Genomic DNA, 115,343 nt, shown 5'->3' on the forward strand with positions numbered 1-115,343 from the left:
ACGACACCGCGCAGAATGCCGCTACCGCCGATCCGCGGCGCACCATCACCGGTGCCGCACAGGAGAAGTGGCTACTCGAGGGGCTCGCCGCGAGCCGGGCACGCTGGAACGTACTCGCACATCAGACCACCATCGCCGATCTGGCACGCCGCAAGGACGGCGCCCGGGCGGTCAGCATGGACGGCTGGAGCGGCTATGAGGCCTCGCGCGCAAGGGTTCTCGACGGCGCCCGCGAGCGCCGCGTCGAGAACCTGGTGTCGATCGTCGGCGACATCCACCGCAACGTGGTGTCCGAACTACGTTCGACGTACTCGCGGCCCTCCCCGACTGTCGGCGTCGAACTCGCCGGGACCTCTATCGCGTCGGGAGCAGACGGTGAAGACAGTGACGCCAGCGATCGACAGCTCAAAGCGGCCTCGCCCCACATACGTTTCGGCAACGCACAACGTGGCTACGTCCTCAACAGGGTGACCGCCGACAGGTGGGACGCCGACTACCGCGTGAGCGATTCGATCGCAGCGCCTGATGTCCCGCTGCACCGCAGGGCGCGGATCTCCATTCCGTCGGGACGCCCGGTGATCGACGTCAGCTGAGCGGCAGATGCTCTGCTGCGGGCCGCGCGATCCTGCCCAGCGCAGATCGGCACCGCCCGCAGCGGAATCGGGGTGCCGTCCACCTCTCCACCCCCGACGATCAAGTCATGACAGAGGAACAACACCACCTACCACTACGTAAGCGCACTGCCGAAACCCTCTTCGGACAACGCATCCTGACACTCGATTCGGCACTCGACGACGAGATCGGCACCCAGCTCTGCTCACAACTCGTCATGCTCTCCGACGACGATCCCGGCGCCGACATCGCGCTCTGGATCAACTCGCCGGGTGGTTCGGTGCCCGCGATGCTCGCGATCACCGACGTCATGGCGCTGATCCCCAACGACGTGATCACTGTGAACCTCGGTATGGCATACAGCGCAGGTCAATTCCTCCTGTGCAACGGGACGAGGGGTAAACGCTTCATCGCACCACACGCGAAGGTACTGCTGCACCAGGGTTCCGCGGGGATCGGCGGGTACGCCCCCGACATCGAACTGCAGGCCGACGACCTCCGGCACGTCCGCGACACCGTCCTGACCATCATCGCCGAGCAGACCGGGCAGACGCGCGAGCAGATCTTCGATGATTCGCTCCGTGACCACGTCTTCACCGCAGCAGAGTCCGTTGACTACGGATTCGTCGACCACATCGTCACCGACATCGCTCAGATCCGTCCGCTGAGTCCCGCTGCAACAGGTTTCGGGGTGAGCCACGCGTGAGCACGTACACCATTCCCAACGTCATCACCCGCACGCCACAGGGTGAGCGCGTGATGGACGTCTACAGCAGATTGCTCGACGACCGCATCCTCTACCTGGGTACCGAACTCGACGACGGGGTCGCGAACGCGCTGATCGCGCAGATCCTGCACCTGGACTCCGACAACCCCGACGCACCCATCGAGATCTACATCAACTCACCCGGAGCGTCGGTGACGGCAACCTTCGCCCTCTACGACACCATGCAGTACTGTCACGCACCGATCGCCACCACCTGTGTGGGACAAGCACTCTCGTCGACGGCGCTGCTGCTCGCCGCCGGGACACCGGGCAGGCGCTCAGTGCTTCCGCACGCGCGCGTTCTGCTCCATCAGCCCTCCGGCCAAGGGCGTGGAACGATTCCCGACCTGATCCTCGCCGCCGAGGAGATCCTGCGCATTCGTGAAGAGATCGAGCAGGCCCTGAGCCGCCACACCGGACGTGACATCGAGACGCTGCGACACGACACTGACCGAGACCGTGTACTGCGTGCAGCAGAGATCGTGGAGTACGGCCTCGCCGATCAGGTCATCGACACGCGCGGACGACCCACGCACTGATCGTCTGACTCGCAGGGCCGCCAGCGCGTCGGTCACGCTGCAAGCGCGACCGGCCCACGAAAGCCCTCGCGAAACGCAGCGCGCGGCCGAATCGGTTGCGCAACACCCGGGATCGAGCGCAACGCAACCGGACCGAACGCGCCGGCTTTGCGAGCGGTGTCGACGCTCTCGAGTCGCGCGAGTTCCGCGGCGGCCTCTCGGGCCAGGTCGAGCAGACTCAGTCCGACAGCACCGGCGACGGCCGCGAGAAATTCCGACGACGCGTCTTTGCGACCGCGTTCGATCTCAGAGAGATACTGGCTCGACACTCCCGCGCGCCGCGCGGTCTCGATGAGTCGCTCACCGCGCTCGTGACGGTGTCGGCGCAGCACGCGGCCGGTGACCTCACGCCACAGCGGCTCGGGTGCGCGATGGGTGTGCGAATCGTTCGTCGGTGCCATGCCGTCGAGCGTAGGTCACCTGCGCAGCCGACCGTCGGCTCTTCTGCTCAGAGCAGAAGAGCCGCGTACCGGGCGCCTCAGCTACGAGCGAGGTCGGCGAGTACTCGGGCGCTGGTCTCCCAGTCCATGCACTTGTCGGTCACCGACTTTCCGTACACGAGGGGCGCGGCGTCGGGTGACCCGGTATCGATCGACTGGGCCCCTGCCTCGAGGAAGCTCTCGAGCATCACACCGCTGATACGCGGTGGATGCCCCGCGGCACGACGTGTGCGGATCGACGCCGCGATCTCGGCGGCGACCTGTGCTTGGCGAACGTGATCCTTGCCGGAGTTGGCGTGACTGCAATCGATCATGACGCGCGCGGGCAGACCCGCCTTGTCGAGTGCGGCAACGGCAGATGCCACGGATTCGTCGTCGAAGTTCGGTCCGTTCGTCCCGCCGCGCAGGATGATGTGGCAGTCGTCGTTGCCCGCCGATTCGACGAGCGCGCCGTGCCCGAAGTCGTCGACCCCGAAGAACACATGTTGTGCGGCTGCAGCATTCACGCCGTCGATCGCGACCTGGACGTTGCCGTCGGTGCCGTTCTTGAAACCTATCGGCATCGACAGACCGGACGCGAGCTGACGATGCACCTGCGACTCGGTGGTTCGTGCACCGATGGCGCCCCACGCGACAGCGTCGGCGATGTACTGCGGGCTCGTCGGTTCGAGGAACTCACATCCGACGGGGAGCCCGAGGTCGATGATGTCGAGCAACAACGACCGCGCGGTGCGCAACCCGCGCTCGACGTCGAACGTTCCGTCCATGCCCGGATCGTTGATCAGCCCCTTCCAGCCCACGGTGGTGCGTGGCTTCTCGAAGTAGACGCGCATGACGATCTTCAGCCGATCGGCGTAGTCGTCGGCCAGCGGCGCCAGCCGTCGTGCGTAGTCGAGTGCGGCGATGGGGTCGTGTACGGAGCAGGGGCCGACGACGACGAGCAGCCGATCGTCACGTCCGTCGAGGATCGCGGCGATCTCGTCGCGGTCGGCCTGGACGCGAAGTGCGCGTCGGGCGGTCAGCGGGAGCTCTGCGCGGATGGTGTCCGGCGAGGGAATGGACCGGAACGACCTGATACGACGATCCGACGTCGACTCCGAGGCGGAATCGGTTCCGTGCAGCGATGCGGCGGTCAGGTCGGGCAGGGTGGTCACTTCGTGTTGCCTTTCGCGGGGTGGTGGCCTGTCCTCTACGTCTGGGACACCCGCTTGATTGTCGTCGGAGGCCCCTGACATGAGAAAAGCAGCGACCATGTGGTCACTGCTCGGGCTCCGGGTTTGTTGACGTGCGACGCAGATTCAGCGCTTCATCGCAGGCTCACCCGGAGCCTCGATAAAGAAACGCCAATAGGCGCGTACGTTGCTGGTCACGCTGACGAGGTTAGCACGGGTCCACCGAATGCGGGAGAACATCGCTGCTCGGCGCTCACGGATGCCCCCGGTCGATCAGCTGACTCAGCACGATGATCGACTCGCTCCGGTCCACCGGTCCCGCCTGTCTGATGCGCTCGAGCGCATGCTCGAGGTGGTGCACATCGCGGGCCATCACACGCAGGATCGCGTCGGCCTGGCCGGTGATGGTCGCAGCACTGACCACCTCGTGGATCGGCTCCCACGCAGCGGCCAGTTCCTCCGGTGAGATGTTGCCGCGGCAAAAGACCTGCACATACGCCTCTGTAGTCCATTGCATCGCCGTCGAATCGATGACGGTCGTGAACCCTTTGATGACGCCTTCATCGACGAGCCGATCGACTCGACGCTTGACCGCCGGCGCCGACAAACCGACCTCGTCCCCGATCTGTGCATACGTCGCCCGCGCGTCACGGGCGAGGCATTCGAGCACCTTCTCGTCGAGCTCGTCTATCTGGCGCAACTTTTCCACCCTCTGCCACCCACCAATAGATATTTCTTAACCATATGTGCAACTCGCGTCGATTGTTTGCGCCACAGGCCGACGATACCGTCGAAATATGACGCTGACGAGTCCTCGGTTCATTGCGCCCACCGAGCGCACACCACGCATCCGTAGCTATGCGATGACCCCTCCTTCCCACTACACGGTCAGCTACTCGATCAACCCCTGGATGGACCCCTCGATCCCCGTTGACACCGCGCGGGCCATGGCCCAGTGGGAGTCGCTGCGGGCGACCTACGAATCCCTCGGCCACTCCGTGACGCTCGTCGACGCTCAGCCGGATCTTCCCGACATGGTGTACGCGGCCAACGGCGGATTCGTCGTCGACGGAAAGGCCGTGGCTGCGCGCTTCCTGCACCCCGAGCGCGCACCGGAAGGCGAGCACTACACGGCATGGTTGCACACCTGCGGCGTCGACGCTGTGCATGAGACCGTCGGTGTGCAGGAGGGCGAGGGAGACTTCCTGCTCGTCGGTCGGCGCATCCTGGCAGGTTTCGGCTTCCGCACCCACCCCGACACCCACGCCGAGGTCGCAGCCATCACCGGCCTGCCGGTCATCGGTCTCGAATTGGTCGATCCGCGCTTCTACCACCTCGACACCGCGCTCGGCGTGCTCGACGACGACACGGTCGCGTACTTCCCGGAAGCCTTCTCGCCCGCTTCGCGCGCCGTCCTCGCCGAGTTGTACCCCGACGCGATCATCGCCACGGAGGCAGACGCCGTCGTTTTGGGCCTCAATCTGGTCTCGGACGGGCGCCACGTGGTGATGACCGATGCCGCACCGGGACTCGAGGCACGACTGCGCGATGCCAACTTCGAGCCCATCACCGTCGACCTGTCCGAACTCCTCAAGGGCGGTGGCGGCGTGAAATGCTGCACGCTCGAATTGCGAATGCCCGCAGACGGCGACGACAAGATGACCGACACTGCCAAGCAGGTCATGCATTCTCTCGCCGAAACCCATGTGGCGCACAACTACTCACCACTCCCGGTCACGGCTGCGACAGCAGAGGGAGCGTGGATCACCGATGTCGAGGGCAGACATTTTCTTGACGCCCTCGGTGCGTACTCCGCGGTCAACTTCGGTCACCGCAATCCCGAGATCGTCGCGGCCGCAATCGCACAACTGGATCGCGTGACTCTCACCAGCCGCGCGTTCGGGTCCGACACCCTCGAACCGTTCTGTGCTGCGCTCGCCCAACTCTGCGGCAAAGACATGGTGCTGCCGATGAACACCGGTGCCGAGGCGGTCGAATCCGCGCTCAAGGTCGCGCGCAAGTGGGGCTACGACGTCAAGGGCGTCGCGCCGGGCGAAGCGAACATCATCGTCGCGGGAGGCAACTTCCACGGGCGCACGATCAGCATCGTGAGCTTCAGCGACGACGAGGACGCCCGGGGCGGCTTCGGCCCGTTCACACCGGGGTTCACCCGCGTCCCCTTCGGAGACGCCGCCGCGCTGGCCGATGCCATCGACGACGACACCGTTGCCGTCTTGATCGAGCCCATCCAGGGCGAGGCCGGGATCATCGTCCCACCCGACAACTATCTGCCCGCGGTTCGGCGCCTCTGCACCGAGAGCAACGTGCTGATGATCGCCGACGAGATCCAGTCCGGGTTGGGCCGCACCGGTAGGACATTCGCGTGCGAGCACTGGAACGTGGTGCCCGACGTGTACGCGCTCGGAAAGGCGCTCGGCGGCGGTGTACTTCCGGTGTCGGCCGTCGTGGCCGACCGCGAGGTGCTCGGCGTCCTGCGTCCCGGACAACACGGTTCGACGTTCGGCGGGAACCCGCTTGCGGCAGCAGTCGGACACACGGTGGTAAAGATGCTCGCCGAGGGCACCTGGCAGGCACGTGCTGCCGAACTCGGCGAGCACCTGCACAGACGTCTTCGCGAGTTCGTCGGACACGGCGTCGTCGCCGTCCGCGGTAAGGGGCTGTGGGCAGGCATCGACATCGACCCCGACCTCGGAACCGGCAAGCAGTTCTGCCTCCGACTCGCAGCATGTGGCGTACTCGCCAAAGACACCCACGATTCGACGATCCGCCTCGCTCCGCCTCTCGTCGTGACACACGACGAGATCGATTGGCTGACGGACAGATTCGCGCTCGCATTGCGGGATTGAGTCCGTCCCGTCGTCCCGCACGCTGCCGCAATGAGGCGTGTCGACAGCAATACAGAGCAACGTTGCTACCTTGACAAGCATGCTCTCCGAAAGGTTGCGAACACTCACCAGGACGACCATCGAGCATGCCGCGCGTTGGAACGATGGAGACGACCACACCGTTGCAGGTGGCGTACTGACCGAATCCGGACAGATCACACTCGGCCTGAATACGTTTCATTTCCTTGGCGGGCCCTGCGGAGAAGTCGCGGCGCTGTCCAACCACGCCTCAGCCCATCCCGCCGACCCCATCGTTGCCGTTGCCGCCGCCTATGGCCCGACTCGCGCAGTGATCGCGCCCTGTGGGAAGTGTCGTCAGGTCTTCTTCGATATCTCACCTCACATCCAGTTCGTGATCCGCGAACCCAACGGGCTGGCGACGCGCACAGCGCGGGAACTCCTCCCCTTTGCCTACGACTGGCGTGACGCCGAACGCCGCCAGCGGCTCTACATGTGGGAGGGCTACGAGCAGATGATCCGGTCGGGCACGAAACGCCAGACGATTCGCGTCGACGATCCTTTCCGACCGGGCCCCGCCGAGATCGTTTTCGAGAAGACAGACGGCAAAACAGTCGTCGTCGACGCCACGATCACTCAGGTGCGTTCCGTCCCGCGAAGTACGCTCACCGAGACCGACGCCCGAAAAGACGGTTTCGACAGCCTCGGTGACCTCCACCGAGCACTCGACCAGCACTACCCCGGTCTGTCCGGATCGGACGTTGTCGATGTGGTGTCTTACGAACTGCTCACAGAACCGGGCGCGTGACCAACTGATTCGGGCGCCTACCAGACTCCGATAGGCGTGCGGTGAATCCGCCTTCGCCATTAGCATCGGAGCGATGAGCGACTCTCCGCACGACGACGCCACCCACCACGTGCTCCTGATCCGCCACGGTCAGACCGAGTGGTCGCTGACCGACCGGCACACCGGTCGCACCGACATCGATCTGACACCCAAGGGCGAGGAGGATGCGCGAGCGTTGAAGGGCATAGAGAACCGTGCGGGCCTGACCAATCCCTGGGTAATGGCGTCTCCCCGCAAACGTGCCCAGCGGACGGCGGAACTGGCCGGGTTGCACGTCGACGAGACGAGCGAACTGTTCGCCGAGTGGGACTACGGCGACTACGAGGGGCTCACCCGAGCTCAGATTCACCAGCAGTACGACCCCGACTGGACAATCTGGACCGGCGGCGGTCGCAACGGCGAATCGGTGTCGCAGATGACCACGCGTGTCGACTCCGCCGTCGACCACGTCGAAGAACGCTTCGCGAAATCCGACGTCATCGTCGTCTCGCATGGTCATTTCTCGCGTTCGTTCATCTGCAGGTTCCTCGGATGGCCCATCAGTCAGGGCGCCAACATCGACCTGCGTCCCGCCGGCAGCGCACTGCTCAGCGACCACGCGGGCGACCGACGTCTCGTCGAACTGCGCGGCCCCGAAGGCGCCCGGCCACGCCGTACGTCGTTGTGACCACCTCGAGCGCGCTGGTGCTCGGGGCCTGCGGATTGCTCGGAATCGGCTGGATGACGGGCGTCCTCGCCGCTCTGGAGGAGTCCGGGAGTGCGGTTGCCGCTCTCGGGTGACACCCCTTTCGACCCCGATATCCGCTGTCTCGCAGCGACTCTCGGCTACGACGACGGAGTTGCGGCCACGTCGGCGTTCGACTGATCCGCTTGTCGAAAAGTTCGCAACACGGCCCAGTGGATAACGGGAATGACCAATTCGACGGGAATCATCAGCTGGTAGAAGACGCTGGGAGCTCCACTCGCCATCCAGGCGAGAAGCCGCGCCACACCGCCGAGAAAGAACAGCAGCCCCAGCATATTGATCAGCGTGGCATACGTTCGAAGGTCCCGTGCCGTCCAGATGAACACGCATCCGTACGCCAAGAACAGGACGTTGTAGAACCGCAGGTCAGAATCCATCGTCGCATTGACTGATCCCCCACCGATGTAGGTCGTCTGCCCGCCGAAGAGGTGGGCTACCGCGATCCCGGCCACAACGAGCCCGAACATGACCAACCAGACCCGGTATACCTTCACCACGGCGACCCCTATTTCACTCATGTGTAATAACGAAAGGTTAGGCCCCGGACGTGATCCGGTCAACCATCTACGATCAATCCATGCCGACGCGACAACGCATGACACCCGAAGCTCGGCGAGCTGATCTACTCGACGTCGGGATGCGCGCGTTCAGCTCCACCTCCGACTTCGAGGCTCTCTCGATGGCCGAGATCGCAGCACAGGCAGGCGTCACTCGTCGGCTGATGTATCACTACTTCCCTACCAAGGCAGAGTTTTTCGGCGCGGTCTGGGAGGCGGCACACTCGGATCTACGCCACAAGGTATCGACGCTCTCAGCGCCGACCGTGCGTGACCGTATCAGTGCGGCGCTGGACGCCTACCTCGACTTCTACGACGAGCATCTGGCGCTCGTCATGATCGCCAATCGCAGTTCGATTTCTGCCGATCCGGCGGTTCGCGGCCCGATCGAGCGCGACATGCACAGCTTGTGCAACGCCTTTCTCGACGCTGCTGGGGCACAGGGACATGCGCGAGAACTGGGGATCGTCGCCTTCTCGGGTTGGATCGCGTTCGTCCGCGCGAGTTCGGTCGGCAGCATCGTCGACGGCCGGATCACGCGCGCCGAGAACCATAAGCTGTGTATGTCCGTGATCGACGCCGCCGTCGGCACCTACGTCGACCTCTCCCGGCCTCCTCGCTGACCGGCAGGACCCCTCACCGCAGCTTCGACGCCAGCTCGACGGCGGAAGTGGTAGGCAGGTCGCACACGGTTCCACGGCAGACATAGGCGGCGTCACGCCCGCCAACCGGTCCCCGACCGTCGAGCAGTGGTTGCCCATCCCGAGCCCCGGCCACGATGATCGCCCCGCCGGGTGCGAGTCGTCGTGCAGCCCTTGCCAACTCACCGTCACTGTGCGAATCCTCGGCAACCGCGATCTGGACCGGGCCGCCCAGCCGGGCTTCCGCGACGGCCAGCCAGTGACCCGCAGACCGCGGAACCTTGGCGAGCAGCACAGAGCTCCGGGCGAGCGTCGCGTCGAGTATCTCCGCGTACCGTGTCGCCGGGCCCATGCGCGCGAGTGTGGATGCGATGAGCAAAGCCTCCGCCACCAGCGATGCACCAGACGGCGTCGCCCCGTCCACCGGATCCCGGGGTCGCGCGATGAGTGTCCCCGGCGCGGCGTCGAACCATGCCCCACGCTCGTCAGGGTCGACGAACGTGGTGATCGTCGAATCCAGAAGGGTCAGACCCTGCTCACACCAGTGCTTGTCACCCGTGACCTGATAGACGGTCAACATCGCCGTGACCAGCGCGGCGTGATCGTCGAGCGCTGCGACCGGAGCACCGACCACACCACCGAGCGACGACCGTCGCAGTTCGCCGTCGACGAGATGATTGTCGTCGAGCTCGGTGAGCACCTCGACGGCGAGGTCGACCCAGTCCTCGCGTCCCGACGCCGCACCCAGCTCGGCGAGTGCGGTCACCGCCATGGCGTTCCAACTCGTCACGACCTTGTCGTCGCGCGCAGGCTGTGGTCGTCCGGCGCGCGCGGCGAGCAGTCGTCGCCGGATGTCGGCGTATCGCTCGGGGTCGTCGGGGTCTGTGCGCAGTTGCAGCGTCGACGTGCCGTGCTCGAAGGTGCCGGCATCTGTTACGCCGAAAAGCGCTGCGGCCCAGCCACCGTCGTCGTCTCCGAGTACGTCCCGCAGTTGGTCTGGGGTCCACACGTAGGTCGACCCTTCGATCCCCGCGGCGTCGGCGTCGAGCGACGAGGCAAAGCCACCGGCGACGCGCAGATCCCGCAGGAGGAACTCGACGATCTCTTCCGCGATCCGAGTGGGCAGCGAGTCGTCGACAATCCGCGACAGATGTCCGTAGACCCGGAGCAGTTGGGCGTTGTCGTAGAGCATCTTCTCGAAATGCGGTACCACCCAGTCGTTGTCGACCGCGTATCGCGCGAACCCACCGCCGAGTTGGTCGTAGATTCCACCCCGAGCCATCGCGTCGGCGGTGCGCATGACCGACTGCAGCGGCGCGGCGTCGCTCGTGCGTTCGTAGTGGCGTAACAGCCCTTCGAGCAGTGCGGACGGTGGGAACTTCGGCGCGCCCCCGAATCCTCCCGCGGTCCCGTCTTCGTCACCGAGCGCGCCGGCAACTGCGTAGTCGAGCAGACGCTCGTCGACGGCGACTCCGCCGCTCGGAAGCGCCGACGCGGCGTCGGACAACGCCTCCCGGACACGCGAGCCCATCGATTCGATCTCGCTGCGGCGCATGGTCCATGCTTCGGTCACGGCCGTCAGAATCTGCCGAAATGAGGGCATACCTCCCCGCGGGGTGTCGGGGAAGTATGTGCCGCAGTAGAAGGGATCGCCCGATGGTGTCAGGAAGCACGTCATCGGCCAGCCACCCTGCCGCGTCATTGCGACCGTTGCGTTCATATAGATCGCGTCGATGTCGGGTCGTTCCTCGCGGTCGACCTTGATGCAGACGAAGTCGCGGTTCATCTGGGCTGCGGTGTCAGTGTCTTCGAAGGATTCGTGGGCCATGACATGACACCAGTGGCACGCCGCATAACCCACCGACAGCAGAATCGGGACGTCGCGGCGGACGGCCTCATCGAGGGCTGCGTCGCTCCACTCGTGCCACTCGACGGGATTGTCGGCGTGCTGCCGCAGGTAGGGACTCGACGATTCGCTCAGATGATTCGGCATATGCGGTTCACTCCGTCGCGCGAGTCGTTGGGTGGTGCAGCCGATCGGGTCAGGGGTGGTCGGATTCCCGTCGACTGTCGTGGTCGGCGTTCGTATCCGCCGTGACCGACACTCCGTCCTCGGGTGACGAACTCTCCGCAACGCCTGCACCTGCGGCGTCGGTGCCCTCGTCGAATGCCTGATCGGCCTCGGGATGGTTGGCGTCGAACGACTTCGGCAGCCTCCGGAGTTGCTTGTTCATCGATCGGATGAGCAGGGCGGTACCGATGAGCAGCACAACGATCACCAGTAGACCGATCGGCGACGCCTTGCCGAACTCGGGTCCCTGTGGTTGTTGCGCGGCGAGCACCGCGATTGTCGAGAACGTCATGATGTCGCCTGCTCCCCAACCCCGACGGTTTCGTCGTCGAGCGATACACCTGTGAACAGGTCTGTTTCCGGAATCGCGGTGGTCACCCGCGTCTGCGCCAACTCGTACTCCTCGGTCGGCCAGAGCCTTTCCTGCCACTCCAGTGGGACCGCGAAGAACATGCCGTTCGGGTCTATCTGAGTCGCATGGGCTCGCAGCGCATCGTCGCGTTGCGGGAAGTACTCCGCGCACTCGACCTGCGTTGTCACACGACCCATCAGATCGCCGCGGCTCGGGTCCCACTTCGACAACCAGTCGGCGAAGGGACTCTCCTGGCCGTTCTTCTCGAACTCTTCGGAGAACAGCACCATACGATCACGGATGAAGCCGTGCGTGTAGTACAGCTTCGAGACCGTCCACGGTTCACCCGCGTCGGGAAATGCCGCAGGATCACCCGCCGCCTCGAACGCCGCAACCGATACCTTGTGGCACATGATGTGGTCGGGGTGCGGGTACCCACCGTGCTCGTCGTAGGTGATCATCACGTGCGGGCGGAACTTCCGGACGAGCGCGACGAGCTTCTCGGTCGGAACTTCGACCGGCAGCGTCGCAAAAGACCCCTCCGGTAGCGGAGGTAGCGGGTCGCCTTCGGGGAGGCCCGAGTCGACGAAGCCAAGCCACGTCTGTTCGACGCCGAGCGCTGCGGCGGCCTTCGCCATCTCTTCTTTGCGGACCTCGCTCATCCGCTCTTTGATCCCCGGTCGATCCATCGCCGGGTTCAGGATGTCGCCGCGCTCACCACCGGTCAGGGTGACGATGAGGACCTCGTTGCCCTCGGCGGCGTACTTGGCCGATGTGGCCGCGCCCTTGCTCGACTCATCGTCGGGGTGGGCGTGCACCGCCATGAGACGGTAGCCGCCCTGCGTGCGCGATTCGGTCACGGTTCCTCGCCTTCGGATACGTACTCCTCTCATGGTAGGTATTGAGCCGTGAACAGTTCAGACGGGGGCACGCCGCAGGAACCCGACCTGCACAAACAGCCACAGAGCGGACCCCGTGCCACCTATCCCGTCGCACAGTCGGCACGCAGTCGCCGCCTGTGGTTCATCGCATCGGCCGTCGCCGTGGTCATCATCGGTGTGATCCTCGCCGCTATCGGGTACAACAAGTTCGCCGATCCCGACGTCAGCGGACAGGCCACCGGCTACGAGATCCTCGACAATTCGTCGGTGGCCGTGCTCTATACCGTCACCCGTAAGGACCCCACGCGGCCCGTGGCCTGCGTGGTCCGGGCCCGTGTCAAGGACGGCTCCGAAGCGGGCCGGCGCGAGGTGCTGGTACCACCCGGCACCCAGCAGGAGGGCCTGCGCACCGTCGTCAAGACATCCGGACCACCCGTGATAGGTGAGGTGTTCGGCTGCAGCACCGACGTGCCCACGTACCTGACGTCGACGGCATCGTGAGCGGGGCACCTCCCCGTGACGATCGGGGCCGCGACAGGCGGACTCAGGACGGCTCGACGTCGGTGACCGCATCCCGCACACCCGACAGAGCAGTCTTCGCCCGGCTGAGCAGCCCCTACTTTCCCGCACTGGTGGCCCTGTTCATCGGCGTCATGCTCATCAGCAACATCACCGGCACCAAGGGAGTGGTGCTGTTCGACAGCTGGCTGCACCTCGACGTCGGCCCCATCCACATGAACGGCCTGGTCACCGACGGCGCGTTCTACCTGTTCCCGCTGGCGTACGTGCTCGGCGACGTGATCAGCGAGGTCTACGGCTTCAAGGCGATGCGTCGCACGATCCTCGCAGGCTTCGCCGTCCTGCTCCTGGCCTCCCTGTGCTTCTGGGCCACCATCCATCTGCCCGCAGCCGATTTCTACGACGGCCAAGAGGCGTTCACCCGCGTCGCGGGTGTGGTCCCGCAGTTCCTGCTCGCAGGCTTGGCCGGCTACCTCGCCGGCGAGTTCCTCAACTCGTTCGTCCTCGTCAAGATGAAGCAGCGCGCAGGTGAGAAGCGCCTGTGGGCACGCCTGCTCGGCTCGACCGTTGTCGGAGAACTCGCAGACACCGTCGTATTCTGTTCGATTGCAGCGTCCGCACTCGGAATTTCGACCTGGGGCGACTTCGTCAATTACACCGCCGTCGGATTCATTTGGAAAACGCTCGTCGAAATCCTCGTCATGCCGATCACTTACGCCGTGGTCGCGTGGCTGAAGCGGGCCGAACCCAGCTACCAGCAGGCACTCGCCGAGGTCAACGCACCCGACGTGTGATGTGCCACATCCGTCCGGATTTGGTATCCTTGCCTGATACACGGCTCCGCGAGGGGTCGTGTTGCTGCATTTAGAGCAGGCCCGCATGTCGACGACAACGCACGTGAGTGCACGACGCATGCGAGCAGACCAAGCATTTGAAGCAGTCCATGTGTCCCGAGTCGGGACTATGCCCCGGTTCAGACATTGCCGGGGAGCGGACAACACAAAGGAGTGACCGATGACCGACACCCAGGTGACCTGGCTGACCCAGGAGTCGCACGACCGCCTCAAGAGCGAGCTCGACTCTCTGATCGCCAACCGTCCGGTCATTGCTGCCGAGATCAACGAGCGTCGCGAAGAGGGCGACCTCAAGGAGAACGGCGGCTACCACGCAGCACGCGAGGAACAGGGTCAGCAGGAAGCGCGTATCCGACAGCTCCAGGAGCTACTCAACAACGCCAAGGTCGGCGAAGCCCCGACGCAGTCGGGCGTCGCACTTCCCGGCTCCGTCGTCACTGTCTACTACGACGGCGACAAGAGCGACGAGGAGACCTTCCTCATCGCCACTCGCGAAGAGGCGCAGGCCGGCAAGCTCGAAACCTACTCGCCGAGTTCACCGCTCGGTTCCGCGTTGATCGACGCCAAGGTCGGCGACACCCGCGAATACACCGTCCCCAACGGCTCGGTGGTCAAGGTGACACTCGTCAAGGCCGAGCCGTACCACGGCTGATCCTCGACGAGACCACAGCACGTCTGGTCCGCGACAACGCAGGGCCACGACATCTCAGGGTCCAGCAATGACAAGGTTGCTGTGGGCTGCGAATTCCGCAGCTCACAGCAACCTTTCGTTTACGCAACCCCGCGGGTTCTGATCAGGTGAGTGAGACCTTCACGCCGCCCGAGAGCATCGAGTCGTGCAGTTCTAGTGTTGCCGGGTTCGCGTCCTTGGGCATGTCGAAGACGATCTTGGCGTTGACCGTGTTCCCCGGATTGATGTTGTCCCACACCGGAATATCGGAACCGCCGAGCGCGATCTGCGCCGAGGTGCTCGGCTCGAAGCTGCGCCGCTGATCGTCGACGAGCTTCTGCTCCGTCGGCGAGAAACTCTTCGGCTCCTTGCTCGTGTTCTGCACCGTCATCGAAACGATCACGAACTGCCCCTGCGCCTGCTCGGTCAGGTAGGGATTGTCACCAACACTCGACAACCCCTTCTCGACCCCCGTCACCACGAACTCGAACTTGCCGTCGCGCACCGGGGTGTTCAGTCCTGCAACATCATTGCCCTTGCCCGAGTCGGAGTTCTGCTCGTCGGCACCCTGCTGCGACGAGCCACCGGACGTCGAACTCGACGACGAATCCGAGTCCGAGCCGCCACCGGACACCGCGACGATGATCACGATGAGCACCACCAGTGCACCGAGGACCCACGGCCACTTGCGGCGCTTCTTCGGCGGCTGGTTGGGCGGCTGCGCACCGGGTGCCGCGGGAGGGAAGCCGTACTGCGGCACCGTATTCGGCGCACCGGCGTACTGCTGTCCGCTACCGGCGTACTGCGACTGATCCACAGGAGGCTGCCACGAGCCGGGGTGGGATGCGCCCGGGTGGGATGCGCCGGGGTGCGGCGCGTTCGGGGGGTTTGTCATTGGTCTTCCTTCGTTCACGACGCCGTACGTTCGGCGACGAAAGGGACTCTAGGGAGCGACTCCGACAAAAACGGCCCCGCGCTGGGTCGTCCGAACGATCGAATCTCCACGCCCGAATCAGTCACCGCGCAGTCGGCACCACACTGAGACGAGTTTTCCGAAAACGTCTCGCAAGAATGGTTCGCGATGCTAAGACGTGAGGTATGAATTCGCGCTTCTCCATGCGCCGGGTGGGGGTCTTCGTCGCTGCTGCGGCAGTGGGACTGCTCGCCTCGGTCTCGACCCCTGCACTCGCCACCGCCGCTCCTGCACCTGCACCTGCACCGCTGCGCTACGTCAACCTCGGAGACAGTTACTCCGCGGGCTCCGGCGTATCCCCCACCGCGCCGGACAAACCCGGCAGCTGTTCACAGTCGAGCAACAACTTCGCCCACGTGGTCGCACGTCGCAACGGCTTCTCGCTCACCGATGTCAGTTGCGGCGGTGCCCAGACGAAAGACTTCTTCGCACGTCAATACCCTGACACCGCACCGCAATTGCACGCCTTACGCCCAGACACACAGCTTGTCACGCTGATGATCGGAGGCAACGACGGCAACGTCTTCGCCGGGACGGTCGCGAAGTGCATCGCCGCCGGTGTCGCTGCGGGATTCCGCGGGACACCATGCAAGGACCAGTACGGTACGTCGATCGACAAGGAGATCCGCACCGCGACCTACCCCAAGATCGTGAAGGCACTCAAGGCTATTCGAGCGAAGTCGCCCAAGGCCAAGGTCGCCATCGTGAGCTACCCGCTGATCATGCCCGCAACCGCGCAGACCTGCACCAATCTGCCCGTCGCCGCGGGGGATCTGCCCTACGCGCACGGTATCCAGACGACACTGAACGACGCTGTCAAACGCGCCGCCGAGGCCACCGGGGTGACCTACGTCGACGCCGCAACACCATCAATCGGTCACGACAGTTGCAAACCGGTCGGCGTCCGCTGGGTGGAGCCGATCTTCGGCACCGTTCAACCTATCCCGGTGCATCCCAACGCACTCGGCGAGCGCGAGATGGCAGGCATCGTCAGCCGGACGCTCGGGTTGGCTCGGTAGAGAACCTCATCCGACGTCGACCTCGGCGCCGAACTCAGCGGGCGCCAAGGTCCATCTCGTCAAGCATGCGCTCTAACTCGGCCTCGACCCGCGACTCCGCCGCACGAGTTTCTTGCTCGGGCGAGCGTCGTCGAACCACGTGGTCGAGGTCGGGAAGCAGGAGTCGCGGCGCGACCTTCAGTGCGTGTGCCAGTCGATATACCGTCGACAACTGCGGATCAGCGATGAAAGGGTCGCGGTTGCTCGCGTTGCGCTCGAGGTTCGAGATCTGGTTGCGGTGCATTCCGGCCAGGTGAGCCAGTTCCTCTTGCGAGAGGCCACGTTTATGACGGACTAACCGTAGCCGGTTGCCGAACGAGTGACCGTAGGTTCCCCATTCCAGGGATCCACGCTCGTTGGTCGGCACAGATCCCAATGTGTCGGACGCACAACGTATTGTCTGCACAACTAGATGTGTGTCAGCGAGGTGCGTTTGTCGTGAGGTTACGAGAACTGGTTGCGGGACTGCGACTACAGGGTCGGTGGCCCGCCCCCGTCGAGGTGCTGTCGGTGAGTTACCTCGGAGACTCCGCCGCGTCGATCGTCGTGCGTAGCCCTGACGGTACGATCGACGCCGAGTTGGTCTACCCGGATGAACTCGGTTCGACGATCACCGTTGTCGACGACGCGGATGCGCCATGGTCGTTCACCGCCGATCCCGCACAGTTCCGGCTCGCGGCAGAGGCACTGCGTATCCGGATGGCGGGCGTTCACGATCCGATGCTCGCGGTGGCCACCAGCGACATCTCGCCGTTGCCACACCAAATCCGCGCGGTCTACGGTGAGCTGCTGCCGCGGACACCGTTGCGATTCCTCCTCGCCGACGACCCGGGCGCAGGCAAGACAGTGATGGCCGGTCTCTACGCCAAGGAATTGATTCTCCGCGGCGACCTCGCACGGATGCTCATCGTCGCCCCCGGCGGACTCGTCGATCAATGGCAGGACGAACTCGACAGCAAGTTCGGCATCGCAACGGCCCTGCTGTCTCGTGAGCTCATTGACGCCAGCGTCGACGGCGATCCGTTTGCCGCACACCCCTTCCTGATCGCACGCATGGATCAACTCGCCCGTGACGACGAACTGCTCGAAAAGCTGACTCTTTCCGAATGGGACCTGGTGGTAGTCGACGAAGCGCACCGGATGTCGGCAAACTGGTGGGGTGGTGAACTCCGAAAGACCAAGCGGTTCAACCTCGGTCAGCTTCTCGGAGGTATAACGCGGCATCTGCTGCTGATGACAGCCACGCCGCACGCCGGCAGCGAAGAGAACTTCCAGGCGTTTCTGTCCCTACTCGATCCCGACCGCTTCGAAGGTCAACCACGCGGATCCGCCATCGCAGACACGACGGGCCTCATGCGTCGCATGGTCAAAGAAGAACTACTCACATTCGAAGGCAGACCACTCTTCCCTGAGCGCGTCGCCGAGACCGTCCCCTACCGACTGTCCGACGAGGAACAACAACTCTACGACGCGGTCACACATTACGTACGCGAGGAGATGAACCGGGCCGAAGCCAACCCCGACTCGCCCCAGCGTCGCACGGTCGGTTTCGCACTCACGGTGCTGCAGCGGCGTCTGGCGTCGAGCACCCACGCAATCCTTCGGAGTCTGGAACGTCGACGTCATCGCTTGGCCACCAAACGCGCCGAGATGGCAGCAGGGCGCCATTCGGCGGTGGAAGAGGGGCTTCGCCTACCGCGCGCCGATCAATTCGACGACCCGGACGAGTGGAGCGCCGAAGAGTTCGAGCACATCGAAGAGGAAGTGGTCGACGCCGCCACCGCAGCACGCACCGTCGCAGAGCTCGACGTCGAGATCGCACTGCTGGACGATCTTATCGCATTGGCCACCCGGGTCCGCAACAGTGGCGTCGACCGGAAGTGGGCGGAGTTGCGCACACTGCTCGCCGATCGTTCACTGCTCCGAGACAGTGACGGCGCACCTCGCAAGCTGATCATCTTCACCGAGCATCGCGACACGCTCGAGTATCTGGCACGGCAGATCCGTAACGTGCTGGGCGACGACGACGCCGTTCTCACCATTCACGGCGGAACCCGTCGGACCGATCGAAAAGCGATACGTGAACTGTTCACCCAGGAGCTCGATCGTCGGGTGCTCGTAGCCACCGACGCTGCAGGCGAAGGTCTGAACCTGCAGGCCGCGCACCTGATGATCAACTACGACCTCCCCTGGAATCCCAACCGGTTGGAACAACGATTCGGCCGCATCCACCGCATCGGGCAAGAGCACGTCTGCCGACTATGGAACATCGTCGCCGACGAAACACGAGAGGGCCAAGTCTTCGTCCGACTCCTCGACAAGATGGAGCAGCAGCGAAAAGCTTACGGCGGCAAACTCTTCGACGTTCTCGGCGATGCCTTTGCGGAGAAACCGCTGCGCGAGTTGCTGATGGATGCGATCCGCTACGGCGACGACCCAGCGCGGATTGCCGAAATCGAGCGCGTCGTCGACGCCCAGGTCGCCGAGGGCTGCGAGGAACTGATCAACGATCGAGCCCTGGCTCGCGAAACACTCGACCCGCTCGAACTCGACCGGCTTCGGCGCGAGATGGACGACGCGATGGCACGCCGTCTGCAGCCGCACTACATCGAAGCCTTCTTCACCGATGCTTTCGGTCAGTTCGGGGGACGCCTGACCCGCAGAGAACGCCAGCGATTCCAGATCAGCAATGTCCCGGCATCGCTTCGCCAACGGCCTGTCCGCCGCGAGCATGCCGGCCGCCCGGTGGTCCGGTCATACGAGCGAGTCACGTTCGATCCCACGGCCGTGGCGATCCGCGAGGGACGTCAGGCAGAACTCCTCGCTCCCGGGCACCCTCTGTTCGACGCAGTGCTCGATACCACGATCGAGCGAGCGCACAGTCTCCTCGAGATCGGCACCACCCTGTTCGACCCGCTCGACACGGCAACCGAACCGTACGTGCTCATGGCTATGACCGGCGAGATCCATGACGGCCACCGGCGGGTGGTCAGCAAGCGATTCAGCTTCGTGGCCCTCCACTCGAACGGGTCTGTCGCCGACGCAGGCCCGGCGCCCCACTTGGATCTGTCACCCCTGCCCGACGCCGCCACTGCCGCAGCGTCGAAGGCCTTGACCGAGAATTGGATTCGCGCCGACCTGGCCGACCGCGCGATGGGGTGGGCTGGCGGAATCGCACAGCCCGCTCACCTCGCAGAGGTCCGTGCACAGCTTATGCCCAGTATCGAGAAGACCTCTGCCGCCGTGCGAGCCCGCCTCATCGGTCAGATCAACTACCTCGATTCCGAGTCGGCGCGCGTCCGCGAATCGCAAGCGACAGGTCGGGGTCGGCGGGCAAGGTACAGCCCAGAGTGGCTGGAGGCACGTGCCCGCGAACTCGAGCAGCGCTTGGCTACTCGGACGGACGAACTCGCACGCGACGCGATACTCACCGCCAAGCCGCCGGTACTCACGGCCGTGATGCTCGTGATTCCAGCGGGCATGGTCGGTGGATCCGTCGCCGATCTCGCCCGCGACACCACCATCACTGAGCGTCGGGGCGTCGACGCTGTGCTGGCCGCCGAGATTGCGCTGGGTCGCGATCCCGAAGAGATGGCGCACAACCACAAGGGGTACGACATTCGCTCGTTGCCTGCGCCCGACGAACAGGGCGTGCGCGGACCAACCGTGTTCATCGAGGTCAAGGGCCGCGTCGAGGGTGCGGATCACTTCTCGATCAGCTACAGCGAGGTGATGCAGGCCCGCAACACCGGCCTCAACCATCGTCTCGCGCTGGTATCCGTCTCCGACCGCGGACCCGAGTTCGACGAGATCCGCTACCTCACCGACTACTTCCGCAACTTCAACATGGGCGACACCGACACGGCGACGATCATGATCGACTGGCCAAAGGCGTGGTCGAAGGGGAAGCCACCGCACTAAGCCGAATGGAGTATCCACCCCAACGCTCGCGCACATCATGTTGTGCGTTATGTTGAGTAGCTTTGCACCGGACGAGAGGCGACCATGTCTGACGACACACAACATGTTGGTAAGCGAAAGTTGATCGAGGTCAGCCTGCCTTTGCAGAAGATCAACGAAGCGTCCGCACGCGAGAAGTCGATCCGCCACGGGCACCCGTCGACGCTGCACCTCTGGTGGTCACGCAAACCGCTTGCAACGTCACGCGCCGTGCTGTTCGCGCAGCTCGTCGATGACCCTTCCGCTCGCCCCGATCTCTACCCGACCGAGGAAGACCAGACCCTCGAACGCAAGAAACTCCACGAGTTGATCGAACGCCTCGTGGTGTGGGAGAACTCCAACGACGAAGAGTTACTCCGCGAGGCGCACGCGAAGATCCTTGGGTCAACCGGCGGTAATCCACCGCCAATCCTCGACCCGTTCGCGGGTGGCGGATCAATCCCGCTGGAAGCCCAACGACTAGGCCTAGAGGCACACGCTTCGGATCTGAATCCCGTTGCAGTGCTCATCAACAAGGCCCTCATCGAAATTCCGCCAAAGTTCGCCGGCAAGCGCCCGGTATTCCCCGGCGCCGCAGACGAGACGATTCAAAGCTGGCCGCGCGCCACCGGCCTCGCCGAGGACGTGCGTCGTTACGGACAGTGGATGCGCGACGAAGCCGAGAAGCGCATCGGGCACCTCTACCCCAAGGCGACGCTTCCCGACGGCTCACAGGCAAACGTAATCGCCTGGATCTGGGCACGCACCGTTACATGCCCCAATCCGGAATGCCGCATTCAGATGCCATTAACCAGTAAGTGGTGGCTCGGCAAGAAGAAGGGCAAGGAGGCATACGTCGTCCCCGTGGTCGAGGGGAAGACCGTCCGGTTCGAGATCGGGCATGATCCGCAGTTCGCACCGACAGCAGAGTCGGACGGAACCGTCGGGCGCACCGGTGCCACCTGCGTGCGGTGTGGGACGTCGGTTGAACTGAAGTACATTCGCGCCGAGGGCAAAGCGGGGCGAATTGGCGCCCAGCTGATGGCCACCGTCGCCGAAGGTAATAGGCGGCGGGTCTACCTTGAGCCCACGGCATCGGACGCGGCGACTGCTGATGTGCCAGTTCCCGTGGGAGCACCTGCCGGTGATCTGCCCACCAATCCGCGCGATTTCAAGACACCAAACTATGGGATGACTACCTTCGCTTCCCTATTCACCCCACGCCAACTCACTGCGCTGACCACGTTCAGCGACCTGGTGAGCGAAGCCCGCGAACTCATCGTCCGTGACGCCCTCGCCGCCGGACTGCCCCACGCACCCAGTCTCGACGACGGCGGCACCGGCGCCGAAGCGTACGCCGATGCAGTGGCTACGTACTTGGGCGAAACGATAAGCCGATTGGCGGACCTAGCCAATTCGCTTGCCTCATGGGAACCGTTTGCCGAATGCCCGAGACACCTCTTCGCACGACAAGCGATCCCGATGATCTGGGATTACGGAGAGGGGAATCCACTTGGCGCATCTTCCGGGTCATGGCTAACGCTCCTCGACGGGACTCGTCGTGCCTTCGAGAGCCGCGCGTTCTCCCGATGCGAACCTCAAGCATATGCACAGCAGTCGGACGCTATCCGCACCCTGGGTGCTCGAGGCGTTTTGTCCACAGATCCTCCCTACTACGACAACATCGGTTACTCCGACCTCTCCGACTTCTTTTACGTATGGCTGCGCCGCTCATTGCGCAAGGTCCACCCGGGCATCCTGTCGACGCTACTGGTCCCGAAAACCGAGGAGCTGGTGGCAAATCCGTATCGTCATGGTGGCAAGGACGGCGCTCAAAAGTTCTTCGAAGAAGGCTTTCTTAGAGTCTTTCGTGAGGCCCGCGAAACCGCACTCCCCGACTTCCCAATCACTGTCTACTACGCCTTCAAACAGCAGGACTCCTCAACGTCCGGTCAGTCGTCGACCGGCTGGGAGACGCTGCTAGAGGGCATGATTCAGTCCGGTTGGCAAATCACTGCCACGTGGCCCGTGCGGAGCGAAGCAAGCAACCGCATGCTCGCACACGGCACTAACGCCCTCGCCTCCTCCATCGTCCTCGCCTGCCGCCCTCGCCCCGAGAACGCTCCCCGCACCGACCGCCGCGGCTTCATCAACGCACTCAAAGCCGAACTGCCGCAGAAGCTTCGAGAACTCCAGCAGGGCGCCATTGCGCCCGTCGACGTCCCGCAGGCCGTGATCGGCCCCGGTATGACGGTCTTCTCCCGCTATAGCGCCGTGCTCGAAGACGACGGCTCGATGATGACCGTTCGTACCGCTCTCCAGCGGATCAATGCCATCCTCGACGAAGTGCTCACCGAGTTGGAGAACGACTACGACAACCAGACTCGTTTCGCGCTCACCTGGTTCCGCCAATCCGGTTTCGACACAGGTAGGTTCGGCGATGCCGAAAGCATTGCCAATGCCCGCGGTGTCAACCTCGAAGCGCTCGACCGCGCAGGAATCCTTACCAAGGGCGGCGGGAAGGTCGCACTGATTGCGCCGTCGGATATGCCTGCCGACTACGACCCGTCAACCGACACCGCGATCAGCCAATGGGAGGTGGTGATGCATCTGACGCGCGTGCTCGCCGAGGACGGCGTACCCGCGGCCGCAGCGCTTCTCGGCAGAGTTCCGCGCACCGTCGATTGGGATCTGTGCAAAGAACTCGCGAGCCTGTTGTTCAAGCTCGCGGAGGACAAGAAGAAATCCAAGCTCGCCGTCGACTTCAACAATCTCGGTGCGGCGTGGAATGACATCGCACGCCAGGCCCCCGAGGCGTCGTACCAACCGACTCTCCTCGACTGACGTCCCGGATCACGACGTGCCGGAAGGCGCCGTTCATCGGATGAAGGTCACGACGACCGGCAGGTCGAGGTCTGCCCACGCACGATCGGCGGTCAGCACAACAGGCGGCTCACTGCGCGCGGCGAGTGCGAGACAGCACCGATCCCCCAGGGACAGCGATTGTCCGCCGTCGACCGACCGCATAGCTGCAACCACCAATGCATCGGCCGCGTCCAGTGATTCGATCAGCACTCCTGCCGCGATCAGCAACGCGTTGACCTCTTCGATGTCTCCGCCGACGTCCACCACCTTGCCGAGCACCTCGGCTAGGTTCGCCGCCGACATCACGCCGCCGCCCTCGGTCAATACCTTCTGTACAAGATCGGCGCCGGCTCGTCGTTGAGCAGCGCAAGCAACGCCGACGCGTCGAGTACGGTCACGTGCCGCTCTCGACCTCTGCGAGTCGTTCTGCGAGCAGTGCTTCGACAAGCGACCTGCCTCGGGACCGCGCCGCCAACGCTCCCCGCAACGACCGCAGTGCGTCCGCTGGACGTTCGATCACCAGACGATCACCGACTCGTTGCACCGACAAGACATCTCCCTCTCGCAAGTCCAGTTCGCTACGCAGGTCAGCGGGCACGACCAGCCTGCCCTGCTTTCCCAGAACCACCGTGGCACTCATCAGTCAATGATGGCACTACTCCTAACGCCCTGCCACAGGGTGCATGTCCGATGTGTCGGTACCTGTGGATAGAGTCGTCAGCAATTCACATCATGTTGTGCATCACGGAGGATTACGACGATGGCGATGAACAACCTCGAAAGGGTCCAGAAGACGCTCGGACTCCTTGGCCCGGCACTCAACACATTCATCGCCGCCACGCTTGCTCCCAACCTCGGGGCAACGCCGTGGGTTGACCTGCTTCGCGCACGCGACGCGAGCAAGGGCGCCCCGGCAGACAAGGTCTACAACGCAGACGACGTACAAAACGGCCTGCGGATGCTCACTGACAACATTCCGAACTCGGTACGCAAGGGCTGGTATCCCTTCGACGGAGCACTGTCGCGGGCGCAGAAGAGCTGGGCCGAAGAACTCAAGGAGGTCCGCAACCGAGCACAGCACTTCGAGCCGTTCAGCAATGACGAGGCGCAACGCGCTCTCGACACCGCAGAACTCTTCCTCAAAGCGATCGGCGCTCCGGCAGAGGCCGAGCAGGTCCGCAGAATGCGCCTCGATCTCCGTCGGGTGGCCACCGACCGCGAGGACAGCCGAGCCGCAAGGGCACTGGGAACAGCCGATGTCGGCGCCGATAACCTCCCACCGTGGCGAGAGATCATGAGCCCGCACCCCGACGTCGCCAGCGACAACTTCAACGCTGCGGAGTTTGCCGCTGATCTGCATACCGTCGCCCAGGGCAACGACGCCGGCGAGTACTCCGACCCGATCCAATTCTTCGCGCGCACCTATCTGACCGAGGGGTTGCGCGACCTGATCACCCGTAACGTCGGACGGTTGTCCGGAGACATGAACGCGTCACCAGTGGTCAATCTGCAGACAAACTTCGGTGGCGGTAAAACACACTCGATGCTTGCGCTCTGGCATCTGGCTTCGGGCCTCAAGAGCGGCAACTACCCCGACGAGGTCGCTGCGCTCGCCGCGCCGTTGGACGGACTACCTGCAGGTGTACGCAGAGTGGCCCTCGTCGGCAATCAGATGGAACCGGCAACCGAGGACACCCGCGACGGGCGTCCGCACATCCGCACCATGTGGGGTGAACTCGCCTGGCAGCTCGGGGGACAAGACGCATACGACATCATCGCCGACGCCGACCGCACGTCGACCAATCCCGGTGCCGCACTGCGCGAACTGTTCGAGGTCTACTCACCGGCCGTCATTCTGATCGACGAATGGGTTGCCTACGCCCGGCAATTGCTGAGCCAAAGCGGGCTTCCCGCAGGAGATTTCGACACACAGTTCACCTTCGCACAAACGCTCACCGAGGCGGCCAAGGCAACCAAGGGAATCCAGGTCGTCATCTCAATTCCTGCGTCGTATGACAGTCACGGAGACGGCGACGGCGTCAGCGATGAAGAGGTCGGCGGCGAGAACGGTCGTGAGGCGCTCGCGCGACTCAAATCGATCGTCGGACGCACCGCCGATCACTGGCTGCCCGCAAACCCGCAGGAGAGCTTTGAAATCGTTCGTCGTCGGATCTTCGTCGATCCTGATGGCGACACACTGGCGAAAGTCAGCTCGATCGCCAAGTCATTGGTCGAGTACTACCGCAAACACCGAACCGAATTCCCCAGTCAGGCAATCGAACCCGGGTATATCGACCGCATCAAGCAGTGTTACCCGATCCATCCGGAACTCTTCGACCGTCTCTACGAGGACTGGTCGACGCTCGACAGGTTTCAGCGCACGCGCGGCGTGCTGCGACTGATGAATCGCATCGTTGGTACCCTCTGGCGCAGTGACGACGCCGCACCACTGATCATGCCGGGCTTGGTTCCCCTGGAGACCGATTCGGTCGTCACCGAGATCACGTCGTACCTCGATGTCGGCACCTGGCGCCCTATCCTGACCACCGATGTCGCCGGGGAGGGGTCGGTACCGCGCAACATCGACAAGGACCACGACCTGTTCGGCAAACGGCGTGTGGCGCGACGACTGGCGAAGACGATCTTCATGGATGCCACACCAACGCTGCACACCGCGCACAAGGGCGTCGATAAACAGCGCATCTTCCTCGGAACGGCGATGCCCGGCGACGTCCCCGGCAACTTTCATTCCGCACTCGACCACCTGGCAAACAACTCCACCTACCTCTACACAGACGCCGGCCGCTACTGGTATGACAGCCAGGCGAACACCACGCGCGCCGCGCGCGACCACGCCGACAATCTGCCGAAGGCCGACGTCTGGGCGGAGGTCGAGCGGCGTCTCAATCACCTCCGCAAGACCTCGCGGGATGACAGTTTCGTTGGCGTCCACGTGTGCCCGACGTCGTCTGCGGAAGTCCCAGATGAACCAGCGACGCGCCTTGTCATTGTGCCGATGGAGTTCACGCACAGCGCCCGCGCATCCGACAGCAGTGCCTTGCGCTGGGCGCACGAGGCCCTCGAGCACCGCGGCGGCGCCAACCGCGGCTACAAGAACGCGCTGATCTTTCTTGCCGCCGACGACAAGCGGGCGCGCGAACTCGACGAGTCCGTCCGGCAATTCCTCGCTTGGCAATACGTGCGGGATAACGCGGACGGCCTCGGACTCGGCGGCTCCCAGACCCGTCAGGCCCAGGCCCGCATGGCCAAGGCAAACGACGTCGTCGACGATCGCCTGCCCGAAACGTTTATTTGGGCGATCGCCCCCGATCAGGAGGCAGGCAAGGCTACCTACGCGCTCGATACATTCAACACCGGCGGAACCACCGACGACCTCATCGCGCGCACCGGTGCTCGGATGAGGGACAAGAGTCAGCTCTCCCTCACCAGATCGTCGAGGCTCATCTCGATGGATCTGACCGGTCCGCTGGCGGCGGCCTGGGAACCGGGGCATATCAGCGTCGGCGAACTCTACGGCTTCTACGCGACGTATCCCTACCTCGCCCGCCTACGAGATCGTGACTCGCTGATCGACGGACTATGCACCGTGTACAGCGAAACTACTTGGCAGATTGATGGATTCGGATTCGCTGCTGGTGTCGACGAGACGACCGGTGAGTACATCGACATCCACCTACCCACGGACGAGGCCACGCCGCAGTTCGTCGACGAGACTCTCGTCGTGGAACCGGATCTCGCCATGCAACAACGAGACGCCGACATCGCCAAGGTAAAGAGGGAGGGCAAAGGCGACGAAGACCCGGACGACGACGGAGACGGAGGTGATGGCGGCAAGGGTGCTGGCGGGACGCGCGAGGGTGGTGGCGGATATCGCCCCGGCGGCAAGGGGGCGGTGCCGCGGCCTCCACAGCCGACGCGCTACTTTGGTTCGATCGAGCTCGACCCCCACTTCCCGGCCCGCGACTTCGCCACAATTCAACAGGAGATCCTGGCCCATTTGTCGGAGGCGTCCGGTACAACTCTCGATGTGAGAATCGAAATCAGCGCGGTGAGGCCGGAGGGCTTCGACGACTCAACCGTGCGAACTGTCCGCGAGAACGCCAACACCCTCGGATTCGATCCATCCGACTTCGAGGTCGAATAGCTATGACAGCGGCTGCCGTCCGCACACGATCGCCGGAGACCACTGAGCTCGGATGCCGCTCACTCATGCGAGTCTTCGACGATCCGCAGTTCGCCACCAAGATCGACCAGCAACTGTATTCGTGGTGCAAGCAGAAGAACTGGGACGCAGATCTGCTGACCGGACCGGGCGTGGTCGACGTAGCTCCGGGTGTCACAGCGTCTCTGGTCCGCGACCAGCGCCAAGACGGAAGCACCATCGAGCGATGCCGATTCCACCAGGATGAGGGCCACGGCATCTGGATCACCGAGGTGACCACCTTGGTCGATCGCGACAACTCCGGATGGGTGTGGACAGACGTCTACCAGCCCGAAGGTCGTGAGGCTCGTATCCCCCGCCTCGTCGGCAATATTCTCGAGGTGATCGACGCGTTCGACGGGCACCATCGGATCACGCCAACACCCATCCGAGCCGACGTCGATGACGTTGACGAGATTTACGCGGCCATTCTCGACGACGATCGCCGCGGATTCCTGTTCCTCGCGGGCTCGGACGACACCATGGCCATCCCCCAGGCCAACTGGGCCGACTATGTCAAACGCTTGACTGGCAGAACCCGCGGACTCGCTAACACCTACGTACTCAGCCCCCGAGCAACGCTCGCCCTCAACACACGTCTACCGGAATCGCATCGAATCCGAGAGTGGTCAATCCGCACGTTCCTACCCAAGCCCGAACTCGACGACCCGCGAGACGGCGTCCGGCACCGAGTTCTGAGTACCGGAAGGATCGTCAACGACACCGAGTACCACCTACGCGATCTCCTTGCCCGAGCTGCGTGCCGGCATTCGGCCACGACTGCCATTCCTCGCGAATTGGTCCGGATCGATCGACGTCTGCGCGAACTCCTCGACGAGGCGATCGTCGACGGCTCCGCTGTCCGCGGACCGTCGACCCCCGTCGAGGCTCCACACCAAACTGAAGAGTCACGAGTCGTAGCGCCAACGACCACTGTGCCCTCGACCGTGACGCACAGGGGTTCCGACACCGAGCCGCCGTCGACGTCACGGCTGCTCGCCGCGCTACGGTCCGTCGTCACCAAGGTCGTCGGTACTGCCGACGTCACCGTCGAGGCAATCGGGCGTCTCGGTGAACTCGCCGCTGATTCGCTGATGCACGAGAAAAATCTTCGAGCAGTTCGCGAGCGCATCCACACGATTCAGTCGGAACGAAATGCTCTGGAAGACCGCAACATCGAGCTTGCTGCCCGGGCCCAGGACGGGCAGGACGAACTCGCCGGGATTCGTATCGAACTATCGGCCACCGAGGCACAGTTGCGCCATCTGCGTTCGGAATTGGCAAAACTCGATCGCGGCGAAGTCTCGTGGGTTCCGACAGCGGTCTCCTCGGACAATCCACCAGACTCATTTCGCGATCTCATCGATCGCATCAGCGAGTTCGAGCGCATCGTGTTCACCGGGGACCCGAAACCTGCGTACGCCCTTGACGACCAGAACCTCGTCGACTGGGCTATCCGTACCTGGGACTACCTTCGGGCCCTCAACGACTACTGCCGCCTGCGTTCTAGTGGTGACTTCTCCGGGAGCGTAGACGATTACGTCAACGACACGCCCGCGGGCTGCGCCACGATCCCACCCGGCAGCCACGCACGCGGTGAGACAAAGGCGACCCAGGACCACTCCGAGTACGGACCGCTTCGGGTGCTCCCGGTACCTGAAGCGGTCGATCCATCCGGAAAGGTGTTCATGGGCGCCCACCTGCGAATAGCCAAGTTCGGCAGCGTCAGTCCTCGCATGCACTACTTCAACGACGCAACCGGAACCGGAAAGATCTACGTCGGCTACATCGGCGCACACCTTCCCAATTTCCGCACCAACTGAACCAGAAAGTCAACCGTGAAAATTGTCTACCTGCACGGCGTCGGTGATGGCGACGGGAACATGTCATGGCTCGAAGGACTCAACGCCGGACTCGTCGGCCTCGGACAACCGGCGATCGCCGAAAACGACGTCATCGCACCCAAATACAGCGGAATGTTGAGGACGCAAGGTATCAAAGCTCCTCATCCGAAACGGACATACACCCCGCGCGATGATCGCGATGCCCGTCGCGCATTCGAACGCCGACAGGCACGCGTCGCTCGACTACTGAACAAGACAGGCATCGTTCGTAAATTCGGCCTCGGCAGAGTGGCCGATGGCCTCGTCGCGCCGATCCAGAAGTTCGGTATCAGCAGTGCACCGGTGCTGGCGCAGGTCAAGAATTACATGGCGGATGAAGGCCTCCGCGGTGCCGTTCTCCAATCGATCCTCGACGCCATCCCGGCAAAGGGTGACATCGTGTTGATCGGGCACAGCTTAGGCAGTGTCATCGCCATCGACCTACTTGACCACCTTCCCGAGACGGTTCACGTTCGCCGTTTCATCACTATAGGTAGCCCAGCCGGGTCTCCCCCGCTCCATGAGGGAAGCGAGCGAATACTCAAACGTTTTCCCTACGCACGCGTCGACGATTGGTCGAACTTCCTCGATTGCCGCGACCCCGTCACAGCCGGACGTGGACTCACCGGAATCTTTGCTGGCGCACAAGATTTCGGTATCAGTGGTGCCGCCGGACATGCCTCAGCGCTCTACCTCCGAAACTCGGCCGTCGCACAACTCGTTTCTGACGTCCTCTACCCCACCAAAGATCTCGTCCGCTCCGACGGTGGTGTCGTGCTTCGCCTCGAGGATGCCGATGCGACCACCCTCCTGGCTCTCGCCTACGCACGACGCGTCGGCGTGCACTTGAAGGGTGACGACAAAGCTCGATTCGAGGACGCACTCGCGCTCCTTCAAGACTCACTGGCGGCGGCGATCGTCGAACACAGCGAGGGCCGACATCTGCCGCCAGAACTAGCGCAACTCACGCAGGGGCAGCTTCCGCCGATTCCTCGCCGATGGACGCTGCCTGAAACCGTCAGCCGAACCGTAGTACTCGCGTTCACCAACGTTCTCGACCCGTACGAAATCGACGCTGGCGACGCGAAATACGATGCGATCGCGGACATTATCGTCGACCTCGGCTGGACCAGCGGCACAGGCATCAAGGTCAAAGATGCGGTGCAAGAGGTCGCCGAGTATGTGCTTGTCGAGCGTCGACGATTCGGAACGAAGTCCAAGATCGCCTTCGCCGCCGCAGGTCTCGCCCTTCTTGCAGCAGGTCCGATCGGGATAGCAATGGGCGGGGTTGCCGGCGTTGCAGGAGCTGCGGCGCTCTCGAGCGGCCTCGCCGCGCTCGGGCCAGGCGGCATGATCGGGGGACTCGTGACGCTCAGTGGCCTGGCCTCGACCGGAGCGATGGTGACCACAATCGCAGCAACCACCGGCAACGGCGTACAGCAATTGCTTGCAGACCCGACCAGCGTCGCGATTCAGGTCGCAATCGCCTACGCTCTCAAAAAGATCGATGAGCCTTTCGATAGCGAACTCTGGTATCGCCTCGCCGAGGCAGAAACCGACCTCAGCGCCGAGCTCAATCGGCTGTCACCATTCAGTGACGGCAAAGCCTTCGGTATTCAACGCAGACAAGAAGCACTGAAGACCATCGGCGACCTGATGACCTTCATGCTCAAAAACGGACTCGGACCTCGCGAACTCGAACAGTAACGACAATCTTCACCTCAGGCGGCGTCGTCGAACCTCATCGTGGGGGTTCCCGACTCCTCGCTGACGCGAATGGCACCGTGCTCCAGCGCGACTCCGAGTTTGCCGAGCATCTCGAAGAGCGGCCTGCCCGATTTCGCGCTCGACATGTCGTCGGTGGGATCGACGCTGTAGTTGGTCACCTCGGTCAACACCGAGAGCCGCCACGCGTCGCCGCGCAGGCCCTGCAGGTCGCGACTACGGGTCAGCGGTTGCACCTCGAAGGATGTGCATCCTGCTGTGTCCTCCTCCGTGCACGCACCACCGACCCCGATGTCGGCGAACTCGGCGTGCGACCACCACAGCACGGCGTCGACATCGACCGTGGGCGTGACGATTCCGTTGGGTAGCGGGCCTTCGGTCATTCTGGTCAGCGGCTTCTCGAAGACGAGGAGCCCAGCGCTGCCCAACTCTCCGAGGACGCCGATGTTCGCCACGTCGTCGGTCGACGCCGATTCAGTGATGGCTTCGGGCACCCAGATCGGCGACACCCGCGTGAGGACCTCTGCAGACGTGTCGGCGCGGCCGAGCAGTCCGCGTAACAGCGTGTAGAGGTCGACGGCGTCACAGTACTCCTCGGCGAGGTCGACGTACTCCTCATCGGTGAGCTCGAGCAGCCCGTTCCGGTGGCGGTCGGCCCGGTCCATGGCGTCCAACATCCGAGCGCCCGTGGGCAGAATGTGACCCGCCCACTCCTCCGCGATCCCGCGGAAGGCGTCGACGAGAGCGACCCGGAGGTCGGGGACGCCCGCCGCCGCCCACGGAATCCGGTTGAGTCGACGTCGTGTGGCGGCGTGATATTGCCGCCCACTCCCCGTTGTGCTGTTGCGCGTGTGCCCGCCCACAGTTGGCTTCGGCGACTTGTGATTTCGTCTGCCCATGCGCTGCACGCTAAGCGTGATCGCTTGTCGAGTCACCGTGGCCGTCCACAGGAGCGCGGCGGACCACAGGTTATCCACAGCCTGGCCCCAGACCCTCGCTAACCTGCGCGTTCATCGTGTAGTCAGAGCTTCACGCATCCAAAGGAGGACAGACCATGAAACTACACAAGCAGCCCAGCCCCGACGTTCCGCTCGTCGTCCTCGACGACGACGTCCTCGTTGCGCGCTACGCCACCACCCTGTTCGATGAGGGAACGCCGGTGGCAGTGGTGAGCAGCAACTACTACGACGTCGTACCGTTCATGCTGCGCAACAACGGCCACACCGTCGCACTTGTGGCCGACGTCGACGACACAGCCCAACTGGCAGAAGCGATCACGATCGTCGAGCAGCGTCTGGGCCACGTCGCCACAGTCATCCGCTACGAGGCCGATCTGGCGACCGCACCTCACCGAGACTCGCAGCACCCCGCAACGGCGGCCTGAGCAAGAACGCCTGCTCGGCCACTGCCGGGGTTCTGCGAACCGCGTGCTGCCACAGGCGCTTCCAGGGAGCGTGAACCACCATCATCGCGACAGCAATGACCGCGATGATCGCGACGACGTCGAGCACGTAGTGGTTTGCGGTGCCGATCACCACGAACGCGATCATCGGCGGGTAGATCGCACCCAGCACGCGCACCCAGGTGCGGCGGGCGTAGAGCACGATCATCAGCCCGCACCAGATCGCCCAGCCACAGTGCAGCGACGGCATCGCAGCGAACTCATTCGTCACCGACTGCGGGCCCGGCGAGCCTGATGCTTCCCACCAACCCCACGAGGCGGTCTGGGCCATGATGTCGACGTAGCCGGGGAACATGCGCGGAGGCGCCGTCGGCATGAGATAGAAGCCCGCCAACGCCAAGAGCGTTGTCAACGCAAGGACAAGCGATGCCTTGCGATACTGGTCGCGGCGTCGCCAGAACAGCCAAACGACGACGCCGATCGTCACCCACCAGTGCAGCGTGTGGTACTCCAGTGCCGAAATATCAGCGACAGGCTCGGTGCGGTGGACCCACCCGTTGAGCCGGCGTTCGATGTCGATGTGGAGCCACTCCTCGACGCCGGCAATGGACCGTCCGTCGGCAAATGCTTTGCCGACGTCGTGCCCGCCCGCATTACGCACCCGCGAATACGCCTGGTAGACCCCCAGCACCAGAAGAATCTCCAGCCACCATCGGGGCCGAGCGAGATAACGCCCCACCGCCGACGCCGCATCACCGAGCCTCACTACGGCCGTTGCCGACCACGAGCACACGTCGAGCAGGACCCCGCGCGTCCGGTTCTCTACCGAGCGACCTCTCCAGACATAGGTCATGAGTACCCTCTGTTCACCAGCCGTCCATCCAGAGTTCTAGAATAGTTGAGTCGCTCAACTAATAGAGTTCGGGGAGTCGGGCAGGATGCACATGTCACTCGCGTCAGATCTCCTACGCGTTCACCGTCACACCGGCGAAGCCATCACCTATGTCGGGTTCGGGGTCGGCTCGTACCTACTCTTCCGCTACTCCGGACTCGACTCGCACATCACCTGGGCCCACTGCGCTGTCGTCGGCTATCTCGTAGCTGCCGTTCTGTCGATCGGACCCCACCGGCATACGCGACTCGCGCGGATCGCCGCGATCACCGGCGCCGTCGTCGTGCCGTTCGTCATGCTTCTCGACGGGCATCACCAGATGCAGGATGAGGTCGGTGTTATTTCACGGTCGGGCGAGTTGCTGCTGTCGTCGGGCATTCCTTATGTGCACGGAGCCTCGACCCTCGGAGACATCAACCCCTACCTGCCATTCATGGCCGTGTTCGGCATCCCGGCGGCCCTCGTCGCGAGAACTCACGGAACCGGCAACGCGCTCTGGTCAGCAGTCGGCGATCCGCGAATCTGGTGTGCTCTCATCGCGCTCGTCGGCATTCTCGGGTCGGTGCGCGTGCTTCGCGCACACTCGCAGACCTCACGCACCGTTGTCGTCCTGTTGATCGCCTCCCCTACCATCGCACTCGAAATGTGCGCGAGCGGAGTCGATCTGCCGCTCGCCGGGCTTCTGCTACTCGGCCTTGCACTGTCAGCCACACGACGGCCGACCTTCGGCGCCCTCTGCATCGCCGCCGCATTCGCGATCAAATGGGTCGCGATCATCTGCGTTCCGGTGATCCTGGCGATGCTCGTCGTGAGATTCGGCCGTCGCGCGGCACTTCGCTTCGCGGGTGTGTTCACGGCGACGGCCGTCGTGCTGATCATTCCGGCTCTGTTCTCGGTCTCCGACGTCGTCGATCAGGTGCTCGAGTTTCCCACCGGCAGCGGACAGGTCTCGACGCCTGCGCATAGCGAACTTCCCGGAGTCCTCCTCGCCTCCACCGTACCCGCGGGTCGCATCATCGACATCGCACTGCTCGGCGTCTGCGCCGCGGCCATCATGGTCTGGCTCGTTCGTCGCCCGCCGGCGACGTTCGCCGCTGCCGCGACGGTTGCCGGGTGCGGTTTCACATGTTTCTTCCTGCTCGCACCGGTCGGCCGATTCGGCTACATGTTGTTGCCGATCCTGCTGTTCGGGTTGGCCTACGTTGGGCGACTCAACGACAAGCGCAGCGCCGCACCCCCTCAGCTCGCGGCCACCAGCTGAGCTGCTACCGACGTCGCCGAGAGTCGACGTCATCGCACGACAGCGGATGTAAGGCCGACGACAGTCCCGGCGTGCACGCTGAGCACCATGACTACGACAACCACGACCACATCGACGCCGAGCGCCTCGGCGCTTCCGCGGTCCGACCTCGCCATCAATGCACGCGGACTGGTCAAGCAGTTCGGCTCGAATCGCGCTGTCGACGGCGTCGATCTGGCGGTACCGACCGGATCGGTGTACGGCGTCCTCGGGCCCAACGGGGCGGGCAAGACCACCACCGTGAGCATGTTGGCCACGCTGCTGACGCCAGACGCCGGATCGGCGACGGTTTTCGGCTACGACGTCGTGCACGATTCGACAGCAGTTCGCTCTCTGGTCGGCGTCACCGGCCAATACGCCTCGGTCGACGAAGACCTCACGGCCAGGCAGAATCTCGTCGTCTTCGCACTTCTCCTCGGGTTCTCGCGGAAGGCGGCGAAGTCCAGGGCGGACGAGTTGCTCGATGAGTTCTCGCTCACCGAGGCCGCGGACCGTCCGCTCAAGGACTTCTCCGGCGGCATGCGTCGACGCCTCGACCTCGCCGCGAGCCTCATCGACACCCCACCGCTACTCTTTCTCGACGAACCGACGACCGGCCTCGACCCGCGCACCCGCGCCCAGATGTGGGAGACCATTCGTCGACTCGTCGCCGAGGGCGCCACAGTCCTGTTGACGACCCAGTACCTTGATGAGGCAGACCAACTCGCCGATCGGATCGCGGTCATCGACCATGGCCGCGTCATCGCCGACGACACCGCGGACGCGTTGAAGAGTTCGGTGGGCGCGGCGACGCTCCAACTCGCACCACTCGATCGCGCCGACGCGCCGCAGGTCGCCGAGATCGTCGAACGAGTGTTGGGCGAACCGGCCTCCCTCTCGGCCGAAGCCGGTAGGATCTCCGCTCCGCTGCACCGACCAGACCTCGTGCCGGACGTCTTGATCGCCATGCGCTCGCACGGCATCGCGGTCGATGAGATCAACGTCCAGAAACCCAGCCTCGACGAGGTGTTCCTCACCCTCACCGGCAAGCCTGCCGACACCCAGAGCCCCACCGATGTCGATGCCGAACAGCAGGAGAACCTCGCATGACCGCAGCACTGCACCACAACTCAACCGCCACAGCGATCACCACCGGTACCGTCCGTGCACGGGCGAAACAGTCGGTATCGCTGACAGAGACAGCTCGACAATCACTGACCATGGCCTACCGCGGCGTGCTCAAACTCCGGCACAATCCCGAGCAGTTGTTCGACGTGACGATCATGCCGATCATCTTCACGGTGATGTTCACCTACATCTTCGGGGGCGCCATCAGTGGCAACGTGTCGTCGTATCTTCCCGTCATCGTCCCCGGCATCCTCGTGCAGACCGTGGTGATGAGCTCCATCGTAACCGGAACTCAATTACGCGAGGACATGGACAAGGGCGTCTTCGACAGATTCCGTTCCCTCCCGATCGCGCGAATCAGTCCGCTGGCAGGTGCCCTGCTCGCCGACGTGATCCGTTACCTCGTCGCGAGCGTCATCACCGTCGTCATGGGCCTCATCATGGGGTGGCGCCCCAACGCACTTGGCATCATCGCATCCGTGGTTCTGGTCATGGTGTGCAGTTTCGCGGTCTCGTGGGTTTTCGCGCTCATGGGCTGCCTGATGAGTAAAGCCTCTGCAGTGCAGGGAATCTCGATGCTCGTGGTGTTCCCGCTGACCTTCATGTCGAATGCATTCGTTCCGGTTGACACGATGCCGGGTTGGTTGCAGGCATTCGTGAACGTCAACCCGGTGAGTCATCTCGTGACCGCGGTCCGTGAACTCACGTCGACCGGCCACGCGGGCATTCACGTCGTGTGGGCGCTCGTGGGAGCCGTCGTGATCACCGCGGTCTTCGCCCCGCTCGCCGTGCGCGCGTACATGCGCAATGCCTGACGATCACCCCACTACGACGACGCCCCTCCCCGTCCGGGAGGGGCGCCGTGGTGTCGTGAGCCGATGGCGACCGGACTGGTCACAGGTTCGCCGAGCCGAGAACCCGCACGAGTTCCTCGGTGGCACGCCGTCGGGACATGGCCGCAATGTCGGCAGTCGCGTCCTCCCATTCCGCGCGGGTCAGCTTCGACGCACCGGGAAGATCGCTCAGGACAGCGTAGTAGCCCGGATAGTCGACACGAGCCTTCAGCCGCTTGCCGAGCATCATCAGTCGGGCACCGTCGTGGCGCGTATCGATGTTGTCGCACAGAACATATCCGGTTGCCACCGCCATATTCGCGGTCTGGGGGATGTCGCTCCAGCCGCCAGGCGAGAGGGTCTCTGCGATACTGCTCTCGAGTACCGGCAGTAGCCCGCGGGCACGGTCGGCTTGCCCCGTGCGCACCAGCCCTATGGCGGCCACGCCGATCAGCATCGACGCACCCGGGTCCCGTGCGGCCATCGGGTGTTCCCGCAACAACAGGTCCGATGCCCTGGCGAACATCGCCGCCGCATCGGCGTGATCTGCACGCGCGAAATGTAATTCACCGAGCGCCAGCATCATTCCGGCGAACACCTCGGGAAAGCCGCGCGGGTCGGGGTCGTCGGCAGTCCAGCCGTCGGCGACGCGTGCCAACTCTTCTTCCGCAACGTCCAACTGTCCCAGATTGATCAGCGTCACGGCGAGGTAACCGCGCGCCTGCATTTCGTCCTCGAACGAGCCCAGCCGAACGAGATCGGCGATCCCACCCCGATAGAATTCGACGGCTGCCGCCCAGTCCGCCTGCTGGCTGTGGATGCCGCCCAGACTGACCAGCGCCATTGCCGACAGCCAGCGATCGCGCCCGAGCCGGGATCGCTTCAGCAACGTCTCACCGTCGCGTTCGGCCTTGTCGAGGCGTCCGAGATTCTCGGCGAGATTCATGCGTCCGCTGAGCGCGGTGGTCGCCACACGTTCATCGGGACTCGAGGTGCCGCGCACCACGTATCGGATCGCCTCCATCGTGGTTCTGCTGAGCACACACGCGGTCATCAGTTCCGTCGGCTCGACGTAGATGCGGTCAGGATTGTGCAGGCGGCGCAGATAGTATCGTGCACGAGCGAGCGCTCGCAGATCCCGGCGCAGCATCTGGTGCGTCATCGACGCGAGAATTGTTGCCTCCCAATCCCGTCGACGTTCATCAGACAGTCGTGGGGGCGGCAACGGTAACACCCAGAGCAGCCGGGACCCCCAGTTCATGACCTCCGCGTGCAGCCCCCTCGCCATCCAGAATCCGGCGAGAAGCGGGAAGATTCGCACCGCGCAGTCGACTGCTTCTGCCGTCACGGACGCATCGGCCTCGTCGTGCGCGATCTCCTCCGTGCAATGACGGAGAACCCAGACAAGATTGTCGACGTCGGCTGCCACACTGGCCATCAACGCCGCGTCGACACCGATGTCGTACCTCGTAACCAACTCCGCCGCAACGGACCTACCCCATTCACGCATCGTCGAATCGACCGCAGCCGACAACCCCGGCTCGGTGGTGAGCTTCTCTTCGCCAAACTCACGCACCATCTCCAGCATCCGGTAGCGCACCCGGCCGTCGGCCTCGACGACGGTCAACAACGACTGATTGACCAGCGAGGCAAGAGTGTCATCGAGCCGAAATCCTCGATAGTTCAGAATGATCCCCGCCGCGTCTGCGGTGAATCCTGCGGGAAATCTACACAGCCGTCGTAGTGCATCACGCGCGTCGTCGTCGAGAAGCTCCCAGCTCCAGTCGATCACCGCTCTCAAGGTTCGATGCCGGTCGGGCGCGCTGCGATCCGATCCGCGGAGCAGCGCGAAACGTTCGGCCAACCGATCGGTGACCTCTTCGACCGTCATGGTCCGAATTCGAGCCGCCGCCAACTCGATTGCCAGCGGCAGTCCGTCGAGGTGTCTGCACAGTCGCGCGACGGACTCGCGTTCAAGGTCAGCGTTCGGCCGTACTGCGCGGGCGCGCGTGAGAAAGAGTTCCACAGCGGGTCCGTCGTCTGTGACGTCGAGCGTCGGTAGCCCGAAGATCTGCTCGGACGGCAGCATCAGTGGAGCGCGGCTCGTGACAAGGACCTTCAACGACGAGTCCGTGGCCAGGAGGTCGGCGACGAGGCGCGCGGACCGCTCGATGACCTGCTCGCAGTTGTCGAGGATCAGCAACGCGTCACGTCCGCGCAGCGCGTCGACCAGCCTGTCCTGAAGATCACCCGTCGCCGCGAGCCGGGGTCGTCCGCTGGTACCGAGGTCTGACTCTCCGACGCCAAGTGCTGCGGCGATGGCCGGCACGACATCATCGTCGTTGCGGATCGGTGCCAGCGGAACGTAGTAGACAGCGGAACCCGCGTCGACGAGGCGATGCCCGACGCGATTGGCCACCCGTGTCTTGCCGACGCCCCCCGGCCCTTGGATCGTGACGAGCCGATGCGTCCGCAGCCGATCGATGATCGACGCGACGTCGCCGTCACGACCGATGAGATCGCTCGTCTCCACCGACAAACCTGCCTGCATGGTCGAGCGCCGCGCACTCGGGGCGGGTCGTCGGGCGTCACGGTCGTCCTCCGCGAGCAGGGCTTCGTGCAACCCCGTGATCGCCGCCCCGGGATCGACACCGAGTTCCGCCGACAATCGCCGCCGCAGCGAAGCGAACACCGCGAGCGCATCGGCAACCCGGCCCTCGCCGGCAAGCGCGCGCATCAGATCGGATGCAGCCGTCTCATCCAGAGGGTCTCGTGCACATCGTTTTTCGGCGATCGACCGGGCCGTCACGTAGTCTCCGGAGTTCATGGCGACGACGCTGCGCGCGCGATCAAGGGCGTCCTCGGCATGCGCTGCCCGCGCACGGACCTCGCCGACCAACGGCTCCGCGTCGTCGCCGAGGTCGTCGCCGGGCTCGCCACGCCACCACGAGAGAGCGGCGTCGAGTGCGGCGGCATCACCCTGCGCGATCAGCTCTTCAACGAGCTCGACATCGGTGCGGATACCCACCAGTCGATACCCGTTTCCCGACGCCTCGATGTGTCCGGCACCGAGGATGGTGCGGAGCCGTGAGATCTGGGTGTGCAGCGCCGCGCCGGGAGAGCGTGGCGGTGCGTCGGCCCACACGTCGTCGATGAGGCGCTCGGAAGACCGTGTGCGCCCGCCACCAAGCGCCAACGACGCCAGCAGTCTCTTGGCGCGGATACCCGGGACCGTCACCAGATCATCCGGCGTCGCCAGTGAGTCGTCGGCTGCCCACACTCCGGTGGCGACTGGACCGAGGAGGCCGATCACGGTGGTTGCGGGGACGGGCACCGTGCCAGATTAGCGCCCGCGCTGCGACACCCTGAGCGCTCGCGCAGCGACGCCTGTCGAGTACCGGTGAAAGACCATGCGGCTCCGTGCTTGAATGGCACGATGGCGCGCAGCTACACACTCGACTCCTTCGACCTCGACTTCTTCGACTCCGCACCGGTGAGTTACCGCATCGACGTCCACCTGCCCGTCACGCCGGAACGTGCGTGGGCCGAACTGACCCGTCAACACACCCTCGACTGGTGCAGGGCAATTCGCAGCATCGAGTTCACCTCCCCTCCGCCCTACGGCACGGGCACGACCCGCCAGGCGAAGCTCGGACCCGGTGTCACGCTCTCCGAGTATTTCTTCGACTGGATCGAGGAGCCCGAAGAACACCACTACCGCAACGCATTTCGCGGCACGTCGGTGACTGTTCCGGGGCTCTCGCGGTTCGGCGAACTGACCGAGGTGAGTGCGGCCGACGTCGGATGTCGCCTCGTCTGGAAGTTCGCTCTGGAACTCAACACAAATGCCAAACCCGTCCGGTTGTTCAGCGGGCCGACGGCCGCGTCGGTGTTCAAGACCGTCGAAACCGACACGGTTCGTCATTTCTCGACGCTTCGTCCGCAGGTCTAGGGTCGTCGCCCCGCGGCGTCGCCACGCATGTCACGACTCGCCCCTGTCATCAACGCCGCTCACGTCAGCGGAGGAAACCCGCATCAGCAAGAGCGGCACGGACGACTTCGCGGTGCTCAGCTCCCCTGGTCTCCGCGCTGACCGTCACCTGCACCTCGCCGAGCTGCAGATTGTCGGCGACACGAGAATGGACGACGTCGACGACGCTCGCACCCCGGTCACGCAGTAGTTCGAGCAGCGAGATCAGTCCACCCGGCCGATCCGGGATGGTCGCGGTGACCGTGAGAAATCGACCGGACGCCGTCAACCCGGTGGTGGTCACGTGACTGAGCACCAGCGGATCGATGTTGCCGCCGGAGGCCACGACACAGATCCGGCCGGGTAGCTCGAGATCGAGGCTCATCAGCGCGGCGACACCGGCGGCCCCGGCGGGCTCGACGAGCAACTTGGCGCGTTCGAGCATCAGCAGCAGCGCGGTGGCGAGCTGTCCTTCATCGACGGTGACCACCTCGTCGACCAACTCGCGGACGTGAGCAAACGGCACATCGCCGGGCAGTGCGACGGCGATGCCGTCGGCCATCGTCGACATGTGCGCTGCGGCGACCGGCATGTCCTCCTGCAGCGAGGTCGGCCACGCTGCCGCCTGAGCCGCCTGGACTCCGATGATCCGCACGTTCGGGCGTCTGGCCTTGACCGCGGCGGCGATCCCTGCAAGGAGCCCACCGCCACCCAGCGGAACGACAATCGACCCGACGTCCGGCATCTGCTCGCAGATCTCGACGCCCACACTCGCCTGGCCTGCGACGATATCGCGGTGATCGAACGGGTGTATCAGCGTGGCACCGGTCTCTGCCGCGAATGCACGTGCGGCGACCAGTGATTCGTCGATCGTCTCGCCGGTGAGCACAACCTCGGCCCCATACGCCTTGGTGGCGGCCAACTTCGGCAACGCCGCGCCCACCGGCATGTACACCCGCGAACTGATGCCGAGGTGCGCGGCCGACCATGCGACCCCCTGGGCGTGATTGCCCGCGCTGGCGGCAACGACGCCCGCCGAGCGCTCGTCGGGGGTCAGCCGCGAGATCCGGTAGAAGGCACCACGCGGCTTGAACGATCCTGTGCGCTGCAGATTCTCGCACTTGAGCCACACGTCGGAGCCGCTGCGTTCGGACAGCACCCGCGACGCCACCATCGGGGTCCGACGCATCACCGGCGCCAACACCGACACGGCGTCGTCGATCTCGGTCTGTGTGATCAGCATGATGAGCGTCAACCTACGCGGTCATGGCGCCGGACGCAGCGCACCGGAAGCCCGCGGTTGACGAACTACTGCAGCGCTTGCTCCAGGTCGGCGAGGATGTCGTCGATGTCCTCGATGCCGACCGAGAGGCGCACGAGATTCTCGGGAACCTCCAGCAGCGACCCGGCGGTCGACGCGTGGGTCATCGCGCCTGGGTGCTCGATCAGCGATTCGATGCCGCCCAGCGACTCGGCGAGCGTGAACACCTCGGTGCGGGCACAGAACTTCTTGGCGTCCTCGATGCCGCCGGAGACCAGCACCGAGACCATCCCGCCGAATCGCTTCATCTGCTTGGCTGCCACCTCGTAACCGGGATGCGACGGATCGCCGGGGTAGAGGACGCGCTCGATCTTGTCGTGGCGGTTGAGGTAGTCGGCGACCTTCTCCGCGTTGTCGCAATGGCGCTCCATCCGCACCGCGAGCGTCTTGATGCCGCGCATCGTCAGGTAGGCGTCGAACGGTCCGGGCACCGCACCCGCGCCGTTCTGCAGGAACGCGATGTCGGCGTCGAGTTGCTCGTCATCGGTGACGAGCGCACCACCGACAACGTCGGAGTGGCCACCGAGATACTTCGTCGTCGAATGCAGCGCGACGTCGGCACCCAGCGCGAGCGGGCGCTGCAGGTAGGGAGTGGCAAAGGTGTTGTCCACGACCAGCTTTGCCTTGGCCTCGTGCGCGACCTCTGCCAGCCGCTCGATATCACCGACGTTGAGCAGCGGATTGGTGGGCGTCTCGACCCACACGAGCTTGGTCTTCGGCGTGATGGCCGCACGTACGGCGTCGATGTCGCTGACCGGTGCCACCGAGTAATCGATGCCCCACTGGGTGAAGACCTTGTCGATCAGCCGGAAGGTGCCGCCGTAGGCGTCGTTCGGGATGACGAGATGGTCGCCGGGGCGCAGCGATGCTCGCAGCATCGCGTCGGTGGCCGCCATACCGGAGGAGAAACCGCGCCCGTACGTACCGCCTTCGATGGCTGCGATGTTCGCCTCAAGCGCGCGTCGCGTCGGATTTCCGGTACGTGCGTACTCGAACCCGTCGCGCAGTCCCCCGACACCGTCCTGTGCGAACGTCGAACTCGCGTAGACCGGCACGTTGACGGCTCCGGTCCGCGGGTCGGGCTCGTAGCCCGCATGAATGGCATCGGTCGAAAACCCGCGCGGGCGCTGGTACTTCTTCACGTGAGAACTCCTCGCTGAGTGGGAATCTGGATGCGTGCTGTCGCTAGCCCGCGGTGATCGTGGGATGTGTGCTGACGAAGGCCAGCAGATCGTGCCGGGTGATGACCCCGATCGGCTTGCCGTCCTCGACGACCATGAGGGCATCGGACTCACCGAGTGCCTTGGTCGCAGCAGATACGGGCTCGCCAGACCCGATCAGCGGGAACGGGTCGCCCATGTGCGCCGACACCGGGTCGGCCAGGTTCGCGCGCCCCTCGAAGACGGCCGACAGCAGATCGCGCTCGGTGACCGCGCCCGCGACCTCGCCGGCCATCACGGGCGGTTCAGCTCCGACGACCGGCATCTGGGAGACACCGTACTCACGGAGCATCTCGATGGCGTCGCGCAACGTCTCCTGCGGGTGGGTGTGGACGAGGTCGGGCAATGTGCCTGTCTTGCCGCGCAACACATCCCCGACGAGCGGCTCCGGTTTGCCGCCGTCGAGCGGCGTGCGCAGGAATCCGTAACTGCTCATCCACTCGTCGTTGAAGATCTTGGCCATGTATCCGCGCCCGCCGTCGGGTAGCAGGACCACCACGACGGAATCGGGTCCCTCGCGTTCGGCCACCTGCAGCGCCGCGACGACGGCCATGCCGCAGGAACCACCGACGAGCAACCCCTCTTCGCGGGCGAGGCGTCGGGTCATGTCGAATGAGTCGGCGTCGGAGACGGCGATGATCTCGTCGGGGATGCTCGGGTCGTAGGCCTGCGGCCAGAAATCCTCGCCGACGCCCTCGACGAGATAGGGACGCCCGGTTCCGCCGGAGTACACCGAGCCCTCGGGATCGACACCGACGACCTTGACCTTCCCGTCCGACACCTCCTTGAGGTAGCGGCCGGTGCCGGTGATGGTGCCGCCGGTACCGACTCCTGCGACGAAGTGGGTGATCTTTCCGTCGGTGTCGCGCCAGATCTCGGGACCGGTGGTCTCATAGTGGCTCTGCGGGCCTGCCGGGTTCGCGTACTGGTTGGGCTTCCAGGCACCCTCGACCTCGCGGACCAGCCGGTCGGAGACGCTGTAGTAGCTGTCGGGATGCTCCGGCGCGACGGCGGTCGGACACACGACGACCTCGGCGCCGTAGGCACGCAGTACGTTGCGCTTGTCCTCGCCCACCTTGTCGGGGCACACGAAGATGCATTTGTATCCGCGCTGCTGCGCGACAAGCGCCAGCCCCACCCCGGTGTTGCCCGACGTCGGCTCGACGATTGTGCCGCCCGGGCGCAGCTCCCCCGACTTCTCAGCGGCGTCGACCATCCGCACGGCGATACGGTCCTTGCTGCTGCCGCCGGGATTGAGGTACTCGACCTTGGCGGCGACCAGCCCGGATCCGGGCGAGGTCACGGAGTTGAGCTTGACCAGTGGTGTGTTGCCCACCAGGTCGACGACGTGATTGGCGATGCGCATGCCTCCATGGTCCCAGAGCGTCGCGAGACGTCCACATTCGACTTACCGCTAAGCTTGCTTCCGTGTCCGATTCGCGTCACGTCCTCCGCGATGTCGGTGCCGCCGCGACCGCAACGGCCGCAGGAGCCGGTGCCACGTGGGCGGCCTACAACGTACTGGTGTGGCAGGCGCAGCAGGCCAGAACCACCATCCCGCATCGCACCGACAACGCTCCCAACGGCGACGGCATCTACCTACCCGACGGCAGCGGCCCTCTGCGCGTCACGCGTGAGACCTCGGCCGATCTACACCTGACGGTCTTCGGCGACTCCACGGCCGCGGGTCTCGGCGTCGACTCCGCGGACGACACCCCCGGCGTCCGCGTCGCCCGGCGCGTGGCCGCCGACACCGGACGCACCATCCGCTACAGCAACAAGGCCATCGTCGGCGCGACGTCGAAGGGCCTCGCCGCGCAGATCGACGCCATGCTCATCGCGGGACACCGGCCCGACGTGGCACTGATTCTCGTCGGCGCCAACGACGTGACCGCGACCAACGGCATCAGGGCGTCAGCGAACCGTCTCGGCGCTGCAGTCCGTCGACTACGCGAGACCGGCGCTGTGGTGGTCGTCGGCACCTGCCCCGATTTCGGGGTCATCACCGCGATCCCCCAACCGCTGCGGTCGGTGCTGCGGATCTGGGGCTTGCGGCTCGCGGCCCGTCAGGCGTCGGCGGTACGCGGTGCAGGAGGGGTCGCCGTCCCGCTCGCCGATCTGCTCGCCGAGGAATTCAAAGCCGAGCCCGACCACATGTTCTCGCCCGACCACTACCACCCGTCTGCAGCGGGATATGAGCTCGCCGCTGCGATACTCACACCACCGGTACTCGAGGAGATCGGCGAGTGGGGCCCCGCACCATTGCCCGAGCCGCCGGAGATGTCGGAGACCGTACCGACGAGCAAGTTCATGACCCGACTACTCCGTCGTGCACGGACCGTCGCATGAGCGCTCGTGTCGATCTCAACAGCGATGTCGGGGAGTCGTTCGGCCGGTGGCAACTCGGTGACGACGACGCGGTGCTCGAGGTGGTCAGCAGCGCCAACGTCGCGTGCGGATTCCACGCAGGCGATCCGAGCACGCTGGCGCGCACCTGCCGCAGCGCACGCGAGAACGGCGTCCGCATCGGCGCACAGGTGAGTTATCGCGATCTCGCAGGCTTCGGGCGACGCTTCGTCGACGCCACGCAGACCGAACTGACCGACGACGTCGTCTACCAGATCGGCGGACTCCAAGCCATCGCCCACGCTGCCGGAAGCGTCGTCAGCTACGTCAAACCCCATGGGGCGCTGTATAACACGGCCGTGCATCACGAACAGCACGCGCGTGCAGTCGTCGACGCGGTCGCCGCGGTCGACCCTGCCCTCCCAATACTCGGACTCCCCGGCTCGCTGCTGCTCGAGATCGCTGCTCAACGCGGAGTCCGCACGGTACGGGAGGCTTTCGCCGATCGGGCCTATCAGTCCGACGGCACGCTGGTCTCCCGACGCGAGCCCGGCGCCGTCCTCGACGATCCGGAGCTCGTCGCCGAGCGCGTGGTTCGGATGATCACCGACGGCGTCGTCGAATCCATCGACGGTCGAGACGTGCGCCTCGACGTCGACTCGGTGTGTCTGCACGGTGACAGCCCTGGGGCGGTGGCGATGTCGATCGCGACCCGTGCATCCCTGGTCGCTGCGGGCGTCGAGATAGTTCCGTTCACCTGAATTCCGGCCGGGACGGCAACGCGAGTGCGACGACCGCGCCGAGCACGGCGAGGACCACCGACCACCAGAAAGCGGCGGCGAACCCCGCACCCACCGAGGCCGCCGACACGACCACCACGGCGAGAATCGCCGTGCCGAACGATCCACCGAGTTGCTGCGTGATCCGGGTGAGCATGCTCGTGTCCTGACGGGCGGAATCGGGTACACCGATGAATCCGGCAGCCATGATCGGCGACAGTAACAACCCGAGACCGAAACCTCGGAAGAGCAAGGCCACCATCAACCAGAACGGCGATGTACCAGCATCTGCGACTGCGAATGGCACGGTCGCAGCGGCGACGATCAGGAATCCGGAGAGCGCCACCCAGCGTCCGCCGAACCGATCGGTGAGCCGACCTGCGAGCCCACGGGTCACGAAGGCGCCGACACCCTGCGGGATCAGATAGAGCGCGGCGCGCAGCACCGAGTCGCCATATACCTGTTGAAAGAACAAGGGCAGCAGAAACATTGCGCCGAACGAGGCGATGCCGAACGCGAACAGTCCAGCAGCCGACGCAGCGACCGCGCGGTGGACAAGAACTCGGATATCGACGATTCCGGCTCGCTGCGACACAACGCCACGTGCCACGAACGCGCCCAGCGCACTCGCGCCAAGGAGTACCGGGACCAGCACGCTCACCCGCAACAGGCCCGTATGCGCGTTCGAGAGCCCGAGAAGGACGAGCGCAAGCCCCGGTGCGAGCAGCAGGAGCCCCACGATATCGAGTCGTGCGTGATGGTCGTCGGCGTCGGCCGTCGAGCGGTCGTCTGGGATGCGGCGTGCGAGATACAACGCGACGGCGACGATCGGAACGTTGATCAGGAAAAGCCACCGCCAGTTGAGCCAGTTCAGTATTACGCCGCCGAGCACAGGCCCGAGGATCGGTCCCAACGCCGTCGGCATCGACACCAGGGCGATCACCTGCCCGAGTGCGACACCTCGACTCGCCGATACCAGGATCGACGTCATCAGCGGCATGATCAGCCCGGCACCTAGACCCTGCACGATACGAAATGCTATGAGCGACGGTGCATTCCACGCCACGGCGCACAGCACGGACCCCAGCAGGAAGATCACCAGCCCCGCGATCCAGGCCGCCCGCGAACCGAATCGGGTCGCCGCCCAGCCCGCGAGCGGGACCGCGACGGCGAGTGCGAGCAGGTACCCCGTGCTCACCCACTGGATCGTCGACACCGGGACATCGAGATCCCGGCCGAGGGCCTCGAGCGCGATGGTGACGATCGTCGTGTCGAGGATCGGTGCGATCAGGCCGACGATCACCGCCCACGCAACGCGACGCGTCGCCGGGTCGATGGTCTGCGCCGGAGACGCTGACACAGGCATGACGACCTCCTTAAGAAACAGTTATGTATCTTATTGCAACGCTAGCCCGTCGCGATAAGATACGCAAGTGGACCTTGAGGACAATGCGTCGACGACGACCCGACGCCGGGGCGCCGAACTCGAAACAGCAATCCTCGACGCAACGTGGGACCAATTGCTCGAGCGCGGCTACGCCGGTCTCACGTTCGAGGCGGTCGCCGACCGCGCGGGAACCAGTAGGCCCGTGCTCTATCGCCGGTGGGCGACGCGCGGGGAGTTGCTACGCGCAGCGGTAGCGCACCGCGGGCGCCAGATCACGGTCGACGTGCCGGATACCGGAAACCTGCGCGATGACGTCCTCGCCGCGCTGCGCGACATGAACGCCACCCGCGCAGACTTCGTGGTGATGATGGCGTCGAGCCTCGGTGAGTACTTCGCCGAGGGTGACACCAGTCCACGGGAGGTCCGCGCATTGTTCGTCGGCGACCGCGTCTCGATCATGCCCACCCTCATCGACCGCGCCATAGCACGTGGCGAGGTCGACCCGGCGCTGGTCACCGAGCGTGCCATCGCGCTCCCGACCGACCTCTATCGCTACGAGGTACTCATGTCGCTGGCGCCCGTCCCAGACGATGTGCTGCGCAGCATCGTCGACGATGTCTTCCTTCCTCTCATACAACCCGACGGCTGCCGGTCTTCCCCGACAAGCAGGGACCCGTCGAGTGACAAATCCGGCTCATCTGGCGTCGACGACGTGCAGTAACGTGTTTCACATGACTGAAGCCGTCATCGTTGCCCATGCCCGCTCCCCGATCGGCCGCGCCGGTAAGGGATCCCTCAAAGACGTCCGGCCGGACGAACTCTCGCGCCAGATGGTTACCGCGCTCCTCGCGAAAGTCCCTGAACTCGATCCCAAAGACATCGAGGACATCCACTGGGGCATCGGTCAGCCCGGTGGTCAGGGTGGCTACAACATCGGCCGTGTCCTCGCCGTCGAGCTCGGATTCGACCACATCCCCGGCGTCAGCGTGAACCGCTACTGCTCGTCGTCGTTGCAGACCACTCGTATGGCACTGCACGCCATCAAGGCCGGCGAGGGCGACGTCTTCATCTCCGGCGGCGTCGAGAGCGTGTCGAGCTTCGCTGTCTCCGGAGGAGCCGACGGCGCACCGGACTCCAAGAACCCGATCTTCGACGAGGCCCTGGCCCGCACCGAGCGCACCGCCGAGGGCGGCGCACCGGCGTGGCACGATCCGCGCGAGGACGGTCTATTGCCCGACGTCTACATCGCGATGGGTCAGACCGCCGAGAACGTCGCCAGCTTCACCGGCATCTCGCGTGAAGATCAGGACCACTGGGGTGTTCGTAGCCAGAACCGCGCAGAGGAAGCCATCAAGGCGGGCTTCTTCGAGCGCGAGATCGACCCGGTCACCCTTCCCGACGGCACCGTCGTCAGCACCGACGACGGCCCGCGACCCGGCACGACCTACGAGAAGATCTCGCAGCTCAAGCCGGTCTTCCGTCCCGACGGAACCGTCACAGCCGGAAACGCCTGCCCGCTGAACGACGGCGCTGCTGCGCTGGTCGTGATGAGCGACACCAAGGCCAAGGAACTCGGCCTGACCCCGCTCGCACGCGTCGTGGCGACTGCTGCCACCGGGTTGTCGCCGGAGATCATGGGCCTCGGGCCCATCGAGGCCGTGCGCAAGGTCTTGCGGGTGTCGGGCATGTCGATCTCCGACATCGACCTCTTCGAGATCAACGAGGCGTTCGCCGTGCAGGTCCTCGGTTCGGCCAACGAGCTGGGCATCGACCACGACAAGCTGAACGTCTCCGGTGGCGCCATCGCGCTGGGCCATCCGTTCGGCATGACCGGTGCACGCATCACCACCACGCTGCTCAACAACCTGCAGACCCACGACAAGACCTTCGGCATCGAGACGATGTGCGTCGGCGGTGGGCAGGGTATGGCGATGGTGCTCGAGCGCCTGAGCTGACCCCACTTCTGGTTCGACGACCGAGGCCCTGCACTCCAGCGGAGTGCAGGGCCTCGGTGTATGTCGTGCTGGAACTACTAGTTGTTGGAATTGAAGTAGCTCAGCAGGCGCAGGATCTCGACGTACAGCCACACCAGGGTGACGGTGAGTCCGAGCGCCACTCCCCAGCCCGCGCGTGACGGAGCGCCCGCACGGATGAGCCGATCAGCGGCGTCGAAATCGACGAGGAAGCTGAATGCAGCGAGCGCGATGCAGACCAGCGAGAAGATGATCGCGATCGGACCGCCGTCGCGCAGCACACCCGCTCCGCCGGTGAACAGCCCGATGATCAGGTTGCCGATCATCAGAACCATCACACCGATGAGTCCGGCGAACAGCATGCGCGTGAAGCGCGGTGTCACCCGGATGGCGCCGATCTTGTAGACCAACAGCATGCCGAAGAAAACGCCGAACGTACCGAGGACCGCCTGACCGATCAGCGCGCCCGCGCTGGTGTCGCCGCTGACCATCCAGTTGGCGAACACGAACGAGATCGAACCGACGAAGAGGCCCTCGAACGCCGCGTACGCGAGCACGATGGCGGGATTGTCCTGCTTACGACCGAACGACGCGACCAACACGAGCACGAGGCCCGCGATCGCGCCGATACCCATGAGCGGGCCGGCCAACGCATTGTTGTAGCTGCTGATGACATAACTGACGATGGCTGTCACCGTCAGTACGCCGAGCGTGATCGCCGTCTTGGTGACGACGTCGTCGATGGTCAATTGCCGTCCGGCAGCCTGCGGCGGTGCATACTGCGGCGGGACCTGCTGACCGTACTGGTTGTACATGGCGGCTTGCCCGGCCCCGGCCATGTTGGAACCGAAGCCGGCGTATCCACCGGGATTCTGGTTATCGCGGACGACGCCGCGCATCACCGGGTTACTGCTGTCTCGCACAGGTGCTCCTTTTATGGACGTGTACGTCTCATCAACGGGGATCGACCCGTTCGAGTTCCGACTTTACCTTCTCTTGACCAACCGGGGGATCCGACGGCGCGCTCAGTGCGTCGAGGAATCCACGAACCTCGTCGGGTTGGCGGTAGTCGCGAATCGACAACACAGCACGCCCCAGGCAGACCGAACGGAGGGTCTGTTCGGCGATCGCGAGGTCATCACCCCAGCCCATACCCGGTTTAGCGATCATCAGTGACGCCAGCCCGTGCGCCGTGGTCCACAGTTCCAGTACGACGTCGCGCACTTCGTCGTCCCGGAACATGCCCGCGTCTGCGAGTTCGCTGACGGTTCCGGTGAGTCGGACGAACGCCGACGCCGCGAGCACCTCGTCGACCTTGGTCCGCTGGTCTGCGGGCGAGACGTGGTGGAACGCCTCGCGGTAGAGCACCGGGGTGTCGACCGCGAATCGCACGTACGCCATCCCCATTTGCAGAGTCCGCTCCAGCAGGTCATCGATCCCTGCCGACGCCTCGACCAGCTTTTCGTCGAGTTGCTCGAAGTAGCGTGCGCACACAGCCTCGAGAAGCGCGTCCTTGTCGGCGAAGTGCAGGTAGATCGACGGCGGCGTGACGCCCACACGGTCGGCCACCGCACGAATCGAGACTGCTGAAGCCGCTTCGGAGTCGAGCAGGAGCGACGTCGCGGCGTCGATGATCTCCTCTGCCAGCAACTCACCCGATCCGCGGGGCGATCGGGTTCTGCGACTGGTCGGCGTCACTGTTCTCCTGTGTCTCGATCTCGGGTGTGCGGTGTGCGTCGGCGTGGTCCTCATCGACCTCCTCGGTGAGTCCGAAGCGGTCGTGCAGCCGACGCAGCGGAGCCGGTGCCCACCAGTTCGCGCGCCCGGCCAGTCGCATGAACGACGGGACGAGCAGCATCCGGATGAGCGTCGCATCCATCAACACGGCGAGGGTGAGCCCGACACCGAACATACGCATGAACGACACCTCCGACGCCGCGATTCCCGCGAACACGATGCTCATCAGCAGCGCTGCCGCCGTGATGACGCGCCCGGTTCTCGCCAGCCCGAGTGCGACGGCGCGGTCGTTGGCCGCGCGTGACCTGTCGGACGCCAGCCACGATTCCCGGATACGGCCGAGTAGGAACACCTCGTAATCCATCGACAGCCCGAACGCGATGCAGAACATGAGCACCGGCATCGTGGCTGCGAGGTAGCCGGTTGCCGTGGTGCCCAGGCCACCGAGATGCCCTTCCTGGAAGAACCACACCATGGCACCGAAGGTCGCCGACAGCGACAACACGTTGAGCACCAACGCCTTCAGCGGCAGCACAACGCTTCCGCTGAACAGGAACAGCAGGATGAAGGTGGCGATCGCGATCACCCCGAGCACCCACGGGAGGTGCGCGTAGATGGAGTCAACCGTGTCGACGTTGGTCGCGGCCGCTCCGGTGAACTTCACTGTGAGACCGTCCGGCACCGGCACGTCCCGCAGCTGGGCGAGCTGGTGCTCGCCGGCCTCCTGCATCGGTTCGAGGCTCGTGGCGATGGTGATCACTCCGACGTCGCCGCGCAGGTCCGCGGGGTTGACCGGTCCCACTGCCCGACCGTCGACGAAGGTGCCGCCCGCCCCCGGCACCGAGTTGACGTCGGCCACGCGCGAGAGTTCCTGCGCGTACTGCTCCCTCGTCTGTTGCGAGACATCACCGGTCGTGACGACGGTGATTGTCGAGGAGAGGTTCTGGGCGAAGTCGTCGCGGATCTCCTGCTGGATCTGATGCGCACTGGCGCTCGTCGGCAGCACACGGTCGTCGGGAAAGCCGAAGTTGATCGACAGGAACGGTGCACCGAGCACCAACAGAATCGCGACGACCGTAGCCCCGACGGGCGCGGCACGTTTCAGCACCCACGACGCCGCGCGGTACCACCAGCCCTCTTCGACCGGCCGCGGTGCTGGCTCGGGTCGGCCCAGGAGCTTACGAAGTCCGCGACGCGCGTCGAGCGAGTCGATCCGGTCGCCGAGGAGCATGAGTACAGCCGGTGTGAGCACCAGCGAGGTCACCGCGGCGATCGCGACCACCCCGAGTCCGGCGTAGGCGAACGAGCGCAGGAAGTACATCGGGAAGATGGCGAGGGCGGCAAGCGCGAGGCCGACCGTCACAGCCGAGAACGCGACGGTGCGACCAGCCGTCGACATGGTGCGCAGGATCGCGGACCGCCGGTCCCGACCATCGGCGACCTCTTCTCGATAGCGAGTGACGAGCAGAAGCGTGTAGTCGATCGCGAGCGCCAAACCCATTGCGGTGGTGAGGTTCAGCGCGAAGATCGATACGTCGGTGACCGTGCCGATCAGACGCAGCAACGCGAAGGTCAGCACGATGGCAATGATGCCGACACCGATCGGCAGCATCGCAGCGATCACGCCGCCGAAGACGACGATGAGCACGAGGAAGCTGATCGGGATCGCGATTCCCTCGGCGAGTGCAAGGTCGCGTGTGGTCTGTTCGTTGACCTGTTGGAAAACCAGGCCCTCACCACCGACACGGACCGAGATGCCATCACGAGTCCCCTCGAACCGCGAGGCAACTTCCTTCGCGTGCGCGGGCGCGTCGGCCTCGCCGCCATCGAGCGTGGCGATGATCAGGGCAGAGCTACGGTCCTTGCTGACCAATCCTGGGGCGAGCGTAGGGTCCTGCCACACCGACAGAATCGGTTGCTGCACATACGGAATGGCATCGAGCTCGGAGACGAGCGACGTGCCGACCGCGGCCGCCCGCGGGTCCTTTTCCATGTCGGTACCTGCGGGAGCGTCGAGTTTCAGAACGACTTGTAATCCCCCGCGCTGGAACGCGTCGTTGATCTGTTGCGCCGCTTGCGCCGATTCGCTGTTGGGGTCGGAGTAACCGCCGGCGAGGAGGTGTTGCGAGGCAGACGCTCCGTAGATCCCGCACAACACCAGCAGCAGAAACGCCACCGCCAGAACACGTTTAGGTGCCGAAACCGCGAGTCGAGTGAGTCTTGCCAGCATGCGGTTCCCCTTGCGCGTGATGGTCACTTACCCGCGTTAAGTTATCGCCATTAAGTCAGGGCGTCAAGGGTGTATCGCTCGATGAAGCTGCGCATTCGCCGGTCGCCGTCGCACTCGGCGACATCCGTCCGACGGGCTACGATGGGGTGTGGTCTACCTCTCACTTGCTCTCGCCGCCGTCGCGGTTGGAGCCTGGGTGCTGTCCTACCACCGATCCTCACAGCCTCGCCGTAGTGCCGATCTGTTCGTCGCCCTCTCCGAGCTCAACGACTCGCGGGCCGACCATCAGCGGCACGCTGCCGAGGTGATCGAAGAAAAGCACCACCTCGAGGCGCACGCCGGCTGGCCGTCAGCCGTGATCGGCTTGTTGTCGGTGATGGCTGTGGTCTTCATGGTCCAGGACCCGTCAAACACCGTCAGCGGCGACGGCCTGGTGTGGATGACCAGCGAGCTCCTTGTGATCGCGTTGATATCAGCGGTCTGGACCGTCTGGTGCGTCCAACGCGCCGCCCGCCTGGCGGTGCGCCAGGCGGGCCTGCATCGGTGAGTTCACAACCGGTCCTCGTGTCAACGGGACGGTTCACTCGATCGGGCCAGAACGCGCATGGCATGCTTGTCGACGCGCCCCTATAGCCCAATTGGCAGAGGCAGCGGACTTAAAATCCGCACAGTGTCGGTTCGAGTCCGACTGGGGGCACCCGCCGAACGTTGCGTGGGATCCTGGGGGGCATTTCTGCACCCCTGGATCCCACGCAACTTGGAGTCGAAGGTCCCGCGGAGCGCAGGCACGTCCTTGAGTCTGCCGCGCTCGTCGACCAACTCACGGAATCGGGCGTTACGCGGCGATACCGATCCCACGAGTCTCTACCCGCGCAGGTTCTCCAGCAGCCGCAGCCACACCTCGCTGACCGTCGGGTACGACGGGACGGCGTGCCAGAGCCGGTCGATCGACACCCCTCCGACAACAGCAATCGTCGCCGAGTGGACCAGCTCGGCGATGTCGGGGCCGACGAACGTGGCTCCCACCAACACATTTCGTTCACGATCGATGACCAGCTTCGCGCGGCCGCTGTAGTTCTCCCGCGCGAGCGCCGACCCCGCGACCTCGATGTCGAGCTCCGATGTGACCACGTCGAGCCCGGCGTCGCGGGCGGCGTGTTCGGTCAGCCCCACTGACCCGACCTGCGGCTCGGTGAACACGGCCTGCGGCACGGCGGCATGATCGGCGGTGGCCGCGTACCGCTCGCCGGCGAGCGAACGTCCCTCCGCGCGTGCGGCGATCACATCACCGGCAACCCGTGCCTGGTACTTGCCCATGTGCGTCAGCGGCGCACGGCCGTTGACGTCACCGACGGCATAGAGCCAGTCATGTCCGGCGACGTTCAAGTGATCGTCGACGTCGAGTTTCGCCTTCGGATCGATTCCGAGAGAATCTAATCCGACGTCGACGGTGCGGGGCCGTCGACCAGCGGCAACCAGGATCTCGTCGACCTCGAGGCGGTCGGTCACGTCGCCGTCACCGTTGGCGAGGTCGACAACGGCCGGCCCCCCGTGAATCCGTCCGTAGCCGGTGTCGTCTACGCCGGGACGTGTCACGGACGCGAACGTGGTGCCGAATCGAATGTCGACGCCGCGGCCGCGGAGGCCTGTGGCGACACGCTCTCCCGCAAAGGGTTCCATGGACGGCAACAGCGCTTTTCCGCGAACCACCATCGTCACCTCGCTACCGAGCTCGGCCAGCCAGGTCGCGGCCTCGCAGGCCACCACGCCACCGCCGAGCACAGCGATACGTGGCGGGACCTCGACGAGGTTGGTCGCATCACGCGACGTCCAGGGCGCAGCGTCGGCAAGCCCCGGAATCGGCGGGATCGACGCCTCGCTGCCCGTCGCCAACACCACGGCCGCGGTCGCGCGCAGCCGTCGGCCGTCCACCTCCACCTCACGCTCACCGACGAGACGTCCCGCACCGCGCACGACGTCGATTCCAGCTCCGCGCGCCCACTCAACCTGGGACGAATCGTCGCGGTTCTCGGTGAAGGAGTCCCGCCACGCGAACAGTCGAGCGGAGTCGGGCTGACCGTCGACGACACGCGGCCGCGAACCGGGCAGGCCCGTCGCCGCGTCGAGCGCGGCTCCTGCGCCGAGCAGCGCCTTGCTCGGCATACAGGCCCAGTACGAGCACTCTCCGCCGACGAGCTCACTTTCCACGAGGACCGCGCGGCGAGAGCTTCCGCGGATCGCATAGTCGGCGGCGTTCTCGCCCGCGGGGCCACCGCCGACCACGATGACGTCGTAACTGTCCGAATCTGCCATGAAATCCACGGTAGACGCCGATCACATGTAACGGAGCGGGCGCGCATACCGACCTCTTACACATCGGGGACCACAGACGGCAGGAGTCACATGCCCATCCCACCCCATTCACCGAGTAGCGATCCGCGCGATCAGTGGACCGTCTACGACGACGCTCCGACGGCCGCCGAGCCGACGCCGACCGCCGACGCCCAGGCTCGTCAGCCTCGACGTATCCGACGCCGCCTGGTCGGCGTCGGGACCGTGCTGACACTGACCGCGGCGCTCCTGGGCCTCGGCGCCCTGGTCGGCAAGGACGACCGCGCGTCGGCCATGGTCGGTCATCCCGAGGTCCTGCGGCCCGGATGCAGCTGGGATCCGTCGGGCAATTACGTGCAGAACTGCAAGGTCTGGTCGGAGTCCCAGCACAAGTCCGTCATCGTCCAGATACGCGCATCCAACGGCAGCGCGAAGGGCGTGTACCTGCTCGACGGCATGCGTGCGCGTGACGACCGCTCGGCGTGGACCACCGACGTCCAGGCTGCGAAGGTTTACGACGGCAAGAGCGACACCACACTCGTCATGCCCGCGGGCGGGGCGTCGTCGTTCTACACCGACTGGGACGGCGGAGCGGGCGACAAGAACGTCACGATCAAGCAGGAGACGTTTTTGACCCAGGAACTGCCCGACTACCTCGCCACCAACTTCGGTGTGAGCAAATCGGACAATGCGATCGTCGGCCTCTCGATGTCGGCGGGGCCGGCGGTGACGCTCGCCGAGCGGCACCCGGAACAGTTCAAGGTCGTGCAGGCGATGTCGGGTTACTACCAGACCGACAATCCGATCGGTGCGCTCGGCGTGCTCGCCACACAAACGCTCGTCTCGAACTACACCAACGGCATCGTCAACATGTGGGGTGCGCCGGGTAGCGCCCGGTGGACGGCGAACGACCCGTCGAAGAACATCGATAAGCTCAAGCAGAACGGCCAGACGTTGATCATCTCGTCGGGCAACGGGTTCCCGAGTCCTACCGACATGGCGAAGCTCTCGCAGTCGGATTTGATCAACGCTGTGGCGTTGGAGATCCTCTCAGCCGTCTCGACGGTGCTGCTGCAGCTGCAACTGGCACAGAGCGGGGTGTCGGTGATCTCGCTGCCCAACTACGGGGTGCACAACTGGGCCAATTGGAATCGAGGACTCGGCGCAGGCAAGGACGACGTACTTGCCGCACTCAACAAGACTCCCGCAGTGACCGCGAAGACCCAACTGGTCAGCGCCGCGGGATCGCCCGAACCCGACGGCGTCGCGAAGGCAACCGCGGCCGCGCGTGTCGCCGCGGCTGCACCGGTGCAGACACCTGCGGTACTCGCCGCGCTCTCCGGCAGCACCCAGGAGTCGACGACACCATCGGCATCAGAGTCCGCGGAATCGGCAACGTCTGCAACCGAATCGACAACGCCGGGCACCTCCTCCGAGGCGACCACCACGGAGCCTTCCCCGTCGCGTGCATCGTCCACACCGGGAAGCGCTACCACCCCGATGCCGACTGGAGCGGATACGCCGACCACCACCACGACGACCACACCCGTGCCGACGCCATGACGGACACGGTCGACGTCGGTACGCCGAAACACACGAACCACACGCTCGACGTCGACTCAGACCGCAGCGGTGACGCGACGCTCAGGGACACCAGAGTGCTGCCGATCGATTGAATGATCTACTCGAGATATGACGCCGTCCTCGACACCGCTGGTCCTCGCCGCAGATCAGGGTGCGGTTGCCCTGCTGACGTTGGCCATCGCGGTTTACTCCGCAGCGATCCTGATCTGTATCGGCGTCGGCATCAACGCGGTCTCCCGGGGGCGTCGACGCCTTGCCGTCGCGATGGCGGTATGCGTCGGCGTCCTGGTCATCGCAGGCGTCGTGGTCGCGGTGATGAGCAGCATCCACTGATCTCGGGCAACCCGACACGCCAGCCGCCGGACGCCTGCCGTACGCACAAATGCTCGGCGGTATTCACAGAGCGGGTTTAGACTTCGGCGGTTACGCTCTGCCGCCGGGGGACGCAGCCCGTTGCCCCGACAGCGCAATCGATCTCCTCAGGGGTGTGTATGTCAGAGATGCCGTTCGGCGGGTTGAGTCGTCGGGAGTTCTTGTCGAGGGTCGCCGCGGTCGGCGGTGGCGCGCTGCTCACGTCGTGGGCCGCGCCGATCATCGACAAGGCGTACGCCCAAGCCGACCCGGCGGGCACGGGGTCACTGGACGACATCGAGCACATCGTCCTGTTCATGCAGGAGAATCGCAGCTTCGACCACTATTTCGGCACCTACTCTGGTGTCCGCGGATTCGGCGAGTCGACGCCGCTGTGGCGCCAGCACGGATGGGCACCCGGCGTAGGACCGACGAAGTCGGGTTACACGATGCCCTTCCGCCTCGACACCGAGAACGACGCCAACCTTGACGGCGAATGCATCAACGACCCCGACCACTCGTGGGCGGGACTGCACAAGGCGTGGAACGGCGGGCGCAACGACGGCTGGCTCCCGATGTCGGTCGAGTCGGTCGGCCCCGCCAACGCACCGGCACTCATGGGCTACTACGAGCGCGACGACATCCCGGTCCACCGCACCCTCGCCGAGGCATTCACGATCTGCGACGCCTACCACTGCTCCGTTCTCGGCCCCACCGACCCCAACCGGCTCTACTGGATGAGTGCAACCCTCGACCCGGAGGGCACCCATGGCGGCCCACTTCTCGAAACACCCACGCTCATACCGAAGTTCGCCTACAGCTGGCGCACGATGCCGGAGAACCTCAGTGAGGCAGGTGTGAGCTGGAAGATCTACAACAACAAAGACCTCGGACCGATCTCCTCGGTCGTCCTCGACGGCATGATGGGGTGCTTCAAGCAGGCACAGAATCCTGACTCGGAACTGGCCCGACGCGGCATCGCACCCACCTACCCCAACGACTTTCGCGCCGACGTCGCCGCCAATCGGCTCTCCCAGGTGTCGTGGGTCGTCCCGCCCGCCATGGAGTGCGAGCACCCCGCTCTCCCCGCTGCTCTCGGCGCGGTGGGCATCGTGCAACTCCTCGACATCCTCACATCAAACCCTGCCGTATGGGAGAAAACCGCTCTCATCATCAGCTACGACGAGAACGGCGGCTTCTTCGACCACATCGTTCCGCCCACTGCCCCGCCCGGGACCAAGGGCGAGTACGTCAGCGTGCCGAACATCAACAAAGTCTCGTCGTCGAAGGGCATCCGCGGTCCTATCGGACTCGGCTATCGCGTGCCCTGCTTCGTGATCTCGCCCTACAGCCGTGGCGGTCTGGTCGCGCGCGAGACCTTCGACCACACGTCACAACTGAAGCTCATCGAGAAGCGTTTTGGAGTCGACGTCCCGAACCTGACAGCGTGGCGCAGACAGACCGTCGGCGACATGACGACAGCATTCGACTTCGCGCATCGACCGAACGCGGCCCGGCCTCGACTCGGCGATCCGAATCCCAAGGCGCAGAATGCTCTCGTCAAGTGTGGACCCAACGTCGCTGCGGGCACGGCAGGTTATGGCAAGCCGTATCCGGTGCCGCCCAACCGAATGCCGCGCCAACAACCGGGAACGCGCAGATCGCCGAGCGGCATCGTCTGATCCTGCTCACGCCGCAGCGGGCAGTCGTCCACCGATCACCGCGGCGACGGTACGCGCGAAGACCACTGTCCAGGCGGCGAGGAGAACACCGAACAAAATCGCGGCGCCGACGCGGAACATGGTGGCGTCCAACGCTGTTCCCAGTGCGGCGAGGCCTGTCACGCAGGTACCGATCGGGAAGGTGAAGCTCCACCACGTCAGCGCGAACGGCAGTGAACGCCGTACGTTGTGCACCGTGACAGCGGTCGCGAGCGCGAACATCCCTGCACCCAGCCCGGTGGCGGCCAGACCGTAACAGATCCCGAAGTCGACGAGGCCGGCAACTATCATGTGCTGGTCGGTGCGCCCGACGAATGCGCTGTCGGCATGAGCAGCAAGGGAATTGGCCGCCGTGACGGACTGGCCGATCACGCCGAGCGTGATCCAGATCGTCGGTGCCGCGCGCCCGGTCGGGACACCTCCGCGCATCAACCGGCCGTAGATCAGCGTGAGCGTGACCATCCCGAGGAACACGCTGAGCCCGAACAGCAGGTAACAGAGCGCGAGGAAACCCAGCCGCCACTGCCCGGACGGCACGTGCTCGACGAGGAGCGCCCCCGTCGTCGCCGACACCATCGGCGGAACGACGGGCATCAGCCAGGCCGGTAGTGCGACGAGCTCACCGCGTCGATGATGGTGCGTCATCATGAGATACGGCACCCCGATCGCCGTGCCGAGTCCCGCCAGGGTTCCAGCCGACCACAACACTGCGTCCACGACGACCGCACCAAGCGCACCGAGGATCGACGATCCGACGGTGATGGTTCCCGCGCCGACGGTCAACAGCGCCATCGGGATCGCGCCGTAGAACTGCACCATGACCGGGTCCGCCACGTAGCGACGCGCGAGGACCGGATGGCGCACCCAATGAGCACAGAAGGCGACAGTGATGAGCACGAGCAGCACTACCGCCAGTACCCAGATCGCACTCGCAAAGGACCGGATCGCCGGCAGTTCCCCGCCGACACTGATCGCCGACGTCGCAACGATCCCCGTACCCATCACCGCCGCGAACCAATTGGGGGTGATGTGCGCGAACGCGACTCCCCCTCGACGCAGGGTCGACCTTTCACCCGCTGCGACGTCGTCACCACACGATCGGTCAAGGATCTCGGTCATGCTCCGAGCTTCGTCGCCCGGACGACCTACCGGAAGACGGCTCGGTCTTGTGAGCTCACAAGTTGGACTTGTGGCACCGCATGGCGTGGCGGGAGCAATCCGTCACTCGACGGACATCTCCCCCAGCTCCGACCAACCGTCGGCATCGACGGTGGTGTTGATGATCTCCGGAGTCGAGACGAGGAAGTTCGGCAGGTCGGCCGTCGCCTTCTTGAAGTGGTCACTCGAGACGTGCGCCACCGCTGCGTCGTCGTCGAAAGCTTCGATGAGGACGTACTCGTTAGGGTCGTCGAGGCTTCGCGACCATGAGAACCACTTGTTTCCGGGTTCTGACCGCGTGGCCTCTGTGAACTCGGCGACCAGCTCTGGCCACTGATCTGCATACTCGGGCTTGATCTGCCATTTGGCGACGATGTGGATCATGTAGCCAGCCTAGGTCGGCTCTGCGACCCCGGGGAACAGTCACCGTGTCTCATTGTGAGAACCCTCGACGAGCGAACCTCACACACAGGCTCGTTGCATCACTCCACACACGCGCGCGTAACTTAGGTCACACAGCATGACCGGAGGAGAAGCGATGCGCGAGATCACCAGGTTCTATGTCGACGGTCAGTGGGTGGAACCCACTGAACTCAACCTCGTCGACGTGATCAACCCGGCCACGGAGAAGGCCGCCGGCCACGTGGCACTCGGCACGGCAGCCGACGTCGACGCCGCGGTGAGCGCGGCGCGTCGCGCCTTCGCGACGTGGGGCCGCAGCTCCGTCGACGACAGGGTTGCGGTACTCAACGCCATCATCGCCGAGTACCAGAAGCGCACCGACGACCTCGCCGAAGCCGTCACCGAGGAGATGGGCGCACCGGCAGGACTCGCGCGTGCCGCGCAGGTTCCGATCGGACTCGGTCACCTGATGACCGCGGCGGCGGCACTGCCCGAGTACAGCTTCGTCGAGGACCGTCGCGCCTCGCGGATCGTCAAGGAGCCCATCGGTGTCTGCGGTTTCATCACGCCCTGGAACTGGCCGCTCAATCAGGTGATGTGCAAGGTTGCACCGGCGCTGGCGACCGGCTGCACGATGGTGCTCAAGCCGTCCGAGGTCGCACCGTTCTCGGCAGCGATCGTCGCCGAGATCTTCGATGCCGCAGGCGTTCCCGCGGGAGTGTTCAATCTCGTCAACGGCGACGGCCCCGGCGTCGGGTCGGCGCTGGCCGCCCACCCCGACATCGACATGATCTCGTTCACCGGCAGCACCCGCGCGGGCATCGAGGTTGCGCGCACCGCAGCACCCACGGTCAAGCGAGTGGCACAGGAACTCGGCGGCAAGAGTCCCAACATCATCCTCGACGACGACGACCTCGCGAAAAATGTCGCCGGAGGGGTCGCGACGATGATGACCAACTCGGGGCAGTCGTGCAACGCACCCACGCGCATGCTCGTGCCCAACTCGCGTCTCGACGATGCGATCGAAGCCGTCAAGTCGGTCGAACCCTCACTCACGGTGGGCGATCCGACGGGCAAAGTACGCCTTGGCCCCGTCGTCTCCGAGCCGCAGTTCGAAAAGATCCAGGGACTCATCGAACGAGCCATCGGCGACGGCGCCACCCCGGTCATCGGAGGTCCGGGCAGGCCCGACGGCCTGCCGACCGGCTATTACGTGCGCCCGACCGTGTTCTCCGGCGTCACCAACGACATGGAGATCGCGCGTACCGAGGTGTTCGGGCCTGTACTGGTCATCATCGGCTACGACGACATCGACGAGGCGCTCGCGATCGCCAACGACACCGAGTACGGGCTCGCGGGCTATGTGTCGGGCAAGGATCTCGACGAGGTGCGTCGAATCGGCGAACGCATCCGGGCGGGCTCGATCTCGCTCAACGGTGCGCAACTCGACCCCTCCGCCCCGTTCGGCGGCTACAAGCACAGCGGCAACGGCCGTGAGTGGAGCGACTACGCCTTCGACGAGTTCCTCGAGGTGAAATCGCTGCTCGGCTACGACGCCTGAACCGACACCGCGTTCGGGTGGGCAACCGGCCCATCCGAATACGGTGTGCCCACCGAAGACTCGGTGACAGACGCACAAGGTCGACCGGCAAGGAGCCCCGATGACCATTGCTCGTGACATCGCCGACGTGATCGAACACCACATCGGCGGTGAGATCCCCGTCCATGTGACAGCGTGGGACGGCAGCGTCGCCGGCCCCGACGCCGCGCCGCACGTCGCCGTTTACAGCGCAGACGCACTACGCCGGATGGTGTGGCACCCGGGCGAACTCGGAGCAGCTCAGGCGTATGTCACGGGCGAGCTCGACGTGCTCGACGACCTCGACGAGGCGCTCAGCCACGTATGGAGCGTCGCCCGCGAGCGTGGGCTGTCGGGGATCCGGCCCTCGCCGCGTGTGCTTCTCGACGCCGCGCGCCTCGCATTGCGGTATCGACTCCTGGGCATGCCGAAGGCGCCCCCCGCGACACAGGCACGGGTGCGCGGACGCCTGCACTCCCGCGCCCGCGACCGTGCCGCGATCAGTCATCACTATGATCTGTCGAACGAGTTCTACGAGCTCATCCTCGACGACCACATGGCATATTCGAGCGCCTACTGGACCTCCGACGCCCCCGATTACACGCTCGCCGATGCCCAGGCCGACAAGCTCGACCGCGTCTGCCGAAAGGTCGGCCTCGACTCCCGACCGGGACAACGATTCCTGGACGTCGGCTGTGGCTGGGGATCGCTATCGTTGTATGCGGCAGAGCATTTCGACGCCAACGTGGTCGGGGTGACCATCTCGCGCGAACAGAAGGCGTTCATCGACGAGCGGATCGCGCAGCAGGGCTTGGCCGATCGCGTGGAGATCCGGGTGCAGGACTACCGCGAGATCCCCGATCGCCCGTTCGACGCGGTCGCCTCCCTGGAGATGGGTGAGCACGTCGGCGAGCAAAACTACGCGACCTATGCACAGGTGTTGCACGACAAGGTGATTCCCGGCGGCCGGGTATGCATCCAGCAGATGTCACGGCCCGAGGGCAATCATCCCGGTGGTGGTCCGTTCATCGAGTCGTTCATCGCGCCCGACATGTACATGCGCCCGGTGGAACGCACTGTGCAGTACCTGACCGATGCAGGACTGCGTGTCGACGACGTCGAGGAGATGGCCGAGCACTATGTGCGCACCGTCGACGTCTGGTACGACACGTTCGAGAAGAACTGGGCGCGCGCTGTCGAGTTGGTCGGCGACGAGATGGCTCGGGTGTGGCGGCTCTACCTCGTCGGAGGACGAATGGCGTTCCGCGAGGGACGCATGGGCGTCGAGCAGATCACCGCGACGCGGCCGGTCAGTTCCGGGCCTGCGTGACGTGTGCGTCGAGCCAACGAGCCGTCGTGTCGAGCACCTTCTCCTGTTCCGGCTCGTTGAAGATCTCGTGATAGAGGTCGTCGAAGATGACGAGGGTCTTGTCCTCGGAACCCGCGAGCCGTTCGACCATCTCGCTGCCTGCGGGATTGGTCAGTCGATCGGCTGAGCCGTGCATCACCAGCAGGGGGATGTGCAGCGAGCCGACCCGGCCGGGGAAACTCTGCATGGTCGAGAGCATCTCCGCGCCGAGCCGTGCGGGAATCCGCGCACGCGTGACCATCGGATCGGTCTGATACGCCTCCACGACAGCGGGATCACGCGACACCGCGGTCGAATCCAACGCGATGGTCGGCAGCCACGGGGCGATCTTGCCGAGGACCTGCGAGACCGCGATGACCGGCCCGGGCATGTCATCACCGGGCATCACTGCGGCGCCCGAGAGGATGAGTCCGTCGAGCATGTCCTGATGGTCGAGCGCGTAGTCGAGCGCGATGCACCCGCCCATGCTGTGCCCGAGCAGATAGGTGGGCAATCCGTCGATTGCGGTCTGCGTGATGACGGTGTGGAGATCGTCGCTGAACTGCTTGAACGACTTGATACGCAGGCGTTTTCCGCCGGACTTACCGTGTCCGAGATGATCAGGGATCGCGACGGCGAACCCCGCGTCGGTGAACGTTGCAGCAACGTGTGCGTAGCGCCCGCCGTGCTCGCCGAGTCCGTGAGCGATCACGACGAGTGCCCGCGGATCTGAGGGAGTGAGCGTCGTATAGAAGATCTGCTCACCGTGCTTGCCCGAGAAGGTACGTTCCTCGGTTGTGACGTCGGGTGTGCCGTCCGCGCTGTCAGCCATGGGGGCCATTATTGCCTACTCGGTCCGTCACAGGTTGCTTTCAGCGGGCTCCGGCCTCCCCGACGAGCTTCTCCGACGCTGCCCACAGGCCGTCGACGAGGTCGCGGCGTCGAGCCTGTTTGTTCTGTAGCCCGTTGGGCTTGAGCCGGTTGAAGTAGACGCCGTTGATCGCCGGGTCGGCGCCGCGCCGGGCCAGCGCGACGAGAGGTTGCGCACCCTGCTCCGGGGTGATCGTGCCGACACGCTTCAGCGGCGTGCGATAGAACAGCCCGATGAAAGCCGAGTCTCTGCCGAAACTGGAGGCGACAACTCCGGGATGTACTGCGGCGGAGACAATCCCGTCATCGCTCCACCGCTCGGCAATCCCGCGGGTGAACATGATGTTCTCCAGTTTGCTGGTTCCGTAGCAGCGCAGTTCGAAAGGTCGTCTGCGGTTGTAGTCGAGGTCGGTGAGATCGACACTGCCTGCGAGGTTCCCGAAGCTCGACGTGTTGACCACCAACGCGCCGCCGTCAGCGGACAGCCGATCCTTCAACAACGTGGTGAGCAGAAAACCGGAGAGGTGGTTGATTTGAAAGTTCGGTTCGTGGCCGTCGGCGGTGCGCTGCGATGGCGAGAAGGTCCCGCCCGCGTTGTTCAGGAGAACGTCTACCGATCCCGTGTGGCGCGCGATCTCGTCTGCCAGCTTCCGGACGTCGTCGAACCGCGCGTAGTCAGCGGCGAACCACGTCGCACCCGTCTGTGCGGCCACGGCCTCTGTCTTCTCGCGCGACCTACCGACCACGATCAGGTCGACGTCGTCGCCCGCGAGTTCTCGCGCCGCGACCGCACCGATCCCGTCACTCGCGCCCGTGATCACGATCGTTCGCTTGTCTGCCACAGAACACCCCTCGTCGGTCGCCGCCCCTGCGGCGTGAACACCTGCACTCAGGTCTACACGTTGCTGCCGATTATGCGGAGTGGACGACGTCGTCGGTCCGGGGTTCATACACTCCGATCATGAGCACACCACAGCTGCGCACGGTCGTCTCCGACATGTCGTTCACAGAATGCCCGCGATGGCACGACGGCCGACTGTGGTTCGTCGACTTCTACACACACGCCGTCTACTCGGTGGCAGAAGACGGCTCCGACCTCCGCGCAGAACTCGAGGTTCCCGCGCAACCGTCCGGATTGGGATGGCTCCCCGACGGCAGGCTGCTCGTCGTGTCGATGAAGGACCGCGCAATACTTCGGGTCGAAGACGACGGATCGGTCGTCGTGCACGCCGACGTCAGCGAGCACGTCACCGGCCATCCGAACGACATGGTCGTCGACGATAAGGGTCGCGCCTGGCTGGGCAACTTCGGTTTCGACCTCATGGCAGGCGCCGACCTCGACACCGCGTCACTGCTCCGCATCGACGCCGACGGCACCGTAACGTCCGTCGCGTCGGGCCTGCACTTTCCGAACGGCAGCGTGGTGACGCCGGATGGAACGACGCTGATCGTCGACGAGACTTTCGGAAATCGCATCAGCGCGTTCACGATTGGTGCTGACGGTTCACTCGGAGAGCGTCGGGACTGGGCACGTTTCGGTGACCAGCCGTCGTCTCCCTCACTTGCCGACGCTCTGGGCATGTCCGTCGTCGCCCCAGACGGCTGCGGGCTCGACGCACAGGGGTGCCTCTGGGTTGCCGACGCTGTTGGCAATCGTGTCATCCGAGTACGGGAGGGCGGAGAGATCGTCGACGAGATCGCGGTCGGCACAGGGGCATACGCCTGCATGCTCGGAGGAACTGCCGGTAACACCTTGTTCATCAGTTGCGCGCCCGACTTCGATGAGCACGCCCGTTCAGCAGCACGCGAAGCGACGATCCGCGCAATTCCGGTCGCGGTGGGTCACGCCGGACGCCCCTGAGCCACAGTCACTCCCGCCAGAAACCCGCTTCTTCGAGAAGCTCGACGGCGCGGTGTCCGCCACGGAGGAAGTGTCCTTCTATGAGTGTGCGGACCATGCCCGGCGAGCGATCTCGTAGCGCGTCGAGGATCTCGCGGTGGTCACGCAGCGATGACGCGACCGCGTCGGGGTGGGAGTCGAAGAAGTTGGGCGGAATCGCGCGGCTGAGCAGTCGCAACTCCGCGATGAGACGACGCGACCTCGACGCCTTGTTGATCATGCGGTGAAAAGCAGCGTTCAAGCGCTCCATCTCCACTAGGTCGTCGGTACCCTCCATCTGCTCAGCCAGATCGTCGAGCGCCGCGAAGTCGGCGTCGGACAGATTGGCTGCTGCGCGCTCTGCGGCGAGGCCGGAGATCACACCGAGCATCCAGTAGTGGTCGCGAATGTCCTCGCGAGCCAGGTCCGCAACAAATGCCCCGCGCCGCGGAATGGTCTCGATGATGCCCTCCCCCGCGAGCGCGATGAGTGCCTCGCGGACGGGCAGTTTGCTCATTCCCAGCTTCTCGGCCAACGCATCCTGGTCGACCTTAGAACCCGGCCGAAGTTCGCCTGCGAACACGAGACTGCGAATCTCACGTGCTGCTGATTCCTTGCGTACCGACGACACGGCATCCGACCCCGTCTCGACCTTCTCCTGCGGATTGACAGTCACGCGTCGATCTTAGCGCGCAGATATAAAACATGCGGTCGCCTTAATATCATCCGATACCACCGAGTGAGCTGAACGCACCCGATTTCCTGCATGAATGCCGCACCCTCTGGCGAGATCGCCTCTTTTTTGATATTTTTCGATCATGACTGCTGCATCAGCACAACAGCACAGACCGGCCGTCGACGCCGACGATTTCTCCCAGATCCGCGCACTGGTGCACGAGTTCATCCGAACCAAGGTGGTTCCTCGCGAGGCCGAGATCATGCAGGCCAACGGGATCCCCTCCGACCTACGCGCGCAAGCAGCCGAGATGGGTCTCTTCGGATACGCCATCCCTCAGGAGTGGGGCGGACTCGGACTCGACCTGGCCCAGGACGTCGAACTCGCGATGGAATTCGGATACACGAGCCTCGCTCTCCGGTCGATGTTCGGCACCAACAACGGGATCGCCGGTCAGGTTCTCGTCAACTTCGGCACCGACGATCAGAAGAAGCAGTGGCTTGCAGGCATAGCGTCGGGCGACGTCGTCGCGTCCTTTGCGCTCACCGAGCCCGGCGCGGGATCCAACCCGGCGGGACTGCGCACGAAGGCGGTCCTCGACGGTGACGAGTGGGTCATCGACGGACAGAAGCGCTTCATCACCAACGCTCCGATCGCCGACCTCTTCGTCGTCTTCGCGCGCACCCGTCCTGCAGACGAATCGGGCACGGGCATCGCAGTATTCCTCGTTCCCGCCGACACTCCAGGTGTCGAGGTCGGCGCGAAGGATTCCAAAATGGGCCAAGAGGGTGCCTGGACCGCAGACGTCACGTTCGACTGCGTGCGCATCCCGGTGTCCGCACTCGTCGGGGGCGACGAGGAGAAGGGCTACAAGGCTGCCATGACCTCGTTGGCGCGCGGCCGCGTCCACATCGCTGCCCTGTCGGTCGGACAGGCACAGCGCGCGCTCGACGAATCGGTGGCCTACGCAGCCAATGCCACCCAGGGCGGAAAGGCCATCGGCTCTTTCCAATTGGTGCAGGCTATGCTCGCCGACCAGCAAACGGGAGTGATGGCCGGACGAGCGTTGGTGCGCGATGCTGCGGCCAAATACGTCTCTGGCGAAGACCGTCGCATTGCACCCTCCGCGGCGAAACTCTTCTGCACAGAGATGGTCGGTAAGGTCGCCGATCTCGCCGTACAGATCCACGGCGGCACAGGTTATATGCGCGAGGTGCCCGTCGAGCGCATCTACCGTGATGTGCGGTTGCTGCGTCTCTACGAGGGCACCAGCGAGATCCAACGACTCATCATCGGCGGCAACCTCATCCGCTCCGCATCGACACACAGCTGATACTCAACTTCCCCGATCGAGAGAGAATTCCACGCCCATGCCAGGACCACTCCTGCACAACCAGACCGCCGTGATCACCGGCGCCGCCCAGGGAATCGGCTTCGCCATTGCCCAACTCTTCATCGATGAGGGTGCTCGCGTCGTCATCGGCGATGTCAACGCGGATGCCGCACAGAAGGCTGCCGTCGAACTCGGCGGCGCCGATCGCGCCATCGGGGTGCGGTGCGACGTCACCGTCAGCGATGACGTCGACGCGTTACTCGCCGCTGCCGCAGACGCATTCGGTCCCGTGGATGTGATGGTGAACAACGCGGGTATCACCAGGGATGCGACGATGCGGAACATGACCGAGGAGCAGTTCGACCAGGTCATCAGTGTGCACCTGAAGGGAACCTGGAACGGTACGCGCAAGGCAGCGGCCATCATGCGTGAACGCAAGTCCGGCGCGATCGTAAATCTGTCGTCGCTGTCGGGCAAGGTGGGCATGGTCGGACAGACCAACTACTCGGCAGCCAAGGCAGGCATCGTCGGCATGACGAAAGCAGCTGCGAAAGAGATGGCGCACCACGGTGTTCGGGTGAACGCCATCCAACCCGGCCTGATCCGCTCGGCTATGACCGAGGCCATGCCACAGAAGGCCTGGGATCAGAAGATGGCCGAGATTCCCATGGGCCGTGCGGGCGAGGTCAGCGAAGTCGCCACCGTCGCACTGTTTCTCGCCAGCAATCTGTCGTCGTACATGACAGGGACGGTCATGGAGGTCACCGGCGGGCGATTCATGTGACAACCGCGGATATGCCTACCGGGTCTGACGCCCCTCGACCACTCGACGGTGTACGCGTGGTCGAGATCTCGAGTTTTGTCGCCTCGCCGTTGTGCGGGCTCACTCTCGCTCAGCTGGGCGCCGAGGTGATCCGTGTCGATCCGGTCGGCGGTGCGGCGGACGTCAACCGCTGGCCGCTGACCGATGACGGCAGCACCTCGATCTATTGGACGGGACTCAACAAGGGCAAGAGGTCGGTCACCGCTGATCTCCGATCCGACGAGGGTCAGTCACTGGTCACCCGACTCATCACCGAATCCGGCCCAGGCGGCGGCATTCTCGTCACCAACTCGGGCGGGCGGAAGTGGATGAGTCACGAAGTGCTGCAACAGAGTCGTTCCGACGTGATCACGTTGGAACTCCTCGGCGGTTCGGACGGCTCCCCTGCCGTCGACTACACAGTGAATGCCGAGCTCGGCTTCCCTCGGCTCACCGGACCCATCAACCACGACGGACCCGTCAATCACGTTCTGCCGGCGTGGGATGTGATCTGCGGGCTGTACGCGGCAGTGGCGATCACCGCGGCCGTGCGACGTCGCGAATGCACAGGAGCGGGCAGCCGCATCCGATTGCCTCTCGAAGACACTGCGCTGTCGATCGCCAGTACCCTCGGCTATCTCACCGAACCACAGGTGAATTCACGGTCGCGCGAAGCAACCGGCAACGACGTCTACGGAACCTATGGCACCGACGTCGCGACCGCCGACGGCGATCAATTCATGATCGTTGCACTGACGCCTCGACACTTCCGCGATCTCGTACAGCTCACCGACACAGGCGACGTGATCGGCTCTCTCGAGCGAGCGCTCGACGTCGATTTCTCCCTCGAAGCCGACCGCTTCGCTCATCGCAGCGTGCTGAATGCGTTGTTCAGAAAGTGGTTCTCCGAACACTCGACCAGTGACGTGTCTGCCGCCCTCGCCGCGTCGTCGGTGCTCGCCGGGAGATACCGCACTTTCGACGAGGTGGTGGCTTCCGGTTCACTCAAGACCAATCCGCTCTTCGCCGAGGTAGACCAACCGGGCATCGGGCGCTACCTCGCCGCTGCGCTGCCCGCGACATTCGACGGCCAACAGTACTTCGTCGGCCCTGCGCCACAACTGGGCGCGCACACGCCGGTCACTGATACATCGGGCATCGAAGCGGACTGAACCCCGTTCAGGCGCCACACCACCATCCGTCACCGATCGGCCCCACTGCACGCTCCCCCTGGACCCGCATCGTCATCTACGTGAATCGAGATCACAGTATTGCTCGACAGAAGGGTGAACGGTACTGTGTTGCAAATGGTCAGTCCATAAACCCGGCTGACGTGCACGGCACTACTTGACGAGAGGACACAGACGTCTCATGACCGAATTCGGCGACATCACCTACGAGGTCGACAACGGGCTGGCATGGATCACCATCAATCGTCCGGAACGTTACAACGCGTTCCGCGCACAGACGGTCGACGAACTCATCCTCGCCTTCAAGATGGCGTGGGCCAGCTCCGAGGTGGGTGTCGTCTGCCTGACCGGCGCCGGCGACAAGGCCTTCTGCGCCGGCGGAGATCAGAAGCAGCGCATGGAGACCGGCGACTACGGCCCCTCGCAGAGCGGACTCTTCGAAGTCGAATCCCTGCACCGAGTCATCCGCGACAACCCCAAGCCGGTGATCGCTGCGGTCAACGGATTGGCGATCGGCGGAGGACACGTCCTGCACGTACTGTGCGATCTCACCATTGCTGCCGACACTGCGCAGTTCGGCCAGAACGGCCCCCGCGTCGGCTCGTTCGACGCGGGCCTCGGGTCGGGCTACTTGGCGCGTGTCGTCGGCGAGAAGCGAGCACGCGAGATCTGGTTTATGCTGCGTCGCCTCTCGGCCGAGGAAGCCCTGGACTGGGGTCTTGTCAACAAGGTGGTGCCAGCCGCCGAGCTGCGCAACGAGGTGCGGGCATGGGCGGATCAGATGCTCGACTTCTCCCCCACCGCGCTCAAGGTACTCAAGCAGTCACTCAACACCGACACCGAACATTTCGTCAGCGTCGGCCAGATGGCGTACTCGACACTCGAGATCTTCGGCGAAACCCCAGAGGCCCGTGAGGGCATTACCGCGTTCAACGAGAAGCGGAAGCCTGACTTCACTCCCTATCGAGGCAAGTGAGTTGCAGTTCTCCCCAGAGCAACGTGAGTTCGCGACGGCAGTGTCCGACTACTGCCGTCGCGAGCGCGCGACGCTGGCGCAACGTGACGCACTCACCGAGGGCGGCACGCTGGCCAACAGTCCGACGGTGTTGTCCGACATGGCGTCCCATGGGTGGCTGGGCGTATCACTGCCGGAACAGTTCGGTGGCGGTGGCGCGGGATTCGTCGACGAGTGCATCTTCTTGGAAGAGTCGGCCCGTGGACTGGCGCCGATCACCGCGTACTCGACGGGTCTGACTGCGGCGCAGACGTATCTACGTTGGGGCACAGACGAGCAGAAGAAGACCGTCGTCACCAACCTCACCGCCGGCCGTTTGGAGGCCATCGCCCTGAGTGAACCAGGGGCAGGCTCGGATCTGGCCGGACTGCGGGTGACCGCCCGCCGCGAGGGCGACCGATACCTCATCAACGGCCAGAAGACCTGGATCTCCGCTGCACATGTGGCCGAACACATCCTGGTGCTGGCCCGCGAGGAGTCCGGCGGCACCAAGCATCAGGGTATGACCCTACTGATGGTTCCCACCTCGGCACCCGGACTGACCATCCGCGGCATCGAGACGATGGAACCCCGCACCTGCAATGATGTGTTCTTCACCGACGTCGAGGTGCCCACGTCAGCGGTCGTCGGAACACCGTGCAACGCGTGGAAGCAGCTCATGCGCGGCCTGGCCATCGAACGAATGATCATCGCCGCCATGAGTATCGGTGCGGCGCGCCGTGCACTCGACGACGTCGTGGCGTACGCCAAGGATCGCGAACAGTTCGGGCAACCGATCTCGTCGTTCCAGGCATTGCGTCATCGGATGGCCGACCTCGCCACCGACATCGAGATGGCTCGCCTCTTCGTCTACGACGTCGCCGCCAAGATCGACGCCGGTCTCGAAGAGGCGCTCTCCATGGAGAGTTCGATGGCAAAGATGCGGTGCACCGAGATCGCCAAGAACACAGCGCTGGAGGCAATGCAGATGATGGGCGGTTACGGCTATGCCCGTGAATACGGCATGGAAGGCCAGGTACGCCGGGCCCTCGCACCGCCGATCTACGGCGGCACCAACGAGATCCAACGCGAAATCATCGCGAAGAACATGGGCCTGTGAATACAGAAACCACGGTAGACCCGAGAACGAGGTAACTCAATGAACGAGATCTTCTCGCCAAAGCTGTTGGCGGGCAAACGCATTCTTATCACAGGTGGCGGTACCGGTCTGGGCCGTGGAGTTGCACGGCAACTCGTCGAGCACGGGGCCGAGGTCCACTTGTGGGGCCGTCGAGAAGCCGTGCTCGCCGAGGCCGCAGCCGAGGCTTCCGAACCACATCCGGGTTCGGTGCATTATCACACCGTCGATGTACGTGACTACGAGAACGTCGACGCCACCATGGGCGCGATCTGGTCCGAGCACGGACCGCTGACCGGTGTGCTCAACAATGCTGCAGCCAACTTCATCGCGCAGACCAAGGACCTGAGCCCCCGGGCGTTCTCTGCGATCACCAGCACTGTGATGAACGGTTCATTCCACACAACCCACGCCGCAGGCAAGCGGTGGATCGCCGACGAGCTACCGGGGAGCGTACTGTCCACTCTGACCACATGGGTGTGGACGGGGTCGGCTTTCGTCGTGCCTTCGGCGATGGCGAAAGCAGCTGTTCATTCGATGACAATGTCTCTCGCCGTCGAATGGGCCAAGCACAACATCCGCGTCAATGCGGTTGCTCCAGGTCCTATTCCCACCGATTACGCCTGGGAGATGCTCAATCCCACCGACAAGAGTTCGGTCGGAGCCACTCAAACCGACTCGATCCCCGCAGGCAGAGCCGGAACAATCGAAGAATTGGCCAACCTCACGATGTTCCTCCTCTCGGACGCATGCGATTACCTGACCGGACAGTGCATCGCGATGGATGGTGGCCAAATGCTGGCGGGCCCAGGCACTTTCGCTGGCCTGACAAGTCTGTCGGACGCCGACTGGCAGCAGATCAAGGAGACCAGCAAGGCTGCGTCCGAATCGAGTAAGGCGCAGCGGAGCGTCTGAACTCACCTACCGACGCACGCGAAGATGGGGCCGCATCCTGCTCGAGGATCCGGCTCCATCTTCGCGGGGGTCACCTACACGGGCATGGCCACGATCGCCGAGGACAGGCCGCTATCAGTGAACTGCGGCCTTCGTCGGCATGCCCATCACATCGACGCCGTGTATTCGTACGACCTGCTGCGGGTCTGCGCGAGCTCGAAAATACCGACGCCTTGTTCGCCATTGCACGTGTACGAACACAGACGATCGGTGAGCGCCGAATCGAGCGTGCTCGGATTGACCGACCCGTCGAGTGGAAAACGGTCCACTTCGATGTGATCAACGCTCTTCTGGGCTCCGTGATGCCCGCCGTACCCGGCGCCTGCCATGTAGCCGCCACGGGCGCTGGCATCAGCGAATATCGGATACGTCCGGCCGGAGTCGGTATCGACCTCGACAACGCCCTCGACCAGATCGCGATGTGCATCGAACGTGAGGTTGTGCCGCACATCGGTGACGTCGTCGACGAGTCCGTTTGCGTGCATCACGGCGCCCTTGAGAAGCATGCGCCGGTGATCACGTGTTTCGACCAGCAGGAACCCTACCGAATAGTCCGAGAACTGCGCTTGGAACCAGATGTGCAATCCCTGACCACCGGACATCGTGCGGACCCCTCGCGATCGGTCCCGTTGCCCGCACCACCCGTCGACGGATCGGTCGACGCCGTCAATGGACAGCGTGCCGTCGTAGTATCCGGACTGGAACAGATGATCGAACGAGGTGGGCGTCGACGTGTCGTTGGTGACGCTTACGGTACCGAACCACGGTGGCGTCTGGGCCCGCCAGGTCACATCGAATTCAACGCCGATGTCGTTGGGCCCGAGCACGAGCCGCCATGCCGCGTTCGGCTCGAGGAGCTCGAATCGAAAAGGTCCTGCCCCGTCGCGCTCGGTGGCGCTCAGTACGCTCGCGTAGCGTAGATTGCGTTGCTCGTGCTTGTCACTGAGCAGGACATAGCCGTCAACGGCGTCGTTGGGCGGATAGAACCCGAAGCCCATGATGATCGACGGTTCGGTCGCCTGCTGCGGGTGCAGATTGAACATGCAGCGATCGAAGAACCCGGCAGGCAGGTCGGATACGTCGGGACCCACGAGTCGATCGTGGAATGTGGTGGTACCGGCTGTCATCGGATCTCCTTGTGTCTGTGCGGGTTCGGGTTCAGACGCCGGCGTCGACAAGGCCCGCACTGCGACGTGCATCGGCCAAGAAGCTCGTCACCAACCCGGGGTCGGCGTAGTACGGGTCACCGATTCCGTCGACGAGTCGTCTCCGGCTGTACTCGTAGAGCACCGCGAGCTTCCACAGCGCGAGGGTGGTATACCAGGACAGATTGCCGAGGTCTCGGCCGCTGCGCCGGGCGTACCGGTCCATCAACTCGTCGCGACTCGGATATCCCTCTTCGAGCATCGCCGTACCCAGCGCCGCCGTCGGGTTGGGGTCGTGGCCGGACTCGGGCACCGTGGCGAGAAAGTACCCTATGTCGAGCAGCGGGTCGCCCAATGTCGCGAGCTCCCAATCCAGTACCGCGGCAACACGCCCTGGATGATCGGGTTCGAGTACGACGTTTCCGATCCGGTAATCGCAATGCACCAGTGTTGCGTCGGATTCTGCCGGCGTATTGCTGAGCAGCCATTCATCGACGTCTGCGAATTCTTCTGGCGCAGAGCCATTCTCGTCGGCAATGAGACGCCTCATGCGCGCAACGTGTCGGGCGTTGAACCCCTCGGGGCGCCCGAGATCTGCGAGGCCTGCCGCCCGCCAATCGACAGCATGTAGCGCCGCAAGGGTGTCTATCAGGCTGTCGCCCACCGCCCTGCGTTGCGTCGGGGTGTTCAGCGGCGATGGGGTTCTCGTCGTCACCACCGGTCCGGACGCAAACGACATCACGTACATCGGCACGTCCAGCACATCACGATTATCGGCGACGGCCAGTACCTTCGGTACGGGTACTGCGGTGTCGGACAACGCTGACATGATGCGCGCCTCCCGCAGCATGTCGTTGGCGCCCGGCGGAATCGGGGGCGGCGGTGGCCGCCGGACAACGACGGACTCGGTCCCGTTTGTGACGAGGTATGTGAGGTTGGAATGCCCGTCGCCGATCCGCCGCGTGGTGATGTCACCGCTCATGATGCGGTGCTCGGTGAGAAACCCACGCAGCCGGTGGAGGTCGGAATCGCTCCAGTCCCAGCCCGTCGTGTCGTCGGTCATCGCGGTCACCGACCTGTGAACTGCGGCGCGCGCTTCTCTTTGAATGCAGCAAGTGCCTCGGGCATGTCAGCTGTGCGAGTGAGCAGTGCTTGACCGCGGTTCTCGAGTTCGAGTGCCGCTTCGTAAGAACCTATTTCGGCGTTCCGCTGGATCGCCCGCTTGGACATGCGGACGCCGCCGGGGGAATTCTGCGCGATGAGCCGGGCCATGGCCATCGCCTCGTCGAGTAGTTGCTCCGAGGGGACCACATGATTGACCAGGCCGATACGCAACGCCTCGTCAGCCTTCACTATTCGCGCGGTGAAAGCGATCTCGGCAGCACGGGCGGGACCGACGAGTCGTGCCAGATTGAAGGACGTGCCCAGTTCGCCGATCGATAGGCCGACCTTCACGAAGGCGGCGCTGAGTTTGGCAGTGGGGGCCGCCAGCCGGATGTCGGCGGCGAGCGCGAGGGCGAACCCGCCTCCGGTTGCCGGCCCGTGGATGGCGGCGATCACCGGGAACGGAAGGTGGCGGATCGATTGGATACCGCCCGTCGCGGTTTCCTGGAACTTGAGGAACTCCCGCACACCCATCTCGGTGATGACCGAGATCTCGTCCAGGTCGAAGCCCGCACAGAAAGAACGCTCACCACTCCCGGTGACGATGAGCGCGCGTAAGCCGCTGTCACGCAGAGCGCGACCCGCGACGAGATACTCATGGAACATCTCGACCGTCTGCGAATTCATACGGTCGGGACGATTCATCTGAAGCACGCCGATGCCGGATTCGGGCTCGGTGAAGGTAAGGGTGTTCAGGGAAGGAAAGTCAATGGTCACGTGCGCCTACCTGGCTCGATGAATGGACGTCGGTCAGTTGCCCTGGAAGACCGGCGGGCGCTTTTCCTTGAACGCGGCCAGAGCTTCGGGCATATCCGTGCTGCGGGTTAGCAACGCCTGACCGCGATTCTCGAGTTCGAGAGCCGCGGCGTACGAACCGACTTCGAGATTCGCCTGCAGAGCCCGCTTTGAAAGTTGAACCCCACCAGGTGAGTTCGCGACGATCTGCTCGGCGAGTGCCAGTGCGTCAGCGACAGGATCGTCGTCGGCCACCCAGTTGACGAGCCCGAGCTCCTCTGCTTCTGAAGCTTCGACGATCCGACCGGTGAAACAGATCTCGCTCGTCTTGGCGGGTCCGATCAAACGAGTCAGCAGCCACGACGTTCCGAGGTCTCCCGCGGACAGCCCGATGCGCACGAAGGCTGCGTTGAATTTGGCTGCAGGGCCGCCGATCCGGATGTCTGCTGCCAACGAGAGAGAGAATCCCCCGCCTGCAGCGGCACCGTTGACGGCCGCGATGACAGGCACTCGCACCGATCTGATCGCCGCAAGCGCACGAGCCGCGCGTTCCTGCTGATCGAGCATGCCCAACGCGCCGAGATTGGGCAGTTCGTCAGCATCGGCGAGGTCGTACCCCGAACAGAACGCCTTGCCTGCGCCGGTCAGAATGACGACTCGTAGGTCGTCCTCGGCGCCGAGGTCCCAGGCGAGCTGCTCGAGCTCGACAAACATGGCATTGGTCATCGCGTTGTATCGGTCTGGACGGTTCAGGGTGACCACAACGATCCCCGGCTTGACCTCTTCGGCAAGCAGGGTCTCCATCTGTCGGTCTAGTGCCTTCATTCACGAACTCCTCAGTAGAGCGGCAGGGGTGACCTCGAGCATCAGCGGAACTCGGGCTTACGCTTGTCGACGAAGGCTCGGATGCCTTCGGCCGCCTCTCCGTCCTCGAAAAGTTGCTGGATCTGCTCAACCTCGACCCGCGATCCCTCGGCGAGAGGAGAGTCGAACGCAGCATCGACGGTCCGCACCACCGCCAACTGCGCAGGTAGCGAGGGCCCGATGAGCTGATCCGCGAGTTCACGCGCCGCCACTGTCACGTCACCGTCGGTGAGCCGATCAACGAGGCCGATGCGATAGGCCTCGTCCGCGGATACCTGCCGCGCGGTCAGCATGATGTCGAGCGCACGCCCACGGCCAACGAGACGCGGAAGACGTTGCGTTCCGCCCGCACCCGGAATCAAACCGAGTTTCACCTCTGGTAGACCGAAACGGCCATTGGGCCCCGCCACACGCAGTGTGCAGGCCATGGCCAGTTCGAGCCCGCCACCGAGCGCCACACCATCGACGGCCGCAACCGAGATCCAGGGGGAAGCAGCAAGCCTGTCGTTCACCTCACGCATCTTGTCGCCGTAGGCAGTGAAGCTTGCCGCATCGATGGATGAGAGGTGCTTGATGTCGGCACCAGCGGCAAAAAACCCTGGGATCGCCGACCTGATCACCATGACCTTCACATCGCCCGCTTTCTCAGCGGCATCCATCGCCGAGTGCAGTCCATCCAGGAGCGGAATACCGAGTGCGTTGGCAGGAGACCGCTCCAGGGTGACCTCACTGATCCCTGGCGACACCGTCGTCGAGGTCACCACATCTTGCGCCTGATCTGCCATACCGTCCTCACGTCCGCTCATCCTGCCGCGCCTGACACGCCCACTGTTCCCTCGAACGTAACGACACCCCCTATTTCAAGTCAACCATTATTTTGGTACGACCAAATGTCCGCACCGACGCGCCACAGCACAGGTCGCATGCAACGTCGAACTGCTGGTAAATTCGGTACGACCATAAATACGGAAAGCAGGTTGTTCATGTCCGAGTCGAGCGCGGTCGCACGACACCCGGTTCAATTGCAGCCGATGCAGGTACCGAAAGCGTCGGATGTGCTCGCCAATGATCTGCGTGAGCGCATTCTTCGTGGTGAATTCCCCGCGGGCACCGCACTCCCACCCGAACGCGAATTGGTCACGCAGACCCGTATGAGCCGAACCACCGTACGCGAGGCGTTGCGAATCCTCGAAGTACAGGGGCTTGTGGTGATCAAGACAGGTCGGTCCGGCGGCGCCTTCGTCCAGCAACCGGGTGGCGACTCCGTCGCGACCTCTGTCAACCTGCTGATCCGCGGACAGCAGCTACGCCTGACTGACCTCCTGGAGACCCGCGAGGCGATCGAGCCTGCCTGCGCCGGGCTCGCGGCAAAGTATCGCAACGACGACGATATCGCGGCGCTCGAAGCGGCGAACAGCACCATCGGAGATCTTCAGGCACCGCTCGAGGGATTCCTGAGGGCCAACGTGGAGTGGCACATCGGAGTTGCAGTTGCCAGCCACAACGAACTGCTGACCGGCTTCATGACCGCCCTGTCGAACGCCATTTACAGCTCGACAGAGAACAAGGCCTTCGTCGACGACGACGTGCGCAAGACGACATTCAAGGCACACAAAACCATCACCGACGCGATCCGCTCAGGTGACAGTGCAGCGGCCACAAGGCGTATGACAAAGCATGTGCACGGCTACGCCGAAGCCGTCGTGCAGGTCGAACAGCGTACCGAGATCGAGTTACGCGACGCGTAAGGCCCCTGCAGCGCTGGGCCCGGGTGCGACCTCAATCAACCAACGACGGCGCGCCGAGGTACTGCCGGAGGCCTGCGAGGATATGGCGGTTGGTGGCGCGGGTCTCTGTATCCGTCAAACCCCAGGGTGGGGCGATCAGATCGAGATGGTCGAATCCCTCAGGAATGGCAGCCAGTGCATCCGGAAAGTCCGCAGGCGTACACGCGATTCCGATCGTGTCGATCATGTCATCGGTGACGGCGGCGATGACACCAGCGGTGTCGCGCTCACGCGCCGCCGCCCGAATACGCTGCTGGTCAGCACTCCATCCGTGCAGTTCGAATAGTCTGTCGTAGACCCGCGATGCGGCGTATTGCCCTATGGCGAACGCCACCTGGCGGCGAGCCTTGTCGATGTCGTCGTCGATACCGCACATACGGATCCCCATGATCGTGATGTCGGATGGGTGACGTCCAGCGAGCCCGGCGCCTTTCGACAATTCCTCGGCGACCGGGCCGCGGACATAGTCGGCCGTGTACATGGGGTGGCCGACGAGCCCATCGGCATGCTGCCCTGCAGTGCGCAACATCAGCTTGTTGACGCCCGCAACCCAGATCGGGATCTCTGGCCGCACCGGCTCGGGAACATCGGAGGTCGGCCGGATATGGATCTGATAGAACCGTCCGTCGTGGTCGACCGGCCCCTCGTGCAGACGCCAAAGCTGCTTGAGCACGGTCACGAGTTCCGCCATACGGGCAGCCGGCGCCTCCCCGCTGACCCCGTGCCAGGCCTCCATCATCTTCGGCGTGCCGTTCCCGAGTCCGAGAATAATTCGGCCGCCGGATAATTCGTCGAGATCGCGGGCTTCTGCTGCCCACATCAGAGGGCTGCGGCCCACACCGTACGCGATGTTGGTTCCGATCGATATCGCGTCGGTTCCAGCAGCAAGCATCGCCATGGGAACCGTCGCCGAGCGACTGTACAGCTCACTCGTCCATACGGCTGTGCATCCGATCTCCTCGGCCTCGCGCGCCAGGTCGACCATGGTGGTGAACCGCTCCCGGCCGGTTCCGACGCCGAATGCATTGACCCCGAATGTCGTCATCTCTCTGGTCCTTTCACTCATACGTCACGACCGGCGCGGGAACTTGCCGAAGTCCGGCTGCCGCTTGGCCTTGAATGCCTCGCGTCCCTCCTTGGCCTCGTCAGTGGAGTAGAAGAGCAGGTTCGTATCGTGCGCGAGTTGCTGAATGCCGGCCAAACCGTCTTCTGCGGCATGGAAACTCGCCTTCATCAGACGAAGGGCCATCGGTGACAGGGCAAGCATCTCTCGGCACCAACCGACCGTTTCGGACTCCAGCTGCGCCAGCGGCACCACTGTGTTGACCAAGCCCATCTCCAACGCTTGTTCAGCGGTGTACTGACGACACAGAAACCAGATCTCCTTGGCTTTACGCTGGCCGACGATATCTGCCAGCAGCCCGGCACCGAAGCCTCCGTCGAACGAGCCGACACGCGGCCCGACCTGACCGAGGCGCGCATTGTCGGCCGCGATCGTCAGGTCGCACACTATCTGCAGCACGTGTCCGCCACCGATGGCGTATCCGGCCACCATGGCGACAACAGGTTTCGGCAGGCGACGGATCTGCACCTGCAGATCCGTGACATGGAATCGTCCCACTGCGCGGGGATCGTCCGGCTCGGTGAGATAGCCGGTATCGCCTCGCACACGTTGATCACCACCGGAACAGAAGGCTTTCTCTCCCTCACCGGTCAAGATGATCACACCGATAGAGGGATCCTCACGGGCAGCCGTCAATGCGTCAGAGATCTCCATGAGGGTCTGTGGCCGAAAGGCATTGTGCACCTCGGGCCGGCAGATGGTGATCTTCGCGATACCGTCGTCGGTGCGGGAGTAGTCGACGTCGTCGTAACGACGGACCGTCGACCACTCCACCACTCCGGACCCGCTCGAGTGGCCGGAACTCATGCCATGGTCAGTCCACCGCTGACCGAGAGCGTCTGTCCGGTGATATAGCCCGTCTCGTCGGAGGCGAAGAATGCCACTGCAGCAGCGATGTCAGATGGCGCTGCGAGTCGCTTCATCGGCACAGCGCGGGTCATGCCGCCGAGTACCTTGTCGGCGTCCTGCCCGGAGTTGTTCGCGAACTTGCGCAGCGCTGGAGTATCGGTGGGACCGGGGCACACGGTGTTGACCGTGACACCCTTGGTTGCCACCTCACGGGCGAGGGTCTTCGTGAACGCGATGATGCCGCCCTTGGCGCCCGAATACACGGCCTCGAGCGACGAACCGACGCGCCCCGCATCCGATCCGATGTTGACGACACGGCCGAAACCCCGCTCGATCATCCCGGGGACGACGGTGTGATTGACGCGTAGCGCACCCTTGAAGTTGATGTCGAGGATCTTGTTCCAGAAGTCCTCGGTGGTGTCGAGAAACTTCATGAAGTCATCCCAGCCGGCATTGTTCACGGCGACCTCGACCGGACCGAGATCGGACTCGATCTTGGCCACTGCGGCTTTCACTGATTCGGTGTCGGTGACATCGATCGGCACGGCGATCGCTTCTCCGCCTGCGGCCACGATCTCCTTCGCGGTCTGCTGCGCCACTTCCAGATTCAGGTCGGCGACCGCTACGCGGAAGCCGGCATCGCCGAGTTTTCGCGAGATGCCCTCACCGATCCCCTGTGCTCCACCGGTGACCAGCGCGACTCGATTACTCATGTGTCTCAATCCTTTCGATGATGTTTGCGATGTCAGGATGCGGAGCGAACCGCACCCGCGAGTTCGTCGCGGAATTCGGGAGCCGCGATGTTGATCAGCCGCCGACGCCGTTCGGCGAGCGGCTGTCCACGAAGATGGGCGATTCCGTGTTCGGTGACCACACAGTCGACGTCGGCGCGCGCAGTGGTGACCACTCCCTCATCGAGGCCGAACTTGATGGACGACCTCCCGCGCATCGTGGATCGCAACGCGATGATCGACCGTTTTCCGGTCAGCGCTGCCGATCTCGCGAAATCAACCTGGCCACCAACAGCACCTAGGTAAGCGCCGCGGCTGACCTCGGCTCCGACCTGGCCGGTGAGATCGACCTCGATCGCGAAGTTCACCGCGACCAAAGAACTCAGCTGTGAGAGTACCTGCGGGGCATGGGTGTAACTGGTGGGCCGGAACAGGAAGGGAAGATCACAGACGCGGTTGTAGAGATCCGCAGAGCCGAGTGCGGTGCCGGCGACCGCGAGCCCGACGTCGACCTGCTTGCGACTACCGGTGACGACTCCCTTGTCGATCAGTCGCAGAACACCGTCGGTAACCATGCCGGAATGCACACCGAGGTCCCGGTGCCCCGACAGTGCGTCGAGGACCGCGGCCCCCATCGAGCCGATACCAACCTGGATGGTGTCGCCATCGTCGATCAACTCGGCGATATGGCCGGCAATCATCCGATCCAGGTCGCCGGGAGCTCGTGTCGCCTCTTCTTGTAAGGGACGGTCGGTCTCGACGGTCGCGGTGAACCGACTCACCGGGATTCGAGGCGATCCCGGTACCGCTGGCATCTGCCTGTTGATCTCGGCGAACAGCATCGACGTGTGCTCGAGCGCGTCAGCCATATAGTCGACGCCGATACCCAATGAGCACATTCCATCGCGGTCCGGCGGCGACACCTGCAACAGGCCGGCGTCACACGGAAGACGATGCTCGGCGAACATGCGCGGCAGTGCAGAGTAATGACAGGGAACGACTTCGAGTTGGTCTGTGTCACCTAGCGCCCGAAGCGCCCCCAATCCGCCATAGGACACCATGACATCCCCGGGCGAGATCGCCTGGGCCAGCTGATCGTTCCAGCTGAGTCCGGTGAACAGCCGCAGCGGCCCCGATGATGAGGCCTGAGCCATCAACTGGTCGACCAGCGGCCGTGGTTCGGCTGCGGCCTGGCTCCACCAGACACCCATGCCGGGTGTGAGCAACCGATCGAAGTCGATCATCTAGTCGACCCGTTCGATGAGGGTGCCGGTGCCCAAACCACCACCGCAACACATCGTGACCAGTCCGAGATTGCTGTCACGACGCTCCATCTCAGCGAGGATGGTCGCAACCAACCGGGCGCCGGTGGCACCTACCGCGTGGCCCAGCGCAATGGCACCGCCGTTGACGTTGACCCGATCCTCGTCCGGTTTGAGCTCCTGCTGCCAGGCGAGAACCACGGAACTGAAGGCCTCGTTGACCTCGAAGAGATCAATATCATTGACTGTCAGCCGATTCCGCTCCAGCAACCTGTGGGTGGCCGGAATCGGACCGGTGAGCATGATGATGGGGTCAACGCCGACAGTCGTCTGGTCGACAATCCTGGCCCGAATACGGAGCCCCTGCCGCTCGGCCACCTCTCGGGTGCACAACAAGACTGCTGCGGCACTGTCGCAGATCGGACTCGAACTACCAGCCGTGATGCGACCGTCCTCGGGCCGGAACACGGTCTTCAGCGCGCTGAGGGTCTCCAACGACGTTCCCGGACGCACCGCCTGGTCCCCGGTCCGCACCTCACCGTCGAGTTCCATGCGAACCATCTCGTCGACGAAGCGCCCGTTCTCGATCGCCGCCGTCGCCAATGCATGCGACCGAACAGCGAACTCGTCCATTTGCGTGCGAGATATGTTCCAGCGGTCGGCGATCAGTTCCGCGCTCTCGCCCTGGGTGACGAAATCGTAGCGAGCACGCAGCTCCGGCGGCCAGGGTTCACCGTAGAGTTCACTGATCTTGGCGGGCGAGTTCATGGGAACGTGGCCCATGTGCTCGACGCCCCCGGCGATCACGATGTCGTGCACGCCGGACGAGACCAGTGCCGCAGCGAAATTGACTGCGGTTTGCGCCGATCCGCACCGACGGTCGAGCGTGGTGGCTGGGACCTCAGGAGGATATCCCGCCTGCAACCACGCATTTCGGCCGATGTTGCGAGACTGCTCGCCGAACGGCGCCGTACACCCGATGATGAGGTCTTCGACGACAGCGGGGTCGAGTCCGCTGCGAGCGATCAAGTCCTCGTAACACGCGGCGAGCATGGCGTTGGGATGGATGTCCCTGAACCACCCCTTCTCGGGATGCGATCGGCCGATCGGTGTGCGTACCGCCTCGGCGATCACGACCTCTCGTCCCGCCTGGGTGAAGGGCCCGGACACTCGTTGTTCTGTCATCAGATCACCGTCCCACCGTCGACAGGGAGTACCTGCCCGGTAATGTAGGCTGCCGCATCAGAGGCGAGGAACACAAAGGTCGGTGCGATCTCGGCAGGATACGCCCAGCGCCCCAATGGAATTCGTGCCAACGTCTTGGCAGCCAGCTTTTCATTGCTACGAATGTTCTCCGTCATCGCGGTCGCCGCCAGCGGAGCTACGGCGTTCGCTGTCACGGACTGGCGTGCGAGTTCCCGCGCCAGCGACTTGGTGAACCCCACGATGGCCGCCTTCGCTGCACCGTAGTTCGCCTGACCGATGGTTCCGGTGAGACCCGCTGCGGAGGTGACGTTGATGATCCGCCCCGTACCGTCGTCGGGGAGATGGTCCAGTGCAGCATGACTGCAGTGATAGGTACCCATCAGGTGGGTGTCGATGACGGTCCGGAACTTCGTCTCGTCCATCTTGGGGAACATCGCAGGCTTGATGACGCCCGCATTGTTGACGAGGATATTCAGGGTGCCGCCGCCGAGGCGCGCAGCTGCGGCAACGGCGTCACGTGCGTTCTCTGCGTCGCACACATCGAGGGCGTAAGGCTCCGCCGCTCCCCCGCGTGCGGTGATCCGGTCGGCCACCTGGGACGCCGCGTCCTTGTTGATGTCGGTGACGAGCACCGTGGCGCCCGCGGCGGCGAATGCCTCGGCCACGGCAGCGCCAACACCGCCACCGCCACCGGTCACCAGAGCCGTGCGGCCGTCGAGACCGAATACCTCGATCCCGACGGGACCGGCGGATTCGCTGAGCTGTGTGTCTGTCATCAGTAACTCCTTGGAAGGCCGAGGACGTGGGAGCCGAGGTAGTTGAGAATCATCTCCTGGCTGATCGGAGCGATTCTGGTCAGTCGAGCCTCGCGGAAGTAGCGGGCGACGTTGTACTCCTCGGAGTACCCCATACCGCCGTGGGTCTGCAGTGCGCGGTCGGCGGCATCGAATCCTGCGTCTGCGCACAGATACTTGGCCGTGTTCGCTTCGCGTCCACATGGCTTTCCGTTGTCATAGAGCCACGTCGCCTTGCGGAGCATGAGCTCTGCTGCGTCGAGACGTGCCAGTGAATCGGCGAGGGGGAACTGGATTCCCTGGTTCTTGCCGATCTGGCGTCCGAAGACCTCACGATCGTTTCCGTAACGCACGGCAGCACGCATCGCGGCGCGTCCGATACCCAATGCCTCTGCTGCGACCAGGCACCGTTCCGGATTGAGGCCGTCGAGGATGTAGGTGAAACCCTTCCCCTCCTCGCCCACGCGGTCCTCGACAGGAATTTCGAGCCCATCGATGAACAACTCGTTGGAGGTGACCGCGTTGCGACCCATCTTCTTGATCGGGCGGATGTCGACCTTGCTGCGATCGAGATCGGTGAGAAACAGCGTCATGCCGTCGGTCTTGCGCGGCGATTCGTCGAACTTCTGCGTACGCGTGAGGAGGAGAACCTTCTCTGACTCGACCGCCTTGGAGATCCAGACCTTACGTCCGTTGACGACGTACTTGTCGCCGTCACGCTTGGCAAAGGTCGTGATCTTCGTCGTGTCGAGCCCAGCACCCGGTTCGGTAACCCCGAAACAGACGTGCAGATCTCCACTGACGATGCGCGGGAGCGTGCGCTTCTTGAGTTCCTCGCTACCGTGAACGATCACCGGGTGCATGCCGAAAATCGACAGGTGCATCGAACTCGCGCCGTTCATGCCTGCTCCGGACGCCGCGACTTCCTCGAGAATGATCGACGCCTCGGTGATGCCGTAACCGTGACCGCCGTACTCCTCGGGTGTCGTGATGCCCAACCACCCACCCTCGGCGAAGGCGTCGTAGAACTCCCGAGGGAACTCGTGCTTCTCGTCCTTCTCCTGCCAGTACTGATCGTCGAACTTCGCCGCCAACTCGGCGACGGCGTCACGAATCGTGACCTGATCCTCTGTCAGTTCGAAATCCACGTCGCTGCTCCCATGTCCGTGACCTTACCTCTCCTGTCGAAAGATATAATGGTCTGACCCTTTAAGGCAACCGCTCGACGCCGCCCATCCCTCCTTCACCCCGCTCAGGGGTGCGAAATCTCCCCAGAAGGGGTGTTTCCGCACGCACTGCCCGTCGATAGCGTGTTGGATCGTTGCGCTTATGTGAAGCAACACACATATTCCCTCGGTAGAGCGCTGACTCACTGTCCACGTCAGTCGCTGCAGTAGTCCGTGAACTGTTCACGACCACCGAGTGGCGAGAGGTGAATGGGGTGAGTGTGACCGTTGTACATGCGGAGGCGTCCAAGCGTCTCAGCTCATTGAAATCGGGAACAGCGGTCCTTCCGCGTGCCGTCGGCGGGTTCTACGCGACCTCGCTGGAGAGTTTCCGTTATCTCCTGACGTCGAGGTTTCAGACCCGCGAGTTCTTCGCGCAGGCATGGTTCATAGCCTCGATCTCCATTTTTCCGGCGTTGGCGATGTCCATCCCCTTCTGCATGATGTTCGTCTACGAGATCAACATCCTGCTCGCCGAGGTCGGAGCCGTCGACCTCAGCGGCGCGGGCGCGGGTGTGGCCATCATCAGGGAAATAGGCCCGGTGATCACCGTGCTCGTCGTCGCAGGCGCGGGATCCACAGCCATCTGCGCAGATCTGGGGTCACGGACGATTCGCGAAGAGATCGATGCGATGCGAGTGCTCGGTATCGATCCGATCCAACGCCTGTGTGTACCGAGGGTGGCGGCCTCGACGTGTGTCGCGATCCTTCTCAATGGGTTGGTGTCCGCCGTCGGAATCGTCGGCGGTTACATCTCCACCGTGTGGCTCCAGGGGGCCTCACCGGGCCAGTACATCACCAGTATCTCGGTCATCACCGGTCTCCCCGACTTCATCGTGAGTGAGGTCAAGGCCGGCGTGTTCGGCCTGCTCGCAGGACTGGTCGCGTGTCACCTCGGACTCAACGTGAAAGGCGGCCCGAAGGGAGTCGGCGACGCCGTCAATCAAACGGTCGTCTTCTCCTTTCTTCTCCTCTTCCTCGCGAACTCGGTCATCACGACCATCGCCCTGCACTGATCACCGGTGATCAGGAAGGAATCCACAGTGACTTCAACACAATCACGCCCTTCCCGGCCTCGAGCCGCGGATGCGGCGCAGCGGGCCGCCGACGTTCCCGTGGGCGTCCTCGACAACATGGGCAAACAGGTGTCGTTCTACGCACAGACCGTAGCCGCGGCACCCCGCACACTGCACCGCTACCGCGTCGAAGTACTCAGGCTGCTGGCTGAGGTCAGCATGGGCAGCGGAGCACTTGCGGTGATCGGCGGCACAGTGGTGATTGTCGCGATGCTCTCTACCGCTGTCGGGTACGAGGTCGGCCAGCAGGGCGCCTCCTCACTCGGGCGCATCGGTCTCGGAGCGTTCGCGGGGTTCATCTCAGCGTTCTTCAACACGCGCGAGGCAATCCCCGCAATCGCGGGCATTGCACTGACCGCTACGGTGGGTGCAGGTTTCACAGCACAGCTCGGCGCCATGCGTGTCAGCGAAGAGATCGACGCGCTGGAAACCATGTCGATCCCGTCGATGCCTTTTCTCGTATCCACGCGCTTGATCGCGGGCACGATTGCCGTGATACCGCTCTACGCCGTCTCACTCATAGTCGGCTACTCCGCAACACAATTTGTCACCATTGTCTTGTATGGCCAGGCGTCGGGAACCTATTCGCACTACTTCAGTGTCTTCCTGATACCCAAGGACGTTCTCTGGTCCGCAGTCAAAGTGCTCTGCATGGCAGTCGTGGTGATGTGTGTGCACTGCTACCACGGATACAACGCGAACGGTGGGCCCGCAGGTGTAGGCGTCGCCGTTGGACGAGCGGTTCGGACTTCGCTCATCGCAGTCATGCTCATTGATCTGCTCGTCGGCCTTGCTGTCTACGGTGGTCCGTCCGGCGCGGTGAAGGTTGCCGGCTGATGGGACACTTTCATGAGCTCAGCCGAAGAACAAACGTTCTCCTCGGTGTGCTGCTGGTGGTTGCACTCGTCGCATCTGTTGCACTATCGATCGCGCTCTACCGCGGGGCACTGAAGAGCACCACCGAAATCACTCTGGTGTCCGACCGCTCGGGACTTCTCCTTGAAAAGGGAAGCGATGTCAAACTCAACGGCGTGGTGGTCGGGCGGGTCACCGATCTGAACCTGACCGGGAATCGTTCACATATAACGCTGGCCATGGACGATGACCAGGTGCCGAACATCCCCGATAACGTCACCGCCACAATTGATCCCACCACTCTCCTCGGCCGGAAGTTCGTGACACTGGTTACGCCTACCGATCCGTCACCGAGGTCGCTGCACGACGGCGAGGTTCTGATCGCCAACGAAGTGACCACAGAGGTCGACGATCTGTTGGCGTCGCTCGTCCGCGTGCTCAAACAGGTCGACCCTCAGAAGGTGACCACGACGACCAACAACTTGTCGACAGCACTCGCCGGCACCGGTGACCGCGTTGGCACGCTGGTCGACCAACTCGACGACTACCTGGCCGAGTTCAATCCCCTGATCGGGCAGCTCCGTTCCGATCTCGTCTCTGTGTCACATGTCAGTGAGCGTCTCGCGGATGCGGCTCCAGACCTGCTCTCGACGGTGAACAACCTGACGACGACCTCGCAGACGTTGACCCGCAACGAGAAACAGTTCACCGCATTCGTGTTGAGCTTCACCGACTTCGGCCAGGCAGGACACGACTTCTTCGCCAAAGGCGGGTTGCCGCTCGAGCGCGCGGCGAAGAGTCTGAGGAACCCACTCGGCCTCCTCGGGGAGTTCTCCCCCATCCTCCCCTGCTTCCTGGCCAACCTCGCGCAGTCGAACCGCTACCTCGAACGTACCGTCGGCGGAAGCGACAGACCGGGTCTGAACATCACCGGCACGTTGCTCATGGGAAATCCCCCCTACACCTATCCCGACAATCTTCCGAAGGTAGGAACACCGAACACTGGTGCCAGCTGTCGGGAACAATCCGGCCCGGTGCACTCGCACTTCGCATTCGACGACGGGAGCGATGCATACCACGCGACCAAGGGGATCGACGATCTGATCGGGAATCCACTGGCAACCATGCTGTTCGGAGGTGAGTCATGAGAATGGGTGCAACCCTGGCGAAGCTGGGCGTCTTCGTCGTCATAACCCTGCTGTCCGGCGCCTTCGTTGCTGTGCTCGCGGGCAATCTGAGGTTCGGTCCGAGCCAGGATTACAAGGCGGTATTCAGCTCTGCTTCCGGCATCCGGGAGGGTTCTGAAGTACGAATAGCAGGCGTTCCCGTCGGCTCGGTGTCGAAAGTTTCACTCGACGGACGAGATGGCGCAATCGTCGAATTCAGTGTCGACAAGTCACATCGGCTCTATCACGGAACCGAAGTAGCAATTCGATACAAGAATCTGATCGGCGACCGTTTCGTCGAATTGCGGCAAGGCACGGGAGACATGAGCACTTTGCAGCCCGGCGAGACAATTCCTGCCTCGCAAACCACTCCCGCGCTCGACATCGATCAGGTGGTCAACGGCTTTCGCCCACTCCTCACGGGACTCGACCCGGATCAGACCAACAGGTTGGCAACCTCACTGATCGCAGTCCTCAACGGACAGGAGACAGCCATTTCCTCATTGATCAGCGAGCTGACACCGATGACCACCGCCATCGCGGATCGGGATGAAGCCATCGGCCAGATCATCTCGAACTTCAACGATGTCCTGCGCACCATCAACGATCGCCACGATCGTTTCGACAGCCTCATCGACGGACTGGCCGATCTCGTCCGAGGGCTATCTGCCGACCGGGATTCGATCAGCAGGTCCTTGGTGAAGGTCGACGGCCTCACCGCGGCGTTGGGCGATGTGGTGACCTCGGTACGCCCCGATCTCGCCGCGAGCATCGCCAACCTGGGCACGCTCTCACAGAACCTCAATTCCCAGGCTGACACCCTCCAACTGGTGCTGAACAAGCTACCCGAGACGTACCGCCTGACGACTCGCGCGTCGAGCTACGGCAGTTTCGTCAACTTCTTTGTCTGTGGAATGGCGATCAAATACGGCGCCGGCCGCGCAGACCAGACCCCGATGTTCACATCACCGGCCGCGAGGTGCCAACCGTGATCGACCTGAAAAAATCTATGACAGAACGAAACCCGGTAACGCTGGGCGTCGTGGGGACCGCAGGGATCATCGTGCTCTTGTTGATCGCCTTCAATCTCCGCTCGGTTCCTGTGATCAACAGTTCCGACGATCTCAGTGCGCAGTTCGGCGACGCAAGCGGTCTCATGACATCTGATCCCGTGATGATCGCGGGAGTCGAGGTCGGTACCGTCGAGAAGATATCCCTGGAAGGCGACCGGGTTCGGGTCGATATGTCGGTCGACTCCAAGAACCAACGGCTCGGAACCGATACCAGAGCTGCGATCAAAGTCAAGACCGCACTTGGACAACGCTACGTCGATCTCGAACCCGAGGGTCCGGGTTCACTCGACGACGGCGCGACCATTCCCCTCGCGCGCACGACTTCTGGCTACGACGTGACCAAGAGTCTGCAAGAGGTAACCAAAAAGGTGTCACGCACCGACAAGCCCAACCTGTCCGCGGCGCTCGATCAGCTCAGCGATGTCCAGGCGGCGTTACCCGACGATCTCAGGTCGTCACTCGACGGCGTAGCCCGGCTGTCCGCAACCATCGGATCTCGCGATACCGAGTTGCAATCGCTACTGACCAATTCTGCCGAAAGCACTGACATCCTCGCCAAACGCAACACCCAGGTTGCTGCGCTCATGGGGCAGGGGACGCAACTGTTCTCGGCGCTCAATTCACGCGCAGACACAATCCATGCCGTCATCGTGCAGGCCTCTCAGGTGGCCGATGCACTGACCGGCCTCTCCGCCGACGTCCGCAGCACCATGAAACCGACACTCGATCAACTCAACTCCGTGCTTGACCTGCTCAACCGCAACTACCAGAACATCGACAAGTCGCTGACCGGAATGAGGTCGTTCACCTACCAACTCGGAGAAGTCGCTGGTAGTGGACCGTTCTTCAACGTTCTGTTGCAGAACATCTTGCCTGCAAATCTCAACGGCCAGCAGCCTTCGAGCCCGGGAGCGCCGAGATGACAAAGCACGCACGCACAAAGGTATTCAGCCTCCCTGCCACCACGCGCGCCACCACGACACCGGGAAAGGTTCTGACCTGCCTACTCGCACTCATCGTAGTCGCCGCCGGTACGGCCATGTACCTTGGCGGGCCGGATAAGACCCACCTCAAGGTGCACTTCCGAAACTCTGCGGGCCTCTACAGCGGAGACCGTGTCATGGTGCTCGGGGTTCCGGTGGGAACCGTCAACTCCATCACACCCGAGAGCGGATCGGTTCGCGTCGACATCACCGTTGATGACGGGTACGCGATTCCCGCTGATGCCCAAGCTGCGATCATCGCTCCGACGCTGGTGTCGGGTCGCTACGTACAGCTGGCGCCCGCTTATACGAAAGGCCCGGTGCTCGAGAACAATTCGACGATTCCTGTGCAACGCACCGCAACGCCCGTCGAGTTCGATGAGATCAAGAAGCAGCTCGTCCAACTCGCCGACGATGTGGGTCCGACGACCCACGATGAGAAGGGGTCCCTCAACCGATTCATCGATACGACTGCTGGGGTAGTCGAGGGTAATGGACAAGCGCTGCGTAATGCGCTCACGCAACTCTCTCGCGCCACGACCTCGTTGGACAAGGGCGGCGACAACCTGTTCGCAACCGTTCGCAACCTGTCGTCATTCACCTCGGCCATGGCGGAATCGGATAGGCAGATCGGCACCTTCACGACTCAGCTCGCACAGTTCTCGAATGTGCTCGCCAACAACCGAACCGAGGTTGCGACGCTCCTCAAGAGTCTCGACGCGGCCTTCGACCAGGTGCGCACCTTCCTCGAAACGAACAGAGATGCGCTGACAAGGGACGTAGAAAAGGCGAACACCATCACGAAGCTGCTCGTCAACCGAATGGACACCTTGGGCAGCATCCTGCACGGTCTGCCGACCGCAGTCTCGGACTTCTACAACATCTATGACCCCAAGGCGAATTCGCTCACGGGCGCGCTCGGCATGCCTGATGTTCCTGATCCGAAGTCGTTGATATGCGCACTGTTGACAACTGCGAATGCACCGCAGAGCGAATGTAGTTCCGCGGTATCCCGCCTGAGCCAGAACGCAGCCCAGGCGGTCAAGACAACGGCCACGGGTACAGGCCGGACCCAGAAGGATTCAGGCCCGAAATCAACCACCGAGCAGGGGGGACGATGAAGATCGATGTACGCCGGCTGGCGCCGGTCGTAGCTGCCTGCGCGGCACTGTGGATGTGCGCAGCCTGCTCTTTCAGTGGGGTCAACTCGGTGCCTCTGCCCGGAAACACCTCAGACGGCGACACCTATCGGGTCGAGGTTGAGCTCGCGAACGCCCAGAACATGGTAGGCAACTCGCCGGTCAAGGTCGACAACGTGACAGTCGGGAACATCCGATCCATCACAGTGGACGGCTGGCACGCCAAACTGGTACTCGAACTCGACAAGGACAAGAACATTCCGGCGAACGTCAACGCCGCGCTGGCGCAGACAAGTCTGTTCGGGTCGCAGTACATCGAGTTGTCGGTTCCCAAGGGACAGGAACCGAAAGGTCAGTTGCACGACGGGATGAGGATCGCCCTCAAGGACACGAGCCAGTACCCTGCGGTTGAAGAGGTTCTCTCGTCGCTCTCTCTTGTCCTCAACGGCTCGGGACTGCAGCAGCTACGTACGATCACCTCGGAACTCGACCGCGTCATGACGGGGCACGAAGACTCGTCGCGTAGCCTTATTCGTCGCCTGAACACCCTGGTATCTGGGCTGTCCGATCAGCGCCGCGACATTCAGAACGCGGTGGACGGTCTGGCCAAGCTCAGCGGTGAACTGAAGAAGCAGCAATCGACGATCGCGAAGGGCATCGACTCGATCTCGCCCGCACTCGCGATCCTCGACACCCAGCAGGATGAACTGGTCCGGATGTTGGACTCCGTCGGTAGATTCGGCGATGCGGCGACCGGCGTCCTGAACCGAAGCCGTGATGATCTGACATCTGACGTGTCATCGCTGAAACCCACCCTCGACCAGCTGTCGAAATCCGGTACGAACCTGACCGAGGCTCTCAAGATCGCGCTGACGGTCCCCTTCCCCATCAACACGACGTCTCGAGCCATCCGCGGTGACTACATGAACCTGTTCCTCACGCTTGACATCAGCGCAGACAAGATCGCCAAAGTGGTCATTCCCAGCGTTGGCCGCCTGCCCAATGCGCGGCCTCAGACCGCCCGGTCCGACGCAGATCCGCTGCGTGCACCGCTCGACCACAAGCAGGAGGCCCACCGATGAGATCCCGCCTTGTGCGCGCGCAACTGATCGTCTTCGGGGTGATCGCATTACTCGCGGTGGGTTACGCAGGGTACGCCTACGGCGGGTTCCAGCGGTACACCGGAATCGGAACCTACACCGTCACCGCTGAACTGCGCGACGGCGGCGGGCTCTACCCGAATGCACTGGTCACCTATCGTGGGGTAGATGTCGGAATAGTGACAGCCCTCAATGTGTCGGGAAACGGCGCGAGCGCCCAGCTTCAGATTGAATCCGACAACAAGATTCCTGCCGATACCACTGCGTATGTTCGCAGCGTGTCGGTAGCGGGAGAACAGTTCATCGACCTCGTTCCGACGTCCTCCACGGGGGCACTACTCCACGACGGATCACGAATCACGCAGAGCCGCACCAATATCCCGATCCCAGCCACAGAGGTCATACGAAAGGTCTACGGACTGCTCGAGACAGTGCCCAAGGATTCGCTGCACACCGTCGTGGACGAGGCGTCGACTGCGGTGGACAATGTCGGACCAGAACTGAATCGGGCACTCATCGCCTCTTCCGACCTCGTGCGAAGGGCCAAGGCCGACATCACGCCGACCACGGACCTGATCAAGGACATGGGCCCGGTTCTCGGGCAACTCGACGCCTCGGGCGCTCAGATTTCGTCGCTGGCCACGGACCTCAATGCCTTCACCCACACTTTGGCTATGAGCGACAGCGACCTCCAGACCGCCCTGCGCACAGGTACACCATTCTTCGAGACCGCCAGCGAAACGTTGAATGACCTGAACCCGTCGCTGCCCATCCTGCTGGCCAATCTTCAATCGGTGGGTGAAGTGCTTCGCGTGAATACCCCTGCACTGCGGCACGTGTTGGTTGTCTACCCTGCCGCCACCGCCGCGATCAACGCGATGCACGAAGGAGTGCAGATCCCGTCGGATCTTTCGTCAGGACAAGGCCATCTCGACATCAAGCTCGGCAACACCGGGAATCCGCCGCCCTGTACCGAGGGATATCAGAAGACGCAACGTCGTGACCCGTCGGATGTAAGTCCGGTCGCATCACCGGACAACACATACTGCAAGCTACCGAAGTCCGACCCGAGAGTCGTTCGCGGAGCCCGAAACCTTCCGTGTGCCACCGACCCGTCGGTACGCACAGCCGACATCGCCAACTGCCCTGGGGGTCTTCCATCCACATGGCCACAGATGTTGGCCCGGCCGACAACACCTGACACCGCGGCGGCGGCTCCGCCCAAGAACAGGAAGCCTGAAGGGCCGAAAACACGCACCGAGGTGGCTGTTCCGTACGACCCTGAAACCGGAAAGTTCACGACCCCGGAAGGAGTGACTCTACAACTCGGCAATCTGATCATGGGACCGAACGACAAGGGAGTGAAAACCCAATGGCAACAGCTATTCCCGAAGTGACTACACCTGACTCCGAAGCGCCAGAAACGACCACGTCGGGCGGACTCGAACTCACCGACCCGACTGAGGAGACCAACTCAGGGACCGACGCCGGCGAGGAGCCAGACGAGGAGGGCACCACAGGAGCTGCCGCAGGGCCATCGTCGGACGCCCAGGACGAGCAAGAATCCGAGGACGGGGACGGCATCGACTCCGAACGAGCGCAGCAGGTCGTCGGTCCCGGCGGTACTCGGCGAGCCGCACTCTTCGCCGGCGGCTTTTTGGTGGCCGCGGGATTGGCAGCGGGAGCCGTTGTCACCGGTGTACAGCATCACGACCGCACAGTTGCGGCCAACCGTCATGCGGAGGTGATCGCAGCCACCAAACAGGCAGCGAAGAACCTGGTGACCTTGCGGTACGGGAGCGCGGACGAAGACGTCAAACGTATTCGTGAAAATGCAACCGGGGAGTTCCTCAACCAGATGGGCGACACCACCGGTAGCTTCTCGACCGTCTTGCAACAGGGGAAAGTGGAATCAACAGGCGAGGCGCGCGAGGTCGCTGTCTTGAACGCCGACAAGACCAGTGCCACAACTATCGCGGCGGTCACGTCAACCGTGAAGAACGCACAGGCACCAGAGGGCCAACCCCGCGTCTATCGCATGAAAGTCAGTCTGACCAACAAGGACAACCGATGGTTGGTCTCGAATGTGGAGTTCGTCTCATGAAGAACGTCGTCGCACGCTCGTTTGCTGCCGCCACCCGCGTCTGGTCGCGTCTGATAGCAAAAATCGGTTCGTTATCACGCACTCGTGTGCGCGCGATCGCTGGTGCACTGGCTGTCGCTGTGCTGGTCGCCGCAGGATTGTTCGGCTACTTCTTCGCGCAGTTGCACTCAGACAATGCACGCATCGAAGACGAGAACACAGCACTCGCCGTGATGAGAAAGACTGTGCCAACACTGCTCTCTTATCGGGCAAAGGAGATAGACAAGGATTTTGATTCAAAGTACGATCTCCTGACCGGAAAGTTTCACGATGACTTCAAGAAACTCAGCACCGAGTCGATCATCCCGGAGGCAAAGAAGCGGGATCTGGTGACCAATGCGAAAGTCGCCGAATCAGGGGTCATCGGAACGACAGGTGACTCGGTCACGATCCTGATGTTCATCAACCAGACAACGTCCAGCTCTGACGAACCCACTCCTAAGATCGACGGCAGCCGTGTCAAAGTGACCACGACGCGTGCCGACAACACCTGGAAGATCTCAGCACTCCAACCGGTTTGATCACAACAATGCTGTGGCCCAGGCCGTGATCGGCCTGGGCCACAGCATTGTCTGGACTACCTACTCAGCTCACGATCGTGTCTCGCAACAAGAACTTCTGGATCTTGCCCGTTGCGGTCATCGGAAGCGATTCGACAATCTCCAGCCGCTCCGGCAGTTTTTGAATCGCGATCTTGCGCTCATCGCGCAAGAATCTCACGACTTCCGCGAGATCGATCGATTGGTCGTCAACCGTCACCACAAACGCGCAGGCTCGTTCACCGAGTCTTTCGTCGGGGAATCCCACGATGGCCGCCGCGCCAACCGCGGGGTGCGTCATGAGATGCTCCTCGATCTCGCGCGCAGAGATGTTCGTACCTCCTCTGATGATGAGATCTTTGATGCGTCCGGTAACTCTCAGATAGCCGTCACCGTCCAGACGGCCCAGATCCCCGGAACGCTTCATATTCCTCGCATCGATATCGTGGCTCGTCTGGCTCGGATTGTTCCAATACGACAACATCAGGCCCGGGCCGCCGTGCCAGATCTCTCCCTCCTCGCCCGGACCTACAGCCTCACCGTCGGCGTTCCGTACTTCCAGCGTTACGCCGGGAGAGGGCTTTCCGTCCGAACTCACGATCTTTTCCGGTAGGTCGCCCGGCACACACGCCGTCACGATGAAACCTTCACTACACCCGTAGAGGGGCAGTAGCGCTGTCGTAGGCATGTTGTCACGCCACTCCTCCAGCAACGCCTGAGGGATGGGCGCTCCGGCGCAGATCCACGTTCGGAGAGAGCTGAGATCGAAATCCGCCGTTTCGGAGTTCATGACGTCAAGCGCCATACGCACGAACGGTGTCGCGGTCGTACTCATGGTGCAGCCATACTGCTGGATTCGGCGCATACCATCGTGAGGTTCCCACACCGGCATCAGATGCGCCGCTGCCCCGAGAACTATCGGTCCGGCCACACCCGTCATCAGGCCCGTTGCGTGCGTGATCGGCGAGGGTTGGAACATCACCTCACCTGGCCGCATGCCCATGATGTCGCGACACAGGTTGTAGAGGCTGAAAGTGATCGTGTTGAAGGTGTGTTGGCAGCCCTTGGGACGCGACTCGGTCCCCGAGGTGTAGATGATTGCATGATCCTCGTCAGCGTGTGGCACCGGACCGAGTTCGTCGTCAGTAGGTGTGGGCCCGCTGCCGATCAGGTCCTCTAGTCGAGTGCCTTTGAAGTCCTCCTCAGGGCGCACCACGACCACCTCGGCGAGATCGGGACAGTTGTCCGCGATGTCGGCGTGCATGGCGACGTAGTCGAATGACCGAAAGGAACTGGGAACAAATGCCATTCGCGCGCTGGAATGATTGATGACGTACTCGACCTCGTCATGGCGATAGATCGGCATTGTAGGTACCAAGACGGCGCCGATGCGCGCGAGGGCAACATAGATGACGGCGAACTCGCTCCAGTTCGGAAGTTGAACCTGCACTCTGTCTCCCAGACCGATGCCGCGATCCTTCAGAGCAAGCGCGAGTCGGAATCCTCTGTTCTCCAGCTCCCCCCACGTGATCGAGACATCTCCATCAGAGAACGCCGTCTGGTCCGGTTGAACCTCCGCCCAGTGCGAAACCCATTCGGCCAAGCTCTCGTCTCTCCAGCATCCCGACGCACGAAACTGCGCGAGTTGTTCCTCCGAGTAACGTTCCCGGGGCTTCACGCCAGGGTATGTCTGTGTGGTCACGTCCATGTCCTTCATTCGGTGGTGTTCGGTGAATTAACTTGGCAATGGTTGCCGTAGCTACGCGCTCGCAGCACGAGTTCGCATGCGCTGGTATAGATCTGAGTTGTCAAGCCAGTACCGCCGGAAACGCACATCGTCGAGAGCCGCCAGCACGCGGCGTTCGAACTCGGTTCGCGACATCCCGAAATTGACGAGGATGTCACCGGCGCGCGCCCCCGAAAGGTTCCCACCGCGCGTAGAACTCGACGATTTCGACGAGGAACGGGTCCGGGGCCGGATCAGGTGAGCGTCCACCGCCCGGCAGCAATGTGGTCATATTCCTGAACCTGACATGACCCGAATACGGTGTGGCGGGAACATCATCGACAACTCCTTGATAGATCAGGATGGATAGATGGTTCTGCTTCCTCGGGAACGGCAACGGCCGACGTACGTCATCGTCTGTCGCACGCCGGCCGTTAGACGCCCGGCCTGAATCCGCGGCGTCACCCCTCGGTCACAGGTAGATCGACTTCTTTTCGAGGTAGGCCGACAGGCCCTCAGGCCCGAGTTCACGCCCGAGTCCTGATGCCTTCACCCCTCCGAAAGGAGCGGAGGGTCAGGGAGATACGCGTTGATGCCCAGGCTGCCCGTCACGACGCGACGCGCAACCGCGACACCGTGATCGTGGTCGGAGGTCCATACTGAGCCCCCGAGTCCGTAGTCACTGGCGTTGGCAATGGCGACCGCATCATCGTCACCGTCGTACGCGATGACCGAGAGGACTGGCCCGAAGATCTCCTCCTGTGCAATCGCATAGTTGTTGTCTACATCGGCGAAGATCGTCGGCTCGACGAACCATCCCTGATCCAGCGCTTGTGGGCGACCACCTCCAGCAGCGATCTTGGCGCCGTCGCCCTTGCCCTTGGCGATGTATGACTCGACCCGGTCCCGCTGGCGTGAAGTCGCCATGGGGCCGATCTGAGTGGTCGGCTCCAATGCACTACCGACCTGCAGAGAGCCTGCGAGTCCCGCGAAGGTTTCGACGACTTCGTCGTAGCGACTACGGGGAGCGAGGATTCGAGTACCCAGGAAGCACGTCTGCCCGTTGTTGAGCAGCGTGGCGCCGAAGATCTGCTCGCCGACCTTTGCCAGATCGAGATCGGCGTCATCGAGGATGATGGCAGCCGACTTGCCACCCAGTTCCAGAGTGACCGGCCGAAGCAGGCGCCCACATACTTCGGCGATACTCCGTCCTGCCGACGAGGACCCGGTGAATGCGACCTTGTCGATATCCGGGTGCGAGACGAGGTAGGCACCGAGTTCACGTCCGCCGGGCACGATGTTGATGACGCCTTCCGGAATCCCCGCTGCCGCAACAGCATCGGCGAAAATGTATGCGTCGAACACCGTTTCAGGAGACGGCTTGAGCACGAAGGTACAGCCCGCGGCCAGCCCGGGGGCGTACTTGAATGCCGCGAGGGCCTGGGGGAAGTTCCACGGAACGATGGCTCCCACAACCCCCACAGGACTGCTCGTCACCAGGGTGGACCCGCCGAGCACTCCCGGTCGGGTCTCCTCGAACGCGTGCTCCCGGGCAAGTCCGGCGTAATAACGCAGCAGGAGTTGAGGAAAAACGGCTTCGAGTTGTTGAGCGACCGCGATGGGCATGCCGTTCTGTGCGCTGACTGCCTGCGCAAGATCGCCAGCTCGCTTGTCGAGCTCGTCGGCCAGCCGCTCCATCGCGCTCGCGCGCTGGTCCGCCGTCCACCCGCCCCAGCCGTCGGCGTCGGTGAATGCCCGACGCGCTGCGGCGACCGCGGCGTCGATGTCGGCGTCGGTTCCGTCAGGAACCGAGCCCAGCGCCTGTTCGGTGTTCGGCGAGATAACGGTAATACGGCCAGATCCTTCAGGCTTCCTGTACTCGCCTCCGATGAAGAAAGTGTTCTGATCCGTTGCAGATGTCATGGTGAGTTCTCTTCTTTCTGGTCCGTCAGTACTCTTGACTGTCACTCGGCAAGCAGAACGACTTTGACTGCGTCGCCCGTCAGCTGTGCTTTGAGCGCCTCGTTCGCCTGGGACAACGGCATTGTCGTGATGAGCTTGTCGAAGGGGAACTTGCCCTGCATGTAGAAGTCGATGAGCTCGGGAATGAAGGTCTGCGGGTCCGCATCGCCCTCGATGATTCCGCGGACGGTGATCCCGAGAACCGACGCCGGCACGAGTGGTAGGGGCAGGGCCGCATCCGGGTCTGATGGAACACCGATGAGACCTACGACTCCGCGGACCGCCATCGCGCCGATCAGGTCTCCGAGAACGGAGACTATCGCCGTGGTGTCTGCTGCATAGTCGAAGCCCTCGGGGACGATCCCTCGCAATTGCTCGGTGACCGGACCTTCTGAGGGGTCGACCGCTGCTGTGGCGCCCAGTTCAAGCGCGAGCGCACGACGTCCCGCGTTTGGCTCGACGACGACGATGTGCTTGGCCCCCCTGAGTGCGGCCGCCATGACCGCTGACAGGCCAACCGGTCCCGCACCGGTCACCACGACGCTGGAACCGGCTTCCACATTGAGCGAGTTGAGTACGGCGCCTGCGCCGGTTTGGATACCGCATCCCAACGGTCCAACCAGTTCCAGGGGAACGCTGTCAGGAACTTTGACCACGTTGCGCGTGTTGGCAATGGCATGCGTTGCCATGGAGGATTGTCCGAAGAAGTTGCCTCCGACCGACGATCCGTTGAGCTCGATGGGTGAACTCCCGTCACCCCGCACGCCCCCGAAATTGAACGGCATGAAGTTGACGCAGCTCGCGGGCTCGTCGCGCAGGCACCACTTGCAGTCTCCGCAGCTGTTGAAGCTGAGGGCAACCTTGTCGCCGATCGCGAGGTCCGCGACACCCTCGCCCACTGCCTCGATGATCCCGCTACCTTCATGGCCCAGGACACCCGGCAACGGGAACGGCAGGTGTCCCTCCTTCACCGCCGCATCTGTATGGCACAGACCAACTCCGACGATTCTCACCAGAACCTCGCCAGGTCCGGGGTCCGACAGTTCGACGGTCGAGAGTTCGAACTCCGCGCCGACTGACGGAACGATGACTGCTGTTGCTTCCATGGTGGTATGCCTCCTTGGCCCTCAGCGTGAACACAGATGGTGTCCACGACGGTGCTCCGCGCCATACGCGGTCAACGTGGCCTGATGTTATGGAGGTCACAGAGACGAAACGAGAGTTCACGGGCACAATCACTCGAACTTCCCCCCGGGGTCACCCCCACGGGGGAGACTTGCAGCAAACAGCCAAAACGTTGGTCTGACCATTTGCTAACGAAGTGACCGGCAGTGCAGTATGGTCCGGATAGTGATCTAGATCGCACCGCGAAAGGGTCTTCCGTGAACGTCCACCACAGTCACGATGCCGTTTACCAGTTTTCATGTCGTACGAATGCAGAGGTCTGCGACCACCACGATGAGCACACCGCCGAGCACCTCACCGCGTGCGCCGAATTCTTCGGGGATCCGCCTCCGGAAGACTCCGTCGACCTCGCGATCGCGCTACGGCGGATGCGGTCGCGGCTCGAGCGCTTCCTCCTCGAATCCGACGCTTCGCCCGACCGAAGCCTTCAGGCATGCAGTCTGCTGCTGGACATCCACCGCGACCAGAGCGAGCTCTTGCACCGCGCATCTCGATCGAATGCCCAGTCTGTCGGCGAGGTCAGACGAGTCGTCGCCGATCTGATCGACGCACAGACCACTCAGCTGATCGATTTGGTCCCTCAGCGCATCTGCCAGAGTCTCTCGTTCGGCCGAGCGATGATCTCGTCGGTTCGATCGGCGGTATGGCTCCCCCGGCATCTTCACATCGAGTGCGATGACAGCCCGGAGAACTCCGCATTCATGTCCTATGTCGACGGCGCTCGCATTCCCTTGTCGTACGCGCCACTCGAGACCGAGATCGTACGCAACCGCTCGGCATCCATCTGCGCCCGACCCGATGACGACAAGCGCACTTTCAAGGAGATCGTCGAGGTTTCGCATTCCGTTGGATACGTTGCTGCGCCGATTGTCTCGAACGGCCGCGTGATCGGCATCCTCCATGCAGATCGCCCGAACGGTAACGGCCGTGTGGACGAAGCCGACCTGGCTGTGCTCAGCGCACTGAGCGAATGCTTGTCGACAGTGTTCGAGAGGGCGATACTCGAGGATCGATTGAGGATGAGCTCGGCCCGGGTCGACGACATCTTCGGCGATATCACTGCACAATAGTCGAATATCTCAACGAGCGACTTGCTCACTCCACAGCTTTTTCCAGACGATGGAGCTGATCGTCGAACGAGCCACCGAGGGGCTCCTCCAGCATTTCTCACACCGAGAGAGCGAGAAGTGTTGGCCCAGATGACCACTGGAGCAACCAATGCACAGATTGCGCGCGCTCTCGTGATTTCGGAGGAGACAGTCAAGTCTCATCTGAAGCAGATCTCGAAGAAGCTCGGCACCTCGACACGCTCCGCGGCCGTTGCTCGCTTTGCACAATTGAGCAGTCTGCGGGCAACTCAAACGATATGAACTCGACGGGCGCCGCGAAGCTCGCTGATCAACTGAGCGCGGTCGACGAGCGCCTGCGCGAATTCTTGTCGGCAACAACGCTTCAGCGCAGCACGCCGTCGGAGCGAACCTGCACGCTCACCGAGAATCTCGACCGTGCAGAGCGCACCACGGATCTCGCCCTGACATCCGTTGCCGATATGCACGATCCTGCTGCAGCAGCTGAAGTCAGCGAGCTCGCCGCGGAGTCCTTGCGCCTGCAATTCGCATTGCGCGAGTTCTTGGCGGGCAGACGCGCGCGGACCACAGAATCCCTGTCGTCTTCACTACGTCGACTCGGGGCGCCGACCACTCGCCAGAGCTTCCCCCAACAGGTCTGCGACGAGCTGGCGGGGACAGCGGGGTTCGGGTCGGCGATGTTCTCAGGTGTCGACTACGGGAGACTCCGGGTTCTCGGGTACACGTCGAGCACTCCACAGGTGGAGGAACAGGGGCCGCGCGAGTTCATTCCACCCTCCGACTCCGTGGAGTTCTCGGCCATCAAGGGACCTCACACCCACCCGCGATCATCAACGCATGAGTGCACCACTCCGGGCATTGCCGCGATGCTCGGCAGCAACGACTATCTTGTCTGTCCGATCCGGGTCGGCGCAACGGTTCCCGCCATCATGCACGTCGCACACATCGCGCCATTGGTCGTCGATACCGAGGATGCAGAGTTCTTTGCCATTTACCAGAGTGCGGTGGTGGCGACATTCGCACGCGAGATGTGGACGCGCAAAGCGACGCACCACTACGCGACACTTCAACGCGCCGTCGACCAGATCGTCGAAGACACCGTGCGGGTCACTCATTTGGACTTTGACATCGACGATGGTGCGGAACAGGCACTCAGCTCATCAGACACCCACCCGATGCCCGTCAATCATGAACTCGAGGAGCTACTCACCAAACGCGAATCCGAGGTCATGCGGCTGATCGCCTCCGGCGCCTCGAACGCCGAGATCGCCGAGAAGCTTTTCATCGGAGTCGAGACCGTCAAGTCACATGTCAAGAAGATCCTACGAAAGATAGGCGCGGTCAATCGTTCTGAGGCGATCTCGCTCTACCTCGACCGCGGGTGAGTACGTGCCCACAGGGCGAATCGTCAGTCAGTTCTCGGAGTCGGGAATCCGGACGCGCATTCCGTCACACGCATCGGATACCACGAGCTGACATGACAACCTCGAGTCATCGCAGTAGTCGTCGGCGAACTCGAGGAGTTCGGTCTCTTCGTCTGTCGGTTCTGCGAAGTGCTCACGCCACTGCCTGTCGATGTGCACGTGGCAAGTGGCGCACGAACAACCGCCACCGCACTCGGCGACAATCCCAGGCACATTGTTGCGTACCGAGCCGTCCATGATGGTCAACCCGACGGCTACATCTACCGTGGTCTCCGCCCCATCAGCAGCGACGTACGTGATCTTTGGCATCGAACTTCCTCTCACTCATCCTGCAAGGCAGGAACGCAGATCGGTATCCGGGTCGGCGATCCGCTGAGGATCGAGCACAGCCGACGACGCAATGAACTTCTTCCCCGCCATGAAAAAGGAAGGCGCATTGGCGGTCTCGACCGCAACAAGCCTGTTGTGGTCATCGAGGTGAAAGATTCCGAACTTCGCGGCGCCTGCGTCACCTCGGCGGCAGACTGACACACCGTGATGTACTAGCCCCGCTATCTTCAACTTCAAGTCGAACTGATCAGACCAGAACCACGGCACCTCAGCACCCGGGAGCGGGGTCCCCGCGATACACGCAGCCACTCGCTTCGCCTGCTCCATCGCGCTGGGGATACTCTCGAAGCGCATCGTATCCCCGCCCACCGGACGGCGGGTAGCGTCTCCGACAGCGAAGACATGTGGCACACTCGTGCGTCCATTCTCGTCGACGACGATCCCGTCCGCACAGTTGATTCCGCAGTCTGCAGCCAACTCGTCGTTCGGGATGGCCCCGACGCCCACGAGGACCGCATCGCAGGGAATGCTCGTACCGTCGGCAAGTTCGACCCCGATGACTGCACCCCCATCCGTTGCCAGACCGACCACATCGACGCCGGTCAGAATGTCGGTTCCCCGGACTCGGTGATGGTCGGTGAGAAGGGTGGAGAACTCGTGGCTCGCGACTCGTGCCAGTACCCGTTCTTCTCGCTCCAAGACCGATACAGCAAGGTCGTGCACCCGTGCCTCGGCCGCAACTTCAAGTCCGATGTATCCGCCACCGATGATCACCAGGCGACCGCCGCGTTGGACCGCCGAACGCAAGGTCCTGGCGTCATCGAGCGTTCTCAGCGTCATCACGCCCTCGGCGTCGGCGCCCGGGAGGTTGAGTCGTCGTGGGCGTGATCCCGTGGCAATCACGAGGGTCCCGTATTCAATCCGGCTTCCGTCGGCCGTTTCCACGGCGCGTTCACTCGGCAGTATGCGGGCGGCTCTACTCCCGAACCGGGTGTCGATCTTCATCTCGTCGTAGAAGCCCTGGCCGCGGAGGGGTTGTTCAAGCGAATCACCCATGAACTTCTTGGACAACGGAGGCCGATGGTACGGATCGTGTACTTCGTCTCCCAGGAGAATCACATCGCCGGTGAAACCTTCCTGTCGCACCAGCGCGGCGAGATTTGCACCAGCATGTCCGGCACCGATGATGACGACCGGCGAATCCGTATCGGTGCTGAAGTCGCTGACAGCACTCCCAGTGATGGTCATATGTGAAGTGTCATCGATCGTCCCTGCTCGCGCGTCACCACACCGGGTGATTATCACCCCCACGCCAGAGGCAATCGCGCTCGCAGTCGCGCAACCAGTCGGCCCCATGTACTAGAGCTGAGTATGGAGAACTATTGCCACGAGGTCTATCAAGACGACGAAGCGGAGGAACTGTGGGTGTCGAGGTGAGTGTTGCTGATCTGACGAAGTCGTTTGGATCGCAGAATATTTGGCGTGATGTGACGTTGACGTTGCCGTCGGGTGAGGTGTCGGCGTTGCTGGGCCCGTCGGGTACGGGTAAGTCGGTGTTTTTGAAGACGTTGATCGGGTTGCTGCATCCTGAGCAGGGGTCGGTGATCATCGATGGCACCGATATCACGCAGTGTTCGGCCAAAGAGCTGTACGAGATCCGCAAACTGTTCGGTGTGTTGTTCCAGGACGGCGCGCTGTTCGGGTCGATGAGTTTGTATGACAACATCGCGTTCCCGCTTCGTGAGCACACGAAGAAGAAGGAAGACGAAGTCCGGCGGATCGTGATGGAGAAGATCGATCTGGTCGGTTTGGCCGGCGCGGAGGACAAGCTGCCCGGTGAGATCTCCGGTGGTATGCGCAAACGTGCCGGGTTGGCGCGGGCGTTGGTGCTCGATCCGCAGATCATTTTGTGTGATGAGCCGGACTCGGGTCTGGATCCGGTGCGTACCGCCTATATCTCGCAGTTGTTGATCGATATCAATGCGCAGATCGATGCGACGATTCTGATCGTGACGCACAACATCAACATTGCTCGCACGATTCCGGACAACATCGGCATGTTGTTCCGGAAGGAGTTGGTGATGTTCGGTCCGCGTGAGCAGTTGCTGACCTCGGAGCAGCCGGTGGTCAAGCAGTTCCTCTCCGGTGATCGGTTCGGTCCGATCGGTATGTCGGAGGAGAAGGACGAGGCTGTTGCCGCGCAAGAGGCTGCGATGCAGGCCGCGGGTATTTCCGGTGGCGGTACCAAGGATGATTTCACCGAGATCATTCCGCAGGTGCAGCCCAATCCGGGGATGCCCGAGCGTAAAGCGGTCGCCCGGCATCGTGAGCGGGTGCTGGAGATGTTGCCGTCGTTGCCGGCCAACGCCCAACGCGCGATCCGGGAGTCGATGGATCAGGAAGACCAGATCCGTGCCGAGTCCCGCGCCCACGCCGCCCGACAAACAGCGACCACGGACGCTGAATGGACGGAGTCGCCAACGATGGAACTCGACCGTATCTGACCACGATCGCGGACTGGACTCAGCGACCACGGACCAAAGAGAAAGGCGGGCCGGTTTGCCTCAGCAAACCGGCCCGCCTTTCCGCAACTAATCCTCAATTGTCAGCGACTGTCGAAAACGCGTACCTCAATTCTCTGATCAGTATCCGGAGCGATCAACTGGCACGATAGACGTGAAGTCGCACACGCGTCATCGGAAAACTCGATCAGTTCGCGTTCTTCGTCCGAGGGCTCACTGAACAGTGCAGCGTACTCGGGATCGACGCTCACGTGGCAGGTGGCACACGAACAATTGCCACCGCACTCAGCCACAATTCCGGGAAGATTGTGTTGCGTGGACACAGCCATCAAACTCTGGCCAGGCGGCACCTCAATCTCGCGAACTGTTCCATCCGGAAGATGATAGGCCACGAGCGGCATGGGACGCCTCCTTCAGCACAGATGATGGTTGATTTCGACAGATCATTCGAGCGTGAGGTGAACCGGGAGATGCCGCAGACCACCAACGAAGTTGGTCTGAATCATCTTGGGAGTACCGGTGATCTCTACTTTCTCAAGATGCGGGAGCAGCTCTTCGAGAAACACCTTCATCTCCAGCTTGGCGAGATGCTGCCCGATACACATGTGCGGTCCGTAGCCGAACGCAATCTGCTTGTTCGGTCGACGATCAAGCCGGAAAGTATCGGGGTCCTCGAACACCTCGGCGTCACGGTTCCCGGATTGGAACAACAGCATGAGACGGTCGCCCGCCTTGATCTGCTGACCGCGTACTTCCGCATCGGACAGAGCAACCCGAGAGAACTGCTTGACCGGGGAAACCATTCGCAATGCCTCGTTGACGACATTCGGGATGAGCGAAAGGTCGCTGCGGACCTGGGCCAGCAGTTCCGGGTTGTGCGCGAACTCCTCGAGTAGTCCTGCGATCGTGCTCGCCGTCGTGTCATGGCCCGCGGTAGAGATTGCGATGAACCACCCGTATGCGAACGTCTTCGGGAAGTACTCGCCGTCCTCCTGACGCGCCACGGCGATAAGAGTCGCCAGATCGTCACGAGGATTCGCACGACGGCTCTCGACCAGCTTGTCGAAGTATCCGTAGAAGTCGGCGATGGCAGCGGCCCACTGCTGCGCTGCGGCGTCGGGTGACTGATGTTCGACGTCCTCTCGTGCCGCATCGGGGTCGGCCGTCCCGAACAGGTCCTGGGTCAATGCCATCATGCGAGGTTCGTCTTCTTCGGGCACGCCGAAGAGAGTCATGATCACGTGCAACGGGAAATAGACGGCAAAGTCATTCACCGCGTCCAGGTCGGGATCGCGAGCGAGGAGCCGCGCCACCTGCTCCTTTGCGATTTCCCGGATTCGGTCTTCCCATTTCTTGAGGTTTGCGGGTCGGAACCAGTCGAACGCGACGTCCTTGATCGTCGAGTGCTCCGGAGGATCAAGGTAGGGCAGTGCGTCGAGGATTCGCAGTGAGCCGCCGGTCAGTTGCTTCGTGAACGCATCGCCGGCCTGATTGGCGCACATGGGGTTGTGTGCACCCTTCTCTTCACCGCCACCGGCGCTGAAAACCTGGGGTTGGCGCTCGATCTCCATCAGATCTGCATGCTTGGTGACCAGCCACAGATCGTCGTAACCTTCTACGCTGACCTTGGCCAGTGGAGCGTTCTCGCGCAACCACCGATATGCCTCATACAGCTTGGCGTTGTCGCTGTGACCCTCTGGTAAAACGATCTGCCTGGCGATCTCGTCGGGCACCTGGGTACTGGATGCCGTTGCGAAAGTAGTCATCGTCCCTTCCTTCTCGTTCACGTCGGTATGTTGATCCGACAGGCTGTCCCGCGATGGGAGTGATGATCTTGGCCAACGGCTTACGCCCGGGCGCGAAATCATCAGCCGGAATCCCCCTTATGTGAGGGAGCAGTACCAACGTTAAGAAGGTCTCAGCGCACCTACGATGGCTGTGGAGGAAGTTCACCCCTTTTCCCCCTCCAGAATCCCCCACTTGGGGTGTGCCAGGGAGAGATGGCCACAGCGCGTCACACACTCATCGGGACAGTTCGACAGCCTCGTCGAGCAGCGCGGCCGCGACGCACTCGTTCCAGTCGGCAGGCGTCCCGTACAGCGTGCGGTCAAGCTTGGCCCGCTTGTAGTACAGGTGCAAATCGTGCTCCCAGGTGTAGCCGATCGCCCCGTGCACCGTCAGGGCCGAATCTGCAAGGTCTGCAACCGGACCGGTGACCTGTGCCTTGGCCACTGCGGCAGTTGTCGCCGCATCGGGAAGTGCGGCATCGAGCGCAGCAGCCGCATAGAGAGCAGTCGAGAACGACGCTTCGACGGTGACGAGCATCTGTGCACATGCGTGTTTGACGGCCTGGAATCCGCCGATCAGTTGTCCGAACTGCTTGCGCTGCTTGCTGTATTCGACAGCGAGCTCGAGCATGCGCTCTGCAGCCCCGAGCGCGTCTGCGGCAACGAGTACCGCCGACAAGGGCGCAATGTGCTCGAAGGCCGAGGCGTCGGACATCGACGAGATAGAGGCGTCAGTGAACGTGACAGTGGCCGCCGACCGTGACCTGTCAAGGACGTTTTCAGCGGCGACATTCGCTTCGGACGCCGACAAGCGAGCGATCGCAGGGCCATCAGGCCCCACGACGGGCAGCAGGAACGTGCTGGCGTCGAGCGCTCCAATGACGTTCCGCACGGTTGTACTCACGCGGGCACCATCGGTGTCGGTTCTCGACCAGCTGGGGATACGGTCGGCGCGCATTGCCACTGCGAAGCGGCTCGTACCGCCGAGTTGAGCGGCGAGTTCATCAGCGGTGAGCAAGCGAGCGGCCAGGGCCGCCGCCATCCACCCCGAGTCGGGACTTGCAGCGCGCCCGAATTCCCTGGCCGCCAGCGCGAGTTCGAGAACTCCGCCACCTTGTCCACCCGAGGATTCGTCGTACCCAACGCCCCACCATCCCTCGCCGATCAACGCATCGTCGAAGGTTCGCCGTGTACCCGAGGACTGGATTTCACGCACGGCGTCGATCGGGAATTTGGCGGCGATCCATTCCCTCAGGGAGGAAGCGAACAGTTCTTGCTCTTCGGACAGTTCCCAGTGCATCGTTCCTCCTCTACCTCACGCCCGCGCCGTGGACGACGGCTCGAATCGCGTCAACTGCTTCGGGGTTTTCGGCACTCGACAGGTCTCCCGGGTCGGTTCCGATGGCGGCGGCGCGTACGGCACGGCGCAGGATCTTGGCCGAACGGGTTTTCGGCAGTGCCTCAACCTGCCACACTTTCGCGGGCGCAAACGGCTTGCCCACTCCTGCTGCGACACGTTGACGTAGTTCCTCGGACACGCCTTCGGTACCGACCCCTGCCCGCGGAACCCAAAAGGCCCACACGGTTTCGCCCTTCTTGGGATCTGGTATACCTACGGCAGCGGCCTCGGCGACCGCCGAATGAGTGGTGAGCACGGATTCGACCTCTGCCGGAGCGAGACGCTTTCCTGCGACATTCATGACGTCATCGGAACGGCCGAGGATGTACCACTGGTCATCGTCGTCGATCAGCGCGTAGTCGCCGTGACACCACATACCGGGAAAAGTCGACCAGTAGGACTCGAGATAGCGATCGCGGTCCCGCCACACACCACGGGTCATCGCGGGCCACGGCTGGCGACAAACGAGTTCGCCGATGCTGCCCCGCAACGGTTTTCCATCATCATCGACGACGTCGACATCCATCCCGAGCGACGGACCACCCAGCGAGCAACTGGGTATCGGCTCGACCGGATAGGGCGCGAGGAAGGAACCTCCGACCTCGGTGCCGCCGGAGAAGTTGATGACCGGAACCCGACCACCGAAGACGGAGTCGGCCAGCCAGTCGTAGGTGTCCGGGTCCCACGGTTCGCCTGTGGAACCGAGCACGTGGATCGATGTCAGGTCACGACCGGCGATCTGCTCCAGGGGTGTCGATTTCAATGCTCTGATGAGCGTAGGTGACACACCCAGCATGGTGATCTCGTGCCGCTGCACCAGATCCCACAGACGACAGGTATCCGGGACGTCAGGTGATCCCTCGTACAACAGCAGTGTCGCGCCGTTGGCGTGCGTCCCGAACGCCGCCAACGGACCCATGACCCATCCCATGTCTGTGATCCAGCAGAACGTGTCACCGGCGTTGATGTCGAACGAGTAGGCAACCTCCGTGGCTACCTTGACGGTGAATCCCGCATGCGTATGCACCGCGCCCTTGGGCTTGCCCGTCGTACCCGATGTGTAGCCCAGCATGAGTGTCTGCATCGCAGGAAACGCACTGAACTCGAACTCGGGACGGGCGGGGTCCACCAACGTAGACCACGAGGCGACAACGACGTTGGCATCGGACAGATCACTCGGACTTCCGACGTTGTCGATGGTGACCACGGTCTGCACCGAGGGCGTCTGCGGTAGAGCTTTGGCGAGTTCACCGATCATGTCGACGGTGCGGCCACGACGAATGGTGCCGTCAGCCACGACAACGGCCTTCACCTCAGCGTCGTTGAGACGCGCCGCAATCGCAGGGGCAGCGAACCCGGAGAACAGCGGGACGACGATCGCACCGATGCCTGCGGCGGCATAGCAAGCGACGACGGCCTCGGGGACCATCGGCAGGTAGAGGCCCACCGCGTCGCCCTCTCCCACACCGAGTTCGACCAGGCCGGAGGCTACCCGGCCGACCTGTTCGGCGAGATCCCGATAGGTGAGAGTTCTCACTGAACCGTCTTCTGCCTCATGCACGATGGCACGACGTTCGGCGGCGTCGGCGAGCCAACGGGTGACGCACGCGTCGACCGCGTTGAAGGTCCCCCCGACAAACCAATCTGGAAACTCCGCTCCGTTCGAGATATCGAGAACTCTGCCGTAATCCGTCGCGAAAGGGATTCCGAGGTCGTCGATTGCGGCATCCCAGTACCACTCGACATCGTCCGTTGAGCGCCGACGCAGTTCGTCGATCGAGTCGATGCCGACGGAGCGTGCCAGACGCAAGACGTTGGCGTTGTCGAGGTAGTGGGCGCTCGGATTCCAAACATAAGAACTCATCGTGTGGTCTTCCTCAGACTCGTGGCATGCCGAGGACACGTTCGGCAGCGATATTGCGTTGGATGAAGGTCGAACCGCCGGCGATCGCTGTTCCCCGCGCCTGATATGCCAGGCGCAGCCAGCGTTGCTGATCGGGATCTGCGTCGGGATCGTCCTCGGCAAGCCCCAATTGCCCTCCGAAATCACTCAGTTCGAGCCCGAAGTCGGCGATGTCCTCCACGAGAGGACAGAAGTAGAGCTTGCCGATCGAGGTCACCGGTCCGGGTGGCTGGCCAGACGCCGCTCCGGTGATCACGCGCTGACCGATGAGGTAGTGCGTGAGCGCACGCCCATAGAGGTCCGCGATTCGCTGACGAATCTCGGGTTTCGTGGCAAGCGCGGTGTCGTTGTCGTCGCTACTCCTCGTGATCTGCTCGACCAGGTCCGCGACGGCGCGCGTGGTGTTGACACGACCGGTGGCTATGCCGACGCGCTCGAAAGCCAACGTGCCCATGGCTACCTTCCAGCCGCCGTCGACCTCACCGACCACCGAGGAGTCGGGAACGAAGACGTCGTCGAGAAAGACCTCGTTGAACTCTGCCTCGCCGAGCATGTGCGCGAGGGGGCGCACGCTGACTCCCTCGGAATTCATCGGCAGCAGGAAGTAGGTGATTCCCTTGTGCCGCTCGCCGCCGCCCGTGCGAGCGAGAAGAATCGCATTGTCGGCGATCTGGGCTCGAGACGTCCAGATCTTCTGGCCCTGTATCGACCATCCCCCATCGACCTTGGTGGCCTTCGTGCGTAATGAGGCGAGATCTGACCCGGATTCGGGCTCGGAGAAGAGCTGGCACCAGATCTCCTCACCGGTCAGAATCGGCTCCAGGTACCGCTGCTTCTGCTCATCGTTGCCGAAAGCCACGATCGTGGGTCCCGCGAAGTCCTCACCGATGATGTTCAAACGATCGGGCGCTCCCGCTCGATCGGTCTCCTCGTTGAAGATCGCCTTCGTCTTCGCATCAGCACCTGCCCCGCCGTACTGCGTCGGCCACGACAGTCCGGCGAATCCCGCGTCGTATAGCTTGCGCTGCCATGTTGCCCAGAACTCACGCTTGTCCTCCAACCGGGCGGGTTCTGGCCACGGCAGCGCCGGTACGGTCTCGGTCAGCCAATTCCGGACGCGGGAACGAAACTTCGCTTCGTCCGGTGAATCGCTCAGATCCATACAAACCTCCACATCGTTACGGACCAACGGTACAATAGGTCAGACCAAAACTCTAGGAGCGTGCAGTGGCTGGTGGATCGACAGAGACGTTGCAGATCGGGGACATTCTCGACGTCACATCGTTTGAGGTAGAGGCGGGAAAGATCCGCGAGTTCGCATTGGCAACGCGCGCGGAAGACAAGGTGTATCGCGACCCCGACACAGCGAGCGAGATCGGTTTCTCCGCTGTCCCGGCAACACCGACCCACGTGGTCGTGGCCGGCCACTATCGCGATCAACAGGGGTTCGTGTCTGCACTCGGACTCGCAATCGAGCGAGTGGTCGTCGGCTCGGTGGAGTGGGAGTACGCCCGTCCACTTCTGGCGGGTGACCGGCTGACCGGGACAAGACGCGTCATCGATGACACCACTCGTGAGGGCAAGCGTGGGGGCGTCATGCGCATGGTGACGCTGGAGACGACCTGGGTCGATGACACCGGCGCGGTCGCTGTGACTCAACGCGAAGTACTGATCGAGAGGGGAGCATGATGGCACGGGCGTCAACGATGATGAGCGAGGGTGAAGAACTGCCATCTCGGCAGATCGGCCCCATCAGTCAAACCGACATCGTTCGATTCGCCGGCGCTGGTGGCGATTTCAATCCGTTGCACCATGATGCCGAGTACGCACGTCGCGCCGGTCTTCCTGGCGTCATCGCCATGGGCCAGATGCAGGCCGGAATGCTGGCTTCGTGGGTGGCCGATGTCGTCGGAGTCGAGAACGTGGCTTGCTTCTCGGTCCGTTTCGCCTCCCCCCTGGCGATAGGAGAGACACTCACTCTCAACGGACGAGTGGATCAGCTCAATGATGGTGTGGCGGAATTGGCTCTCGTTGCCGCGGTCGGCGAGCGCGTGGTGGTGTCGGCAAAGGCACACGTTCGCGTCGCATCCTGAACCTGCCGGGCGAGCACACCTACGGCACCAGCACGATCTTCCCGATGTCGTTGCCTGCCTCGAGTCGCCGGTGGGCTTCGGCCGCATCGGCCAGCGGCAAGGTGGCCGCGACAGGAGGTGCCGTCACCGCGTGCGTCGCCACCAGGTCCAGCAGCCCTCGAAAGTCTTGTGGCCCACCCATCGTCGTGCCCAAGAGGTCGAACTGGCCGAAGTAGAACTTGCGGACATCCAGATTGACCTGCTCGGCAACATTGGCCCCGAGAACCACCAGGCGACCTCCGGGGCGCAGAGCGGTCAACGACCTGTCCCAGAGTCCGACGGGGTCGAGGATCACATCGAACCCGCAGCCGTTCGGCGACACTCTCTTCACCCTCTCCGGCCAGTCGTCTCGAGTATGCAGGACACCTCCCTCGGCGCCCGACGCGCGCGCCCGCTCAAGCTTCTCTTCCGACGAAGCTGTGACCCAGATCGACGCGCCCACCGCTCGCGCCAGCGACAACGCCATCGTCGAGACACCACCCCCGGCGCCGATGATCAGTAGCGACTCCCCCGCGGACAGGCCAGCACGAGTGACCAGCGCACGATAGGACGTGACACCCACCAGCGGTAACGCCGCGGCCTGTTCCCAACTGAAGCCTGTCGGTTTAGGTGCAACGCACTCGTCGGGGACAGAGACGAACTCGGCGTACGTCCCCGGTCGGTGGTCGCCGAGTATCTCGAACCCGGCGGCAGGAGCGCTGCTGCGCCCACCCCAGAACAGTGACGGTAGAACCACTACTTCGTCGCCGGTGTCGACGCGCGTTCCTGCACCATCGGCGCCCGGAGTGTGGGGCAACTCTGACGTGTATTGCCCGCGCCTCACCAGCACGTCATGCCAATTGAGCGCGGCCGCACGCAGTTTCACGGTCACCCAACCTTCACGC

General features: G+C 63.5%; 104 protein-coding genes, 1 tRNA gene and 1 pseudogene (2 of these 106 cut by a window edge). 56 read left to right on the plus strand and 50 right to left on the minus strand.

Going from position 1 to position 115,343, the window contains the following annotated elements; genetic code table 11:
- The 3 genes from GOACH_RS12010 to GOACH_RS12020 form a co-directional block, all read left to right on the plus strand.
- A protein-coding gene (locus GOACH_RS12010; protein ID WP_005174919.1) for an alkaline phosphatase D family protein crosses the window boundary here: on the plus strand, nt 1-593 show its end. It extends 1,048 nt beyond the left edge of the window; 593 of the gene's 1,641 nt are visible here — the last part of the coding sequence; its start codon lies off the left edge, out of view; the stop codon is at nt 591-593.
- A 107-nt stretch (nt 594-700) separates the two neighbouring features.
- Nucleotides 701-1,318: a ClpP family protease gene (locus GOACH_RS12015; RefSeq protein WP_005174920.1), complete on the plus strand. Its 618-nt coding sequence runs from the start codon at nt 701-703 to the stop codon at nt 1,316-1,318.
- On the plus strand, nt 1,315-1,917 hold the full coding sequence (locus tag GOACH_RS12020; RefSeq protein ID WP_005174921.1) for a ClpP family protease: 603 nt from the start codon (nt 1,315-1,317) through the stop codon (nt 1,915-1,917). The genes GOACH_RS12015 and GOACH_RS12020 overlap by 4 nt, the downstream gene beginning before the upstream one ends.
- 32 nt (nt 1,918-1,949) lie before the next feature.
- Here GOACH_RS12020 and GOACH_RS12025 read toward each other — a convergent pair whose 3' ends face one another.
- The 3 genes from GOACH_RS12025 to GOACH_RS12035 all read right to left on the minus strand — a co-directional run bounded on the left by GOACH_RS12025 (nt 1,950) and on the right by GOACH_RS12035 (nt 4,268).
- Nucleotides 1,950-2,357, minus strand: a complete 408-nt coding sequence (locus GOACH_RS12025) for a helix-turn-helix domain-containing protein (protein ID WP_005174922.1) — start codon at nt 2,355-2,357, stop codon at nt 1,950-1,952.
- 77 nt (nt 2,358-2,434) lie between these two features.
- Nucleotides 2,435-3,550 carry a 3-deoxy-7-phosphoheptulonate synthase gene (locus GOACH_RS12030; protein WP_005174923.1) on the minus strand — a complete coding sequence of 372 codons (1,116 nt, stop codon included), beginning with the start codon at nt 3,548-3,550 and terminating at the stop codon, nt 2,435-2,437.
- 271 nt (nt 3,551-3,821) lie between these two features.
- Nucleotides 3,822-4,268 carry an Lrp/AsnC family transcriptional regulator gene (locus GOACH_RS12035; protein WP_039993353.1) on the minus strand — a complete coding sequence of 149 codons (447 nt, stop codon included), beginning with the start codon at nt 4,266-4,268 and terminating at the stop codon, nt 3,822-3,824.
- A 97-nt stretch (nt 4,269-4,365) separates the two neighbouring features.
- On the opposite strand from GOACH_RS12035, the gene rocD reads away from it, so the two are divergent.
- From rocD to GOACH_RS12050, 3 genes are all read left to right on the plus strand, one after another.
- On the plus strand, nt 4,366-6,435 hold the full coding sequence (rocD, locus tag GOACH_RS24505) for an ornithine--oxo-acid transaminase (protein WP_005174931.1): 2,070 nt from the start codon (nt 4,366-4,368) through the stop codon (nt 6,433-6,435).
- A gap of 79 nt (nt 6,436-6,514) precedes the next feature.
- Nucleotides 6,515-7,240, plus strand: coding sequence for an ASCH domain-containing protein (locus GOACH_RS12045; protein WP_005174934.1), 726 nt, complete (start codon nt 6,515-6,517; stop codon nt 7,238-7,240).
- A 73-nt stretch (nt 7,241-7,313) separates the two neighbouring features.
- Complete coding sequence (locus GOACH_RS12050; RefSeq protein WP_005174936.1) at nt 7,314-7,946, plus strand: histidine phosphatase family protein; 633 nt, start codon at nt 7,314-7,316, stop codon at nt 7,944-7,946.
- A 158-nt stretch (nt 7,947-8,104) separates the two neighbouring features.
- Here GOACH_RS12050 and GOACH_RS12055 read toward each other — a convergent pair whose 3' ends face one another.
- Entirely contained in the window at nt 8,105-8,542 is a 438-nt protein-coding gene (locus tag GOACH_RS12055) for a DUF4345 domain-containing protein (RefSeq protein WP_005174937.1), read from the minus strand.
- Nucleotides 8,543-8,601: 59 nt separating this feature from the next.
- Here GOACH_RS12055 and GOACH_RS12060 point away from each other — a divergent pair, with 59 nt between their 5' ends.
- Complete coding sequence (locus tag GOACH_RS12060; protein ID WP_040518556.1) at nt 8,602-9,204, plus strand: TetR/AcrR family transcriptional regulator; 603 nt, start codon at nt 8,602-8,604, stop codon at nt 9,202-9,204.
- A 13-nt stretch (nt 9,205-9,217) separates the two neighbouring features.
- Here GOACH_RS12060 and GOACH_RS12065 read toward each other — a convergent pair whose 3' ends face one another.
- Genes GOACH_RS12065 through mca form a run of 3 tightly spaced genes read right to left on the minus strand, consistent with a single transcriptional unit; the run spans nt 9,218 to nt 12,469 of the window.
- On the minus strand, nt 9,218-11,215 hold the full coding sequence (locus GOACH_RS12065; RefSeq protein WP_005174942.1) for a thioredoxin domain-containing protein: 1,998 nt from the start codon (nt 11,213-11,215) through the stop codon (nt 9,218-9,220).
- A 49-nt stretch (nt 11,216-11,264) separates the two neighbouring features.
- Nucleotides 11,265-11,585, minus strand: coding sequence for a hypothetical protein (locus tag GOACH_RS12070; protein ID WP_005174943.1), 321 nt, complete (start codon nt 11,583-11,585; stop codon nt 11,265-11,267).
- Nucleotides 11,582-12,469 (minus strand): mycothiol conjugate amidase Mca, encoded by an 888-nt coding sequence (gene mca / locus GOACH_RS12075; protein WP_245551889.1) that lies wholly within the window; start codon nt 12,467-12,469, stop codon nt 11,582-11,584. Before mca ends, GOACH_RS12070 begins: the two co-directional genes overlap by 4 nt.
- A gap of 84 nt (nt 12,470-12,553) precedes the next feature.
- On the opposite strand from mca, the gene GOACH_RS12080 reads away from it, so the two are divergent.
- From GOACH_RS12080 to greA, 3 genes are all read left to right on the plus strand, one after another.
- On the plus strand, nt 12,554-13,027 hold the full coding sequence (locus tag GOACH_RS12080; protein ID WP_005174946.1) for a DUF4307 domain-containing protein: 474 nt from the start codon (nt 12,554-12,556) through the stop codon (nt 13,025-13,027).
- 62 nt (nt 13,028-13,089) lie between these two features.
- On the plus strand, nt 13,090-13,839 hold the full coding sequence (locus tag GOACH_RS12085) for a queuosine precursor transporter (protein WP_005174948.1): 750 nt from the start codon (nt 13,090-13,092) through the stop codon (nt 13,837-13,839).
- Between the two features lie 220 nt (nt 13,840-14,059).
- Nucleotides 14,060-14,551 carry a transcription elongation factor GreA gene (gene greA, locus GOACH_RS12090; protein ID WP_005174949.1) on the plus strand — a complete coding sequence of 164 codons (492 nt, stop codon included), beginning with the start codon at nt 14,060-14,062 and terminating at the stop codon, nt 14,549-14,551.
- Between the two features lie 142 nt (nt 14,552-14,693).
- Here the strand turns inward: greA and GOACH_RS12095 are convergent, their stop codons facing one another.
- Nucleotides 14,694-15,464: a DUF4352 domain-containing protein gene (locus GOACH_RS12095; protein WP_005174951.1), complete on the minus strand. Its 771-nt coding sequence runs from the start codon at nt 15,462-15,464 to the stop codon at nt 14,694-14,696.
- 203 nt (nt 15,465-15,667) lie between these two features.
- On the opposite strand from GOACH_RS12095, the gene GOACH_RS12100 reads away from it, so the two are divergent.
- Complete coding sequence (locus tag GOACH_RS12100) at nt 15,668-16,561, plus strand: SGNH/GDSL hydrolase family protein (protein ID WP_005174952.1); 894 nt, start codon at nt 15,668-15,670, stop codon at nt 16,559-16,561.
- Between the two features lie 34 nt (nt 16,562-16,595).
- On the opposite strand, the gene GOACH_RS12105 is transcribed toward GOACH_RS12100, so the two are convergent.
- On the minus strand, nt 16,596-16,967 hold the full coding sequence (locus tag GOACH_RS12105) for a helix-turn-helix domain-containing protein (protein WP_005174954.1): 372 nt from the start codon (nt 16,965-16,967) through the stop codon (nt 16,596-16,598).
- 71 nt (nt 16,968-17,038) lie between these two features.
- Here GOACH_RS12105 and GOACH_RS12110 point away from each other — a divergent pair, with 71 nt between their 5' ends.
- Entirely contained in the window at nt 17,039-20,521 is a 3,483-nt protein-coding gene (locus tag GOACH_RS12110) for a helicase-related protein (RefSeq protein WP_005174955.1), read from the plus strand.
- An 84-nt stretch (nt 20,522-20,605) separates the two neighbouring features.
- Entirely contained in the window at nt 20,606-23,383 is a 2,778-nt protein-coding gene (locus GOACH_RS12115; RefSeq protein ID WP_005174957.1) for a DUF1156 domain-containing protein, read from the plus strand.
- Between the two features lie 33 nt (nt 23,384-23,416).
- On the opposite strand, the gene GOACH_RS12120 is transcribed toward GOACH_RS12115, so the two are convergent.
- Both GOACH_RS12120 and GOACH_RS12125 read right to left on the minus strand, forming a co-directional pair.
- Nucleotides 23,417-23,851 (minus strand): PIN domain-containing protein, encoded by a 435-nt coding sequence (locus GOACH_RS12120; protein WP_373279087.1) that lies wholly within the window; start codon nt 23,849-23,851, stop codon nt 23,417-23,419.
- Nucleotides 23,799-24,044 (minus strand): AbrB/MazE/SpoVT family DNA-binding domain-containing protein, encoded by a 246-nt coding sequence (locus GOACH_RS12125; protein ID WP_040518503.1) that lies wholly within the window; start codon nt 24,042-24,044, stop codon nt 23,799-23,801. Before GOACH_RS12125 ends, GOACH_RS12120 begins: the two co-directional genes overlap by 53 nt.
- 120 nt (nt 24,045-24,164) lie before the next feature.
- On the opposite strand from GOACH_RS12125, the gene GOACH_RS12130 reads away from it, so the two are divergent.
- Genes GOACH_RS12130 through GOACH_RS12140 form a run of 3 tightly spaced genes read left to right on the plus strand, consistent with a single transcriptional unit; the run spans nt 24,165 to nt 31,216 of the window.
- Nucleotides 24,165-27,569 carry a DUF499 family protein gene (locus GOACH_RS12130; protein ID WP_005174963.1) on the plus strand — a complete coding sequence of 1,135 codons (3,405 nt, stop codon included), beginning with the start codon at nt 24,165-24,167 and terminating at the stop codon, nt 27,567-27,569.
- A gap of 2 nt (nt 27,570-27,571) precedes the next feature.
- Nucleotides 27,572-29,449 (plus strand): hypothetical protein, encoded by a 1,878-nt coding sequence (locus GOACH_RS12135; protein ID WP_005174965.1) that lies wholly within the window; start codon nt 27,572-27,574, stop codon nt 29,447-29,449.
- 15 nt (nt 29,450-29,464) lie between these two features.
- Complete coding sequence (locus tag GOACH_RS12140; RefSeq protein ID WP_005174967.1) at nt 29,465-31,216, plus strand: alpha/beta hydrolase family protein; 1,752 nt, start codon at nt 29,465-29,467, stop codon at nt 31,214-31,216.
- A gap of 14 nt (nt 31,217-31,230) precedes the next feature.
- Here GOACH_RS12140 and GOACH_RS12145 read toward each other — a convergent pair whose 3' ends face one another.
- The gene (locus GOACH_RS12145) at nt 31,231-32,133 is read right to left on the minus strand and encodes a hypothetical protein (RefSeq protein WP_157227681.1); all 903 of its coding nucleotides are present in this window, start codon (nt 32,131-32,133) and stop codon (nt 31,231-31,233) included.
- 155 nt (nt 32,134-32,288) lie between these two features.
- On the opposite strand from GOACH_RS12145, the gene GOACH_RS12150 reads away from it, so the two are divergent.
- On the plus strand, nt 32,289-32,618 hold the full coding sequence (locus GOACH_RS12150; RefSeq protein ID WP_005174970.1) for a hypothetical protein: 330 nt from the start codon (nt 32,289-32,291) through the stop codon (nt 32,616-32,618).
- Here the strand turns inward: GOACH_RS12150 and GOACH_RS12155 are convergent.
- Nucleotides 32,548-33,489 (minus strand): phosphatase PAP2 family protein, encoded by a 942-nt coding sequence (locus GOACH_RS12155; protein ID WP_245551886.1) that lies wholly within the window; start codon nt 33,487-33,489, stop codon nt 32,548-32,550. The genes GOACH_RS12150 and GOACH_RS12155 overlap by 71 nt on opposite strands.
- Before the next feature lie 91 nt (nt 33,490-33,580).
- Between GOACH_RS12155 and GOACH_RS12160 the strand changes: the two genes are divergently transcribed.
- The 3 genes from GOACH_RS12160 to GOACH_RS12170 all read left to right on the plus strand — a co-directional run bounded on the left by GOACH_RS12160 (nt 33,581) and on the right by GOACH_RS12170 (nt 36,750).
- Nucleotides 33,581-34,789 carry a glycosyltransferase 87 family protein gene (locus GOACH_RS12160; protein WP_157227683.1) on the plus strand — a complete coding sequence of 403 codons (1,209 nt, stop codon included), beginning with the start codon at nt 33,581-33,583 and terminating at the stop codon, nt 34,787-34,789.
- An 87-nt stretch (nt 34,790-34,876) separates the two neighbouring features.
- Nucleotides 34,877-35,917, plus strand: a complete 1,041-nt coding sequence (locus GOACH_RS12165) for a daunorubicin resistance protein DrrA family ABC transporter ATP-binding protein (RefSeq protein ID WP_005174973.1) — start codon at nt 34,877-34,879, stop codon at nt 35,915-35,917.
- Nucleotides 35,914-36,750 carry an ABC transporter permease gene (locus tag GOACH_RS12170; protein ID WP_005174975.1) on the plus strand — a complete coding sequence of 279 codons (837 nt, stop codon included), beginning with the start codon at nt 35,914-35,916 and terminating at the stop codon, nt 36,748-36,750. Before GOACH_RS12165 ends, GOACH_RS12170 begins: the two co-directional genes overlap by 4 nt.
- 79 nt (nt 36,751-36,829) lie before the next feature.
- Here the strand turns inward: GOACH_RS12170 and GOACH_RS12175 are convergent, their stop codons facing one another.
- Nucleotides 36,830-40,102: an AfsR/SARP family transcriptional regulator gene (locus GOACH_RS12175; protein ID WP_005174976.1), complete on the minus strand. Its 3,273-nt coding sequence runs from the start codon at nt 40,100-40,102 to the stop codon at nt 36,830-36,832.
- Nucleotides 40,103-40,204: 102 nt separating this feature from the next.
- Between GOACH_RS12175 and GOACH_RS12180 the strand changes: the two genes are divergently transcribed.
- Nucleotides 40,205-40,720 (plus strand): SRPBCC family protein, encoded by a 516-nt coding sequence (locus tag GOACH_RS12180; RefSeq protein WP_005174978.1) that lies wholly within the window; start codon nt 40,205-40,207, stop codon nt 40,718-40,720.
- A gap of 64 nt (nt 40,721-40,784) precedes the next feature.
- Here GOACH_RS12180 and ilvA read toward each other — a convergent pair whose 3' ends face one another.
- The 3 genes from ilvA to GOACH_RS12195 all read right to left on the minus strand — a co-directional run bounded on the left by ilvA (nt 40,785) and on the right by GOACH_RS12195 (nt 44,645).
- A complete protein-coding gene (ilvA, locus tag GOACH_RS12185) occupies nt 40,785-41,981 on the minus strand; it encodes a threonine ammonia-lyase (protein ID WP_005174979.1) in 1,197 nt (398 codons plus the stop codon).
- A gap of 65 nt (nt 41,982-42,046) precedes the next feature.
- On the minus strand, nt 42,047-43,201 hold the full coding sequence (locus GOACH_RS12190; protein WP_005174981.1) for a cystathionine gamma-synthase: 1,155 nt from the start codon (nt 43,199-43,201) through the stop codon (nt 42,047-42,049).
- Nucleotides 43,202-43,244: 43 nt separating this feature from the next.
- Nucleotides 43,245-44,645: a cystathionine beta-synthase gene (locus GOACH_RS12195; protein WP_005174983.1), complete on the minus strand. Its 1,401-nt coding sequence runs from the start codon at nt 44,643-44,645 to the stop codon at nt 43,245-43,247.
- Nucleotides 44,646-44,707: 62 nt separating this feature from the next.
- Here GOACH_RS12195 and GOACH_RS12200 point away from each other — a divergent pair, with 62 nt between their 5' ends.
- Together GOACH_RS12200 and GOACH_RS12205 are read left to right on the plus strand one after the other, a co-directional pair.
- The gene (locus tag GOACH_RS12200; protein ID WP_005174984.1) at nt 44,708-45,628 is read left to right on the plus strand and encodes an SGNH/GDSL hydrolase family protein; all 921 of its coding nucleotides are present in this window, start codon (nt 44,708-44,710) and stop codon (nt 45,626-45,628) included.
- Nucleotides 45,625-46,386: a LamB/YcsF family protein gene (locus tag GOACH_RS12205; protein WP_005174986.1), complete on the plus strand. Its 762-nt coding sequence runs from the start codon at nt 45,625-45,627 to the stop codon at nt 46,384-46,386. The genes GOACH_RS12200 and GOACH_RS12205 overlap by 4 nt, the downstream gene beginning before the upstream one ends.
- On the opposite strand, the gene GOACH_RS12210 is transcribed toward GOACH_RS12205, so the two are convergent.
- The gene (locus GOACH_RS12210) at nt 46,379-47,770 is read right to left on the minus strand and encodes an MDR family MFS transporter (protein ID WP_005174988.1); all 1,392 of its coding nucleotides are present in this window, start codon (nt 47,768-47,770) and stop codon (nt 46,379-46,381) included. The two genes, GOACH_RS12205 and GOACH_RS12210, sit on opposite strands and share 8 nt — an antisense overlap.
- A 67-nt stretch (nt 47,771-47,837) precedes the next feature.
- On the opposite strand from GOACH_RS12210, the gene GOACH_RS12215 reads away from it, so the two are divergent.
- Nucleotides 47,838-48,512, plus strand: coding sequence for a TetR/AcrR family transcriptional regulator (locus tag GOACH_RS12215; RefSeq protein WP_005174989.1), 675 nt, complete (start codon nt 47,838-47,840; stop codon nt 48,510-48,512).
- A gap of 10 nt (nt 48,513-48,522) precedes the next feature.
- Complete coding sequence (locus GOACH_RS12220; protein WP_005174990.1) at nt 48,523-49,746, plus strand: acetyl-CoA C-acetyltransferase; 1,224 nt, start codon at nt 48,523-48,525, stop codon at nt 49,744-49,746.
- Between the two features lie 77 nt (nt 49,747-49,823).
- Here GOACH_RS12220 and GOACH_RS12225 read toward each other — a convergent pair whose 3' ends face one another.
- From GOACH_RS12225 to GOACH_RS12235, 3 genes are read right to left on the minus strand one after another with little or no spacing between them, the layout of a single operon-like run.
- Complete coding sequence (locus tag GOACH_RS12225) at nt 49,824-50,687, minus strand: Bax inhibitor-1/YccA family protein (protein ID WP_005174991.1); 864 nt, start codon at nt 50,685-50,687, stop codon at nt 49,824-49,826.
- A gap of 31 nt (nt 50,688-50,718) precedes the next feature.
- Entirely contained in the window at nt 50,719-51,462 is a 744-nt protein-coding gene (locus tag GOACH_RS12230; RefSeq protein ID WP_005174993.1) for a TetR/AcrR family transcriptional regulator, read from the minus strand.
- A complete protein-coding gene (locus tag GOACH_RS12235) occupies nt 51,416-53,731 on the minus strand; it encodes an MMPL family transporter (protein WP_040518559.1) in 2,316 nt (771 codons plus the stop codon). Before GOACH_RS12235 ends, GOACH_RS12230 begins: the two co-directional genes overlap by 47 nt.
- Before the next feature lie 148 nt (nt 53,732-53,879).
- On the opposite strand from GOACH_RS12235, the gene GOACH_RS12240 reads away from it, so the two are divergent.
- Both GOACH_RS12240 and GOACH_RS12245 read left to right on the plus strand, forming a co-directional pair.
- Nucleotides 53,880-54,278, plus strand: a complete 399-nt coding sequence (locus tag GOACH_RS12240; protein ID WP_005174995.1) for a hypothetical protein — start codon at nt 53,880-53,882, stop codon at nt 54,276-54,278.
- 76 nt (nt 54,279-54,354) lie between these two features.
- A tRNA-Leu gene (locus GOACH_RS12245) sits at nt 54,355-54,428 on the plus strand.
- Between the two features lie 167 nt (nt 54,429-54,595).
- Here GOACH_RS12245 and GOACH_RS12250 read toward each other — a convergent pair.
- The gene (locus GOACH_RS12250; protein WP_040518560.1) at nt 54,596-56,044 is read right to left on the minus strand and encodes a dihydrolipoyl dehydrogenase family protein; all 1,449 of its coding nucleotides are present in this window, start codon (nt 56,042-56,044) and stop codon (nt 54,596-54,598) included.
- A gap of 90 nt (nt 56,045-56,134) precedes the next feature.
- On the opposite strand from GOACH_RS12250, the gene GOACH_RS12255 reads away from it, so the two are divergent.
- The 3 genes from GOACH_RS12255 (at nt 56,135) to GOACH_RS12265 (ending at nt 59,679) form a co-directional block, all read left to right on the plus strand.
- Nucleotides 56,135-57,625 (plus strand): alpha/beta hydrolase, encoded by a 1,491-nt coding sequence (locus tag GOACH_RS12255; RefSeq protein WP_005174998.1) that lies wholly within the window; start codon nt 56,135-56,137, stop codon nt 57,623-57,625.
- Nucleotides 57,626-57,754: 129 nt separating this feature from the next.
- Complete coding sequence (locus GOACH_RS12260; protein WP_005175002.1) at nt 57,755-57,979, plus strand: hypothetical protein; 225 nt, start codon at nt 57,755-57,757, stop codon at nt 57,977-57,979.
- Between the two features lie 158 nt (nt 57,980-58,137).
- Complete coding sequence (locus GOACH_RS12265; RefSeq protein ID WP_005175003.1) at nt 58,138-59,679, plus strand: alkaline phosphatase family protein; 1,542 nt, start codon at nt 58,138-58,140, stop codon at nt 59,677-59,679.
- Nucleotides 59,680-59,685: 6 nt separating this feature from the next.
- Here GOACH_RS12265 and GOACH_RS12270 read toward each other — a convergent pair whose 3' ends face one another.
- Nucleotides 59,686-60,837 (minus strand): TDT family transporter, encoded by a 1,152-nt coding sequence (locus GOACH_RS12270; protein ID WP_005175005.1) that lies wholly within the window; start codon nt 60,835-60,837, stop codon nt 59,686-59,688.
- Between the two features lie 102 nt (nt 60,838-60,939).
- On the minus strand, nt 60,940-61,260 hold the full coding sequence (locus GOACH_RS12275) for a putative quinol monooxygenase (protein ID WP_005175006.1): 321 nt from the start codon (nt 61,258-61,260) through the stop codon (nt 60,940-60,942).
- Nucleotides 61,261-61,414: 154 nt separating this feature from the next.
- Between GOACH_RS12275 and GOACH_RS12280 the strand changes: the two genes are divergently transcribed.
- Both GOACH_RS12280 and GOACH_RS12285 read left to right on the plus strand, forming a co-directional pair.
- Complete coding sequence (locus tag GOACH_RS12280; RefSeq protein WP_005175008.1) at nt 61,415-62,839, plus strand: aldehyde dehydrogenase family protein; 1,425 nt, start codon at nt 61,415-61,417, stop codon at nt 62,837-62,839.
- A gap of 100 nt (nt 62,840-62,939) precedes the next feature.
- On the plus strand, nt 62,940-64,187 hold the full coding sequence (locus GOACH_RS12285) for an SAM-dependent methyltransferase (RefSeq protein ID WP_005175010.1): 1,248 nt from the start codon (nt 62,940-62,942) through the stop codon (nt 64,185-64,187).
- Here the strand turns inward: GOACH_RS12285 and GOACH_RS12290 are convergent.
- Together GOACH_RS12290 and GOACH_RS12295 are read right to left on the minus strand one after the other, a co-directional pair.
- The gene (locus GOACH_RS12290; protein WP_040518505.1) at nt 64,168-65,037 is read right to left on the minus strand and encodes an alpha/beta hydrolase; all 870 of its coding nucleotides are present in this window, start codon (nt 65,035-65,037) and stop codon (nt 64,168-64,170) included. The two genes, GOACH_RS12285 and GOACH_RS12290, sit on opposite strands and share 20 nt — an antisense overlap.
- A 40-nt stretch (nt 65,038-65,077) precedes the next feature.
- Nucleotides 65,078-65,917, minus strand: coding sequence for an SDR family NAD(P)-dependent oxidoreductase (locus tag GOACH_RS12295; RefSeq protein ID WP_005175014.1), 840 nt, complete (start codon nt 65,915-65,917; stop codon nt 65,078-65,080).
- Between the two features lie 119 nt (nt 65,918-66,036).
- Here GOACH_RS12295 and GOACH_RS12300 point away from each other — a divergent pair, with 119 nt between their 5' ends.
- Nucleotides 66,037-66,936, plus strand: coding sequence for an SMP-30/gluconolactonase/LRE family protein (locus GOACH_RS12300; protein WP_005175016.1), 900 nt, complete (start codon nt 66,037-66,039; stop codon nt 66,934-66,936).
- 7 nt (nt 66,937-66,943) lie between these two features.
- Here the strand turns inward: GOACH_RS12300 and GOACH_RS12305 are convergent, their stop codons facing one another.
- Entirely contained in the window at nt 66,944-67,630 is a 687-nt protein-coding gene (locus tag GOACH_RS12305; RefSeq protein WP_005175018.1) for a GntR family transcriptional regulator, read from the minus strand.
- A gap of 142 nt (nt 67,631-67,772) precedes the next feature.
- Here GOACH_RS12305 and GOACH_RS12310 point away from each other — a divergent pair, with 142 nt between their 5' ends.
- The 6 genes from GOACH_RS12310 to GOACH_RS12335 all read left to right on the plus strand — a co-directional run bounded on the left by GOACH_RS12310 (nt 67,773) and on the right by GOACH_RS12335 (nt 74,002).
- Nucleotides 67,773-68,963, plus strand: coding sequence for an acyl-CoA dehydrogenase family protein (locus GOACH_RS12310; RefSeq protein WP_005175020.1), 1,191 nt, complete (start codon nt 67,773-67,775; stop codon nt 68,961-68,963).
- 37 nt (nt 68,964-69,000) lie between these two features.
- Nucleotides 69,001-69,747, plus strand: a complete 747-nt coding sequence (gene fabG, locus GOACH_RS12315; RefSeq protein ID WP_005175022.1) for a 3-oxoacyl-ACP reductase FabG — start codon at nt 69,001-69,003, stop codon at nt 69,745-69,747.
- Nucleotides 69,748-69,758: 11 nt separating this feature from the next.
- On the plus strand, nt 69,759-70,937 hold the full coding sequence (locus GOACH_RS12320) for a CoA transferase (protein ID WP_040518507.1): 1,179 nt from the start codon (nt 69,759-69,761) through the stop codon (nt 70,935-70,937).
- A 199-nt stretch (nt 70,938-71,136) separates the two neighbouring features.
- A complete protein-coding gene (locus GOACH_RS12325) occupies nt 71,137-71,931 on the plus strand; it encodes an enoyl-CoA hydratase-related protein (protein WP_005175026.1) in 795 nt (264 codons plus the stop codon).
- 1 nt (nt 71,932) lies between these two features.
- Entirely contained in the window at nt 71,933-73,069 is a 1,137-nt protein-coding gene (locus GOACH_RS12330; protein WP_005175028.1) for an acyl-CoA dehydrogenase family protein, read from the plus strand.
- Nucleotides 73,070-73,108: 39 nt separating this feature from the next.
- Nucleotides 73,109-74,002 (plus strand): SDR family oxidoreductase, encoded by an 894-nt coding sequence (locus GOACH_RS12335; RefSeq protein ID WP_005175029.1) that lies wholly within the window; start codon nt 73,109-73,111, stop codon nt 74,000-74,002.
- Nucleotides 74,003-74,148: 146 nt separating this feature from the next.
- Here the strand turns inward: GOACH_RS12335 and GOACH_RS12340 are convergent, their stop codons facing one another.
- From GOACH_RS12340 to GOACH_RS12360, 5 genes are read right to left on the minus strand one after another with little or no spacing between them, the layout of a single operon-like run.
- Nucleotides 74,149-75,168, minus strand: a complete 1,020-nt coding sequence (locus tag GOACH_RS12340) for an Rv3169 family protein (RefSeq protein WP_005175031.1) — start codon at nt 75,166-75,168, stop codon at nt 74,149-74,151.
- A gap of 31 nt (nt 75,169-75,199) precedes the next feature.
- Complete coding sequence (locus GOACH_RS12345) at nt 75,200-76,249, minus strand: phosphotransferase family protein (protein ID WP_040518561.1); 1,050 nt, start codon at nt 76,247-76,249, stop codon at nt 75,200-75,202.
- A 5-nt stretch (nt 76,250-76,254) separates the two neighbouring features.
- Entirely contained in the window at nt 76,255-77,067 is an 813-nt protein-coding gene (locus tag GOACH_RS12350; RefSeq protein ID WP_005175034.1) for an enoyl-CoA hydratase/isomerase family protein, read from the minus strand.
- Between the two features lie 33 nt (nt 77,068-77,100).
- Nucleotides 77,101-77,910, minus strand: a complete 810-nt coding sequence (locus GOACH_RS12355; RefSeq protein ID WP_005175036.1) for an enoyl-CoA hydratase/isomerase family protein — start codon at nt 77,908-77,910, stop codon at nt 77,101-77,103.
- Between the two features lie 41 nt (nt 77,911-77,951).
- Complete coding sequence (locus GOACH_RS12360) at nt 77,952-78,755, minus strand: enoyl-CoA hydratase/isomerase family protein (protein WP_005175038.1); 804 nt, start codon at nt 78,753-78,755, stop codon at nt 77,952-77,954.
- Between the two features lie 177 nt (nt 78,756-78,932).
- Between GOACH_RS12360 and GOACH_RS12365 the strand changes: the two genes are divergently transcribed.
- Complete coding sequence (locus GOACH_RS12365; RefSeq protein ID WP_005175039.1) at nt 78,933-79,697, plus strand: FadR/GntR family transcriptional regulator; 765 nt, start codon at nt 78,933-78,935, stop codon at nt 79,695-79,697.
- Nucleotides 79,698-79,728: 31 nt separating this feature from the next.
- Here the strand turns inward: GOACH_RS12365 and GOACH_RS12370 are convergent, their stop codons facing one another.
- Genes GOACH_RS12370 through GOACH_RS12400 form a run of 7 tightly spaced genes read right to left on the minus strand, consistent with a single transcriptional unit; the run spans nt 79,729 to nt 86,849 of the window.
- Nucleotides 79,729-80,781 (minus strand): LLM class flavin-dependent oxidoreductase, encoded by a 1,053-nt coding sequence (locus GOACH_RS12370; RefSeq protein ID WP_005175041.1) that lies wholly within the window; start codon nt 80,779-80,781, stop codon nt 79,729-79,731.
- A 24-nt stretch (nt 80,782-80,805) separates the two neighbouring features.
- On the minus strand, nt 80,806-81,666 hold the full coding sequence (menB, locus tag GOACH_RS12375; RefSeq protein ID WP_005175042.1) for a 1,4-dihydroxy-2-naphthoyl-CoA synthase: 861 nt from the start codon (nt 81,664-81,666) through the stop codon (nt 80,806-80,808).
- Nucleotides 81,663-82,421 (minus strand): SDR family NAD(P)-dependent oxidoreductase, encoded by a 759-nt coding sequence (locus GOACH_RS12380; protein WP_005175043.1) that lies wholly within the window; start codon nt 82,419-82,421, stop codon nt 81,663-81,665. Before GOACH_RS12380 ends, menB begins: the two co-directional genes overlap by 4 nt.
- 32 nt (nt 82,422-82,453) lie before the next feature.
- On the minus strand, nt 82,454-83,683 hold the full coding sequence (locus tag GOACH_RS12385) for an acetyl-CoA hydrolase/transferase family protein (protein WP_005175044.1): 1,230 nt from the start codon (nt 83,681-83,683) through the stop codon (nt 82,454-82,456).
- Nucleotides 83,684-84,886, minus strand: coding sequence for a thiolase family protein (locus GOACH_RS12390; RefSeq protein ID WP_005175045.1), 1,203 nt, complete (start codon nt 84,884-84,886; stop codon nt 83,684-83,686).
- Entirely contained in the window at nt 84,886-85,683 is a 798-nt protein-coding gene (locus GOACH_RS12395) for an SDR family NAD(P)-dependent oxidoreductase (protein ID WP_005175046.1), read from the minus strand. Before GOACH_RS12395 ends, GOACH_RS12390 begins: the two co-directional genes overlap by 1 nt.
- Complete coding sequence (locus GOACH_RS12400) at nt 85,683-86,849, minus strand: acyl-CoA dehydrogenase family protein (protein WP_005175047.1); 1,167 nt, start codon at nt 86,847-86,849, stop codon at nt 85,683-85,685. The genes GOACH_RS12395 and GOACH_RS12400 overlap by 1 nt, the downstream gene beginning before the upstream one ends.
- 341 nt (nt 86,850-87,190) lie before the next feature.
- Here GOACH_RS12400 and GOACH_RS12405 point away from each other — a divergent pair, with 341 nt between their 5' ends.
- The 10 genes from GOACH_RS12405 to GOACH_RS12450 are packed head-to-tail and all read left to right on the plus strand — an operon-like array spanning nt 87,191 to nt 96,983.
- A complete protein-coding gene (locus tag GOACH_RS12405) occupies nt 87,191-87,943 on the plus strand; it encodes an MlaE family ABC transporter permease (RefSeq protein ID WP_085950605.1) in 753 nt (250 codons plus the stop codon).
- 27 nt (nt 87,944-87,970) lie between these two features.
- Complete coding sequence (locus GOACH_RS12410) at nt 87,971-88,840, plus strand: MlaE family ABC transporter permease (protein WP_040518565.1); 870 nt, start codon at nt 87,971-87,973, stop codon at nt 88,838-88,840.
- Nucleotides 88,840-90,006, plus strand: a complete 1,167-nt coding sequence (locus GOACH_RS12415) for an MCE family protein (protein ID WP_005175052.1) — start codon at nt 88,840-88,842, stop codon at nt 90,004-90,006. Before GOACH_RS12410 ends, GOACH_RS12415 begins: the two co-directional genes overlap by 1 nt.
- Nucleotides 90,003-91,016, plus strand: coding sequence for an MCE family protein (locus GOACH_RS12420; RefSeq protein WP_005175053.1), 1,014 nt, complete (start codon nt 90,003-90,005; stop codon nt 91,014-91,016). The genes GOACH_RS12415 and GOACH_RS12420 overlap by 4 nt, the downstream gene beginning before the upstream one ends.
- Nucleotides 91,013-92,020 (plus strand): MCE family protein, encoded by a 1,008-nt coding sequence (locus tag GOACH_RS12425; RefSeq protein WP_005175055.1) that lies wholly within the window; start codon nt 91,013-91,015, stop codon nt 92,018-92,020. The genes GOACH_RS12420 and GOACH_RS12425 overlap by 4 nt, the downstream gene beginning before the upstream one ends.
- A complete protein-coding gene (locus GOACH_RS12430; RefSeq protein WP_005175056.1) occupies nt 92,017-93,201 on the plus strand; it encodes an MCE family protein in 1,185 nt (394 codons plus the stop codon). The genes GOACH_RS12425 and GOACH_RS12430 overlap by 4 nt, the downstream gene beginning before the upstream one ends.
- A 53-nt stretch (nt 93,202-93,254) precedes the next feature.
- A complete protein-coding gene (locus GOACH_RS12435; protein WP_281168899.1) occupies nt 93,255-94,301 on the plus strand; it encodes an MCE family protein in 1,047 nt (348 codons plus the stop codon).
- The gene (locus GOACH_RS12440) at nt 94,298-95,716 is read left to right on the plus strand and encodes an MCE family protein (protein ID WP_005175058.1); all 1,419 of its coding nucleotides are present in this window, start codon (nt 94,298-94,300) and stop codon (nt 95,714-95,716) included. Before GOACH_RS12435 ends, GOACH_RS12440 begins: the two co-directional genes overlap by 4 nt.
- Nucleotides 95,692-96,423: an Rv1363c family protein gene (locus GOACH_RS12445; RefSeq protein ID WP_005175059.1), complete on the plus strand. Its 732-nt coding sequence runs from the start codon at nt 95,692-95,694 to the stop codon at nt 96,421-96,423. Before GOACH_RS12440 ends, GOACH_RS12445 begins: the two co-directional genes overlap by 25 nt.
- On the plus strand, nt 96,420-96,983 hold the full coding sequence (locus GOACH_RS12450) for an Rv1363c family protein (RefSeq protein WP_005175060.1): 564 nt from the start codon (nt 96,420-96,422) through the stop codon (nt 96,981-96,983). The genes GOACH_RS12445 and GOACH_RS12450 overlap by 4 nt, the downstream gene beginning before the upstream one ends.
- A 64-nt stretch (nt 96,984-97,047) precedes the next feature.
- On the opposite strand, the gene GOACH_RS12455 is transcribed toward GOACH_RS12450, so the two are convergent.
- From GOACH_RS12455 to GOACH_RS12470, 3 genes and pseudogenes are all read right to left on the minus strand, one after another.
- A complete protein-coding gene (locus GOACH_RS12455; protein ID WP_052003998.1) occupies nt 97,048-98,709 on the minus strand; it encodes an AMP-binding protein in 1,662 nt (553 codons plus the stop codon).
- A gap of 490 nt (nt 98,710-99,199) precedes the next feature.
- Nucleotides 99,200-100,650 (minus strand): annotated as a pseudogene (locus GOACH_RS12465) (aldehyde dehydrogenase).
- Between the two features lie 41 nt (nt 100,651-100,691).
- A complete protein-coding gene (locus GOACH_RS12470; protein WP_005175065.1) occupies nt 100,692-101,795 on the minus strand; it encodes an NAD(P)-dependent alcohol dehydrogenase in 1,104 nt (367 codons plus the stop codon).
- Nucleotides 101,796-102,071: 276 nt separating this feature from the next.
- Here GOACH_RS12470 and GOACH_RS12475 point away from each other — a divergent pair, with 276 nt between their 5' ends.
- Genes GOACH_RS12475 through GOACH_RS12480 form a run of 3 tightly spaced genes read left to right on the plus strand, consistent with a single transcriptional unit; the run spans nt 102,072 to nt 104,347 of the window.
- Nucleotides 102,072-102,944 carry a GAF domain-containing protein gene (locus GOACH_RS12475; RefSeq protein WP_157227685.1) on the plus strand — a complete coding sequence of 291 codons (873 nt, stop codon included), beginning with the start codon at nt 102,072-102,074 and terminating at the stop codon, nt 102,942-102,944.
- 21 nt (nt 102,945-102,965) lie between these two features.
- Nucleotides 102,966-103,244, plus strand: a complete 279-nt coding sequence (locus GOACH_RS24510) for a helix-turn-helix domain-containing protein (RefSeq protein ID WP_281168898.1) — start codon at nt 102,966-102,968, stop codon at nt 103,242-103,244.
- Complete coding sequence (locus GOACH_RS12480; RefSeq protein WP_005175067.1) at nt 103,241-104,347, plus strand: response regulator transcription factor; 1,107 nt, start codon at nt 103,241-103,243, stop codon at nt 104,345-104,347. Before GOACH_RS24510 ends, GOACH_RS12480 begins: the two co-directional genes overlap by 4 nt.
- 27 nt (nt 104,348-104,374) lie before the next feature.
- Here the strand turns inward: GOACH_RS12480 and GOACH_RS12485 are convergent, their stop codons facing one another.
- Together GOACH_RS12485 and GOACH_RS12490 are read right to left on the minus strand one after the other, a co-directional pair.
- A complete protein-coding gene (locus GOACH_RS12485; RefSeq protein WP_005175068.1) occupies nt 104,375-104,695 on the minus strand; it encodes a 2Fe-2S iron-sulfur cluster-binding protein in 321 nt (106 codons plus the stop codon).
- 15 nt (nt 104,696-104,710) lie between these two features.
- Nucleotides 104,711-105,964 (minus strand): NAD(P)/FAD-dependent oxidoreductase, encoded by a 1,254-nt coding sequence (locus GOACH_RS12490; protein ID WP_005175069.1) that lies wholly within the window; start codon nt 105,962-105,964, stop codon nt 104,711-104,713.
- Between the two features lie 173 nt (nt 105,965-106,137).
- Here GOACH_RS12490 and GOACH_RS12495 point away from each other — a divergent pair, with 173 nt between their 5' ends.
- The gene (locus GOACH_RS12495) at nt 106,138-107,220 is read left to right on the plus strand and encodes an ABC transporter ATP-binding protein (RefSeq protein WP_005175074.1); all 1,083 of its coding nucleotides are present in this window, start codon (nt 106,138-106,140) and stop codon (nt 107,218-107,220) included.
- A 101-nt stretch (nt 107,221-107,321) separates the two neighbouring features.
- Here the strand turns inward: GOACH_RS12495 and GOACH_RS12500 are convergent, their stop codons facing one another.
- From GOACH_RS12500 to GOACH_RS12520, 5 genes are all read right to left on the minus strand, one after another.
- On the minus strand, nt 107,322-107,639 hold the full coding sequence (locus GOACH_RS12500) for a 2Fe-2S iron-sulfur cluster-binding protein (protein ID WP_005175077.1): 318 nt from the start codon (nt 107,637-107,639) through the stop codon (nt 107,322-107,324).
- Nucleotides 107,640-107,681: 42 nt separating this feature from the next.
- Nucleotides 107,682-109,004: a cytochrome P450 gene (locus GOACH_RS12505; RefSeq protein ID WP_005175079.1), complete on the minus strand. Its 1,323-nt coding sequence runs from the start codon at nt 109,002-109,004 to the stop codon at nt 107,682-107,684.
- 256 nt (nt 109,005-109,260) lie between these two features.
- Entirely contained in the window at nt 109,261-110,325 is a 1,065-nt protein-coding gene (locus GOACH_RS12510) for an acyl-CoA dehydrogenase family protein (protein WP_005175080.1), read from the minus strand.
- A 10-nt stretch (nt 110,326-110,335) separates the two neighbouring features.
- A complete protein-coding gene (locus GOACH_RS12515) occupies nt 110,336-112,288 on the minus strand; it encodes an AMP-binding protein (protein ID WP_005175081.1) in 1,953 nt (650 codons plus the stop codon).
- A gap of 13 nt (nt 112,289-112,301) precedes the next feature.
- Complete coding sequence (locus GOACH_RS12520; RefSeq protein WP_005175082.1) at nt 112,302-113,489, minus strand: acyl-CoA dehydrogenase family protein; 1,188 nt, start codon at nt 113,487-113,489, stop codon at nt 112,302-112,304.
- Between the two features lie 65 nt (nt 113,490-113,554).
- Between GOACH_RS12520 and GOACH_RS12525 the strand changes: the two genes are divergently transcribed.
- The gene (locus tag GOACH_RS12525) at nt 113,555-114,016 is read left to right on the plus strand and encodes an FAS1-like dehydratase domain-containing protein (RefSeq protein ID WP_005175083.1); all 462 of its coding nucleotides are present in this window, start codon (nt 113,555-113,557) and stop codon (nt 114,014-114,016) included.
- Nucleotides 114,016-114,420, plus strand: a complete 405-nt coding sequence (locus GOACH_RS12530; RefSeq protein WP_040518520.1) for a MaoC family dehydratase — start codon at nt 114,016-114,018, stop codon at nt 114,418-114,420. Before GOACH_RS12525 ends, GOACH_RS12530 begins: the two co-directional genes overlap by 1 nt.
- Nucleotides 114,421-114,439: 19 nt before the next feature.
- Here GOACH_RS12530 and GOACH_RS12535 read toward each other — a convergent pair whose 3' ends face one another.
- Nucleotides 114,440-115,343 carry the 3' portion of a quinone oxidoreductase family protein gene (locus GOACH_RS12535; protein WP_005175087.1) on the minus strand. It continues 74 nt past the right edge of the window, so only the last 904 of its 978 coding nucleotides appear in the window; the start codon falls outside the window, past its right edge; its stop codon occupies nt 114,440-114,442.

Source organism: Gordonia aichiensis NBRC 108223 (assembly GCF_000332975.1).
GTDB lineage: Bacteria > Actinomycetota > Actinomycetes > Mycobacteriales > Mycobacteriaceae > Gordonia > Gordonia aichiensis.

What these genes read in the sequence shown, in the direction of transcription:
- GOACH_RS12270 (WP_005175005.1), bottom strand. Translation starts at nt 60,837, where the DNA reads ATGACCGAGATCCTTGACCGATCGTGTGGTGACGACGTCGCAGCGGGT.
- GOACH_RS12220 (WP_005174990.1), top strand. Translation starts at nt 48,523, where the DNA reads ATGACTGAAGCCGTCATCGTTGCCCATGCCCGCTCCCCGATCGGCCGC.
- GOACH_RS12355 (WP_005175036.1), bottom strand. Translation starts at nt 77,910, where the DNA reads ATGAAGGCACTAGACCGACAGATGGAGACCCTGCTTGCCGAAGAGGTC.
- GOACH_RS12025 (WP_005174922.1), bottom strand. Translation starts at nt 2,357, where the DNA reads ATGGCACCGACGAACGATTCGCACACCCATCGCGCACCCGAGCCGCTG.
- GOACH_RS12345 (WP_040518561.1), bottom strand. Translation starts at nt 76,249, where the DNA reads ATGACCGACGACACGACGGGCTGGGACTGGAGCGATTCCGACCTCCAC.
- GOACH_RS12180 (WP_005174978.1), top strand. Translation starts at nt 40,205, where the DNA reads ATGGCGCGCAGCTACACACTCGACTCCTTCGACCTCGACTTCTTCGAC.
- GOACH_RS12070 (WP_005174943.1), bottom strand. Translation starts at nt 11,585, where the DNA reads ATGACGTTCTCGACAATCGCGGTGCTCGCCGCGCAACAACCACAGGGA.
- GOACH_RS12275 (WP_005175006.1), bottom strand. Translation starts at nt 61,260, where the DNA reads ATGATCCACATCGTCGCCAAATGGCAGATCAAGCCCGAGTATGCAGAT.
- GOACH_RS12055 (WP_005174937.1), bottom strand. Translation starts at nt 8,542, where the DNA reads ATGAGTGAAATAGGGGTCGCCGTGGTGAAGGTATACCGGGTCTGGTTG.
- GOACH_RS12420 (WP_005175053.1), top strand. Translation starts at nt 90,003, where the DNA reads ATGAGAATGGGTGCAACCCTGGCGAAGCTGGGCGTCTTCGTCGTCATA.
- mca (WP_245551889.1), bottom strand. Translation starts at nt 12,469, where the DNA reads ATGGCGGTGCACGCCCACCCCGACGATGAGTCGAGCAAGGGCGCGGCC.
- GOACH_RS12160 (WP_157227683.1), top strand. Translation starts at nt 33,581, where the DNA reads ATGTCACTCGCGTCAGATCTCCTACGCGTTCACCGTCACACCGGCGAA.
- GOACH_RS12205 (WP_005174986.1), top strand. Translation starts at nt 45,625, where the DNA reads ATGAGCGCTCGTGTCGATCTCAACAGCGATGTCGGGGAGTCGTTCGGC.
- GOACH_RS12135 (WP_005174965.1), top strand. Translation starts at nt 27,572, where the DNA reads ATGACAGCGGCTGCCGTCCGCACACGATCGCCGGAGACCACTGAGCTC.
- GOACH_RS12280 (WP_005175008.1), top strand. Translation starts at nt 61,415, where the DNA reads ATGCGCGAGATCACCAGGTTCTATGTCGACGGTCAGTGGGTGGAACCC.
- GOACH_RS12505 (WP_005175079.1), bottom strand. Translation starts at nt 109,004, where the DNA reads ATGACTACTTTCGCAACGGCATCCAGTACCCAGGTGCCCGACGAGATC.
- GOACH_RS12480 (WP_005175067.1), top strand. Translation starts at nt 103,241, where the DNA reads ATGAACTCGACGGGCGCCGCGAAGCTCGCTGATCAACTGAGCGCGGTC.
- GOACH_RS12015 (WP_005174920.1), top strand. Translation starts at nt 701, where the DNA reads ATGACAGAGGAACAACACCACCTACCACTACGTAAGCGCACTGCCGAA.
- GOACH_RS12520 (WP_005175082.1), bottom strand. Translation starts at nt 113,489, where the DNA reads ATGGATCTGAGCGATTCACCGGACGAAGCGAAGTTTCGTTCCCGCGTC.
- GOACH_RS12250 (WP_040518560.1), bottom strand. Translation starts at nt 56,044, where the DNA reads ATGGCAGATTCGGACAGTTACGACGTCATCGTGGTCGGCGGTGGCCCC.
- GOACH_RS12310 (WP_005175020.1), top strand. Translation starts at nt 67,773, where the DNA reads ATGACTGCTGCATCAGCACAACAGCACAGACCGGCCGTCGACGCCGAC.
- GOACH_RS12145 (WP_157227681.1), bottom strand. Translation starts at nt 32,133, where the DNA reads ATGGGCAGACGAAATCACAAGTCGCCGAAGCCAACTGTGGGCGGGCAC.
- GOACH_RS12485 (WP_005175068.1), bottom strand. Translation starts at nt 104,695, where the DNA reads ATGCCAAAGATCACGTACGTCGCTGCTGATGGGGCGGAGACCACGGTA.
- GOACH_RS12050 (WP_005174936.1), top strand. Translation starts at nt 7,314, where the DNA reads ATGAGCGACTCTCCGCACGACGACGCCACCCACCACGTGCTCCTGATC.
- menB (WP_005175042.1), bottom strand. Translation starts at nt 81,666, where the DNA reads ATGAGTTCCGGCCACTCGAGCGGGTCCGGAGTGGTGGAGTGGTCGACG.
- GOACH_RS12530 (WP_040518520.1), top strand. Translation starts at nt 114,016, where the DNA reads ATGGCACGGGCGTCAACGATGATGAGCGAGGGTGAAGAACTGCCATCT.
- GOACH_RS12290 (WP_040518505.1), bottom strand. Translation starts at nt 65,037, where the DNA reads ATGGCTGACAGCGCGGACGGCACACCCGACGTCACAACCGAGGAACGT.
- rocD (WP_005174931.1), top strand. Translation starts at nt 4,366, where the DNA reads ATGACGCTGACGAGTCCTCGGTTCATTGCGCCCACCGAGCGCACACCA.
- GOACH_RS12445 (WP_005175059.1), top strand. Translation starts at nt 95,692, where the DNA reads ATGGCAACAGCTATTCCCGAAGTGACTACACCTGACTCCGAAGCGCCA.
- GOACH_RS12380 (WP_005175043.1), bottom strand. Translation starts at nt 82,421, where the DNA reads ATGAGTAATCGAGTCGCGCTGGTCACCGGTGGAGCACAGGGGATCGGT.
- GOACH_RS12370 (WP_005175041.1), bottom strand. Translation starts at nt 80,781, where the DNA reads ATGACGACATTCGGGGTCAATGCATTCGGCGTCGGAACCGGCCGGGAG.
- fabG (WP_005175022.1), top strand. Translation starts at nt 69,001, where the DNA reads ATGCCAGGACCACTCCTGCACAACCAGACCGCCGTGATCACCGGCGCC.
- GOACH_RS12450 (WP_005175060.1), top strand. Translation starts at nt 96,420, where the DNA reads ATGAAGAACGTCGTCGCACGCTCGTTTGCTGCCGCCACCCGCGTCTGG.
- GOACH_RS12060 (WP_040518556.1), top strand. Translation starts at nt 8,602, where the DNA reads ATGCCGACGCGACAACGCATGACACCCGAAGCTCGGCGAGCTGATCTA.
- GOACH_RS12440 (WP_005175058.1), top strand. Translation starts at nt 94,298, where the DNA reads ATGAGATCCCGCCTTGTGCGCGCGCAACTGATCGTCTTCGGGGTGATC.
- GOACH_RS12170 (WP_005174975.1), top strand. Translation starts at nt 35,914, where the DNA reads ATGACCGCAGCACTGCACCACAACTCAACCGCCACAGCGATCACCACC.
- GOACH_RS12390 (WP_005175045.1), bottom strand. Translation starts at nt 84,886, where the DNA reads ATGACAGAACAACGAGTGTCCGGGCCCTTCACCCAGGCGGGACGAGAG.
- GOACH_RS12415 (WP_005175052.1), top strand. Translation starts at nt 88,840, where the DNA reads ATGGGACACTTTCATGAGCTCAGCCGAAGAACAAACGTTCTCCTCGGT.
- GOACH_RS12255 (WP_005174998.1), top strand. Translation starts at nt 56,135, where the DNA reads ATGCCCATCCCACCCCATTCACCGAGTAGCGATCCGCGCGATCAGTGG.
- GOACH_RS12455 (WP_052003998.1), bottom strand. Translation starts at nt 98,709, where the DNA reads ATGGACGTGACCACACAGACATACCCTGGCGTGAAGCCCCGGGAACGT.
- GOACH_RS12235 (WP_040518559.1), bottom strand. Translation starts at nt 53,731, where the DNA reads ATGCTGGCAAGACTCACTCGACTCGCGGTTTCGGCACCTAAACGTGTT.
- GOACH_RS12325 (WP_005175026.1), top strand. Translation starts at nt 71,137, where the DNA reads ATGACCGAATTCGGCGACATCACCTACGAGGTCGACAACGGGCTGGCA.
- GOACH_RS12395 (WP_005175046.1), bottom strand. Translation starts at nt 85,683, where the DNA reads ATGACAGACACACAGCTCAGCGAATCCGCCGGTCCCGTCGGGATCGAG.
- GOACH_RS12065 (WP_005174942.1), bottom strand. Translation starts at nt 11,215, where the DNA reads ATGCCGAATCATCTGAGCGAATCGTCGAGTCCCTACCTGCGGCAGCAC.
- GOACH_RS12320 (WP_040518507.1), top strand. Translation starts at nt 69,759, where the DNA reads ATGCCTACCGGGTCTGACGCCCCTCGACCACTCGACGGTGTACGCGTG.
- GOACH_RS12260 (WP_005175002.1), top strand. Translation starts at nt 57,755, where the DNA reads ATGACGCCGTCCTCGACACCGCTGGTCCTCGCCGCAGATCAGGGTGCG.
- GOACH_RS12045 (WP_005174934.1), top strand. Translation starts at nt 6,515, where the DNA reads ATGCTCTCCGAAAGGTTGCGAACACTCACCAGGACGACCATCGAGCAT.
- GOACH_RS12490 (WP_005175069.1), bottom strand. Translation starts at nt 105,964, where the DNA reads ATGACCATCACTGGGAGTGCTGTCAGCGACTTCAGCACCGATACGGAT.
- GOACH_RS12165 (WP_005174973.1), top strand. Translation starts at nt 34,877, where the DNA reads ATGACTACGACAACCACGACCACATCGACGCCGAGCGCCTCGGCGCTT.
- GOACH_RS12125 (WP_040518503.1), bottom strand. Translation starts at nt 24,044, where the DNA reads ATGAGTGCCACGGTGGTTCTGGGAAAGCAGGGCAGGCTGGTCGTGCCC.
- GOACH_RS12265 (WP_005175003.1), top strand. Translation starts at nt 58,138, where the DNA reads ATGTCAGAGATGCCGTTCGGCGGGTTGAGTCGTCGGGAGTTCTTGTCG.
- GOACH_RS12095 (WP_005174951.1), bottom strand. Translation starts at nt 15,464, where the DNA reads ATGACAAACCCCCCGAACGCGCCGCACCCCGGCGCATCCCACCCGGGC.
- GOACH_RS12510 (WP_005175080.1), bottom strand. Translation starts at nt 110,325, where the DNA reads ATGCACTGGGAACTGTCCGAAGAGCAAGAACTGTTCGCTTCCTCCCTG.
- GOACH_RS12335 (WP_005175029.1), top strand. Translation starts at nt 73,109, where the DNA reads ATGAACGAGATCTTCTCGCCAAAGCTGTTGGCGGGCAAACGCATTCTT.
- GOACH_RS12385 (WP_005175044.1), bottom strand. Translation starts at nt 83,683, where the DNA reads ATGATCGACTTCGATCGGTTGCTCACACCCGGCATGGGTGTCTGGTGG.
- GOACH_RS12340 (WP_005175031.1), bottom strand. Translation starts at nt 75,168, where the DNA reads ATGACAGCCGGTACCACCACATTCCACGATCGACTCGTGGGTCCCGAC.
- GOACH_RS12150 (WP_005174970.1), top strand. Translation starts at nt 32,289, where the DNA reads ATGAAACTACACAAGCAGCCCAGCCCCGACGTTCCGCTCGTCGTCCTC.
- ilvA (WP_005174979.1), bottom strand. Translation starts at nt 41,981, where the DNA reads ATGCTGATCACACAGACCGAGATCGACGACGCCGTGTCGGTGTTGGCG.
- GOACH_RS12130 (WP_005174963.1), top strand. Translation starts at nt 24,165, where the DNA reads ATGGCGATGAACAACCTCGAAAGGGTCCAGAAGACGCTCGGACTCCTT.
- GOACH_RS12285 (WP_005175010.1), top strand. Translation starts at nt 62,940, where the DNA reads ATGACCATTGCTCGTGACATCGCCGACGTGATCGAACACCACATCGGC.
- GOACH_RS12365 (WP_005175039.1), top strand. Translation starts at nt 78,933, where the DNA reads ATGTCCGAGTCGAGCGCGGTCGCACGACACCCGGTTCAATTGCAGCCG.
- GOACH_RS12100 (WP_005174952.1), top strand. Translation starts at nt 15,668, where the DNA reads ATGAATTCGCGCTTCTCCATGCGCCGGGTGGGGGTCTTCGTCGCTGCT.
- GOACH_RS12500 (WP_005175077.1), bottom strand. Translation starts at nt 107,639, where the DNA reads ATGCCGCTCGTGGCCTATCATCTTCCGGATGGAACAGTTCGCGAGATT.
- GOACH_RS12360 (WP_005175038.1), bottom strand. Translation starts at nt 78,755, where the DNA reads ATGAGCGGACGTGAGGACGGTATGGCAGATCAGGCGCAAGATGTGGTG.
- greA (WP_005174949.1), top strand. Translation starts at nt 14,060, where the DNA reads ATGACCGACACCCAGGTGACCTGGCTGACCCAGGAGTCGCACGACCGC.
- GOACH_RS12430 (WP_005175056.1), top strand. Translation starts at nt 92,017, where the DNA reads ATGACAAAGCACGCACGCACAAAGGTATTCAGCCTCCCTGCCACCACG.
- GOACH_RS12470 (WP_005175065.1), bottom strand. Translation starts at nt 101,795, where the DNA reads ATGGAAGCAACAGCAGTCATCGTTCCGTCAGTCGGCGCGGAGTTCGAA.
- GOACH_RS12115 (WP_005174957.1), top strand. Translation starts at nt 20,606, where the DNA reads ATGTCTGACGACACACAACATGTTGGTAAGCGAAAGTTGATCGAGGTC.
- GOACH_RS12195 (WP_005174983.1), bottom strand. Translation starts at nt 44,645, where the DNA reads ATGCGCATCGCCAATCACGTCGTCGACCTGGTGGGCAACACACCACTG.
- GOACH_RS12210 (WP_005174988.1), bottom strand. Translation starts at nt 47,770, where the DNA reads ATGCCTGTGTCAGCGTCTCCGGCGCAGACCATCGACCCGGCGACGCGT.
- GOACH_RS12155 (WP_245551886.1), bottom strand. Translation starts at nt 33,489, where the DNA reads ATGACCTATGTCTGGAGAGGTCGCTCGGTAGAGAACCGGACGCGCGGG.
- GOACH_RS12300 (WP_005175016.1), top strand. Translation starts at nt 66,037, where the DNA reads ATGAGCACACCACAGCTGCGCACGGTCGTCTCCGACATGTCGTTCACA.
- GOACH_RS12515 (WP_005175081.1), bottom strand. Translation starts at nt 112,288, where the DNA reads ATGAGTTCTTATGTTTGGAATCCGAGCGCCCACTACCTCGACAACGCC.
- GOACH_RS12435 (WP_281168899.1), top strand. Translation starts at nt 93,255, where the DNA reads ATGTGCGCAGCCTGCTCTTTCAGTGGGGTCAACTCGGTGCCTCTGCCC.